The 115,343-nt window shown below is 71.3% G+C and carries 94 protein-coding genes, 6 pseudogenes and 2 riboswitches (1 of these 102 running past the window's edge); of the genes and pseudogenes, 62 read left to right on the plus strand and 38 right to left on the minus strand.

The genetic code is table 11. From position 1 onward, the window contains the following. Positions 1-277: 277 nt before the first annotated feature. Together AB0J10_RS07765 and AB0J10_RS07770 are read right to left on the minus strand one after the other, a co-directional pair. Positions 278-1,975, minus strand: coding sequence for a sensor histidine kinase (locus AB0J10_RS07765; protein WP_363058903.1), 1,698 nt, complete (start codon positions 1,973-1,975; stop codon positions 278-280). Between the two features lie 406 nt (positions 1,976-2,381). Further along, the gene (locus AB0J10_RS07770; protein ID WP_363058905.1) at positions 2,382-3,623 is read right to left on the minus strand and encodes a citrate synthase; all 1,242 of its coding nucleotides are present in this window, start codon (positions 3,621-3,623) and stop codon (positions 2,382-2,384) included. 97 nt (positions 3,624-3,720) lie between these two features. Between AB0J10_RS07770 and AB0J10_RS07775 the strand changes: the two genes are divergently transcribed. Both AB0J10_RS07775 and AB0J10_RS07780 read left to right on the plus strand, forming a co-directional pair. Beyond that, positions 3,721-4,887, plus strand: a complete 1,167-nt coding sequence (locus tag AB0J10_RS07775) for a citrate synthase/methylcitrate synthase (RefSeq protein WP_363058907.1) — start codon at positions 3,721-3,723, stop codon at positions 4,885-4,887. 61 nt (positions 4,888-4,948) lie between these two features. Continuing rightward, the gene (locus tag AB0J10_RS07780; RefSeq protein ID WP_363058909.1) at positions 4,949-6,022 is read left to right on the plus strand and encodes a GTP-binding protein; all 1,074 of its coding nucleotides are present in this window, start codon (positions 4,949-4,951) and stop codon (positions 6,020-6,022) included. A 111-nt stretch (positions 6,023-6,133) separates the two neighbouring features. Here the strand turns inward: AB0J10_RS07780 and AB0J10_RS07785 are convergent, their stop codons facing one another. After that, positions 6,134-8,581, minus strand: coding sequence for a DNA topoisomerase IV subunit A (locus AB0J10_RS07785; protein ID WP_363058911.1), 2,448 nt, complete (start codon positions 8,579-8,581; stop codon positions 6,134-6,136). 192 nt (positions 8,582-8,773) lie between these two features. On the opposite strand from AB0J10_RS07785, the gene AB0J10_RS07790 reads away from it, so the two are divergent. From AB0J10_RS07790 to AB0J10_RS07805, 4 genes are all read left to right on the plus strand, one after another. Next, positions 8,774-10,126 carry a pitrilysin family protein gene (locus tag AB0J10_RS07790; RefSeq protein ID WP_363058913.1) on the plus strand — a complete coding sequence of 451 codons (1,353 nt, stop codon included), beginning with the start codon at positions 8,774-8,776 and terminating at the stop codon, positions 10,124-10,126. Next, the gene (locus tag AB0J10_RS07795) at positions 10,123-11,526 is read left to right on the plus strand and encodes a pitrilysin family protein (RefSeq protein WP_363058915.1); all 1,404 of its coding nucleotides are present in this window, start codon (positions 10,123-10,125) and stop codon (positions 11,524-11,526) included. Before AB0J10_RS07790 ends, AB0J10_RS07795 begins: the two co-directional genes overlap by 4 nt. A gap of 229 nt (positions 11,527-11,755) precedes the next feature. Continuing rightward, positions 11,756-11,919: riboswitch (cyclic di-AMP (ydaO/yuaA leader) on the plus strand. A 13-nt stretch (positions 11,920-11,932) separates the two neighbouring features. Beyond that, complete coding sequence (locus tag AB0J10_RS07800; protein WP_363058917.1) at positions 11,933-12,706, plus strand: M23 family metallopeptidase; 774 nt, start codon at positions 11,933-11,935, stop codon at positions 12,704-12,706. A 174-nt stretch (positions 12,707-12,880) separates the two neighbouring features. Then, positions 12,881-13,558: a GntR family transcriptional regulator gene (locus AB0J10_RS07805; RefSeq protein WP_363058919.1), complete on the plus strand. Its 678-nt coding sequence runs from the start codon at positions 12,881-12,883 to the stop codon at positions 13,556-13,558. Between the two features lie 148 nt (positions 13,559-13,706). On the opposite strand, the gene AB0J10_RS07810 is transcribed toward AB0J10_RS07805, so the two are convergent. Continuing rightward, positions 13,707-13,988, minus strand: a complete 282-nt coding sequence (locus AB0J10_RS07810) for an HPr family phosphocarrier protein (RefSeq protein WP_027734018.1) — start codon at positions 13,986-13,988, stop codon at positions 13,707-13,709. Between the two features lie 175 nt (positions 13,989-14,163). Here AB0J10_RS07810 and AB0J10_RS07815 point away from each other — a divergent pair, with 175 nt between their 5' ends. The 4 genes from AB0J10_RS07815 to AB0J10_RS07830 all read left to right on the plus strand — a co-directional run bounded on the left by AB0J10_RS07815 (position 14,164) and on the right by AB0J10_RS07830 (position 19,818). Beyond that, a complete protein-coding gene (locus AB0J10_RS07815) occupies positions 14,164-17,250 on the plus strand; it encodes a GNAT family N-acetyltransferase (protein ID WP_363058921.1) in 3,087 nt (1,028 codons plus the stop codon). Between the two features lie 77 nt (positions 17,251-17,327). Next, the gene (locus AB0J10_RS07820; protein ID WP_363058923.1) at positions 17,328-17,921 is read left to right on the plus strand and encodes a DUF5998 family protein; all 594 of its coding nucleotides are present in this window, start codon (positions 17,328-17,330) and stop codon (positions 17,919-17,921) included. Continuing rightward, positions 17,921-19,111, plus strand: a complete 1,191-nt coding sequence (locus AB0J10_RS07825) for a nucleotide pyrophosphatase/phosphodiesterase family protein (RefSeq protein ID WP_363058925.1) — start codon at positions 17,921-17,923, stop codon at positions 19,109-19,111. Before AB0J10_RS07820 ends, AB0J10_RS07825 begins: the two co-directional genes overlap by 1 nt. A gap of 56 nt (positions 19,112-19,167) precedes the next feature. After that, positions 19,168-19,818 (plus strand): thymidine kinase, encoded by a 651-nt coding sequence (locus AB0J10_RS07830; RefSeq protein WP_363058927.1) that lies wholly within the window; start codon positions 19,168-19,170, stop codon positions 19,816-19,818. Positions 19,819-20,131: 313 nt separating this feature from the next. Here the strand turns inward: AB0J10_RS07830 and AB0J10_RS07835 are convergent, their stop codons facing one another. Next, positions 20,132-20,911: a VOC family protein gene (locus AB0J10_RS07835; RefSeq protein WP_363058929.1), complete on the minus strand. Its 780-nt coding sequence runs from the start codon at positions 20,909-20,911 to the stop codon at positions 20,132-20,134. 239 nt (positions 20,912-21,150) lie between these two features. On the opposite strand from AB0J10_RS07835, the gene AB0J10_RS07840 reads away from it, so the two are divergent. After that, on the plus strand, positions 21,151-22,005 hold the full coding sequence (locus tag AB0J10_RS07840; RefSeq protein ID WP_363058931.1) for a sulfurtransferase: 855 nt from the start codon (positions 21,151-21,153) through the stop codon (positions 22,003-22,005). Positions 22,006-22,295: 290 nt separating this feature from the next. Here the strand turns inward: AB0J10_RS07840 and sepH are convergent, their stop codons facing one another. Next, positions 22,296-23,366 (minus strand): septation protein SepH, encoded by a 1,071-nt coding sequence (gene sepH / locus AB0J10_RS07845; protein WP_363058933.1) that lies wholly within the window; start codon positions 23,364-23,366, stop codon positions 22,296-22,298. 435 nt (positions 23,367-23,801) lie between these two features. Here sepH and AB0J10_RS07850 point away from each other — a divergent pair, with 435 nt between their 5' ends. Then, positions 23,802-24,656 (plus strand): hypothetical protein, encoded by an 855-nt coding sequence (locus AB0J10_RS07850; protein WP_363058935.1) that lies wholly within the window; start codon positions 23,802-23,804, stop codon positions 24,654-24,656. 19 nt (positions 24,657-24,675) lie between these two features. Here AB0J10_RS07850 and AB0J10_RS07855 read toward each other — a convergent pair whose 3' ends face one another. Both AB0J10_RS07855 and AB0J10_RS07860 read right to left on the minus strand, forming a co-directional pair. After that, entirely contained in the window at positions 24,676-26,007 is a 1,332-nt protein-coding gene (locus AB0J10_RS07855; protein WP_363058937.1) for a D-arabinono-1,4-lactone oxidase, read from the minus strand. After that, a complete protein-coding gene (locus AB0J10_RS07860) occupies positions 25,964-27,208 on the minus strand; it encodes an MFS transporter (RefSeq protein ID WP_363058939.1) in 1,245 nt (414 codons plus the stop codon). The genes AB0J10_RS07855 and AB0J10_RS07860 overlap by 44 nt, the downstream gene beginning before the upstream one ends. 107 nt (positions 27,209-27,315) lie before the next feature. Here AB0J10_RS07860 and AB0J10_RS07865 point away from each other — a divergent pair, with 107 nt between their 5' ends. Both AB0J10_RS07865 and AB0J10_RS07870 read left to right on the plus strand, forming a co-directional pair. Beyond that, a complete protein-coding gene (locus AB0J10_RS07865; protein WP_363058941.1) occupies positions 27,316-28,458 on the plus strand; it encodes a ferrochelatase in 1,143 nt (380 codons plus the stop codon). A gap of 150 nt (positions 28,459-28,608) precedes the next feature. Then, positions 28,609-29,409, plus strand: a complete 801-nt coding sequence (locus tag AB0J10_RS07870; protein WP_363058943.1) for an inositol monophosphatase family protein — start codon at positions 28,609-28,611, stop codon at positions 29,407-29,409. Positions 29,410-29,502: 93 nt separating this feature from the next. Here the strand turns inward: AB0J10_RS07870 and AB0J10_RS07875 are convergent, their stop codons facing one another. Further along, a complete protein-coding gene (locus AB0J10_RS07875) occupies positions 29,503-29,676 on the minus strand; it encodes a hypothetical protein (protein ID WP_171052881.1) in 174 nt (57 codons plus the stop codon). 350 nt (positions 29,677-30,026) lie between these two features. Between AB0J10_RS07875 and AB0J10_RS07880 the strand changes: the two genes are divergently transcribed. The 4 genes from AB0J10_RS07880 to AB0J10_RS07895 all read left to right on the plus strand — a co-directional run bounded on the left by AB0J10_RS07880 (position 30,027) and on the right by AB0J10_RS07895 (position 33,629). Then, positions 30,027-30,680 (plus strand): response regulator transcription factor, encoded by a 654-nt coding sequence (locus AB0J10_RS07880; RefSeq protein WP_138052671.1) that lies wholly within the window; start codon positions 30,027-30,029, stop codon positions 30,678-30,680. Positions 30,681-30,682: 2 nt separating this feature from the next. Beyond that, positions 30,683-31,927 (plus strand): HAMP domain-containing sensor histidine kinase, encoded by a 1,245-nt coding sequence (locus tag AB0J10_RS07885; RefSeq protein WP_363058945.1) that lies wholly within the window; start codon positions 30,683-30,685, stop codon positions 31,925-31,927. A gap of 423 nt (positions 31,928-32,350) precedes the next feature. Then, positions 32,351-32,647: a DUF4193 domain-containing protein gene (locus AB0J10_RS07890; protein ID WP_017946571.1), complete on the plus strand. Its 297-nt coding sequence runs from the start codon at positions 32,351-32,353 to the stop codon at positions 32,645-32,647. 13 nt (positions 32,648-32,660) lie between these two features. Then, positions 32,661-33,629: a hypothetical protein gene (locus tag AB0J10_RS07895; protein ID WP_363058948.1), complete on the plus strand. Its 969-nt coding sequence runs from the start codon at positions 32,661-32,663 to the stop codon at positions 33,627-33,629. A 204-nt stretch (positions 33,630-33,833) separates the two neighbouring features. Here the strand turns inward: AB0J10_RS07895 and AB0J10_RS07900 are convergent, their stop codons facing one another. Further along, entirely contained in the window at positions 33,834-34,316 is a 483-nt protein-coding gene (locus AB0J10_RS07900) for a DUF3093 domain-containing protein (RefSeq protein ID WP_363058950.1), read from the minus strand. A 58-nt stretch (positions 34,317-34,374) separates the two neighbouring features. Between AB0J10_RS07900 and AB0J10_RS07905 the strand changes: the two genes are divergently transcribed. From AB0J10_RS07905 to AB0J10_RS07935, 7 genes are all read left to right on the plus strand, one after another. After that, positions 34,375-34,950, plus strand: coding sequence for a PaaI family thioesterase (locus AB0J10_RS07905; RefSeq protein ID WP_269727984.1), 576 nt, complete (start codon positions 34,375-34,377; stop codon positions 34,948-34,950). Next, a complete protein-coding gene (gene dut / locus AB0J10_RS07910; RefSeq protein WP_363058952.1) occupies positions 34,950-35,471 on the plus strand; it encodes a dUTP diphosphatase in 522 nt (173 codons plus the stop codon). The genes AB0J10_RS07905 and dut overlap by 1 nt, the downstream gene beginning before the upstream one ends. A 1-nt stretch (position 35,472) precedes the next feature. Then, entirely contained in the window at positions 35,473-36,249 is a 777-nt protein-coding gene (locus tag AB0J10_RS07915) for a DUF3710 domain-containing protein (protein ID WP_363058954.1), read from the plus strand. 597 nt (positions 36,250-36,846) lie between these two features. Beyond that, positions 36,847-39,393, plus strand: coding sequence for a sensor histidine kinase KdpD (locus AB0J10_RS07920; protein WP_363059403.1), 2,547 nt, complete (start codon positions 36,847-36,849; stop codon positions 39,391-39,393). A 51-nt stretch (positions 39,394-39,444) separates the two neighbouring features. Then, positions 39,445-40,131 carry a response regulator gene (locus AB0J10_RS07925; protein ID WP_363058956.1) on the plus strand — a complete coding sequence of 229 codons (687 nt, stop codon included), beginning with the start codon at positions 39,445-39,447 and terminating at the stop codon, positions 40,129-40,131. A 166-nt stretch (positions 40,132-40,297) separates the two neighbouring features. Then, on the plus strand, positions 40,298-40,705 hold the full coding sequence (locus tag AB0J10_RS07930; protein ID WP_138052662.1) for an OB-fold nucleic acid binding domain-containing protein: 408 nt from the start codon (positions 40,298-40,300) through the stop codon (positions 40,703-40,705). A gap of 3 nt (positions 40,706-40,708) precedes the next feature. Next, positions 40,709-41,452, plus strand: coding sequence for a DUF3159 domain-containing protein (locus tag AB0J10_RS07935; protein WP_363058958.1), 744 nt, complete (start codon positions 40,709-40,711; stop codon positions 41,450-41,452). Positions 41,453-41,579: 127 nt separating this feature from the next. Here the strand turns inward: AB0J10_RS07935 and AB0J10_RS07940 are convergent, their stop codons facing one another. Both AB0J10_RS07940 and AB0J10_RS07945 read right to left on the minus strand, forming a co-directional pair. Beyond that, positions 41,580-42,263, minus strand: coding sequence for a TrkA family potassium uptake protein (locus AB0J10_RS07940; RefSeq protein ID WP_363058960.1), 684 nt, complete (start codon positions 42,261-42,263; stop codon positions 41,580-41,582). After that, complete coding sequence (locus tag AB0J10_RS07945; RefSeq protein WP_269727976.1) at positions 42,263-42,931, minus strand: TrkA family potassium uptake protein; 669 nt, start codon at positions 42,929-42,931, stop codon at positions 42,263-42,265. The genes AB0J10_RS07940 and AB0J10_RS07945 overlap by 1 nt, the downstream gene beginning before the upstream one ends. 293 nt (positions 42,932-43,224) lie before the next feature. On the opposite strand from AB0J10_RS07945, the gene AB0J10_RS07950 reads away from it, so the two are divergent. Further along, positions 43,225-45,273, plus strand: a complete 2,049-nt coding sequence (locus AB0J10_RS07950) for an APC family permease (protein WP_363058962.1) — start codon at positions 43,225-43,227, stop codon at positions 45,271-45,273. 107 nt (positions 45,274-45,380) lie between these two features. Next, positions 45,381-46,709 (plus strand): class I SAM-dependent RNA methyltransferase, encoded by a 1,329-nt coding sequence (locus AB0J10_RS07955; RefSeq protein ID WP_363058964.1) that lies wholly within the window; start codon positions 45,381-45,383, stop codon positions 46,707-46,709. Here AB0J10_RS07955 and AB0J10_RS07960 read toward each other — a convergent pair. From AB0J10_RS07960 to AB0J10_RS07980, 5 genes and pseudogenes are all read right to left on the minus strand, one after another. Continuing rightward, positions 46,661-47,137 (minus strand): annotated as a pseudogene (locus tag AB0J10_RS07960) (hypothetical protein); the annotation flags it as partial. The gene AB0J10_RS07955 and the pseudogene AB0J10_RS07960 sit on opposite strands and share 49 nt — an antisense overlap. After that, on the minus strand, positions 47,056-47,724 hold the full coding sequence (locus AB0J10_RS07965) for a transposase (RefSeq protein WP_363058966.1): 669 nt from the start codon (positions 47,722-47,724) through the stop codon (positions 47,056-47,058). The pseudogene AB0J10_RS07960 and the gene AB0J10_RS07965, both read right to left, overlap by 82 nt. Before the next feature lie 297 nt (positions 47,725-48,021). Then, positions 48,022-48,294: pseudogene (locus AB0J10_RS07970) on the minus strand (DNA helicase); the annotation flags it as partial. 125 nt (positions 48,295-48,419) lie between these two features. Beyond that, complete coding sequence (locus AB0J10_RS07975; RefSeq protein ID WP_363058968.1) at positions 48,420-48,866, minus strand: nuclear transport factor 2 family protein; 447 nt, start codon at positions 48,864-48,866, stop codon at positions 48,420-48,422. Between the two features lie 50 nt (positions 48,867-48,916). Further along, a complete protein-coding gene (locus AB0J10_RS07980; RefSeq protein ID WP_363058970.1) occupies positions 48,917-49,801 on the minus strand; it encodes an SDR family oxidoreductase in 885 nt (294 codons plus the stop codon). 451 nt (positions 49,802-50,252) lie between these two features. Between AB0J10_RS07980 and AB0J10_RS07985 the strand changes: the two genes are divergently transcribed. From AB0J10_RS07985 to AB0J10_RS08005, 5 genes are all read left to right on the plus strand, one after another. Continuing rightward, positions 50,253-51,521 carry a cytochrome P450 gene (locus AB0J10_RS07985; protein WP_363058972.1) on the plus strand — a complete coding sequence of 423 codons (1,269 nt, stop codon included), beginning with the start codon at positions 50,253-50,255 and terminating at the stop codon, positions 51,519-51,521. A gap of 284 nt (positions 51,522-51,805) precedes the next feature. Beyond that, complete coding sequence (locus AB0J10_RS07990) at positions 51,806-51,973, plus strand: hypothetical protein (protein ID WP_363058974.1); 168 nt, start codon at positions 51,806-51,808, stop codon at positions 51,971-51,973. Next, positions 51,963-53,219, plus strand: coding sequence for an FAD-dependent monooxygenase (locus AB0J10_RS07995; protein ID WP_363058976.1), 1,257 nt, complete (start codon positions 51,963-51,965; stop codon positions 53,217-53,219). Before AB0J10_RS07990 ends, AB0J10_RS07995 begins: the two co-directional genes overlap by 11 nt. 612 nt (positions 53,220-53,831) lie before the next feature. Next, positions 53,832-54,776 carry a beta-ketoacyl-ACP synthase 3 gene (locus AB0J10_RS08000; RefSeq protein WP_363058978.1) on the plus strand — a complete coding sequence of 315 codons (945 nt, stop codon included), beginning with the start codon at positions 53,832-53,834 and terminating at the stop codon, positions 54,774-54,776. A gap of 18 nt (positions 54,777-54,794) precedes the next feature. After that, complete coding sequence (locus AB0J10_RS08005) at positions 54,795-55,028, plus strand: acyl carrier protein (RefSeq protein ID WP_363058980.1); 234 nt, start codon at positions 54,795-54,797, stop codon at positions 55,026-55,028. 202 nt (positions 55,029-55,230) lie between these two features. Here the strand turns inward: AB0J10_RS08005 and AB0J10_RS08010 are convergent, their stop codons facing one another. The 6 genes and pseudogenes from AB0J10_RS08010 to AB0J10_RS08035 all read right to left on the minus strand — a co-directional run. After that, complete coding sequence (locus tag AB0J10_RS08010; protein WP_363058982.1) at positions 55,231-56,064, minus strand: methyltransferase; 834 nt, start codon at positions 56,062-56,064, stop codon at positions 55,231-55,233. Between the two features lie 95 nt (positions 56,065-56,159). Next, the gene (locus AB0J10_RS08015) at positions 56,160-57,629 is read right to left on the minus strand and encodes a short-chain dehydrogenase (protein WP_363058984.1); all 1,470 of its coding nucleotides are present in this window, start codon (positions 57,627-57,629) and stop codon (positions 56,160-56,162) included. Between the two features lie 21 nt (positions 57,630-57,650). Beyond that, positions 57,651-64,838, minus strand: a complete 7,188-nt coding sequence (locus tag AB0J10_RS08020) for an amino acid adenylation domain-containing protein (protein ID WP_363059405.1) — start codon at positions 64,836-64,838, stop codon at positions 57,651-57,653. Between the two features lie 515 nt (positions 64,839-65,353). After that, a complete protein-coding gene (locus AB0J10_RS08025) occupies positions 65,354-66,175 on the minus strand; it encodes a methyltransferase domain-containing protein (RefSeq protein WP_363058986.1) in 822 nt (273 codons plus the stop codon). Between the two features lie 398 nt (positions 66,176-66,573). Further along, on the minus strand, positions 66,574-67,125 hold the full coding sequence (locus AB0J10_RS08030) for an EF-hand domain-containing protein (protein WP_363058988.1): 552 nt from the start codon (positions 67,123-67,125) through the stop codon (positions 66,574-66,576). 253 nt (positions 67,126-67,378) lie between these two features. Beyond that, positions 67,379-67,936 (minus strand): annotated as a pseudogene (locus AB0J10_RS08035) (glycoside hydrolase family 15 protein); the annotation flags it as partial. Here AB0J10_RS08035 and AB0J10_RS08040 point away from each other — a divergent pair. After that, positions 67,935-68,471 carry a hypothetical protein gene (locus AB0J10_RS08040; RefSeq protein ID WP_363058990.1) on the plus strand — a complete coding sequence of 179 codons (537 nt, stop codon included), beginning with the start codon at positions 67,935-67,937 and terminating at the stop codon, positions 68,469-68,471. The pseudogene AB0J10_RS08035 and the gene AB0J10_RS08040 sit on opposite strands and share 2 nt — an antisense overlap. A 68-nt stretch (positions 68,472-68,539) precedes the next feature. Here the strand turns inward: AB0J10_RS08040 and AB0J10_RS08045 are convergent, their stop codons facing one another. Beyond that, positions 68,540-69,082, minus strand: a complete 543-nt coding sequence (locus AB0J10_RS08045) for an SMI1/KNR4 family protein (protein WP_363058992.1) — start codon at positions 69,080-69,082, stop codon at positions 68,540-68,542. Between the two features lie 227 nt (positions 69,083-69,309). On the opposite strand from AB0J10_RS08045, the gene AB0J10_RS08050 reads away from it, so the two are divergent. From AB0J10_RS08050 to AB0J10_RS08060, 3 genes and pseudogenes are all read left to right on the plus strand, one after another. Beyond that, positions 69,310-69,531, plus strand: a complete 222-nt coding sequence (locus AB0J10_RS08050; RefSeq protein WP_363058994.1) for a hypothetical protein — start codon at positions 69,310-69,312, stop codon at positions 69,529-69,531. Continuing rightward, complete coding sequence (locus tag AB0J10_RS08055; protein ID WP_363058996.1) at positions 69,528-69,755, plus strand: hypothetical protein; 228 nt, start codon at positions 69,528-69,530, stop codon at positions 69,753-69,755. Before AB0J10_RS08050 ends, AB0J10_RS08055 begins: the two co-directional genes overlap by 4 nt. Then, positions 69,756-70,154 (plus strand): annotated as a pseudogene (locus AB0J10_RS08060) (transposase); the annotation flags it as partial. It lies immediately after the preceding gene. Between the two features lie 1,117 nt (positions 70,155-71,271). Here the strand turns inward: AB0J10_RS08060 and AB0J10_RS08065 are convergent. From AB0J10_RS08065 to AB0J10_RS08075, 3 genes are all read right to left on the minus strand, one after another. Further along, positions 71,272-75,171, minus strand: coding sequence for an AAA domain-containing protein (locus AB0J10_RS08065; protein ID WP_363058998.1), 3,900 nt, complete (start codon positions 75,169-75,171; stop codon positions 71,272-71,274). A gap of 6 nt (positions 75,172-75,177) precedes the next feature. Next, positions 75,178-75,561, minus strand: a complete 384-nt coding sequence (locus AB0J10_RS08070; RefSeq protein WP_363059000.1) for a hypothetical protein — start codon at positions 75,559-75,561, stop codon at positions 75,178-75,180. 145 nt (positions 75,562-75,706) lie between these two features. After that, the gene (locus AB0J10_RS08075) at positions 75,707-76,096 is read right to left on the minus strand and encodes an ATP-binding protein (protein WP_363059002.1); all 390 of its coding nucleotides are present in this window, start codon (positions 76,094-76,096) and stop codon (positions 75,707-75,709) included. Between the two features lie 103 nt (positions 76,097-76,199). On the opposite strand from AB0J10_RS08075, the pseudogene AB0J10_RS08080 reads away from it, so the two are divergent. Together AB0J10_RS08080 and AB0J10_RS08085 are read left to right on the plus strand one after the other, a co-directional pair. Beyond that, positions 76,200-76,853 (plus strand): annotated as a pseudogene (locus AB0J10_RS08080) (DUF5753 domain-containing protein); the annotation flags it as partial. Positions 76,854-76,875: 22 nt separating this feature from the next. Continuing rightward, complete coding sequence (locus AB0J10_RS08085) at positions 76,876-77,052, plus strand: DUF397 domain-containing protein (protein WP_363059407.1); 177 nt, start codon at positions 76,876-76,878, stop codon at positions 77,050-77,052. A 62-nt stretch (positions 77,053-77,114) separates the two neighbouring features. On the opposite strand, the gene AB0J10_RS08090 is transcribed toward AB0J10_RS08085, so the two are convergent. The 3 genes from AB0J10_RS08090 to AB0J10_RS08100 form a co-directional block, all read right to left on the minus strand. After that, positions 77,115-77,294 (minus strand): hypothetical protein, encoded by a 180-nt coding sequence (locus tag AB0J10_RS08090; protein WP_363059004.1) that lies wholly within the window; start codon positions 77,292-77,294, stop codon positions 77,115-77,117. Positions 77,295-77,355: 61 nt separating this feature from the next. Further along, entirely contained in the window at positions 77,356-78,108 is a 753-nt protein-coding gene (locus AB0J10_RS08095; protein WP_363059006.1) for a serine/threonine-protein kinase, read from the minus strand. Between the two features lie 414 nt (positions 78,109-78,522). Continuing rightward, complete coding sequence (locus AB0J10_RS08100; protein WP_363059008.1) at positions 78,523-79,836, minus strand: cyclopropane-fatty-acyl-phospholipid synthase family protein; 1,314 nt, start codon at positions 79,834-79,836, stop codon at positions 78,523-78,525. Between the two features lie 356 nt (positions 79,837-80,192). Between AB0J10_RS08100 and AB0J10_RS08105 the strand changes: the two are divergent. From AB0J10_RS08105 to AB0J10_RS08125, 5 genes and pseudogenes are all read left to right on the plus strand, one after another. Then, a pseudogene (locus AB0J10_RS08105) lies at positions 80,193-80,518 on the plus strand (Tn3 family transposase); the annotation flags it as partial. After that, a complete protein-coding gene (locus AB0J10_RS08110; RefSeq protein WP_363059438.1) occupies positions 80,517-80,657 on the plus strand; it encodes a hypothetical protein in 141 nt (46 codons plus the stop codon). The pseudogene AB0J10_RS08105 and the gene AB0J10_RS08110, both read left to right, overlap by 2 nt. Positions 80,658-81,052: 395 nt before the next feature. After that, positions 81,053-81,415, plus strand: a complete 363-nt coding sequence (locus AB0J10_RS08115; RefSeq protein WP_363059010.1) for a YciI family protein — start codon at positions 81,053-81,055, stop codon at positions 81,413-81,415. After that, positions 81,412-82,689 (plus strand): DUF6596 domain-containing protein, encoded by a 1,278-nt coding sequence (locus AB0J10_RS08120; protein WP_363059012.1) that lies wholly within the window; start codon positions 81,412-81,414, stop codon positions 82,687-82,689. Before AB0J10_RS08115 ends, AB0J10_RS08120 begins: the two co-directional genes overlap by 4 nt. 108 nt (positions 82,690-82,797) lie before the next feature. Beyond that, positions 82,798-82,974 carry a hypothetical protein gene (locus tag AB0J10_RS08125; protein ID WP_363059014.1) on the plus strand — a complete coding sequence of 59 codons (177 nt, stop codon included), beginning with the start codon at positions 82,798-82,800 and terminating at the stop codon, positions 82,972-82,974. Positions 82,975-83,050: 76 nt separating this feature from the next. Here AB0J10_RS08125 and AB0J10_RS08130 read toward each other — a convergent pair whose 3' ends face one another. Both AB0J10_RS08130 and AB0J10_RS08135 read right to left on the minus strand, forming a co-directional pair. Further along, on the minus strand, positions 83,051-90,472 hold the full coding sequence (locus AB0J10_RS08130; RefSeq protein WP_363059016.1) for an SDR family NAD(P)-dependent oxidoreductase: 7,422 nt from the start codon (positions 90,470-90,472) through the stop codon (positions 83,051-83,053). A gap of 93 nt (positions 90,473-90,565) precedes the next feature. Next, complete coding sequence (locus AB0J10_RS08135) at positions 90,566-91,693, minus strand: SDR family oxidoreductase (protein ID WP_363059018.1); 1,128 nt, start codon at positions 91,691-91,693, stop codon at positions 90,566-90,568. 209 nt (positions 91,694-91,902) lie between these two features. Beyond that, positions 91,903-92,097: riboswitch (cobalamin riboswitch) on the plus strand. Between the two features lie 39 nt (positions 92,098-92,136). Between AB0J10_RS08135 and AB0J10_RS08140 the strand changes: the two genes are divergently transcribed. From AB0J10_RS08140 to AB0J10_RS08200, 13 genes are all read left to right on the plus strand, one after another. Continuing rightward, positions 92,137-92,538: a (2Fe-2S) ferredoxin domain-containing protein gene (locus AB0J10_RS08140; RefSeq protein ID WP_363059020.1), complete on the plus strand. Its 402-nt coding sequence runs from the start codon at positions 92,137-92,139 to the stop codon at positions 92,536-92,538. Between the two features lie 138 nt (positions 92,539-92,676). Next, on the plus strand, positions 92,677-93,672 hold the full coding sequence (locus AB0J10_RS08145; RefSeq protein ID WP_363059022.1) for an ABC transporter substrate-binding protein: 996 nt from the start codon (positions 92,677-92,679) through the stop codon (positions 93,670-93,672). Between the two features lie 77 nt (positions 93,673-93,749). Then, entirely contained in the window at positions 93,750-94,799 is a 1,050-nt protein-coding gene (locus tag AB0J10_RS08150) for an iron ABC transporter permease (protein ID WP_363059409.1), read from the plus strand. Then, positions 94,796-95,629: an ABC transporter ATP-binding protein gene (locus AB0J10_RS08155; RefSeq protein WP_363059024.1), complete on the plus strand. Its 834-nt coding sequence runs from the start codon at positions 94,796-94,798 to the stop codon at positions 95,627-95,629. Before AB0J10_RS08150 ends, AB0J10_RS08155 begins: the two co-directional genes overlap by 4 nt. A 377-nt stretch (positions 95,630-96,006) precedes the next feature. After that, a complete protein-coding gene (locus AB0J10_RS08160) occupies positions 96,007-96,810 on the plus strand; it encodes an alpha/beta hydrolase (protein WP_363059026.1) in 804 nt (267 codons plus the stop codon). Further along, positions 96,810-98,081, plus strand: coding sequence for a SpoIIE family protein phosphatase (locus tag AB0J10_RS08165; RefSeq protein WP_363059028.1), 1,272 nt, complete (start codon positions 96,810-96,812; stop codon positions 98,079-98,081). Before AB0J10_RS08160 ends, AB0J10_RS08165 begins: the two co-directional genes overlap by 1 nt. After that, a complete protein-coding gene (locus AB0J10_RS08170) occupies positions 98,078-98,416 on the plus strand; it encodes an STAS domain-containing protein (RefSeq protein WP_363059030.1) in 339 nt (112 codons plus the stop codon). The genes AB0J10_RS08165 and AB0J10_RS08170 overlap by 4 nt, the downstream gene beginning before the upstream one ends. Positions 98,417-98,616: 200 nt before the next feature. Further along, on the plus strand, positions 98,617-99,459 hold the full coding sequence (locus AB0J10_RS08175) for an RNA polymerase sigma factor SigF (protein WP_363059032.1): 843 nt from the start codon (positions 98,617-98,619) through the stop codon (positions 99,457-99,459). A gap of 335 nt (positions 99,460-99,794) precedes the next feature. Then, a complete protein-coding gene (locus AB0J10_RS08180; protein ID WP_363059034.1) occupies positions 99,795-102,308 on the plus strand; it encodes a heavy metal translocating P-type ATPase in 2,514 nt (837 codons plus the stop codon). Between the two features lie 70 nt (positions 102,309-102,378). Continuing rightward, positions 102,379-102,966 carry a class I SAM-dependent methyltransferase gene (locus AB0J10_RS08185; RefSeq protein WP_363059036.1) on the plus strand — a complete coding sequence of 196 codons (588 nt, stop codon included), beginning with the start codon at positions 102,379-102,381 and terminating at the stop codon, positions 102,964-102,966. A 516-nt stretch (positions 102,967-103,482) separates the two neighbouring features. Beyond that, entirely contained in the window at positions 103,483-104,850 is a 1,368-nt protein-coding gene (locus AB0J10_RS08190) for an MBL fold metallo-hydrolase (RefSeq protein WP_363059038.1), read from the plus strand. Between the two features lie 152 nt (positions 104,851-105,002). Next, positions 105,003-105,368 (plus strand): rhodanese-like domain-containing protein, encoded by a 366-nt coding sequence (locus AB0J10_RS08195; RefSeq protein WP_363059410.1) that lies wholly within the window; start codon positions 105,003-105,005, stop codon positions 105,366-105,368. Beyond that, the gene (locus AB0J10_RS08200; protein WP_363059040.1) at positions 105,365-106,108 is read left to right on the plus strand and encodes a sulfite exporter TauE/SafE family protein; all 744 of its coding nucleotides are present in this window, start codon (positions 105,365-105,367) and stop codon (positions 106,106-106,108) included. Before AB0J10_RS08195 ends, AB0J10_RS08200 begins: the two co-directional genes overlap by 4 nt. Positions 106,109-106,148: 40 nt before the next feature. Here AB0J10_RS08200 and AB0J10_RS08205 read toward each other — a convergent pair whose 3' ends face one another. Beyond that, a complete protein-coding gene (locus AB0J10_RS08205) occupies positions 106,149-106,436 on the minus strand; it encodes a metal-sensitive transcriptional regulator (protein ID WP_363059412.1) in 288 nt (95 codons plus the stop codon). Positions 106,437-106,518: 82 nt separating this feature from the next. Here AB0J10_RS08205 and AB0J10_RS08210 point away from each other — a divergent pair, with 82 nt between their 5' ends. Beyond that, on the plus strand, positions 106,519-107,094 hold the full coding sequence (locus AB0J10_RS08210; RefSeq protein ID WP_363059042.1) for a rhodanese-like domain-containing protein: 576 nt from the start codon (positions 106,519-106,521) through the stop codon (positions 107,092-107,094). Between the two features lie 295 nt (positions 107,095-107,389). Continuing rightward, positions 107,390-108,265 carry a glucose-1-phosphate thymidylyltransferase RfbA gene (rfbA, locus tag AB0J10_RS08215; RefSeq protein WP_363059044.1) on the plus strand — a complete coding sequence of 292 codons (876 nt, stop codon included), beginning with the start codon at positions 107,390-107,392 and terminating at the stop codon, positions 108,263-108,265. An 84-nt stretch (positions 108,266-108,349) separates the two neighbouring features. Here the strand turns inward: rfbA and AB0J10_RS08220 are convergent, their stop codons facing one another. From AB0J10_RS08220 to AB0J10_RS08235, 4 genes are read right to left on the minus strand one after another with little or no spacing between them, the layout of a single operon-like run. Next, positions 108,350-109,354 (minus strand): Gfo/Idh/MocA family oxidoreductase, encoded by a 1,005-nt coding sequence (locus AB0J10_RS08220; RefSeq protein ID WP_363059046.1) that lies wholly within the window; start codon positions 109,352-109,354, stop codon positions 108,350-108,352. A 5-nt stretch (positions 109,355-109,359) separates the two neighbouring features. Next, positions 109,360-110,469, minus strand: a complete 1,110-nt coding sequence (locus tag AB0J10_RS08225; protein ID WP_363059048.1) for a DegT/DnrJ/EryC1/StrS family aminotransferase — start codon at positions 110,467-110,469, stop codon at positions 109,360-109,362. Between the two features lie 48 nt (positions 110,470-110,517). Beyond that, the gene (locus tag AB0J10_RS08230) at positions 110,518-111,228 is read right to left on the minus strand and encodes a class I SAM-dependent methyltransferase (RefSeq protein WP_363059050.1); all 711 of its coding nucleotides are present in this window, start codon (positions 111,226-111,228) and stop codon (positions 110,518-110,520) included. 35 nt (positions 111,229-111,263) lie between these two features. Then, positions 111,264-112,043 carry a cyclase family protein gene (locus AB0J10_RS08235; RefSeq protein ID WP_363059052.1) on the minus strand — a complete coding sequence of 260 codons (780 nt, stop codon included), beginning with the start codon at positions 112,041-112,043 and terminating at the stop codon, positions 111,264-111,266. 194 nt (positions 112,044-112,237) lie between these two features. Between AB0J10_RS08235 and AB0J10_RS08240 the strand changes: the two genes are divergently transcribed. The 3 genes from AB0J10_RS08240 (at position 112,238) to AB0J10_RS08250 (ending at position 113,987) form a co-directional block, all read left to right on the plus strand. Then, positions 112,238-112,675, plus strand: a complete 438-nt coding sequence (locus tag AB0J10_RS08240) for a nuclear transport factor 2 family protein (RefSeq protein WP_363059054.1) — start codon at positions 112,238-112,240, stop codon at positions 112,673-112,675. Between the two features lie 56 nt (positions 112,676-112,731). Continuing rightward, positions 112,732-113,664: an NAD(P)-dependent oxidoreductase gene (locus AB0J10_RS08245; RefSeq protein WP_363059056.1), complete on the plus strand. Its 933-nt coding sequence runs from the start codon at positions 112,732-112,734 to the stop codon at positions 113,662-113,664. Positions 113,665-113,729: 65 nt separating this feature from the next. Then, positions 113,730-113,987, plus strand: coding sequence for an acyl carrier protein (locus AB0J10_RS08250; RefSeq protein ID WP_363059058.1), 258 nt, complete (start codon positions 113,730-113,732; stop codon positions 113,985-113,987). A gap of 75 nt (positions 113,988-114,062) precedes the next feature. On the opposite strand, the gene AB0J10_RS08255 is transcribed toward AB0J10_RS08250, so the two are convergent. Continuing rightward, on the minus strand, positions 114,063-114,782 hold the full coding sequence (locus tag AB0J10_RS08255; protein WP_363059060.1) for a class I SAM-dependent methyltransferase: 720 nt from the start codon (positions 114,780-114,782) through the stop codon (positions 114,063-114,065). Between the two features lie 279 nt (positions 114,783-115,061). On the opposite strand from AB0J10_RS08255, the gene AB0J10_RS08260 reads away from it, so the two are divergent. Then, a protein-coding gene (locus AB0J10_RS08260) for an aromatic ring-hydroxylating dioxygenase subunit alpha (protein WP_363059062.1) crosses the window boundary here: on the plus strand, positions 115,062-115,343 show its 5' portion. Its footprint extends 975 nt past the window's final position; only the first 282 of its 1,257 coding nucleotides appear in the window; the start codon lies at positions 115,062-115,064; the stop codon falls past the right edge of the window.

The following is a 115,343-nucleotide window of genomic DNA, read 5'->3' on the forward strand; positions in this document are numbered from 1 at the left end:
ACCCCCCAGGTCATCCGTTCGACAGGGGGCAACAGTCATGCCGGGCCCGGAGGCCAGCGGCCCTCTTGCAGGACCGCGAAGAAGATAACGGGGCCCGGGGACGGGCCGGGACAGGCAGCGGTCCGGCAGGCTCAGACCGGCCGTCCCCGCGGCGACCAGGTCCATCGCCTCCGCCGCCGAGTGCACCGGGACGACCGCCCGGAAGCCGGGCACCTCGGCGGCACGGCCCCGCTGATCTCGGCGACCCGGACGGCGACGTCCTCGACCGGTACCTCGATCAGCCTCTCGGCCCCCGTCGTACCCGCGTTCCACCCTCCGTCGTGGGACCCGGTTCGACGTGCTGCTCGGCCAGTGCTTCGGGCAGGACGACCGTGAACTCCGCGCCGCCGCCAGTCGCCGGGCCGGCCTCGGCCACCCCGACGCTGCCGCCCTGCCGTTCCGCCAGGCGCCGGACCAGTGCCAGTCCGAGCCCGCGCCTGCCGTGCACCGGCGGCTCCTTCGTGGACCAGCCATCGGTGAAGATCAGTTCTCGCCTGCCGTCGGGTACGCCCGGTCCGCTGTCCGAGACCCTCAGGACGACCGTGCGGTCCTCGACGCGAATCCCGACCTCGATGCGCGGGTCCTCGGACCCGGCTGCCGCGTCCAGCGCGTTGTCGACGAGATTGCCGACGACGGTCACCAGACCGCGCGGGTCGACGAGCCGGTCCGGCAGCAGCGTTCCGGCCGCGAGCCGCAGCGAGACGCCCCGCTCGGCCGCCACCGTAGCCTTCCCGACCAGCAGGGACGCCAGGAGGGGATCGTGGATCTTCTCGGTGACCTGCTCGGCCGTGGCCCGGTGCACGCCCACGACCCCGGTCACGAACGCGACCGCCTCCTCGTGCATCCCCAGCTCCAGCAGCCCGAGCAGGGTGTGCATCCGGTTCGCGTGCTCGTGGTCCTGGGCACGCAGGGCGTCGATCAGCCCCCTGGTGGAGTCCAGTTCACGGCCCAGCTGCTCCAGTTCGGTTCGGTCGCGCAGCGTAGCGACGGCGCCGCCGTCGTCCGTCGGCATCCGGTTGGCGACCAGGACGCGATGGCCCCGTACCGTGACCAGGTCCTCGCCCGTGACCCGGCCGGCCAGCACGTCCGCGGTGCGGCCCGGGCCGAGCGCGTCCTCGAGCAGCCTGCCGCCGGCTTCCGGACCGAGCCCGAGCAGTCGCTGGGCCTCGTCGTTCACCAACCGGATCCGGCCGGCCCCGTCGAGGGCGACCACCCCCTCCCGGATGCCGTGGAGCATCGCCTCACGTTCGGCCAGCAGCGCCGAGATGTCGGAGAAGGCGAGGTCATGGGTCTTCCGCTGGAGCCGGCGGGAGATCATGTAGGCGACCAGGGCGCCGACGGCGAGGGCGCCGCCCGCGTAGGCGAGGAGCCCGGGGATCGCGTCGAGCAGCCGCTCGCGGACGCTGTCGTACTCGATGCCGACGGAGACCGCGCCGACGATCCGTCCGTCGTCGTCGCGCAAGGGCACCTTGCCCCGGGCCGAGCGGCCGAGCGTCCCGCTCTCGATACCCATCACATGCCTGCCGGCGAGCGCCTGACTGGGGTCGGTCGAGACGACCTCCCCGATCGCCGCCGGCTCGGTGTGGGACCAGCGCACCCCGCGCCGATCCATGATCACGACGTACTCGGCGCCGGTGCTGCGCCGGATCCGTTCCGCCTCGGCCTGGACGGGGCCGCCGGCGGACGGCTCCGAGGCGAGCAGGCTCGCGGCCACCCGCGGTGACGAGGTCGTCTCGGCGATGGCCAGCGCGCGGCGCATCGCCTGGTCGTCCAGCTGGGAGCTGAGCGGTGCCAGGAAGAGGCCGGTGGCCAGCACGGTGACACCGGTGGCGACGGCCAGCTGCATCAGCAGGACCTGTGCGAAGACCCGCCGCGGCCGGCCCAGCCGCCGCCATCTCGGGGACACGTCTGCGGGACCGGTCGATGCGGGGCTCATACGGATGCACGGTAGGCGTCCGGGACGGCCTCCGGGAATCCCCGACCCGGTGCCGCGCGCGGGGTGGGCCGCCGGACGCGGAGAGCTTCGCCCGCGGTCCCCGGCCCGGCCAGGCGTGTTGCGGAGCCCTCCTGGCTCGTGACGCCTGGCGCGCAGGCTCGCCGTGTTGTCGGAGTCGTCCGAGTGCGTCCGGTACGAGGACGATCCTCCGTCCTGCGATCGCACGCATCGCACGCATCGCACGCACCGGATGCCGCGGGCCCGAGCGGACCGGACCTGCGACGGCGGCCGGGTTCCGGCCACGCGTCCGGTGCCGCGGCAGGCCGCCGGCAAGGACGGGCCGGTTGCGCGGGACCGGCCGGGCATACCGCGATCCGGACCGGACGCCCCGCCGGACGCGCGGTGGTCAGGGCACCGGGCGCGGCGGACGGGGCCCGCTGTAGCGGCCGCTCGGCCGCATGCGCAGCGGCCGTTCCGCGTACTCCTCCAGAGCATGGGCGATCCAGCCCGCCGTGCGCGCGACCGCGAAGACCGTCTCCCCGGCCTCGGCCGCCATGCCCGCCGACACGGACAGCGTGGCCAGCGCCAGGTCGACATTGGCGTGCAGATCCGTCTGGCGTGCGGCGGTCGCCTCCACCTCGCGGGCGGCCGCCAGCGCGGGCCGGGCGTCCGGGATCTCCGACAGGGCGTCGAACAGGGCCTCGGCACGCGGATCCCGCGCCGGATAGAGGCGATGGCCGAGCCCCGGTACCCGCCGGCCCGCACGTAGATGGTCGGCGACGACCGGCGCCGCGCTGCCGCGCTCCAGTACCTCGGCGAGCATCCGGTGGGCGAGCCCGCTGGCCGCCCCGTGCAACGGACCGTCCAGCGCGCCGAGTCCGGCGGAGACCACGGCGTAGGGATGCGCCCGGGCGGAGGCGGCGACCCGCGCCGCGAGGGTGGAGGCCGCGAGATCGTGGTCGATCAGCAGCGACAGTGCCATGTCCAGGGCGCGCAGCGAGGTCTCGTCCGGCTGCCGCGCGGTCAGTCGTGACCAGAGGCGTCCGGCGAGCCGTTCCTCGCCGCGGAGGGCGGTGCCGACCACCGGCAGGGCGTCGACCAGTGTCGGGACGAGTGTGCGCCCGACGCCGGTCACGGCGGACGGACCGAGGTCGAAGCGGAGGGGGTCGGCTGCCGCCGCAGCGATGGCGGCCACCCGCAGCCGGTCCGTGGAACCGCTGTGCGCGGGCAGTGCCTCGACGGCCCGACGGGCCGCGGCGAAGGGTTCGGGCGGGGCGGTGAACCGGATGCCGCGCTCGAGGGTGCCCGTCCAGAGCCAGTCGGCGATCTCCTCGTAGTGGTACCGACGGGCGAGCTCGGTCGCGTCGACGCCGCGGAAGTAGTACCGGTCCGTGTCGATCAGCGTGATCCCGGTGCGGATCGCGGGCGTGCCGTCACCCCCGGCCGCGGTCTGCCGGCGGCCGCGGCGGACCAGCGCTTCGACCTCCTCCGCGTCGAAGGTGCTCCCGCGCCCGCCCGGGTCCCGCCGGCTGCCGAGTTGTCCGCGGCTGACGTACGCGTACACCGTCTCGGGCTTCACGCCGAGCCGTTCGGCCGCCTCGCGCGTGGTGAGCCGGTCGCCGTCCGGGCCCTGGTCCTGCTCAGTCATGAGGACACCGTACACAGCGCGCATCATATTGATTCAATCAATATTGACAGTGATCGAGTCAAGGATGGAGAGTCGAGTCAATCGAGGGAGGAACCATATGCTCAGCACCAATGGCGCGACCGTGCCTCTGGACGTACCGCGAGGCCTCGCGGGTGTCGTCGTCACCGACACCGAACTCGGCGACGTCCGGGGCCGGGAGGGCTTCTACCACTACCGCCAGTACTCGGCCGTGGAGCTCGCGGAGAGCCTCGGCTTCGAGGACGTATGGCATCTGATGTTCCACGGCCGGCTGCCGGACGCCGCCGAGCGCGAGGCGTTCCGCGCCGGGACGGCCGCCCTGCGCCCGCTGCCCGACGCGGTGCGCACCGCCCTGCCCGCCGTCGCCCGGACCTGCGCCCCCTCCGGACCGCTGGCCGGTCTGCGCACCGCGCTGTCCCTGCTGGGGGCCTCGGCCGGGTTCCGGCCGGTGTACGACCTCGGGCCCGAGGAGCGCCTGGCCGACGCCCTCGCGGCCAGCTCGGCCGTGCCCACCCTGCTCACGGCCCTGCACCGGCTGGGTCGGGGCCTGGAGCCGGTGGAACCGCGCGAGGACCTGCCGTACGCCGCCAACTACCTCTACATGCTGACCGGTTCGGAGCCCGACCCGGCCCGCGCGCGGGCCGTCGAACGCTATCTCGTCTCCACCGTCGACCACGGATTCAACGCCTCCACCTTCACCGCGCGGGTGATCACCTCGACCGGGGCCGACGTCGCGGCCTGTCTGGTCGGCGCGATCGGCGCCCTGTCGGGGCCGCTGCACGGCGGCGCGCCGAGCCGCGCCCTGGACACGCTGGACGCGATCGGCACCCCGGACCGCGCCGATGCCTGGATCAGGCAGCGCGTCCTCGCCGGGGAGCGGATCATGGGCTTCGGGCACCCCGTCTACCGCACCGAGGACCCCCGCTCCCGCATGCTGCGCTCCATCGCGGAGAGCTTCGGCGGCCCGCTGGTGGAGCTCGCCGTGGACGTCGAGGCGCGGGTCGAGGCGATCCTGGCGGAGCTGAAGCCGGGCCGGGAGCTGCACACCAACGTCGAGTTCTACGCGGGCGTCGTCATGGAGCTGTGCGGTCTGCCGCGGGAGATGTTCACCCCCACCTTCTGCGCGGCACGGGTCATCGGCTGGAGCGCCAACATCCTGGAGCAGGCCCGGGATTCCAAGATCATCCGACCCGCCGCGCGCTATGTGGGACCGAAGCCGCCGCAGCCCCTCCCGAAGGCATCCTGAACGGCCCGAGCCGTGCCCATATCCTGGGGACCGACGCACGAAAGCCGCAGGAGGTCCCGTCTTGAGCAGTCCGCAGATCCCCGTCGTCGTCCTCGCGGGCTTCCTGGGATCGGGCAAGACGACGCTGCTCAACCATCTGCTGCGAGCGAGCCGCGGCACCCGGATCGGCGCGATCGTCAACGACTTCGGGGCGATCGAGATCGATGCCATGACCGTGGCCGGCCAGCTGGGCGACTCCACGGTCTCCCTCGGCAACGGATGCCTGTGCTGCGCCGTCGACGCGAGCGAGCTGGACGACTTCCTGGACAGGCTCACCCGGCCCGCCGCCCGCCTCGATGTGATCGTCATCGAGGCGAGCGGGCTCGCCGAGCCCCAGGAACTGGTCCGGATGGTCCTCGCCAGTGAGAACGAGCGAGTCGTGTACGGCGGCCTCGTCGAGGTCGTGGACGCCGCCGAGTTCGACGCCACCCGGGAGCGGCACCCCGAGATCGAGCGGCATCTCGGGATCGCCGACCTGGTCGTGGTCAACAAGGCGGACCGGGTCGGCCCGGGAGTGCGGCAGCGCCTGAGGGAACGGATCACCTCACTGGCCCGCGGCGCCGCCGTGGTCGAGGCGACGTACGGACGCGTCGACCCCGAGCTGCTCTTCGAATGCCGTCCGCCCGGGGAGCGGGTGGGGCAGCTGTCCTTCGACGACCTCCACGAGGACGGCGAGAACGACGCCCGGGGCCACCACGAACATCTGCACGCGGCCTACGACACGGTGTCGTTCGAGACGTCCGAGCCTCTGCACCCGCGCAGACTGCTGGACTTCCTGGACTCACGGCCCGAAGGGCTGTACCGGATCAAAGGGTTCGTGGACTTCGGCGAGGCCGACCCCCGCAACCGCTACGCGGTCCACGCGGTGGGCCGCTTTCTGCGCTTCCACCCGGAGCCCTGGCCCGCCGACGGCACCGCGAAGGCCACCCGGCTCGTGCTCATCGGCTCGGGCACCGACGTGGGGGCGCTGCTCGGCCGGCTCGGCGCGGCCAGGACCACCGGCACCGACGACCGCCCGGAGGAGCACAGCATGTGGGGCGTGCTGCGTTACGTGCCCGAACAGCGGTGCGCCCCCGAGGAGCCGACCGGGGACTGACAGGCCCCGGTCGGCGCCACTTGCCGGTCCATCCCTTCCGCCCCGGGGCGGAAGGGATGCGGTCGCCCCAGTCGGGGACGGTCCGGAACACGGCCGCGGGCGGTTGTGCGCCTACGGCAGCGGGCCCGCCACCGCCGCGACCGGCTTGGCCAGCGGTGTGCCGGAGCCGTCCCGGCGCGGGTCGATCTCCGGAAGCTCGGCCGGCGATCCGTTCCTCTGCGCCGCCTGTGCCACGGTCGCACCCGCCCAGGCGAAGACCAGCTTGTCCTCACCCTTGAGGAAGCGCTGGCAGCGCACACCGCCGGTCGCCCGGCCCTTGCGCGGGTACTGGTCGAAAGGCGTCAGCTTCGCCGTCGTCACCGAGTCGTCCAGCGTCCCGGCGGCTCCCGCGGCCGTGAATACCACCGCCTCCGCGGCCGGGTCCACCGCGGTGAAGGAGATCACCTCGGCTCCCTCCGCGAGCTTGATTCCCGCCATGCCGCCCGCCGGCCTGCCCTGCGGCCGGACCTGCGACGCCTGGAAGCGCAGCAGCTGTGCGTCGGAGGTGATGAAGACCAGGTCCTCCTCGCCGGTGCGCAGTTCGGCGCCGCCGACGACCCTGTCGCCCTCCTTGAGCGCGATGACCTCGAGTTCGTCCTTGTTGGCCGGGTAGTCCGGCACCACCCGCTTGACCACGCCCTGCAGCGTGCCCAGCGCAAGACCCGGGGAGGACTCCTCCAGACCGGTCAGGCAGACGACCGTCTCGTCAGCCTCCAGCGACAGGAACTCCGAGACCTGGGCACCGCCCGAGAGGTTGGGAGCCTGGGCCGTCTCCGGGAGCTGCGGGAGGTCGACCACCGACAGCCGGAGCAGCCGCCCCGCCGAGGTGACGACGCCCACCTCGCCCCGTGCGGTCGCCCCGACCGAGGAGACGATCACGTCGTGCTTGGTACGCCTTCCCCCGTCCTCCGGCGGCTCGCCGGTGACCGTGCGCGCCAGCAGGCCCGTGGAGGACAGCAGCACCCGGCACGGGTCGTCCGCCACCTGCAGCGAGGCGGCCGGGGCCGGGGTGCCCGTGGACTCCAGCAGGACGGTACGCCGGGGGGTGCCGAACTTCTTGGCCACCGCGGCCAGTTCGGAGGAGACGAGCTTGCGCAGCTCCGCGTCCGACTCCAGGATCGTCGTCAGGTCGGCGATCTCGGCCTTGAGCTTGTCCCGCTCGGCCTCCAGCTCGATCCGGTCGAATCTGGTGAGCCGGCGAAGCGGCGTGTCCAGGATGTACTGGGTCTGGACGTCGCTGAGGGAGAAGCGCTCGATCAGCCGCTCCTTGGCCTGGGCGGCGTTCTCGCTGGAGCGGATGAGGCGGATGACCTCGTCGATGTCGAGCAGCGCGACGAGCAGTCCCTCGACCAGGTGCAGGCGGTCCCGCTTCTTCCCGCGGCGGAACTCGCTGCGTCGGCGAACCACGTCGAAGCGGTGGTCCAGATAGACCTCCAGCAGCTCCTTGAGGCCCAGCGTCAGCGGCTGGCCGTCGACGAGCGCCACGTTGTTGATGCCGAAGGACTCCTCCATCGGCGTCAGCTTGTACAACTGCTCGAGGACGGCCTCGGGGATGAAACCGTTCTTGACCTCGACCACCAGGCGCAGCCCGTGCTCGCGGTCCGTGAGGTCCTTGACGTCGGCGATGCCCTGCAGCTTCTTCTGGCCGACCAGGTCCTTGATCTTGGAGATCACCTTCTCCGGGCCGACGCTGAACGGCAGTTCGGTGACGACGAGTCCCTTCCGGCGCGCCGTCACGTCCTCCACCGTGACCGTGGCACGGATCCTGAACGTACCGCGGCCGGTCTCGTACGCGTCCCTGATCCCGGACAGGCCGACGATCCGGCCGCCGGTCGGCAGGTCGGGGCCCGGCACATGACGCATCAGCGTCTCCAGGTCCGCGCCCGGGTGCCTGATCAGATGACGGGCGGCCGCGATCACCTCGCCCAGGTTGTGGGGCGGCATGTTCGTCGCCATCCCGACCGCGATCCCGGACGCGCCGTTCACCAGCAGGTTCGGGTACGCGGCCGGCAGCGCCAGGGGTTCCTGCTCCTGGCCGTCGTAGTTCGGCGCGAAGTCGACCGTGTCCTCGTCGATGGACTCGGTCATCAGGCTCGTCGCGTCGGCCATCCGGCACTCGGTGTAACGCATCGCCGCCGGAGGGTCGTCATTGCCCAGGGAACCGAAGTTCCCGTGGCCGTCGACCAGCGGCAGCCGCATGGAGAAGGGCTGGGCCATGCGCACCAGGGCGTCGTAGATCGACGCGTCACCGTGCGGGTGGAGCTTTCCCATCACCTCGCCCACGACCCGGGCGCACTTCACGTAGCCCCGGTCGGGGCGCAGCCCCATCTCGTTCATCTGGTACACGATCCGGCGGTGCACCGGCTTCATGCCGTCGCGGGCGTCGGGCAGGGCGCGGGAGTAGATCACCGAGTACGCGTACTCGAGGAAGGAGCCCTGCATCTCGTCGACGACGTCGATGTCGAGGATCCTCTCCTCGAAGTCGTCGGGCGGCGGCGTCTTCGTGCTGCGGCGGGCCATCGCTGCTGCGGCTCCTTCACCAACATGAACCATGAACGGGATCTGACGCCGACCATTGTGGACCGTCGCGCCGACAACGCGGACCGCGACCCGGAACCGGGAGTGGAAGCCGCGGGAACTTCGCCGCTTACCTGCACGGTTTGCATACAGTGGCAGGACATCCTGCAACGCGATCGAAGGGACCACATGCCCATGGGTCACACGGCCACAGCCCGGGCCGGCTCCGGAGGCCTGACAGCGACCGAGCACCGCCTGGCCAACGGCCTGCGCGTGGTGCTCTCGGAGGACCGCCTGACCCCGGTCGCCGCGGTGTGCCTCTGGTACGACGTCGGCTCCCGTCACGAGGTCGAGGGCCGCACCGGCCTGGCCCACCTGTTCGAGCACCTGATGTTCCAGGGCTCCGCCCAGGTGCCGGGCAACGGCCACTTCGAGCTGGTGCAGGGCGCCGGTGGGTCGCTGAACGGCACCACGAGCTTCGAGCGCACCAACTACTTCGAGACCATGCCCGCCCACCAGCTCGAGCTCGCGCTGTGGCTGGAGGCCGACCGCATGGGCTCCCTGCTGGCCGCCCTCGACGACGAGTCCATGGAGAACCAGCGGGACGTCGTCAAGAACGAGCGCCGCCAGCGCTACGACAACGTTCCGTACGGCACCGCGTTCGAGAAGCTGACCGCGCTCGCCTACCCCGAGGGCCACCCCTACCACCACACCCCGATCGGCTCGATGGCCGACCTGGACGCGGCGACGCTGGAGGACGCGCGGAACTTCTTCCGCACCTACTACGCGCCGAACAACGCGGTGCTGTCCGTCGTCGGCGACATCGACCCGGAGCAGACGCTCTCCTGGATCGAGAAGTACTTCGGGTCCATCCCCATGCACGACGGCAAGCAGCCGCCGCGCGACGGTTCGCTCCCGGAGGTCATCGGTGAGCAGCTGCGGGAGGTCGTGGAGGAGGAGGTTCCGGCCCGGGCACTCATGGCCGCGTACCGTCTGCCGCACGACGGCACCCGTGAGGCCGACGCAGCCGACCTGGCTCTGACGGTCCTCGGCGGCGGCGAGTCGTCCCGGCTGCACAACCGGCTCGTCCGCCGCGACCGCACGGCCGTCGCCGCCGGCTTCGGCCTGCTCCGCCTGGCCGGCGCCCCCTCGCTGGGCTGGCTGGACGTGAAGACGTCCGCGGGCGTCGAGGTCCCCGACATCGAGGCGGCGGTCGACGACGAGCTGGCCCGCTTCGCCGCGGAGGGGCCCACGGCGGAGGAGATGGAGCGGGCCCAGGCCCAGCTCGAGCGCGAGTGGCTGGACCGCCTCGGTACCGTCGCCGGCCGCGCCGACGAGCTGTGCCGGTACGCCGTGCTGTTCGGCGACCCGCAGCTGGCGCTCACCGCCGTCCAGCGGGTGCTCGACGTCACCGCCGAGGAGGTGCAGGCCGTCGCCAAGGCCCGGCTGCGCCCGGACAACAGGGCCGTGCTCGTGTACGAGCCCGTCGCGCGAGCCGACGCCGGGAACGCCGAGGACAACGACGACGCAGAGGGGACGGACCAGTGACCGACGCTGCCGTGACCATGGACCTCCATCCGCAGCCGCAGCCCGGCGAGGCCAGGCCCTGGGCCTTTCCCGCCCCCGAGCGGGGCACGCTCGGCAACGGGCTGACCGTGCTGCGCTGCCACCGTCCCGGACAGCAGGTCGTGGCCGTGGAGATCTTCCTCGACGCTCCGCTGGACGCCGAGCCCGAGGGGCTGGACGGTGTCGCCACGATCATGGCCCGCGCACTGTCCGAGGGCACGGACAAGCACTCGGCCGAGGAGTTCGCCGCGGAGCTGGAGCGCTGCGGCGCCACGCTCGACTCGCACGCCGACCACCCGGGGGTGCGGATCTCCCTGGAGGTGCCGGTCTCGCGGCTGCCGAAGGCCCTCGGCCTGCTCGCCGAGGCGCTGCGCGCCCCGCTGTTCGCCGACAGCGAGGTCGAGCGGCTCGTGCGCAACCGGCTGGACGAGATCCCCCACGAGACGGCGAACCCGGCCCGCCGGGCGGCGAAGGAGCTCTCCCGGCAACTGTTCCCGCCGTCCTCACGGATGTCGCGGCCGCGGCAGGGCACGGAGGAGACCGTCGAGCGCATCGACTCCGCCGCGGTCCGGGCCTTCTACGAGGCGCACGTCCGCCCGGCCACGGCCACGGTCGTGGTCGTCGGTGACCTCGAAGGGGTGGACCTGGACGCCGTGCTGACCGACACGCTCGGCGCCTGGACGGGCGACTCGGCCGAGAGCCGCCCGATGCCGCCGATCACCGCCGACGACACGGGCCGCGTCGTCATCGTCGACCGACCCGGCGCCGTGCAGACCCAGTTGCTGATCGGCCGGATCGGCCCCGACCGTCACGACCGGGTCTGGCCCGCCCAGGTCCTGGGCACGTACTGCCTCGGCGGCACGCTCACCTCGCGCCTGGACCGCGTGCTGCGCGAGGAGAAGGGCTACACCTACGGCGTACGGGCCTTCGGCCAGGTGCTGCGTTCGGACACCCCGGCGTCGCCGGGCGGGGCCTCCGGCGCCTCGATGCTCGCCATCAGCGGCTCGGTCGACACCCCGCACACCGGTCCCGCTCTCGCCGACCTCTTCGAGGTGCTGCGCGTCCTCGCAGCGGAGGGCCTGACGGACACGGAGCGCGATGTCGCCGTGCAGAACCTGGTGGGCGTGGCGCCGCTGAAGTACGAGACGGCCGCCTCCGTGGCGGGCACGCTGGCCGACCAGGTCGAGCAGGGGCTCCCGGACGACTACCAGGCCCAGTTGTACGCGCGGCTGGCCGGGACCGGCACGGTGGAGGCGACCGCCGCGGTCGTCAACGCCTTCCCCGTGGACCGGCTCGTCACGGTCCTCGTCGGGGACGCCTCCGAGATCGAGGAGCCCGTCCGGGCGCTCGGAATCGGTGAAGTGACCGTTGTCACGGGCTGATTGACCGCCCGCGCTCCGGGGCACGTCTACGGGCCTCGTCGGTTTCACGCCGGCGGGGCCCGTTCACGTACCCGGAACGGCCTCCCCCTATGTCCGGTTTGATGGGGAGGAGTGGTGTCTGCCCTGTGGCGTGCACTACAAAGATCCGTGTCTGTTTGGTGATTGGGCGAAGATCGGCTTAGCGTCTTCTGCGCTGTCCGCCAATTGCACGCGCCGCACCCGCGGCATCGGGCAGCCATCGCCGAGTCCCCGTCCGGCGCGAGCCTGGGGAGCCGGGGACCCATATGTCCCCTGGGGTGAATCGGGTGCCTTCGCCGCCGCGCGGAGGGGCCCGTAGGAGACCTTCCTGCTCCGAACCCGTCAGCTAACCCGGTAGGCGAGAAGGAAGGAAAGGATCAGCCACTTCATGGCGTTCACCCGTGCCACCGGGAAGCACCGTGGTCCGAGCCGCCTGTCGCGCAAGAGCGCGGGCGTCGCCTCCGTCGCGGCCATCGCCACCACCGGCGTCATCGGCACTCTCGCCTCCCCGGCCTTCGCCGCCGAGGCCGACGTCTCCGCCCCCGTCGAGGACACCGGCCTGACCCAGGCCGTCGCAGCCGACTCGCTCGCCGAACAGATCGACGCCCAGGCGGAGGCCCAGCAGCAGGAGGCCGCCCTGGTCGCCGCCCAGGAGAAGGCCGAGGCCGAGGCCAAGCGCAAGGCCGAGATCCGGGTGAAGGCCGCCCGTGACGCCGCGGAGCGTGCCGCCCGTGAGGCCGAGCGCAAGCGGCTGATGACGTACACGCTCCCGGTCGCCGGCTCCTATGTGAGCACCGACTACCACGCCGGGGGCGCCCAGTGGTCGTCCGGCAGCCACACCGGCGTCGACTTCCACGCCGCCTCCGGCACCGAGGTCGTCGCCGTCGGCATGGGCACCGTCGTGGAGGCCGGCTGGGGCGGCGCCTACGGCAACAACGTCGTCCTGCGCATGCACGACGGCACCTACACGCAGTACGGACACCTGTCCTCGATCAGCGTCTCGGTCGGCCAGCAGGTCACTCCGGGTCAGCAGATCGGCCTCTCCGGATCGACCGGGAACTCCTCCGGTCCGCACCTCCACTTCGAGGCCCGCACCGGCGAGGACTACGGCTCGGACATCGACCCGGTCTCGTACCTCCGCTCGCACGGTGTCCGCGTCTGACGCGCACTCGCCTCCGGCCCCGGCTCCCCTCCGAGCCGGGGCTTTCGGCGTATTCAGGCCAAAAGATATCCATGAATTACCATGGGTCTTCGGAAATTCCGGCCACCTGCCATAGAGTCACCGAAACAGACGTCGCTCGACGGGGTTTCGCGGCGATTAAAGCGGAGGTTCGGTATGCGCATTCCCGCGCGCTCGGTGTGCACGGCGATCCGCGACGACATCGTCTCCGGTGTGTTCGAGCGCGGCAGCCGCCTCACCGAGGAGCAGCTGGCGCGACGCTACGGCGTCTCGCGCGTCCCGGTCCGGGAGGCGCTGCGCACCCTTGAGTCGGAGGGTTTCGTCGTCACCCGCAGGCACGCCGGAGCGTGCGTGGCCGAGCCCACCGAGCAGGAGGCCGCCGACCTGCTGGAGATCCGGCTGCTGCTGGAGCCCCTGGGTGCAGCCCGGGCCGCCCAGCGGCGCACCGAGGCGCACCTCAAGGTGTTGCGCGGGCTGGTCAGACTCGGTCAGGACCGGGCCAGGCGCGGTCAGGGCGAGGACCTGCGCTCGCTCGGCGCCTGGTTCCACGAGACCCTGGCCCAGGCGTGCGGGAGCCCGGGGCTCACCGCGTTGCTGACCCAGCTCCGGTACAAGATCGCGTGGATGTACGCGGTCGAGCGGCCCGTCCGTCCCGTCGAGGCGTGGGCGGAGCACGGGGCGATCGTGGACGCGGTGGCGCGCGGCGACGCCGAGCGTGCCCGCGCGCTCACCGCGCTGCACGCCGAGCGGACGACGAGTGCGCACCGGCTGCGGATCCCCGCAGGCGTGAGGGTTTCGCAACATTCCGTAAACACGGCGGGTGACCGCACTTAACATTCGCGCCGTATACAAAGAGGGACATTGCGTGCCGGGGGCTTTTCCTGCTGCCGAAGAAACAGCCAGGACTAATTCCGGGGGGAAATGTGCGGGCCTCGGTGCCGGAAATCTCCGGCACCGAGGCCCGCACATGAATTCATCGGTTTCAGACGGTCTCAGGAAGCTCCTCGAGGCCCTCGGCCACGAGCTTCGCCAGACGCTCCAGGGCGGCTTCCGCGCCCTCCGCGTCCGAGGCGAGCACGATCTCCTCGCCGCCCTGCGCGCCGAGGCCGAGCACCGCGAGCATCGAGGCGGCGTTGACCGGGGTGCCACCGGCCTTGGCGATCGTGACCGGAACGCCGGAAGCCGTGGCGGCACGAACGAAGATGGACGCGGGGCGGGCGTGCAGGCCCTCGGCCCAGCCGACATTGACGCGGCGCTCAGCCATGGTGGTGCCCTTCGAGTCTCAGCGGGAAGCGTTGGCGGGTTGTCTAGACCAGTCTCTCATGGGGTGCGGAGTACCCGGCCACCGGCCCCGGCCCGTGCGGGGCCGGGATCGGCCCTCCCAGCCTGCCCTCGCACTTCGGGGAACGCGACCCGTGCCGGAGCCTTACCCTTGCCCCATGCAGACCCCGTCGGATCACGCCTACCCCGACCACTGGGAAGCCGACGTGGTGCTGCGTGACGGTGGCACCGCGCACATCAGGCCCATCACCACCGAGGACGCCGAGCGGCTCGTCAGTTTCTACGAACAGGTCTCGGACGAGTCCAAGTACTACCGGTTCTTCGCACCCTACCCACGGCTGTCTGCCAAGGACGTGCACCGGTTCACGCACCACGACTACGTGGACCGGGTGGGTCTCGCGGTGACCGTCGGCGGCCAGTTCATCGCGACCGTCCGCTACGACCGCATCAACGCGCAGGGCCTGCCGGCGTCCGCCCCGGCGGACGAGGCCGAGGTCGCCTTCCTGGTGCAGGACGCCCACCAGGGTCGGGGTGTCGCCTCCACCCTGCTGGAACACATCGCGGCCGTCGCGCGGGAGCGCGGGATCAGACGGTTCGCGGCGGAGGTGCTGCCCGCCAACAACAAAATGATCAAGGTTTTCACCGACGCCGGATACACCCAGCGGCGCAGCTTCGAGGACGGCTCCGTCCACCTCACGCTCGACCTCGAACCGACGGCCCGGTCCCTCGCGGTCCAGCGCGCCCGAGAACAGCGGGCCGAGGCCCGCTCCGTCCAGCGCCTCCTGGCACCCCGCTCGGTCGCGGTGATCGGCGCCGGTCGTGCCCCCGGCGGGGTGGGCCGAGCCGTCCTGCGGAATCTGGTCGACGCCGGGTACACCGGGCGCACGTACGCGGTGAACCGTTCGCTGGTCCTCGACATGGACGAGATCGACGGGGTCGCCGCCCACCGCTCGGTGGGGGAGATCGTCGCGGCGACCGGCGAGCCCGTGGACCTGGCGGTCGTCGCCGTCCCCGCCGAACGCGTGCCCGAGGTCGTCGCCGACTGCGGCGAGCACGGCGTGCAGGGACTCGTCGTGCTCGCCGCGGGGTACGCGGAGAGCGGCCCGGAAGGGCTGGAACGGCAGCGTGAACTGGTACGCCAGGCGCGCTCGTACGGCATGCGGATCATCGGGCCGAACGCGTTCGGGATCATCAACACCGCGGACGGCGTGCGGCTCAACGCCTCACTCGCGCCGGAGTCGCCCGCGCGCGGCCGGACCGGGCTGTTCACCCAGTCCGGCGCCATCGGCATAGCACTCCTCAGCGGACTGCACCGGCGGGGCACCGGGCTGTCGTCGTTCGTCTCCGCGGGCAACCGGGCCGACGTGTCCGGCAACGACATCCTCCAGTACTGGTACGACGACCCGGACACCGACGTCGTCCTGCTCTACCTCGAATCGATCGGCAACCCGCGGAAGTTCACCCGGCTCGCGCGGCGCACGGCGGAGGTGAAACCCGTGGTCGTGGTGAAGGGCGCCCGGCACACCGGCAGCGCTCCGCCGGGACACGCGGTGCCGACGACCCGGGTGCCGCACGCGACGGTCTCGGAGCTGCTGAGGCAGGCCGGGGTGATCCGCGTCGACACCGTCACCGAGCTCGTCGACGCCGGGGCGCTGCTGGCGAGCCAGCCGCTGCCCGCGGGGCCCCGGGTGGCCATCCTGGGCAACTCCGAGTCGCTGGGCCTGCTGACGTACGACGCCTGCCTGACGGAAGGGCTGCGGCCGCTGCGGCCGCGCGACCTGACGACGGCCGCGACGCCGGACGACTTCTGCGAGGCGCTGGCCGGGGCGCTGCGGGACGAGGCGTGCGACGCGGTCGTCGTCAACGCGATCCCGTGGGTCGGGGAGAACGGCGTCACCGAGTCCGGCGACGGCGAGGTCCTCGCGGCGGCCCTCCGTGCGGCGACGGCCTCCGCACCGTCGAAGCCCGTGCTCGTCGTCCACGTCGAACTCGGCGGACTCGCCGACGCCCTCGCCGCGGCGAGCAGCTCGGCCCCGGCCTCCCCGCACCGCGGCCCCGACAACGCGGCCGACCCCGGGCCGGCTGCGGACCCGGGACCGGCGCCCGCGGGCGCGGCGCCGCACCCCGGCCCGCGCACCCCGTCCGAAGTGGGCACTACCGTGCCTGCGCCTGGCGCCCGGGTCCGTGCGAGTGGTTCCCCGACAGCCCGCGGTCCGTGGCCCGGTCAGGCCGGCCCGGACGGCGAGGGCCCGCCCAGGGGGGTTTCCGCCACAGCGGCGCCCGGGGTACCGGCGTCGGTGCCCGGAGCGGGTGCCCGCGCCGGAGCCGCGCGGACCGCAGGTGACGGCGACCCCGCGGCCGCCCGCGGGGAGGCCGCCCGCATCCCCGCCTATCCCGCCGCCGAACGGGCCGTGCGCGCCCTGGCCGAGGCCGTGCGGTACGCCCAGTGGCGCCGGGACGCGGCGGAGCCCGGGAAGGTGCCGGAGTACGACGACATCGACGAGGGCGGTGCGGCCGGGCTCATCCAGGGCCTGCTCGACGCCGCCCCCGGCGAGCGAGGGTTCACCCTGCCCGAGGACGACGCGCGGAGGCTGCTGGAGCGCTACGGCATCCCCGTCGTCCCCGTGCTCGCCGCCCCCGACGCGGAAGCCGCCGCCAGGGCCGCCGCCCGGCTCGGCTGCCCGGTCGCCCTCAAGACGACCGCGCCGCACCTGCGCCACCGCCCCGACCTCGGCGGCGTACGCCTCGACCTGGCCGACGAGCGCCAGGTCCGCCAGGCGTACGCGGAGTTGACGGAGAGCCTCGGCAAGCCGGAGGAGCTCCAGCCCGTGGTGCAGCCGATGGTGCCGCGAGGAGTGGACACCGTCGTGCGGGCCGCGATCGACCCGGCCGTGGGCGCCGTGCTGTCCTTCGGTCTCGCGGGCCCCGCCACGGACCTGCTCGGCGACACGGCCCACCGTCTCGTCCCCGTCACCGACCGCGACGCGGCGGGCATCATCCGGTCCGTCCGGACCGCCCCGCTCCTCTTCGGCTGGCGCGGCTCCGCGCCCGTCGACACCGCCGCGCTGGAGGATCTGCTGCTGCGCGTCTCGCGGCTCGTCGACGACCACCCGGAAGTCGTCGGCGTCGGCCTCGAACCAGTCGTGGTCGCCCAGCACGGCCTGTCCGTGCTCGGGGCCTCCGTACGGCTCGCCCCGCCGCCGCCCCGTACCGACCTGGGCCCGAGGACCCTCCCGAGCTACTGAACCGGCGGGTCCCCGGGTTGCGGGCCGGGCGGTCCGGAGCGCACTCCAGGGTCCCCGGGCCCCGTAGGATGGAGCCCATGGCGAAGACCGGTACGACGACCCAGGGGCTGCGCGCGGCGATCGAGCGCAGCGGCTACTACCCGGCTCTCGTGGCCGAAGCGGTGGAGGCCGCGGTGGGCGGCGAGCAGATCTCGTCGTACCTGGTGCACCAGGAGACCACCTTCGACTCCAACGAGGTGCGCCGCCATGTGACCGTCCTCGTGCTGACCGGCACCCGCTTCATCGTGAGCCACACGGACGAGCAGGCGGCCGACAGCAGCTCCCCGACCCCCTACGCGACGACCTCCACCGAGTCGGTGAAGCTCCCGAGGATCTCCTCCGTGGTGGTCAGCCGCGTCGTGGCCAACCCCGAGTCGTACACCCCGGGCACCCCGCCCCGTGAGGTCGTCCTCACCATCGGCTGGGGCGCGGTCTCCCGCATCGACCTGGAGCCCGCCGCCTGCGGCGACCCCAACTGCGATGCCGACCACGGCTACACCGGCAGCTCCACCGCGGACGACCTCAGCCTGCGGGTCAGCGAGGCCGGTGACGGGCCCGAGGCGGTCCGCCAGACGCTCGCCTTCGCCCAGGCGCTGTCCGAGGCGACGGCCGCCACGGCGGCTACCCGCTGATGGTCCGTCCCGACTGGCCCGAGGACGTCGTCCCGCTCGACCTGGACACGGCTCCCGTCCCCGCCTACGGCACGGCCTCACTGGCCGATCTGCTGCCGACGCTCGCCGCCGGGCAGGGGGTTCCGGGGCTTCGCCCCGCCATTGCGGAGCTCACGCCCGCGGACCGCAACTGCGTCTTCCTGATCGACGGACTCGGCTGGGAGCAACTGCAGGCCCACCCCGAGGACGCGCCATACCTCACCTCGCTCCTCGGCGGCTCCCTCGGCGGCACCGGCCGGCCGCTGACGGCCGGATTCCCGGCCACCACGGCCACCTCGCTGGCCTCCTTCGGCACCGGACTGCCGCCCGGTGCGCACGGCCTGCCCGGGTACACCGCCCGCAATCCGGAGACCGGCGAGCTGATGAACCAGCTGCGCTGGAAGCCGTGGACCTCGCCGCGCGTCTGGCAGCCGTACCCGACGGTCTTCCAGCTCGCCGACGAGGCCGGAGTGCACACCGCACAGGTGTCGTCCCCCACGTTCCGGGACACCCCGCTCACCAAGATCGCGCTGAGCGGCGGAACGTTCCACGGCAGGCTCACCGGCGAGGAGCGGATGGACTTCGCCGCGGAGCAACTCGCCGCGGGGGACAGGTCGCTCGTGTACACGTACTACAGCGAGCTGGACGGCAAGGGCCACCGCTTCGGCATCGACTCCGACGCCTGGCGCGGCCAGTTGATGTACGTGGACCGTCTCGTCCAGCGGCTCGCCGAGCAGTTGCCGCCCCGCGCCGCCCTGTACGTCACCGCCGACCACGGCATGATCGACATCCCGTTCGGCGAGGAGTCGCGGATCGACTTCGACGAGGACTGGGAGCTACGTGCCGGCGTCGCCCTGCTCGGCGGCGAGGGCCGGGCCCGCCACGTCTACGCCGTCCCCGGCGCCGAGGCCGATGTGCTCGCCGTCTGGCGCGAGGTCCTCGGCGACCGGTTCTGGATCGCGAGCCGGGACGAGGCCGTCGCGGCGGGCTGGTTCGGCCCGCGGACCGACGAGCGCGTCTACCGGCGCATCGGGGACGTGGTCGCCGCCGCCCACGACGACGTCGTGATCACCGCCTCGGTCAACGAGCCCCACGAGTCGGCCATGGTCGGCATGCACGGCTCGATGACCCCCGTCGAACAGCTCGTCCCCCTGCTCGAAGTACGCTCCTGACGTCCGGCCGCCCCGACCGCGTCCCCACGCAGCAACTGAAAGGCTGTCACGTCCTCATGCCCGAGCTGGTGTTCTTCTCCGGAACGATGGACTGCGGAAAGAGCACCCTCGCTCTTCAGATCGAGCACAACCGGTCCGCCCGGGGGCTGCAGGGCATGATCTTCACCCGTGACGACCGGGCGGGCGAGGGCAAGCTGTCGTCCCGGCTGGGACTGGTGACGGACGCCATCGAGGCCGCCGACGGCTTCGACTTCTACGCCTACCTCGTCGCCCATCTCTCCAGGGGCGGACGCTGCGACTACGTGATCGCGGACGAGGCGCAGTTCCTCGCACCGGAGCAGATCGACCAGCTGGCGCGGGTCGTGGACGACCTCCGGCTCGACGTGTTCGCGTTCGGCATCACGACGGACTTCCGGTCCAAGCTGTTCCCCGGGTCGCAGCGGCTGGTGGAGCTGGCCGACCGGGTCGAGGTGCTGCAGGTCGAGGCACTGTGCTGGTGCGGGGCCCGCGCCACCCACAACGCCCGCACGATCGGCGGGGAGATGGTCGTCGAAGGTGCCCAGGTCGTCGTCGGCGACGTGAACCAGTCGCTGGACGAGATCGGCTACGAGGTGCTGTGCCGGCTGCATCACCGGCGGCGCACGACCGCCGCCTCCGCGCGGGCCGCGGCGCTGTCGCCCGACGTGCTGCCCGTGGCCGCCGACTGAGAGCGGACGCCGTCGGCGCACCCCGCGGGGGCCGGCGGGAGGGGCGTAGCGCCGCCGGGGACGCACACCGTGTCATCGAGTGGAAGCGGGCTCCGGGAGGGGCGTACCCCACCCGGGATGCGCGCCACGGCGTCCGGCGGGGAGCGGGCTCCCGGCACGCTCGCGACGGTGGCGGGCTCCGCCACGGTCCCGGCTCAGGGGCCTCCCGCGGCAACCCATCCCACGGCACGTCGGACAAGCCCGGTCCAGGCGGGGCCGGCCGCGGGCGGCGCCCCCGGAGGAGGCGGGCTCGGCCCGCGACGGCCCGCCCGGGTCAGTCCCGCCGTGAGGTCCGCACGACGGTGAGGACCGCGCCCTCGGGGTCGGCCACCGTCGCCTGCCGTCCGCTCGTGCCCGCGTGCGGTTCACGCACGACGTGGCCGCCCAGATCCACCACCGTGGCCGCGATCGCGTCGGGGTCCTCGACCTCGAAGTAGGTCATCCAGTGCGAGCCCCTGTCCCGCGGCAGCGCGGGGCCCACCCCGTGGACCGAGGCCACCGGGCGGTCGTCCAGGCGCAGTGTCAACCGGTCGGAGCCGGCCGGGAGCGCGGGCGCGAGGTCGTAGCCGAAGACCGACTCGTAGAACTTGCCGACCGCCGACGTCTCCCGTGTCATCAGCTCGTTCCACACGGGTGTGCCGTGGGTGCCGAAGAGAGCGGTGCCCGTGTGCGCCGCGGCCTGCCAGGCGCCGAAGACCGCGCCCTCCGGGTCGGCGGCGATGACGAGTCGTCCCGCGTCCGCCGCGTCGAGCGGTCCGACCCCGATCGTGCCGCCGCACATCCTGATCTGCTCGGCGGTCTCGTCGACGTCGTCCGAGGCCATGTACGGCGTCCACGCGATCGGCAGATGGCGGTCCGCCGGGAGCCGGCCGATGCCGGCCACCTCCTTGCCGTCGAGCAGCGCCCGGACGTACGGGCCGAGTTGCTGCGGCCCGGGGAGGAAATCCCAGCCGAACAGCTCCCGGTAGAAGTCCTGCGTCGCATCGAGTCCGTGCACCATGAGGCTCACCCAGCAGGGCTCGCCGGGTCTGCGCCGAGTCGCCTCGGTCGTCATCGTCACTCTCTCCTCGGACCATCGTCGTCGTGGCCGTGCGGGGGACCGGCGGCCGTCGTGGGGGACGGCCCTCACCCCGTGCAGATGCTCGCACCACCGGGCGTGCCGCGCGGCACGGCCGCGCCGCTGCTCCCGGGGATCCCCCGGGGAAGGATGCCCGTTCCCGCATCTTCCATCCTCGGTGCGGCCATTGACGTCGCTGCCGGGGGCCCGGCGGGCCCTTGCGCGAAGATGGCGTCATGAAGCCCATCATCACCGCTACCGAACTCGCCGGCGAGTCAGCCGGTCAGCGGCCTCCGGTGCTGCTCGACGTCCGCTGGCAGCTCACCTCGGCCAAGGCCGCCGGTGCCGCACCCTTCGACGGCCGGGCCGCCTACGACGCCGGTCACATCCCCGGGGCCGTGTACGTCGACCTCGACTCCGAACTGGCGGGACCGCCCGGGCGGGGCGGGCGGCATCCGCTGCCGGACATGGAGACCTTCGGCGCGGCGATGCGCCGCGCGGGCGTGTCGGGTGGTGCCCCGGTCGTCGTCTACGACGGGGGACAGGGCTGGGGCGCGGCGCGGGCGTGGTGGCTGCTGCGTTGGGCGGGACACCCGGACGTCCGTGTCCTGGACGGGGGTCTCGCGGCATGGGACGGTCCGTTGAGCACGGACGATCCTCCCGCGGCACCGGGAGACTTCACGCCCGTGCCCGGCGGCCTGCCGCTGCTCGACGCGGACGGTGCGGCGGCCCTCGCCCGGTCCGGACTCCTGCTGGACGCCCGGGCCGCCGAGCGCTACCGGGGCGACGTCGAGCCGATCGACCCCGTCGGCGGGCACATCCCCGGCGCGGTCTCGGCTCCGACCACGGAGAACGTCTCGGAGGGCGCCACCACCTTCCTCTCCCGCGAGGAACTGGCCGCCCGCTTCAAGCGACTGGGCGCCGCGGACGCCCCCGAGGTGGGTGTCTACTGCGGCTCCGGGGTCTCCGGCGCCCACGAGGTCCTGGCTCTGGCGATCGCCGGGATCCCGGCGGCGCTCTATGCCGGTTCCTGGTCTCAGTGGTGCTCCGACCCCACCCGGCCGGTCGCGACGGGCCCCGACCCGCAGTAGCGGGCAGGGGGCGGGACCGGCACCGGTGGCCCGGGCGAGGAGCTGTGTCCGACGCGTGGGTCCTCCCCTCGGTTCGCCCGGCCGAGGGAGGACCCGGGGCGCCGGATCGACCTCGTGGTGGGTCTGCTCGCTCGATCCGGCAAGGCCGCGAGCCGCCGTGCCGGGCGTCGCGACGGGGCGAGCGTCGCCCGGTGCGGCACCGGGGAGCGGCGGAGGGCCCGTAAGGGCACGGGGAGCGGAGGGCTCATACGGAAACCCGTGAGCCCTCCGCCGGTGATGGCCCGAAGGGGCTACTCCTGCTTCTTCCGGCGGGTGCCGAACACGATCTCGTCCCAGCTCGGCACCGCCGCGCGGCGGCCGGGGCGGACACCGTCGGCCTCGGCCTGCCGGTCCGTGGTTCCGGTGAGGCGATCGCGGTGGCCGGCGACCGAACGCGGCATCAGGACGTCCGCGTACGCCGAGCCGGCGCCGGCGGACGCCGCGGGGGCGGGGGGCTCCTCGACCCCGGGTTCCGGGACGGGCTCGACGGCCGGCGTCTCCGTGGCCGGCCGCTCCGGGACGACGAGGTCGCCGCGGAAGCTCGGGACCGCCTCCAGCAGGCTGGTCAGCGAGTCCCGCTCGGTCTCCTCGGCCTCGGGCTCCGGCGCCGGTAGCTGCGCGGGGCGGTCCGGGGCGCGGTCGAGCGGCCGGTCCCGGGGAAGCCGGGCGATGCGCGGGACGAAGGGGAAGCTCGGTTCATGGGCGACGCCGATGGCGTCGTCCGTCTCCCCGATCAGCGCCCGGGCCTCGTCGTCGACGGCCTGGACCAGCCGGCGCGGCGGGTCGTACGTCCAGCTCGCCGAGTGCGGTTCTCCCGCCACCCGGTAGACCAGCAGCACTTCCCAGGTGCCGTCGTCGCGCCGCCAGGAGTCCCACTGGACGGTGTCCTTCTCGGCACCCCGCAGCAGCAGGCGCTCCTGCACGGCCTCGCCGAGCTGCGGGCCGGTGTTCTCCCCGGGACGGCGAACGGGCGTCTTGCGCGCACGCTCCGCCATGAACGCGCGTTCCGCGAGGACGGGCCCCTCGAACCGGCGCACCCGTTCCACGGGAATGCCGGCGAGCTGGGCGACCTCCTCCGCGGATGCGCCCGCTCGTATACGCGCCTGGATATCGCGCGGGCGGAGGTGGCTCTCGACCTCGATCTCGATCTGGCCGAGGCGCGCGCGGTCGTTGCGGACGGCGGCGCGCAGCCGTTCATCAATCGGAAGCGTGTACTCCGTGCTGTCCGCAGCCTTCAGCACCAGTCGTGTGCCGTCGTTTGAGACGGCCACGACACGCAGTTCGGGCATGGGGACCTCCCGGGTGGTGCCTGCCGACGTCACGTGCGTCGCTGCTTCCGCTAGTCGAGTGTGGCCTGCCCGGGTGCAGCCTGCCACAACCTTGCCGAGTTGCCCGGCGTGTCGGGCACGGGCCCTGGATCGCCGTTATGGCACGGTTACCTGTTTGCAACGCTGGGTGACGAGCATCGCCACCCCTTACAGCAGGCGACCGCGCGGTGCCACGGCGCCGCCGGTTCGAGTGCCGCTTTCGGCCCCCTGTTCCCGGGGCCGCGCACCCGTGAGAGAGACCGGACCCAGGGCTCGTCACAGTACTCCATTCGGGCCATCGGGGTGGACCGGCGCGCCGCCGAACTTGTCGCGGAGGCCACAAGTTCCGTTCCTGTACCCCGGATTCGGGGGTGGCAAGCTTCACGGAATCCGCAGAATCGGAACCATTCGATTCGCCCATATGTCCCTTCCTGGTGCACGGTGGGACAGATGGGGAAGCAGAGGCCGGAGATGCATCACACGAGGGACGACGGTGCGGCGGAGCGGAAGGATCGGCGACTGGACCTGAGCGTTGCGCAGGTCGCGGGCAGTGCCCTCGCGGCGGTCGCGGCGGCGGTGCTCGCCTCTCGACTCGGCGTCTACGGAACGATCCTGGGCGCCGGAGTGATGAGCGTGGTGGCCACCTGCGGCGGCTCGATCTTTCAGCACCTGTTCCGGCGAACCGGCGAACAGATCCGCGACGTCACGCAGCAGGCCGGCTCCAAGGGGCGCCGGCCGCCCGCCGGTTCCCCGGAACCGGGGCCCTCCGCGTACGGGGAGCCGCCCGGTCACGGGGAGTTCGGCACGGCGACCACCCACGGCGCCCGCGCCCGCGGCCGGAAGCGGTGCCTGCTCGCCGCCGCCGTCGTCTTCGCCGTCGCGATGCTCGGCGTCACCGGGTACGAACTCGCGTCCGGCCGGGACCTCGGCGGCGGGCGGGGCACCACGGTGGGCACGGCCGTCCGCGGCGGAGCCGGCGACCCGGCCGGCGACCGGTCGCCTTCGCCCGCGGACCCCGGGGGAGACCGGGACGACGGGCGCCACACGCAGCGGGGCGGCGAGCCGGGCGGCGGCTCCGCGGACGGTGGTCCTGGCGGCCGCGGCGACGACAGTGGCGCGGACGTCCACCGCCCCGGTGCCGGTTCGGGGTCCGACCCGGGATCGGACGGTGGTGAAGGGGGCCGGCCGTCCCCCGGTCCCTCCGCCTCCCCCGACGAGGAGAGCCCGGCGGCGCCGCAGGACCACGCGTCCTCGGCGCCCGCGCCGGACGGGCCCACGCGAGGGACCGCGCCGGACGCCCCTTAGGGCAGGCGCCTGAGCCCGTCTAGGCGCCCAGCACCCGCCGCAGATGGTCGTTGCCGAACACCCGGTCGGGATCCAGCCGGTCGCGCAGCGCCAGGAACTCGCCGAACCGGGGGTACACGCTCTCTAGGTACTCCGCGTCGCGCGTGTGGATCTTGCCCCAGTGCGGCCGGCCGCCGTGCGCGGTCATGATCCGCTCCACCGCGGTGAAGTACGAGCGGTACGGCGTGCCCTTGTACATGTGCACGGCGATGTACGCGGTCTCGCGCCCGGACGCGGTGGACAGCGTGATGTCGTCGGCGGGTGCCGTCCGCACCTCCACGGGGAAGCTGATCCGGAGCGGTGATCGGTCGACCATGGCCCTCAACTCACGCAGCGCGGTGACCGCGGCCTCTCTCGGGAGGGCGTACTCCATCTCGACGAAGCGCACCCGGCGGGGACTTGTGAAGACCTTGTAAGGAATGTCCGTGTAGGTGCGAGCGGACAGCGCGCGGCTGGAGACCTTCGCGATCGCCGGAATCGTGGCCGGTATCGCACGCCCGAGTGAATTGACCACCTGGAACAGCCCGTTGGAGAGGAGCTCGTCCTCGATCCATCCGCTGACCGCTCCGGGCGGGGCGACGGGGCCGGAGCTGCGGTTGTTGCGTTTGGTGTTGCAGTTGCCCGTGTGGGGGAACCAGTAGAACTCGAAGTGCTCGTTCTCCGCGTGCAACTCGTCGAACTCCGACGTCACCCGGTCGAAGGACATCGGTTCCTCGCGGGCCGTCAACAGGAACATCGGCTCGACGGCGAGGGTGACCGCGCTGATCACGCCCAGTGCGCCGAGTCCGATCCTGGCCGCGGCGAAGAGCTCGCGCTCCTCGTCGGTGCCCTTCTCGGAGCAGGTCATCACCGAACCGTCCGCCGTGATCAGCTCGATCGCCCGGATCTGCGCGGCGATCGAGGCGGAGTCACGGCCGGTGCCGTGCGTTCCGGTGCTCGTGGCGCCCGCGACCGTCTGCTCCATGATGTCGCCCATGTTCGTGAGCGACAGGTCCTCGCGGGCGAGCGCGGCGTTGAGCCGCTTCAGCGGGGTGCCGGCCTCGACGGTCACCGTCATCGCCGTGCGGTCGATCTCCCGGATGCCCGTGAGCAGATCGGGCCGTACCAGCACGCCGTCCGTCGCGGCGATCGCGGTGAACGAGTGGCCGGTGCCGACCGTCTTCACCCGCAGACCGTCCTCCGCGGCGCGGCGCACCGCCTCGGCCAGCTCCCCCGCCGAGGCCGGAGTGACCTCCCGCAGCGGACGGGCGGCCACCGTGCCCGCCCAGTTACGCCACGCGTTCCCCGTCGTGGTCCTGGATGTGCTCGTCATCCCGCCCCTCCCGCGTCGGCACCGGCCTGCTCAGCCGGCGGTACCCCGAGAACGCGACCACGACCGCGAGCACTCCCGCCACCGCGGGCACCGCGTACGCGGCACCGGCCCCGTACTCGTCCACCACCCATCCTGAGGCCGACAAGCCGAGCGAGACGCCGACCGCGAGCCCGGTACCGGTCCAGGTCATGCCCTCGGTCAGCTTGGTGCGCGGTACGTGCGCTTCGACGAGGGCCATGGTCGTCACCATGGTGGGCGCGATGGCCAGGCCCGCGACAAAGAGCGCCACGGCCAGGACCACCAAGTTCCCGGCCAGTTGGAGGGGGATCATACTCACGGCCATCGCGCACACGCCCAGTACCCATCTGCGGGCCGGCTCGCCCTTCAGGTGCAGCAGGCCGAAAACCGCTCCGGCCAGGCAGGAGCCCAGCGCGTACACCGCCAGGACCAGGCTGGCGGCGGCCTTGCTGCCCTGCTCCTCGGCGAAGGCCACCGTCACCACGTCGATCGAGCCGAAGATGGCGCCCGTCGCGACGAAGGTCACGACCAGCACCCGCAGGCCGGGGGAGCGCAGCGCGGAACCGCCGCTGTCGGACGTGCGCGGGTGCGGCACGGGCTCGGTCGCGCGCTGCGCCGTGAGCCAGAGCACGCCGACCACCAGGAAGGCGGCGGCCAGCAGCGGGCCCGCCTCCGGGAACCAGACCGTGGACAGCCCGATGGAGATGATCGGGCCGACGATGAAGCACACCTCGTCGGCGATCGACTCGAAGGCGTAAGCGGTGTGCAGCTCGCGGGGCGAACCGTGGTAGATCGCCGCCCAGCGCGACCGCGTCATCGCGCCGACGGCCGGGATGCAGCCGGCGCAGGCGGTGAACGCGAACAGCATCCAGTTCGGCGCCCCCTGCCGGGCGCAGACCAGCAGTCCCCCCACCGCGGCGACCGAGATCAGCAGGGCGGGGCGCAGCACCCTGCTCTGCCCGTGCCGGTCGACCAGCCGGGACACCTGGGGGCCGAGCACCGCCGCCGACAGCGCCAGGGCCGCGGAGAGCCAGCCTGCGAGGCTGTAGCGCCCCGTCAGCTGGGAGACCATGGCCACGATGCCGACGCCCATCATGGACAGCGGCATGCGCCCGAGGAAGCCCGCGGCGGAGAACGCCAGGGTGCCGGGAGCCGCGAATATGGCGCGATAGGGACTGGGCAAGACGGCGCTCCGTAAGGAATGTGAGTGGCCGGTACAGCTTACTGGTGAGGCAACCCTTACTCCAGTGCGACTTCTCCTCTGTCCGAGCCTGGTGGGAGGATCGCACCATGGCCGAACAGCACGATCCCGCCCCGCTCGACCCAGCCCCCTACGACGCCCTGCTGTTGCTCTCCTTCGGCGGTCCCGAAGGACCGGACGACGTCGTCCCGTTCCTGGAGAACGTGACGCGCGGCCGCGGCATCCCCAGGGAACGCCTCGAGGAAGTCGGTCAGCACTACTTCCTCTTCGGCGGGGTCAGCCCGATCAACGACCAGAACCGGGCCCTGCTGGACGCGCTCCGCAAGGACTTCGCCGCCGCCGGCCTCGATCTGCCGGTCCACTGGGGAAACCGGAACTGGGCGCCGTATCTGACGGACACCCTCCGCGAGATGGTCCTCGACGGGCGCCGCCGGGTGGCCGTGCTCGCCACCAGCGCGTACGCCTCGTACTCGGGCTGCCGGCAGTACCGGGAGAACCTCGCGGACGCGCTCGCCGCGCTGGAGGCGGAGGGGCTGCCGCTGCCACGCGTCGACAAGCTGAGGCACTACTTCAACCACCCCGGTTTCATCGCCCCGATGGTGGAGGGCGTACTCGCGTCGCTCGCCGACCTGCCCGAGGACGTGCGGGCGGGCGCGCACCTGGCGTTCACCACCCACTCGATCCCGGACGCTGCCGCGGACAGCTCGGGTCCGGTCGCCGAGCACGGCGACGGCGGGGCGTACGTGAGGCAGCACCTCGACGTGGCGCGGGTGATCGTCGACGCGATCAGGGAGGAGACCGGCACCGACCACCCCTGGCGTCTCGTGTACCAGTCGCGCAGCGGCGCCCCGCACATCCCCTGGCTGGAGCCGGACATCTGCGACCACCTGGAGGAGCTGCACGGCAACGGTGCCCCGGCGGCCGTGATGGTGCCGATCGGCTTCGTGTCGGACCACATGGAGGTCCTGTACGACCTGGACACGGAGGCCACCGCCAAGGCCGCGGAACTGGGTTTCCCGGTCCGTCGGTCGGCGACGGTCGGGGCGGACCCGCGTTTCGCGGCGGCGGTCCGCGACCTGCTCCTGGAGCGTGCGGCGACCGAGCGGGGGAAGGCGGTGGAGCGGTGCGCGCTCGGCGCTCTCGGTCCGTCCCACGACCTCTGCCCGATCGGTTGCTGCCCCGCGAGGTCGGAGCGCCCGGCGGCGGCCGGCGCGGACAGCCCGTACGCCTAGGTCGGCGGGGCGAACGTCGCCTGACGCGGCACCGGAGCGTGCCGAGCCCGGACGTACGGTCGAAGGAGCCGCCGTACGGACGGAAGGGGGCGCGGTCGTCGCCCGCACGTCCCGGCCCACGACACAGCCACGCACCCTGGGAGCAATTCCGTGACCGACCCCCTGCTCGACGAACTGCTGTCCCTCGCGCTGGAGGCCGCGCGCCGGGCGGGTGAGCTGCTGCGGGACGGCAGGCCCGACGACCTCGCCGTCGCCGCGACCAAGTCCAGCCCCATCGACGTCGTGACCGAGATGGACATCGCCGCCGAGAAGCTGATCACCGGCTTCCTCGCCGGTGCCCGGCCCGACGACGGCTTCCTCGGTGAGGAGGGGGCGTCCACGGAGGGGACGAGCGGTGTCCGCTGGGTCGTGGACCCGCTCGACGGCACCGTGAACTACCTCTACGGCCTGCCGACGTGGGCCGTCTCCATCGCGGCCGAGCGGGACGGAGAGACCGTCGTGGGCGTCGTGGAGGTGCCGATGCGCGGCGAGACGTACCGGGCCGTGCGCGGGGGCGGCGCCTTCTGCGGCGACCGCCCGCTCCGGTGCCGCCCCGCACCGCCGCTGGACCAGGCACTGGTCTCGACGGGGTTCAACTACGTCGAGTCCGTGCGCCGCCACCAGGCGGAAGTGGCACGGCAGCTGATCCCGCGGTTCCGCGACATCCGGCGTGGCGGCTCGGCCGCGGTGGACCTCTGCGACGTCGCCGCCGGCCGTCTGGACGGCTACTACGAGCGGGGCCTCCACCCCTGGGACCTCGCGGCGGGCGATCTCGTCGCCCGCGAGGCGGGGGCCCTCACCGGGTCCCGCCCGGGCGAACCCCCGAACCGCGATCTGGCCGTCGCGGCGTCGCCCGGTGTCTTCACCCCGCTCCAGCGCCTGCTCGACGAGCTGGGCGCCTGGCACGACTGAGCCGCTCCGGACGGCCGCCCGCGGCGCCGGCTCGGGTCCGCACATGCGTGGGGGCCCGATGCCGTCCCACGGCACCGGGCCCCCACGGGCCGGTCAGGCGCTGACGGCGCCGAACTTCACGCCGTGCTCCGCCGCGAGACGGTGCAGGTCCTCCAGCTCGGCCTGCTCGACCTCCGCCAGGAAGTCGTCGCCGTCCTCACGGGCCCGCGTGAGGTCGGTCTCCGTGGCCTTGATGCGCTGCAGAAGACCTGCGGTGAATGCGTCCATGGTCGCGCCCCCTCGTCGTGGGTCGGTGGCGGGTGGTGGATCACGCGCACCCTCTGGGGGACAGAGAGACGGGGTGTGGCATGCCACATACACGGCGTGATCGCGGGGTGTGCAGTCGTCCTCCCCACGGCCATTCCCGGGGAAACCTCAACTCCACCGGGAACCGCGTGAATTCCCGGTGCGCTGCCGGTGCCCACGGGATGCGCCTTCTCCGTCTTACGGCCGGTTTACGCGCGTAAGGGGCAGGATGGAGACACAACGAACCATCATTCGACCACCGACCTGCCCGAGGTCGCCGCCGACCTGTCCCGGTCACGGTACCGGGCGGTCACACAGGAAGGACCAGCCCCGTGCGCGTACTCGTCGTCGAGGACGAGCAGCTGCTCGCCGATGCGGTGGCCACCGGACTGCGCCGGGAGGCCATGGCGGTCGACGTCGTGTACGACGGCGCCGCCGCCCTCGAACGCATCGGCGTCAACGACTACGACGTGGTCGTCCTCGACCGCGACCTCCCCTTCGTCCACGGCGACGACGTCTGCCGCAAGATTGTCGAACTCGGCATGCCCACGCGCGTCCTGATGCTGACCGCCTCCGGCGACGTCAGCGACCGTGTGGAGGGGCTGGAGCTCGGGGCTGACGACTACCTGCCCAAGCCCTTCGCGTTCACCGAGCTCACCGCACGGGTGCGCGCGCTGGGCCGGCGCACGACCGTGCCGCTGCCGCCCGTCCTGGAGCGTGCCGGGATCAAGCTGGACCCCAACCGGCGCGAGGTGTTCCGCGAGGGCCGGGAGATCCAGCTCGCCCCCAAGGAGTTCGCCGTGCTGGAGGTCCTCATGCGCAGCGAGGGCGCGGTCGTCTCGGCCGAACAGCTGCTCGAGAAGGCGTGGGACGAGAACACGGACCCGTTCACCAACGTCGTCCGGGTCACCGTCATGACCCTGCGCCGCAAGCTCGGGGAGCCCCCGGTGATCGTCACCGTCCCGGGCTCCGGCTACCGGATCTGAGCGTGGCGACGGCACCCGCGCCCCCCACGGCGCCCCCCAAGCCCACCTGGGACCCGAGAGAGCCCGTCGGGCCGCTGCTGCGCCCCACCATCCGGATAAGGCTCACCCTGCTGTACGGCGGGATGTTCCTGATCGCGGGCATCCTGCTGCTGTCGATCATCTATCTGCTGACGGCGCAGGCGCTGCACGACGGCATCCGCCAGTCCGTCGAGGTCGGCGCGGCGCCGGGCGCGAACGTCACCATCACCAGCCCCACGTGCCCCCGCATCAACGACCTGGTCGACAACGGCCAGCGGAACGCGGCGCTGAAACTGTGCATCGCCGAGCAGCGGCAGCACGCCCTCGACGAGCTCCTGACCCGCTCGCTCTTCGCGCTCCTCGGCCTCAGCGTGATCGCGTTCGCCTTCGGCTACGCCATGGCCGGCCGCGTCCTGTCCCCGCTCGGCAAGATCACCCGCACCGCCCGCCGGGTCGTCGGCACGGACCTCTCCCGGCGGATCGAGCTGGAGGGCCCGGACGACGAGCTGAAGGAGCTCGCGGACACGTTCGACGAAATGCTGGAGCGGCTGGAGAGGGCCTTCTCCGCACAGCAGCGGTTCGTCGCCAACGCCTCGCACGAGCTGCGCACGCCCCTGGCGATCAACCGGACCCTGCTGGAGGTGCACCTCTCCGATCCCGGTGCCCCGCCCGAGCTGCAGCAGCTCGGGAAGACCCTGCTCGCCACCAACGAACGGAGCGAGCAGCTGGTGGAGGGGCTGCTGCTGCTCGCCCGCAGTGAGAACCAGATCGTGGAGCGAAAGCCCGTCGACCTGGCCGAGGTCGCCGGCCGTGCCGTGGACCAGACGAGGGCGGAGGCGGAGGCCAAGGGCGTCGAGATCCGAGGGGAGCGAGCCCCCGCGGTACTCCAGGGCAACGGCGTGCTGCTGGAGCGGATCGCCCTGAACCTCGTGCAGAACGCGGTGCGGTACAACATCGCGGACGGCGGCTGGGTCGAGGTCACCACCGAGGTCCGGCACGGCCAGGCGGTGCTGGTGGTGACGAACACCGGGCCGGTGGTGCCCGCGTACGAGATCGACAATCTCTTCGAGCCATTCCGGAGGCTCCGCCAGGAGCGCACCGGCAGTGACAGGGGGGTCGGACTTGGCCTGTCGATCGCGCGGTCCGTCGCGAGGGCCCACGGTGGCCGTATCATCGCGGAGCCGCGCGAGGGCGGCGGTCTCGTCATGCGCGTCACCCTGCCGCTCTGAGCGACATGCTCCAGGGCCGCGGATGACACCGAAGGGCCGCCGAGGGAAACGCCTCTGTTCGCTTTACGCGGAATTTTCGGGACCCGCACCCGGAGATTCGCTGTGTGATCGATCACAGAGACGAATTTCCCGCCATGTACTCTCCGTCGTCAAAGATCCTGTGGAACGCCGGGAACGTCCGGGTTTCCGGGGGTCGGAATGACGGGAAGTACACGGGGTGGCGCCCGTGAAGTGCGACATTAGGACCGTGTACGGTCCTGATCGCCATCCAAGCTGATCACTCATGAGGGGTCGGGTTGGGTGTCGATTGAGTAACAGACCTTGATGTGAGGCAAAATCTCCGCCTCAGGTCGGGCACAAGTCCGGCCTCTCACGCGTTACGTGCGCTGGAGACACCGCAAACACCCAGAGGGGGAGAGCGACATGGCTACGGATTACGACACCCCACGCAAGACCGACGACGACATCGATTCCGACAGCCTCGAAGAGCTGAAGGCGCGCCGGAACGACAAGACGACCTCCACGGTCGACGTCGACGAGTTCGAGGCCGCAGAAGGCCTGGAGCTGCCCGGAGCCGACCTCTCGAACGAGGAGCTGGCCGTCCGGGTGCTGCCCAAGCAGGCGGACGAGTTCACCTGCATGAGCTGCTTCCTGGTCCACCACCGCAGCCAGCTGGCCCGCGAGAAGAACGGCCAGCCGATCTGCCGCGACTGCGACTGAGGTCCGGTCGGCCGTGGCAGGCGACAAACCGGCGGACCGGCCGGCGAAGCGGCGCTTCCGCCGGAAGGGCCCCCCGGACGCACATCCGGGCGGTACCGGCCCGTGGGACGGCGAGAAGCCGTCGGACGGGCGGGACGAGGCTGCCCCACTGCCCTCTCCCGGTGCGCGAGACGACGAGCGAGGCCTGCCGGCCTCGCTCGAGGCCGCCACTCAGGCGGGGCCCCCGACCAGGGCCCGGCGCCTGGACGCCGTCAGGCAGGGAGTCCGCAGGAGCGGGGCGGCCGCCATGACCGGCGTGCGCAAGAGCGGCGACGCCGCGAAGGTCGCGCTGGGCTTCGTCGCCGACCGGCTCATCGAGTACGCGCCGCGGATTCCCGTCCGCGATCTCACCACCCTGCGGGCACAGTTCCCGGGCCTCGGCCCGGAGCAGATCGCGGACAAACTGATCGCCGGTGCGGCGAACGGCACGTCGACCGTGGGTGCCGGGATCGGCGCGGCGGCCATGATGCCGGTGCCGCCCGCACTGCCGGCCGAGCTGGCGACGGAGATCATCGGCGTCGCGGCGATCGAGCTGAAGCTGATCGCCGAACTGCACGAGGTCTACGGTCAGCGCCCGCCCGGCAACCTCAAGGAGCGCTCCACCGCCTACCTGGCCAGCTGGTCGGAGGAGCGCGGCATCGACGTGTCCCAACCGTCGACGATCAACGCCGCGCTGGGCGGCCAGATGAAGCGCGAGCTCCGTCAGCAGATCATGAAGCGCACGGTGCGCAATCTGCCGAACCTGATGCCCTTCATGATCGGTGCCGCCGTCGGCGCCGTGATGAACCGGCGGGACACCAGGAAGCTGGCCGAGCGCATCCGCAAGGACCTGCGCGCCAGGCAGGTGCCCTGGGACGCGCTGCCCCCGCAGCCCCGGCTGGAACAGCCCGACGAGCTGCCGCACACCATCCCCGTCGAACTCCGCCGCGAACTCGACCGCTGATCTCCGCGCACGCGGGTCACGCGTCCGCGCCCGCGGGCACGCGCGCGAGCCGCACGGGACACCCGTACGCGGGCGTGCGGGGCCCTCCGAGGCCCGCGGAAGCGCCTCTCGTCCATCCCGGCCCGGCCGGATCTGCCCGGGCCCTGGGCCCCCTGCCGGATGCCGGCCGAAGCGACTTCCGGCCGGCCCGGCCTCCGTCGCCCCTCAGTGCTCCCCGACGGCCTCGAGCGCGGCGATCAGGCCCTCGGGGTCGCGCGTGGACAGATACAGGTACGGTGTCGGGTCCTCCGGGTCCGTGACCGGCACCCGCACCGCAGTAGGCACATAGCTGCGGAGCAGCATGAAGGCACGCGGATCCGCCTTGTACGAACGCCAGGCCCGGGCTTCCTCGGCATCCAGCGCCTCGGGCTCGCCGAGCGCCGGGACGGGGATCCGGGCGTCGCCCGCCACCAGCGAGTCCGCCACCACCCTGATCCGGGCGGAGCCGTACGAACTCACGCCGACCGCCGCCAGCGCGCCCGCCGCGATCAGCCCGCCCAGCATCGGCACCGTGCCCAGCGGAAGCAGGACCAGACCGCCCGAGACCGCCACCAGAACGGTGATCAGCCACCAGGAGCGGGGGACGGTGAGGCGCTCGTCGTAACGGGGTGCCGCGGGGGAGCCGGACGGTGTGGCGGAGGGCTGCATGAACCCAAGCTTGGCACGGCGCGACCAGCAGGTTGCCCCGCGGGTAAGGTCTGCGGCTGTGAGTACTGCACTGACCCCTCCCGCCGACGCCGCGGCGCCGGTACGGCACCCCGACGCGCCGGCTCCCGGTGAGCTTTTGGGCGCGCACTACGAGTACTGCTTCGGCTGCGGTGGCGGGCAGCCCCACGGGCTGCACCTGGAGGCGCGGGCCGGCGAGGGCGTCAGTCTCACCGCCGAGTTCACCGTGACCGCCGCCCACCAGGGAGCGCCGGGCCTCGCCCACGGAGGCGTCCTGGCCACCGCGCTCGACGAGACGCTCGGCTCGCTCAACTGGCTGCTGCGGGTGATCGCGGTGACCGGACGCCTGGAGACCGACTTCGTGCGTCCCGTTCCCGTGGACACGGTGCTGTTCCTGGAGGCCGAGGTCACCGCGGTCGCCGGCCGCAAGATCTACTCCCGGGCCACCGGCCGGATCGGCGGCCCGGAGGGCCCCGTCGCCGTCCGCGCCGAGGCCCTCTTCATCGAAGTCAAGGTCGACCACTTCATCGACAACGGCCGTCCGGAGGAGATCCAGGCGGCCATGGCCGACCCCGACCAGGTCAGGCGCGCCCGCGCCTTCGAGGTGAACCCCTGATGCGCGAACCCGTCGACGTACTCATCCGGCGTGTGGACCCGGAGGTGCCGATTCCGCGATACGGACATCCGGGCGACGCGGGTGTCGATCTGGTGACCACCCGGGCCGCCGAGCTGGCGCCGGGGGAGCGTGCCGTGCTGCCGACCGGGGTGTCCATCGCACTCCCGGACGGGTACGCGGCCTTCGTGCACCCGCGGTCCGGCCTGGCGGCCCGCTGCGGACTGGCTCTCGTGAATGCCCCGGGGACGGTGGATGCCGGGTACCGTGGGGAGATCAAGGTGATCGTGGTCAATCTGGACCCGCGCGAGAACGTGCGGTTCGAGCGGTTCGACCGGATTGCTCAACTGGTCGTCCAGCAGGTCGAGAAGGTGCGCTTCCACGAGGTGGCGGAGCTTCCCGGCTCGGCGCGGGCCGAGGGGGGCTTCGGGTCCACCGGCGGTCATGCCGCCGTGGACGGACCGGGCGGCTCACAGGGTGGGAATCGATACGCTTCGGTCGTATCCGACCGGGAAGGACAGTGACGTGTTCGGACGTCGCAAGAAGAGCAGTCCCGCTGGAGAAGCAGCGGACGTGGCGGGCGAGGCCGAGCAGGTCGTCGACGAGCTCGACACGGACGACTCGGCGGAGCAGGACCAGCCCCGCCGGGTGAACCTTCCGCCGGCGCCGCGGCCCGACGGCCCCTGGGACGTCTCCGAGGTCTCCCGGCCCGAGGAGGGCCGCGTGGACCTGGGCGGTCTCCATGTGCCCGGGGTCGAGGGCATGGAGCTGCGCGTGGAGGTCGCGGGGGACGCGATCGTGGCGGCCACCATCGTGCTGCGCGACAGCGCGATCCAGCTGCAGGCGTTCGCGGCTCCCAAGAAGGAAGGCATCTGGGGCGAGGTCCGGGAGGAGATCGCCTCCGGCATCACCCAGCAGGGCGGCGTCATCGACGAGGTCGAGGGCCCCTTGGGCTGGGAGCTCCGGGCCCAGGTCCCGGTCCAGCTGCCCGACGGCACCGGCGGCGTGCAGCTGGTTCGCTTCGTCGGTGTGGACGGGCCGCGCTGGTTCCTGCGCGGAGTGATCTCCGGGCAGGGCGCCGTGCAGCCGCAGGCCGCGGGCCTGCTGGAGCAGATCTTCCGGGACACGGTCGTGGTCCGCGGCGAGGGGCCGATGGCGCCCCGCGACCCGATCGTCCTGAAGCTGCCGAACGACGCGCAGATGGTGCCCGAGGGCGTCCAGCAGGAGGAGCAGGAGACGTCCCGCTTCTCCGGAGGCATGGGGCAGCTCCAGCGCGGTCCGGAGATCACCGAGGTGCGCTGAGGCGGAGTCCTCCACGGCGGCGGGCCGTGGAGGCGTGCGGTGGGCCGCATCCCGGGGCGGGGTGCGGCCCACCGCCGTGCAAGCTCCTTGCTCCCCGGGGCTGTTCCCGCCGGCACCGGTCCGTCGTTCCGGGGCGGGGGAGCCGGGGACGACGGACCGGCACCGGTGGGACGACGGGGGAGGGAAACCGCATGGCGGCCGGCAGCGGCGGGTCGCGGTCACCGGGCCCTCGCCGCCCGGCCGGCGTCGCTGATCGCCGACGGGCCGACCGGTCGGCTCGACGCCGAGAGCGGCCTCGCCGTCATGGAACTGCTGCGGACGGTCGTGCGCAGCGAGGGCGCCACGGCGCTGGTCGCCACCCACGACGCCCGGCTGCTGGGCCTCGCCGACCGGGTACCGGCCCTGGCGACGGCGAGATCGCCGAGGTCACCGCCAGGGCCCTCCCTGTCTGGAGCCAGGCGCATCAGAATCGCGTCAATACGTCCCAGGGCAGAGCGAGCGGCCCGCTATGTCGGATTTCCTGGATGTAGTTTCGGCAGGGCGTCCACGGCGGACGCAGCAGTCGGTGCCCGGCTGCCGGTGAAGGACAATGAGGCCATGGCGCGCGGCAAGCTACGGATCTATCTCGGGGCCGCACCGGGGGTGGGCAAGACCTACGCGATGCTCTCCGAAGCGCACCGGCGCGTCGAGCGGGGCACGGACTGCGTCGTCGGCTTCGTGGAGCACCACGACCGGCCGCGGACCGAGGTCATGCTGCACGGACTGGAGCAGGTCCCACGCGCCGAGATCGACTACCGGGACGCCGTCTTCACCGAGATGGACGTGGACGCCGTCCTGGCCCGCCGGCCCGCCGTCGCCCTGGTGGACGAACTGGCCCACACCAATGTGCCCGGCTCGCGCAACGCCAAGCGCTGGCAGGACGTCGAGGAACTCCTCGCCGCCGGCATCGACGTGATCTCCACCGTCAACATCCAGCACCTGGAGTCACTCGGCGACGTGGTCGGGTCGATAACCGGCGTGCGCCAGCGGGAGACCGTCCCCGACGAGGTCGTCCGCCGCGCCGACCAGATCGAGCTGGTCGACATGTCGCCCCAGGCCCTGCGCCGCCGCATGGCGCACGGCAACGTCTACAAGCCCGACAAGGTCGACGCGGCACTGTCCAACTACTTCCGCCCCGGCAACCTCACGGCCCTGCGCGAGCTCGCCCTGCTGTGGGTCGCCGACCGCGTCGACGAGTACCTCCAGCAGTACCGAGGCGAGCACGACATCCGCTCCACCTGGCAGGCCCGCGAGCGCATCGTCGTCGGCCTCACCGGGGGCCCCGAGGGGCGCACCCTGATCCGGCGCGCCGCCCGCCTCGCGGAGAAGGGCGCGGGCGGGGTCGTGCTGGCCGTCTACATCGCCCGCAGCGACGGACTGACCTCCGCCTCGCCCAAGGAACTCGCCGTCCAGCGAACGCTCGTGGAGGACCTGGGCGGCACCTTCCACCACGTCGTCGGCGACGACGTCCCCTCCGCGCTGCTGGAGTTCGCCCGTGGGGTCAACGCCACCCAGATCGTGCTCGGCTCCTCACGGCGCAAGACCTGGCAGTACGTCCTCGGCCCCGGTGTGGGCGCCACCGTCGCCCGGGAGTCGGGCCCCGACCTGGACGTCCACATCGTCACCCACGAGGAGGCCGCCAAGGGTCGCGGACTGCCCGCGGCCCGGCGCGCCAGGCTCAGTCGCGCACGCATCGTCGCGGGCTGGCTCGTCGGCGTCGCAGGCCCGGCGTTGCTGGCGCTGCTGCTCACGCACACCGACGCTGACCTCGGGCTGGCCAACGACATGCTGCTGTTCCTGTCGCTGACCGTGACCGCGGCACTGCTCGGCGGCCTGCTGCCGGCCCTCGCCTCCGCCGCCTTCGGCTCGCTGCTGCTGAACTACTTCTTCGCGCCGCCGCTGCACCTGTTCACGATCGCGGACCCGAAGAACATCGTCGCCATCGTGGTCTTCCTCGGGGTAGCCGTCGCCGTCGCCTCGGTCGTCGACCTCGCCGCCCGGCGGACCCAGCAGGCTGCCCGGCTGCGCGCGGAGTCGGAGATCCTTTCGTTCCTCGCGGGCAGTGTGCTGCGCGGCGAGACGGCCCTCGACGCCCTGCTCGAGCGGGTCCGTGAGACCTTCGGCATGGAGTCCGTGGCCCTGCTGGAACGCCAGAGCGACGTGGACCCCTGGACCTGCGCGGGCAGCGTCGGACCACGGCCCGTCGGCCGCCCCGAGGACGCCGACGTGGACATGCCCGTCGGCGAGAACATGGCCCTGGCGCTTTCCGGCCGCGTCCTGCCCGCCGAGGACCGGCGCGTGCTCGGCGCCTTCGCCGCCCAGGCCGCCGTCGTCCTCGAGCGGCAGCGGCTCGTCCACCGGGCCGAGGAGGGCCGCAAGCTCGCCGAGGGCAACCGTATCCGCACCGCGCTGCTCGCCGCCGTCAGCCACGACCTGCGCACCCCGCTCGCAGGCATCAAGGCGGCCGTCTCCTCGCTGCGCTCCGACGACGTCGAGTGGTCCGAGAACGACCGGGCCGAACTCCTCGCAGGCATCGAGGCCGGTGCCGACCGCCTGGACCACCTGGTCGGCAACCTGCTCGACATGTCCCGGCTCCAGACCGGCACCGTCACCCCGCTCATCCGCGGCATCGACCTCGACGAGGTCGTGCCCATGGCCCTCGTCGGTGTTCCGGAGGGCAGCGTCGAGCTGGACATTCCCGAGACCCTGCCGATGGTGCACATGGACAAGGGCCTGCTGGAGCGGGCCGTCGCCAACATCGTGGAGAACGCCGTCAAGTACAGCCCCGACGGCACCCCCGTCCTCGTCTCCGCGAGCGCCCACGGCGGCCGGGTCGAGGTCCGGGTAGTGGACCGGGGCCGCGGCGTCCCGGACGACGCCAAGGACGGCATCTTCGAGCCCTTCCAGCGCTACGGCGACGCACCGCGCGGCGCCGGGGTCGGGCTCGGCCTCGCCGTGGCCAGGGGCTTCGTCGAGGCGATGGACGGCACACTGACCGCGGAGGACACCCCCGGCGGCGGCCTGACGATGGTCCTCACCCTCCGGTCGGCCCCCGGCACCGCCGCGGCGGGCACCGGGACCCCCGCCACGCGGGTCGCCGGCTGACCCCGCAAAGCCAACCCCGGCGAACGGACGAGAGACGGAAGGAAGGCACTCATGACCCGAGTGCTCGTGGTCGACGACGAGCCGCAGATCGTACGCGCCCTCGTGATCAACCTGAAGGCGCGCAAGTACGAGGTCGACGCCGCCCCCGACGGTGCGACGGCCCTGCGGGTCGCCGCGGCGCGCCACCCCGATGTCGTCGTCCTCGACCTCGGGCTGCCCGACATGGACGGCGTCGAGGTGATCAAGGGCCTGCGGGGCTGGACCCGCGTGCCGATCCTGGTCCTCTCGGCCCGGCACACCTCCGACGAGAAGGTCGAGGCCCTCGACGCCGGTGCCGACGACTACGTCACCAAGCCGTTCGGCATGGACGAACTGCTGGCCCGCCTGCGTGCCGCGGTGCGCCGTGCCGAGCCGGCCGGCGGGGACGAGGACGAGATCGTGATCGTCGAGACCGAGGGCTTCACCGTCGATCTCGCGGCGAAGAAGGTCAACCGGGACGGCAGGGACGTCCGGCTCACCCCGACCGAGTGGCACCTCCTGGAGGTCCTCGTCCGCAGCACCGGCCGTCTCGTCAGCCAGAAGCAGCTGCTCCAGGAGGTGTGGGGGCCCTCGTACGGCACCGAGACGAACTACCTGCGGGTCTACATGGCCCAGCTGCGCCGCAAGCTGGAGGCCGATCCGTCGCACCCGCGGCACTTCGTCACCGAGCCGGGCATGGGCTACCGCTTCGAGCGCTGAGGGCCTCGGCCGCCGTACTCCCCGGGGTGCCGCGGCCAGGACCACCGGTTTCGGCCGGAGGACGCCCCGGCGATGGCTGCCACGCCGACCGCGCGGCGCCCGCCCCTGACCGGCCGCACCACACGCTCTTGACGGTGCCCGTACATCGCCCCGGTACGCTTTCACCATGAGTGCTGTACCTCGATCCGGGAACGCCGAGAAGCCGGCAGGCCGCTTCCGGCGGATGCTCGACCGTCTGTCCAGCTCCCAGCAGGAACTCGAGTCCGCGGAGCTCAAGGAGGACGCGCAGGCATCGGGTTGCACACCGATCTGCGACTGCGGCGACCGGCAGATCGTGAAGGTGACTGGTACCTTGCGCACGGTCACCCTGCGTCCGCGGGCCGGGGTCCCGGCCCTGGAGGCGGAACTCTTCGACGGCTCCGCGGCCCTGGACGTGGTGTGGCTGGGCCGGCGCTCCATCGTGGGCATAGAGCCGGGCCGCAAGATGATCGCCTCCGGCCGGATCTCCATGAGCCAGGGCCGGCGGGTGCTGTTCAATCCCAAATACGAGCTCCGACCGCTCGGACAGGAGTAGCCGGTGACGTCCCTCGACAAGCCGACCACGCAGGAACAGGACGACGACGGTCACGCCCGGCACGCCAAGGCCGTGACCGAAGCGGCCCTGTTCGAGGCCTTCGGCGGTATCCGGGGCACGGTCGAGACGGTCCTGCCCGGACTGCTCTTCGTCACGATCTACACGATCAACAAGGACCTGCACCTCTCGGCCATCGCGGCCCTCGGGCTGTCCCTGGTCCTCGTCGCCGTCCGGCTCGTCCGCCGGGACACCGTGAAGCACGCCTTCAGCGGAGTCTTCGGCGTGGCCTTCGGCGTCGTGTTCGCGATGATGACCGGCAACGCGAAGGACTTCTACCTGCCGGGCATGCTGTACACCCTGGGCCTCGCCCTCGCGTACATCATCACGACCCTGGCGGGCGTCCCCCTGATCGGCCTCATCCTCGGGCCGGTCTTCAAGGAGAACCTCTCCTGGCGGACCCGCAACCCCGGCCGCAAGAAGGCCTATGCCAAGGCCAGCTGGGCCTGGGGACTGATCCTGCTCGCCAAGTGCGCGATCCTCTTCCCGCTCTACTGGTGGGCGGACACGACCCAGCTCGGCTGGGTGCTGGTCGCGCTCAAGATCCCGCCGTTCCTGCTGGCGGTCTATCTGACCTGGGTGTTCCTGGCGAAGGCCCCGCCGCCCATCGACGTCTTCGCCGAGATGGAGGAGCAGGAGCGCGCCGAGGAGGCCCGCAAGGCGGCCGCGGCCCGCGAGGGCGAGGCGTAAGCGGCCCGGACGCACCCGGACCTCGCCTGCCGGCGCTCCCCGGGCGCCGGCAGCCGGAAGGCCGAGCGCCGGACTGACCGGGGATCCGGTCCCGTACGGCGCTCGGCCTTCCGCGGTCCGTGCGGAGTCAGCCCGTCGCCGTCGGGTCCTCACGGCGGACCGACAGCAGGTCCTCCAGCTGCTCCTCACGCGCCTGCGCGGCCACGAACAGGAGCTCGTCGCCCGGCTCCAAGGTCTCCTCGTCGTGCGGGGTGAGCACCCGGGGCCCCCGGATGATCGTCACCAGCGAGGTGTCCTCGGGCCAGGCCACATCGCCCACCTGCGTGCCGGCCAGCGCCGACTCCGGCGGAAGGGTCAACTCGACGAGGTTGGCGTCGCCGTGGCTGAAGCGGAGGAGCCGCACCAGGTCGCCGACGCTCACGGCCTCCTCGACCAGCGCCGACATCAGACGCGGCGTGGACACCGCGACATCGACGCCCCACGACTCGTTGAACAGCCACTCGTTCTTGGGGTTGTTCACCCGGGCCACCACGCGCGGCACGCCGTACTCGGTCTTCGCGAGCAGGGAGACGACGAGGTTCACCTTGTCGTCACCCGTCGCCGCGATCACCACGTTGCAGCGCTGCAGCGCCGCCTCGTCCAGTGACGTGATCTCACAGGCGTCGGCCAGCAGCCACTCCGCCTGCGGCACCCGCTCCACCGAGATGGCGGTGGGCGCCTTGTCGATCAGGAGGATCTCGTGCCCGTTCTCCAGCAGCTCTCCCGCGATGGAACGGCCCACCGCGCCGGCCCCGGCAATCGCCACCCGCATCAGTGACCGCCCCCCTCGGGACCCTGGGCGAACGCCGCCTCTACCTTCTCGATCTCGTCCGTGCGCATCATCACGTGCACCAGATCGCCTTCCTGCAGCACGGTCTGGGAGGTCGGCAGGACCGCCTCGCCCAGCCGGGTGAGGAACGCGACCCGCACGCCCGTCTCCTCCTGCAGCCGGCTGACCTTGTGGCCGATCCAGGCCGGGGAGGTGTGGACCTCGGCGAGCTGCACCGCGCCGCTCGGGTCCCGCCACAGCTCCTCCGCCCCGGAGGGCAGCAGCCGGCGGAGCATCTGGTCCGCGGTCCAGCGGACCGTCGCCACGGTGGGAATGCCCAGCCGCTGGTAGACCTCGGCGCGCCGAGGGTCGTAGATACGGGCCGCGACGTTCTCGATCCCGAACATCTCTCGGGCCACCCGCGCGGCGATGATGTTGGAGTTGTCACCGCTGCTGACCGCCGCGAAGGCGCCGGCCTCCTCGATGCCCGCCTCGCGGAGCGTGTCCTGGTCGAAGCCGACACCGGTGACCCGGCGCCCGCCGAACCCGGAGCCCAGACGACGGAAGGCGGTGGGGTCCTGATCGACGACGGCGACGGTGTGCCCCTGTTGCTCCAGGGTCTGCGCGAGCGCGGCTCCCACGCGCCCACAGCCCATGATCACGATGTGCACCTATCTACCCCGCAGTCCTGGTCATCCCGATGACCTGCGCAAACACCCTGCTCACTCTTCTCTCTCGGCTCTGCCGGGCAACGACGGGGCTCAGTGTGCGGTTGCCGCCCCAGACGAGCTTATGACGCACCACCCGCGTTGCCCTCATCCGCGGTACCGATACCGCCGGTAGACCCGGCGGCGTAGCACTCCGTGGCCGGCGCATTGCCGCAGCGTGGCAGACCAGAGGCGATTTCGTGGCGCAGGGGCCCACGGCTGGGCGCCGTCAGCAGGAACCCCTTACGATCCTCTCCGTGTCCAAACTGACCGACCTGCCCAAACGCATCCTGATCGGCCGGGCGCTACGGAGCGACAGGCTGGGCGAGACGCTCCTGCCGAAGCGGATCGCGCTCCCCGTCTTCGCCTCCGACCCGCTGTCCTCGGTGGCCTACGCACCCGGGGAAGTGCTGCTCGTCCTCTCGATCGCGGGAGTGTCGGCCTACCAGTTCAGCCCCTGGATCGCGGCCGCCGTCGTGGTCCTGATGTTCACCGTCGTAGCCTCCTACCGGCAGAACGTCCACGCGTACCCGAGCGGCGGCGGCGACTACGAGGTGGCGAACACCAACCTCGGCCCGAGGGCCGGCCTCACCGTCGCCAGCGCCCTCCTCGTCGACTACGTCCTCACCGTGGCCGTGTCGATCTCCTCCGGAGTGGAGAACCTGGGCTCCGCGGTTCACTTCGTGATCGAGCACAAGGTGCTCAGCGCCGTCGTCATCATCCTGCTGCTGACCCTGATGAACCTGCGCGGGGTCAAGGAGTCCGGGAAGCTCTTCGCGATCCCCACGTACGTCTTCGTCTTCGGCGTCTTCACCATGATCGCCTGGGGAGCCTTCAAGGGCATCGTCCTCGACGACACCATGCGCGCCCCGACCGCGGACTTCGAGATCGAGCCCGAGCAGCAGGGCCTGGCCGGCTTCGCCATGGTCTTCCTGTTGCTGCGCGCCTTCTCCTCCGGCTGTGCCGCGCTCACCGGAGTCGAGGCCATCAGCAACGGCGTCCCCGCCTTCCGCAAGCCCAAGAGCCGGAACGCCGCCACGACACTGCTGCTCATGGGCGTGCTCGCCGTCACCATGTTCTGCGGCATCATCGGCCTGGCCATGGCCAGCGACGTACGGATGGCCGAGAACCCCGCCCACGACCTCATCCAGAACGGACAGCCGGTCGGCCCCGGCTACGTCCAGGACCCGGTGATCTCGCAGGTCGCGGCAGCCGTCTTCGGCGAGCAGACCTTCTTCTTCGTCCTGCTCGCCGCGGCCACCGCACTCGTCCTCTTCCTGGCCGCCAACACGGCGTACAACGGCTTCCCGCTGCTCGGCTCGATCCTCGCCCAGGACCGGTACCTGCCGCGCCAGCTGCACACCCGCGGCGACCGGCTCGCCTTCTCCAACGGCATCGTGCTGCTCGCCGGCGCGGCCATGCTGCTGGTCTGGGTCTACGACGCCGACTCCACGAAGCTCATCCAGCTCTACATCGTCGGTGTCTTCGTCTCCTTCACCCTCAGCCAGACCGGCATGGTCCGGCACTGGAACCGCCATCTGCGGACGGAGCGGGACCCGGCGGCACGGCGTCGCATGATCCGCTCGCGGGCGATCAACGCCTTCGGTGCCTTCTTCACCGGTCTCGTCCTGGTCGTCGTCCTCGTCACCAAGTTCACGCACGGCGCCTGGGTGGCGCTTCTGGGCATGGTGATCTTCTACGGGACCATGTCGGCGATCCGCCGCCACTACGACCGGGTGTCCGACGAGATCGCCGCGCCCGACGAGCCCTCCGACGACAGTGTCCGGCCCTCCCGGGTCCACTCCATCGTGCTGGTGTCCAAGGTCCACCGGCCGACCCTGCGGGCCCTCGCCTACGCCAAGCTCATGCGCTCCGACAAGCTCGAGGCCCTGAGCATCGACGTCGACCCGGCGGAGACGAAGGCGCTGAAGGAGGAGTGGGACCGGCGCGGCATCAACATCCCGCTGAAGATCCTCCACTCGCCGTACCGGGAGATCACCCGGCCGATCATCGAGTACGTGAGGAGCCTGCGGCGGGAGAGCCCGCGCGACGCCGTCAGCGTGATCATCCCCGAGTACGTGGTCGGCCACTGGTGGGAGCACCTGCTGCACAACCAGAGCGCCCTGCGCCTCAAGGGCAGGCTGCTGTTCACCCCGGGCGTCATGGTCACCTCCGTCCCCTACCAGCTCCAGTCCTCCGAGCTGGCCAAGAAGCGCGCCAGGAAGCGCCAGGAGTGGAACGCGCCCGGATCGGTGCGCCGCGGCCCGGTGAGCGATCAGGCCAAGGAGCCCAGCGGCCGGAGCTGACGCGGGTGCGGGCACGGGCCTGGGCACCCTCCGGCCCACGTAGACTGGGGGGCTGTCGTCCGCGGACGGGCGACGGCCCCCTCTCGTATCCCTGGAGTCATCCCGCCATGCCGAACGCTTCCGATGCCTCGCTCGTCGGGGAGGAGTACGAGGTCGAGGTCGGCCCCGTCGCGCACGGCGGGCACTGCATCGCCCGCACCGACGCCGGCCGGGTCCTCTTCGTCCGGCACGCGCTGCCCGGCGAGAAGGTCGTGGCCCGGATCACCGAGGGTGAGGAGGGCTCCCGCTATCTGCGCGCCGACGCGGTGCGCGTCCTTGAGGCGTCCAAGGACCGCGTCGAGGCGCCGTGCCCTTACGCCGGGCCCGGCCGGTGCGGCGGCTGCGACTGGCAGCACGCCAAGCCGGGCGCGCAGCGGCGCTTCAAGGGCGAGGTCGTGGCCGAGCAGCTGAAGCGGCTCGCGGGCCTCACCCCGGAGGAGGCCGGTTGGGACGGCACCGTCATTCCGGCGGAGGGCGACAAGCTGCCCGCGGGCCAGGTCCCGGCCTGGCGCACGAGGGTGCAGTACGCCGTCGGCGCGGAGGGGCGCGCGGGCCTGCGCAGGCACCGCTCCCACGAGGTGGAACCGGTCGAGCACTGCATGATCGCGGCGCCCGGGGTATCGGAACTCGGCATCGAGGGACGGACCTGGGAGGGCATGGCCTCGATCGAGGCCATCGCCGCGACGGGCTCCCAGGACCGCCAGGTGATCCTCACCCCGAGGCCCGGTGCCCGGCTACCGATCGTGGAACTCGACAGGCCGGTCTCCGTCCTGCGCGTCCACGAAGGCGACGGCAGTGTGCACCGCGTGCACGGCCGCCCCTTCGTCCGCGAGCGTGCGGACGACCGCACCTACCGGGTCGGCATGGGCGGCTTCTGGCAGGTCCACCCGAAGGCGGCCCAGACGCTCGTCGAGGCCGTGATGCAGGGTCTGCTGCCGCGCAAGGGCGACACCGCGCTCGATCTCTACTGCGGCGTCGGCCTGTTCGCGGGAGCGATCGCCCAACGCGTCGGCGAGAAGGGCGCGGTGCTCGGCATCGAGTCCGGCAAGCGCGCCGTGGAGGACGCCCGCCACAACCTCCAGGACCTGCCGCGGGTGCGCATCGAGCAGGGCAAGGTCGAGTCCGTCCTGCCCCGCACCGGTATCACCGACGCCGACCTCGTCGTCCTCGACCCGCCCCGCGCGGGCGCCGGCCGCTCCACCGTCGAGTACGTCTCCGGCCTCGGCGCCCGCCGCATTGCATACGTCGCCTGCGACCCGGCGGCCCTCGCACGGGACCTGGCGTACTTCCGCGAGCACGGCTACCGGCCGCGGACGCTGCGGGCGTTCGACCTGTTCCCGATGACGCATCACGTAGAGTGTGTCGCCATCCTCGAACCGGCCGCAAAGGGCTCCTGACGCGTAAATAGGTGCGGGTCAGGGGCTGTTTGGGCAGGGCTGGGTGACCGGTGGTCGTCGGGGCCGCCGGGCACTTGGTCTGTGAGCGGTAAGGCTGCGCCTTCGATCGGGTTGAGGGTGACGCTGTAGCCGAGCTGGTTGAGGGCGGTGATGGCGCGGCGGGTGGCGCGTTCGGGGTCGCTCTGGGTGAAGCAGGTGCCGCCGAGTTCGTGGTAGGGGACGTTGGCGGTGAGCATGTGCCAGATCGCGGTGATGATCGAGTGCTCGACGGCGACCAGGGCCTTCATCGGCCCGCGGCGGGCGGTCAGCCGCTTGTAGCGGGCCTGCAGGTAGGTGTCCTTGGTTCTCACCGCGCCGAAGGCAGCCAGGCCGAGGGCCCCTTTGAGATACGGGTTGCCGGGGCGGACCTTGGTGTTCTTGGTGCGGCCGGCGGACTCGTGGTGGCCGGGGCAGACCCCGGCCCAGGAGGCGAGGTGTGCCCGCGTTCGCGGGTCATCTGGGTGCGGGCCCGAGTCAGGTCCCGCAGTTCGCGCACCGGCTGCGGTGGCACGAACGAGGGACGGACCAGGCCGTGCGCGCCGAGCTGGGCCGGCCAGGCGGCGTCGGAGACGTCCGTCTTGCGGCCGGGCAGGTTCTTGACCTGCCGGGCGTTGACCAGGATCACGTTCAGGTCCTCGGCCGGCAGGTAGTAGAACGGCTTCCAGTAGTCCGAGGTCGCTTCGATCACGACGAGGGTGGCCCCGGCAGCGACCAGATGATCCCGCAGGGCGAGCACGGCGTTCGTGGTCGAACCCCAGGTCGTGGTCTGGGTGGTGAATGTTCCCCGCCGTTTCGTGCTCGGGGCGCGGACGCACGCTTTGGCGTCCTTCTTGCTGATGTCCAGGCCGGCGCAGCGTTCGTGCAGCACGTCCACGGCCCTGCTCCCTCCCTCACCGGACGAGCGGGCGACTCGCCGTTCCGGGAGGGCCAGGGTGGAACAGGAATTCTGACGCGCGTGCTCACAGCAACACTCCACGGTTCCCGTGGACGGCCCTCGGCACCATGCTGACCTGCGAGCTCACCGGCATCACAGAAGCCTCGGTTTCGGCCGGAACGAACACCTTCAGCTTCCCGGACCGGCCGCAGCCCACATCAGGGCAGACAGAAGCACCCCCGGCGCACGCCACGGCATTTACCACGCCCCGGCGCGCACCGAAGGTACGCTGAGTCGCTGACCTGCTGATTTTCTGATTCCCCAGGTTGCGGGCGGGGCGTGCCGACATGATTCCGGCGATGCAACAGGTGGATTGGTCGAGCAGACCTGCGTGGGAGAGTCCCAGGTCTGCCGCCCGAGCCGGTCCAGCCGCTGGGTGAAGCGCTCAGCGAGCTGCCAGATCTCGGCGTGCTCGGCGCGGCCGACGTTCCTGCCACGTCCGGCGCGCCGGGCCCGGAAGCGGTTGGTGCGGGTGCCGACGGCCTGGCCGAGGATGACCTGCGTCCACTCGTCGTGCTGGAACTCCGCGTCCCAGCCGTCCTCTCCCAACTCGTCCAGAAGCCCGCGCCATTCGCGTACCGCCTGGCTGTCGTCCGTGGCCTGCTGTCGGGACCTGATGAGGGATCACTTCCGGCTGCGGCGGCGCCCGCCGTGCAGACACCCGAATGCGCTGCGGTGCCCCGTGATCTGTCGGCACTCACGCGGCGGTCCGGCATCTGAATAACGGGCACGGGGAGTCAGGTCCGAGCCATCCTCGGCAGGAGCTCCTTCCAGGCGCGTTCGCCGCCGGCAGCCTCCATCACCAGCCAAGGATTCCAGAAGTCGCGGAAGAGCACGATCTTTCCCTGCTCGTAGCGCACCACCGACAGGTAGGTCTGGTGGTACTGGCCCCCGGTGGCGAGCAAGGTGCAGTCGGCGGTGAAGGCCGCGACGACCAGGCCGTCCTCGGTGGTGGCGTAGAACTCTGGCTCGGAAAACGCGACCTTGAGCTGCTCACGGAACATCGTCATCTGGGCGAGCAGCGCCTCCCGACCCTGCATCCGGGTGGGGAGGCCCCATGCGGGATAAGGGAATTCGAGCGCGCCGTCCTCGGCGAAGCCGTCGATCCACTCCTCGATCCTCCCCTCCTCCAACAGGTCCAGGCCGTGCTTGAACAGGTCCTTCAGCCCCTGCGTCGCGCTCATGACGGTGCTCCTCTCTGAATGTTTGTGGTACCGGGTGGTGAGGATGGCGGTCATCTGGCGGGTGTGACGATCCCGCCCAGAATGCGGTCGATCGCCCGGTCAGGCAGCAGCCTGGCCAGCACGCGGCTTCCCCTGGCGTCGCGGCCGACCCCGTAGCGGGTCCCGGGCCGCTTGGCGACCAGTGCTCGGAAGATCACTCGGGCCACGTCGTCGGGGGTCGTGCGGCTGGTCCGAGCTGAGGTCTCGTTGTTCACCATGAACCGCGGGAATGTGCCGCGGTAGAGATTGTGGACCGGCTCTGGGGCGCTCTCCAGCGCCCGACTGCCCGCGTCGGACATCTTCTCCCACAGCGGGGTGAGGACTGCGCCGGGCTGGACCACAGTGACGGGGATCCCCTGCGGAGCGAGTTCCCGGCGCAGCGCGTCGCTGAGTGCCTCCTTGGCGAACTGGGCGGCGGCGTAGGCGCCGAGGTAGGGGATGGCCACGTTCCCAAGGCCCGAGGTCACGTTGACGATCCGTCCGGAACCGGCCCGCAGCAGCGGCAAAAAGCCCTGGATCACCAACAGTTGACCCGTGACATTCGTGTCCAGTTGCCGACGCATGAGCTCGCTGGGCACGCATTCCAGCGGAGCTGTGACAGCGATGCCGGCGTTGTTGACGAGCCCCCACAGGCCGGCCTCACCGACCGCCCCCGTGACCTCGTGCACAGCGGCCGAGACCGTCTTCTCGTCCGTCACGTCGATGACGACGGGGGTCAGCCGTCCGGTGGCGGACAGGCGCAACTCATCCCCGTCCTCAGGGCGGCGCACTCCGGCGAAGACGTGAAAGCCGACCTTCGCCAGGTGGAGCGCGCATGCCTTCCCCAGGCCAGATGAGGCCCCGGTGATGACCACGGGTCGGCCCGCAGGCGGCGTCGCGCACGAAGCTCTCGACACGTCATTCCTCCAAAACCAGGACCTGGACGCGGAGCACGATCGCGCCCGGAGTTCCCTCGACGAACCGCTCCACCAGCTGTGCGGCGATCACCCCGCTGCACGAGAAGGATGCAGACTCTGACCCGTCAATGGCCGGTATCGGCTGCGACGCGCAGGCAAGGCCTGCCAGGGCCGGACGACCGTCGCATCACAGCCGACAAAGATGCGGGGAGGTGCGGCAGCCAACGGTCATGTGGTGACGAAGGCACCGCAAGCCCGCGGTGTGCCTGAGCAACGGGCCCACGCGCCCGCTCACTCTTCGAGGCAACTATCGGGGCGTCGCTTTGGTTATGGCGTGAGTGTCTGTTTTCAGCCCTATAGGTGAGAGATTGACCCATCTGCTTGCGGGATAGGGAGAGTGGTCTATATCGCCACTATTGTTCGCTTCATCCCCCTCACCCAGAGGATGAGCATGGCCACTGCGACGCAGGACACCCCCGGACGTTGCCCCTACCGGCTGGATGGCAGCGCCGCGGACATCCACGGTGAAGCCACAGCATTGCGTGCCGTGGGGCCAGCTGCCCGAGTCGAGCTGCCCGGCGGTGTACCGGCGTGGTCGGTGACCGACCCGGGCCTCGTCCGGCGGTTGTTGGTCCATCCCCGAATCTCCAAGGACGCCCACCGGCACTGGCCCGCATTCCTCGACGGTGACCTCCCCCCCGACTGGCCGCTGAGGATCTGGGTCGACATCCGCACCGTCCAGACCGCCTACGGGCCGGACCACAGCCGACTGCGTCATCCGCTGGTCCCCACGTTCGCCTCCCGCCGCGTACGCGCGCTCGCCCCGTGGCTCGAGGAGACGACGGGCGCGTTGCTCGACGACCTGGCGGTGGCAGCGGCTGCTGCGCCCGACGGGGTCGTCGATCTGCGGAGGCACTTCGCGGAGCAGCTGCCGTGGCGGACGGTCACCGCGCTCCTCGGTCTGCCGGAGAACATGCAGCACGGCTTCCAGGGCATCAACGACACGGTGTTCATGACGAATCTGACCGCGGAGCAGGTCGCCGCCAACACGGCTGAGGCCGAGCGGCTCCTCGGGGCTTTGATCGCGCTCAAGACCGAACGCCCTGGTGACGACGTCAGCTCCGCCCTGGTCCAGGCCCACCATGAGGGCCGGCTCACCGAACGGGAGCTGGCCGACAGCCTCTGGATGATGATGGGTGCCGGCTATGGGACCACAGCGAACCTGCTGGACCACGCCGTGGTCAACCTGCTCACGCACCCGGCCCAGCTGGACCTTGCCATGGCAGGCCGGGTCGGCTGGGACCAAGTGGTGGAGGAGACTCTGCGTCACCAGGCTCCGGTGGCAAACTTCATGATGCGCTTCCCCACGGAGGATCTGTACGACGAGGCGACCGGACTGACGTTCCTGCGAGGTGACGCCATCGTCATCAACTACGCCGCGGCCGGCCGCGATCTCGAAGTCCACGGCGCGGATGCCGATCTCTTTGACATCACCCGCGCCACCACTCGTGAGCACGTGGCCTTCAGCTACGGCCGCACCTACTGCCTGGGTGCCGAACTCGCGCGTCTGGAAGGGCGCATCGCGCTGAAGGCCCTCTTCTCCCGGTTCCCCACGCTCGAACTCGCCGTCGAAGCCGACTGTCTGGTTCCGTTGCCCTCCTTGATCTTCAACGGGCACCAGGAGGTCCCCGTACGGCTGGAAGGAACCCCCGATCAGTGAACATGAAGCACGAGAGGTCGTATCCCTTGACGGTGTGTCAGCGGCTTGTGTGGTCGGCTGGCTCGCAGGCTCCGGAATCGCCCCGGTTCGACTGCGTGGTTCACGAGCGCCGGCACGGCAGCGTCGACCTGGCCAGGCTCGCGCCCTCCGCAGAGCGGGTGTTGCACCGCCAGGAGACCTTCCGGCTGCGGTGCACCGACAGCAACGGCGTTCCCGCGAACCGCATACCGCCGTCTTGTCGGCCGTGTGCAGTGCCGCGGGAACCCGCCACAAGGACCCCTGCAATGGCTGGAGCAGCAACCAGCGGCCGGGTTCACGTCGTCCACGCCACCGGCGACCGCTCGACGATCACGGAGGAACCGTACATGGCAGATGTGGCCGGCACCGTCGCCGAGCCGAGCAGGGCAGCCTTCACCCACGCCGGTCAGAGGAGCCGACATCGTGGTGTGTGAACGGCCCGTGAGGGCCCTGGTCATCGGCGCCGGTATCGGCGGTCTGACCTGTGCGATCGCGCTGCGACGCGTCGGCGTCGACGTCAAGGTCTACGAACGCGCCACCGAGCTCCGCGCCGCCGGCTCCGGTCTGGCGGTCATGAGCAACGCCGTTACCGCCCTGTCCGGCTTGGGTATCGATCTCTGCCTGGACAAGCGCGGTCAGGCCGTGGAGTCGTTCAGAATCATGAACCGGCGTGGCCGAAGGATCAGAGACCTGCCGTTCAATGACGCCTGCGACCGCGCAGGCGCGCCCAGTTATTGCTTGAGCCGTACCGCCCTGCAGGAAGCCCTGCTGGTGGAAGCCGGGGACTGCCCGATCCACCTCGGCGCGACCGCTGCCGGCTTCGAGACAGCCGAGACGGGCGTCTCCGTCCGTTTCACCGACGGGCGTTCGGCGAGCGGAGACATCCTGATCGGCGCCGACGGCTTCAACTCGGCTGTCCGACGTCATCTCTTCGGGCCGGAGCCGGCTCGGGGCACCGACCACCACTTCCGGCTCGGCATCGCTGAGCTTCGGCATCCTCTCCTCACCACGGGCGCCGTGCGCCACTACTGGGGCAGCGGACAGCGTTTCGGTCTCATCGACATCGGCCACGGACGCTGCTACTGGTGGGCGGCCATGAGTACGTCCGCCGGGGCATCCCCCGCACACGGGGTCAAGGACAGTCTCGGCCAGGCGTACGAATGTTGGGCCGACGAGGTGCGGGCCGTGATCGAGGCCACTCCAGAGCAGGACATCCTCACCGTCCCCTCCCATGACCGAGCCTTCCTGGAGCGCTGGGGCGACGGCCCCGTCACTCTGATCGGCGATGCCGCCCACCCCATGCTGACCACGCTGGCCCAGGGCGCCGGCATGGCGATGGAGGACGCGATCGTATTGGCACGCACGCTCGCCGAGCCCGCGACAGGTCACGACCTGGTGGCAAGTTTGCGTGCGTACGAAAGGCGCCGCCGCGACCGCACCAGGTCGATGGTGGCCGAGTCCCGCAGGATGAGCGACCTCGAGCAGGCGGCCCGTCCTGTCCGGCGGCTGGTCCGGAATGGTTCCTTCCGGCTGACCCCGCGCCGCATCCTCACGCGGCGGATTGCTCAGGCACTCGTCTTCCAGGACGGCCCCGCGGCCGAGCCGAGCAATGTCCAGCGCGAGCCGAGTTCACGGACTCAGGTCACCGTTCCAGCACCGCCGCTCCCTGAACGTCCTTGAGGTTCGGCACCCTTGTTGCGCTTTGCGGTCGCCGACAAGATCGTGTTACGTGTTCTTTGCGGGAGGCGTGCCGAGCGGCCGAATTGCGAAGTCTCAGCCGGACGCTGGCTTGCGGGCGCGGAGAATGACGTCGAATCGCCCGGAAATCCGGCGATCCATCGGCTCGAAACCCGCTTCGGCGTACCACTGCTCGAATTCCCGTGGGGTGTAGGTGCGGCCCTCGGGTGACGCGACCGTGTGGAGGTACGCCGACAGGAACGCGGCGTGTACAGGACCGGTTGCTCGGACAGGCCGACCTCAGTGTCGGCGGGGGAACCGGCACAGGCTGTGGCCCCCCTGGCGCTGGTTCCGCGAAACCGTGGACGACCAGGACCTCCCTGCGGATGGATCGGGGCAGGTCCGAGGGTGACGACACGGGGCAATGTGGGACACTGTGTATGTGTACGGCTACTGAGAGTGTCGACTTTCTCTTGGGAGTGCGCAGGGCTGTCTGCTCCGGTTGCCCAAGCGGGCTCCCGGTCCGTGTCCGAAGTCAAGGGTGGGGAAGTGAGGGATCGAAGAGTCCCGGCGTCCGTCCTGGTGGGTGTCGGGTCGCACTTGCCACCACGCCGGGTGGCCAACGAAGAACTGGTCGAGCGCCTGGGTAGGTCGCCCGATTGGATGTTCCAGCGCTCCGGTATCAGGTTCCGGCACGTCGTCGAGCCGGGTACCACCAGTGGGGACCTGGCGGTCGCGGCGGGCCGCGAGGCTCTGGCCCGTTCCGCGGTCCGCGATGTCGCAGCCGTGGTCGTCGCCACCACATCGCCGGACAGGCCGTGCCCCGGTACCGCTCCGAGCGTCGCGTCACGGCTGGGCATGACTGGGGTGGCCGCGCTGGACGTCCAGGCCGTGTGCGCCGGTTTCGTCTATGGCTTGGGTGTCGCGCAGGGCCTGATTGCCGCGGGCACGGCTGACAGCGTTCTGGTGATCGGGACAGACACGCTGTCGCTGAGCGTCGCCCCGGATGACCCGACGAGCATGCTCTTCGGCGACGGAGCCGGCGCTGTCGTTCTGCGTTCGGGCCACCACGAGGAACCCGGTGCCCTGGGGCCTTGCGTGCTGGGCAGCGATGGCGGTGGCCGTGACCTGATCACTGTACGCGGCGGCGGATCCGAGGAACACTCGGCGATCGGCGCTACCCCGGCGGACTCGTATCTGCGTCTGGAGGGGCAAGAGGTGTTCTGGCGAGCAGTGGAGTGTATGACTTCCGCCTCCCGAGCGGCTCTGGACGTCGCGGAATGGAAGCCGCAGGACGTGGACCGGATCGTCCCCCACCAGGCGAACGCACGGATCATCTCCATGCTCGCAGGGCGGTTGGGCGTCACGGCGGAGAGCGCACTGTCCAATATCGAGCAGGTCGGCAACACCTCGGCCGCGTCGATCCCGATCCTCCTTGATCACGCCAACCGCGCAAGAAGCCTCAAGCCCGGACATCGGGTCCTGCTGACGGCCTTCGGCGGCGGCTTGGCCTGGGGCGCCACCACCGTCGTGTGGCCGCACCTCGCCCGCCCGCACTAACTCATTCGGAGAAGCGGTATGTACGACATCTTGGTCGGCATCCTGACTGACAAGTTCCAGGTACAGCCCGAGCTGGTCTCCCCCGAAGCCACGCCGACAGCCCTCGGCCTGGACTCACTGTTCGTGGTGGAACTGTCCCTCGTGCTGGAAAGCGACCCGGGATTGCGGATCAGCTTCGACGAACTCGCGGAAGCGAACACCCTGGGCGAGATCGCGCAATTGATGCAGGACAAGCAAGACGCGCCGGTCTGAAGAGCCACGTCCCTGGGGTTGTACACCCGACCACCAGCAGGATCGTTCGGCAGCCGCACCGCGTGGGCAAACCGGTGCGGCAGCGCGCCGCGGCTCGAGCATGTGTCGAGGGGTTGCCGGGGCGGTTGGGGTCCCGATGGGCCCGCCGAGAGATTCGACGGGCCCATCCGCTCCGATACCGCCAGGCAGCGCTGAAGCGACGTCAGCGGCCGGTGGCGTTCCGAGGGCGCCGGAACATCAGGGCGTGCACGGTGAAGCGCGACCCGTCGAATTCGGCCCGGCCCGTTGCCCGCCGTTCTTTCAGCAGGGTCAGCACGGTCTCCTTGTGCTCGGCGTACGCCAGGAGCGGGATGTCCATCTCGAAGACCTCGAGCGTCTTGACCTCATAGCCACGCGTGGTGAGTTCCTCGACGGTCCGGGGAATGTCGGCGAGTGAGGAGTGTGCCATGAGCAGCGTGCCGCCCGGCGCGAGGAGCATGTCCACGCGCTCGACGACGGAGTCGTACACCGCGCGGCCGCCCCTCCGGGCGACGAGAGCTGTTTCCAGCCCGTCCTTCCTCGCGTAACTCGGGTCGTAGGGCAGGTGGGGCGGATTGGTGATCACCAAGTCGAACCGCTCGTCCGGTGTGTACTCCTCCAGCGGCGACGTGACACAGGTCAGCCGGGTGGCGTCGAGACCGTTGGCCATCACGTTCACCGTCGTCTGGGCGGCTGAGGCGGGGTTGATGTCCAGTGCGGTCATCCGCTCGGCGCCGGCCGCGAGCAGGGCGACGCTGTAGAGACCGGAACCGGACCCGATGTCCAGTGCGTTGACGCCTTCCAGATCAGGGGCGCTGTCTCCGTTGAGAGCGGCGATCAGGCTCAGCCCGCAGTCGGTCGGGAACAGGACCTTCGCGGGGTTCTCCACGGTGAGCCGCAGACGCATGCCGCGGAATCCGAAGATCCCGCACGAGGGTTGAGCCTCCCACAGCGAGCCGTTCTCGCCGGCGGGCAGGACACGGCGCCGCGTCTGCGTCTGGATCGGAGTATCGGTCATCGAGGAACCTTTCCATGGGAAGGGGGCGGCCGACGGGGTTGGATGAGCACGGCCCCGGGGATCCGCGAGATCCGGCACGTATGCGGCTCGACCGGTCACTCGGCGAGAGCGGACAGCACGGTGCGGACGGAGTCGTCAGCGATGCGGCGTGCGCGCAGCGTCGGAATCAGGTCCTCGACGTAGCTGAAGTTCCAGGCGAGTTGGGCGTGACTCGTGGTCGCCGTCGCAACGATGGCGCCCATCACCGAGACGCCCGTGAGGAACTGGGCCTCACCGACTCGCCACGAGCCCGCCCGGTCGGGGAACTCGTAGCGGCCGACGTTGGACAGGCACAGGTTGATGGGCCCCTTCTCGTCCATGAACCGCATGAACGGCTCGCTGTCCGCCAGTGATGCCGGTCCTGTCCAGCGCGGCAGGCTGACCGTGGCCAGGTGCTCCTGGCGTCCCCGGCGCCGCACCAGGTCCTGGCTGATGGCCCGGGCCATCGACCACAGCGGTCGGCCGGGCTCGTAGCGGACGCGGGAAGGAACCGTGGCCACGTAGGTGCCGACCTCGTCGGGGGACACGGCCGGTTCGAGATCACCGCGGAAGTCGACCGGCGAGCCGATCGAGAAGAGTGCCGCCGCCGAGGTTCTCGCGTCCCGGGCGACCGCCGTCACCATCGCGGCGGCCAGAACTCCGTGGAGCGTAATGCCGTGCCGTTTGGCCGCAGTCACCAGCAGCTCCAACTGCTCGGTGGTGAGGCACCTGTGCACCATCCGGGTGCGCCGCTGCTCGAAAGTCACCCGGTGACTGGGGACGACCCGCTGTGCGGGACGCCGTCGGGCCGCCCGCTGTTCCCGGCGCATCATGGCCTCGAACCCGGCGATACCCGCGGCGCCACGGTGGCGAGGAGGGAGCAGGTCGTCCGTCGCGGGCAGTGCCCGTCGCGGGGTGGCCTGAGGCCGCGTGCCGCAGTCCAGTTGTGCGGCCGCTTCGATCCACTCCCGGACCAGGGACAGGCACGTCTTGCCGTCGGCGATGATGTGCGAGGCCGTCAACAGCAGGTCATGGGCGTGCTCTTCGTTCTCGCTGCCCGTCCCTCCCGAGGTGATCACCACCGCGCGCAGCAGTGGCCCGGCGCGCCAGTCCACACTTTCCACGAGCTCGCGGTCGTTCACCTCGCGCTCCCACCGCGTGTCGGCCGTGGGATCGTCCGGCGGTACATGTGCGAACCGAAGCGGGATCTGCCGCCCGTCCACCGGGATGAAGGCGGGGTGCGCTCCGGTGCCGTCATCGGCGATCGCGACGCGCAGCAAGGGGTGCCGGAGCTGGAGGGTGTCCAGTGCGTGGCGGTGCAGCGACGGGGGCAGATGTCCGTGCACGCGGGCGCGGGCGATGACGTTGAGCGGTGAGGTCCGGTCGGCGATCCAGTACAGGCGCTCCAAAGGGCTCAGCTCGCGGTGGACGCTGCTGGGTCCGGTGGCCGGACCGTCCGGAGGGTCTTGGGCGGTTCGCCGGGTGAGGGCATGCGCGACCACACAGGTCAGACCGTCGATGCCGGAACCGATGACAGGGGCTTTCACATGCCGCTCCGATCGCATGAGTCAGCTCTCCCGGCCGGTTCGGGTGAAGTCGGTGCTGATCAGCTCCGCGACGGTATGAGCCAGGTGCGCCACCTGCGGTTCTTCCATGATCGTCAGATGGTCGCCGGGGACACGGACCACCTGGATCCGCCCGCTGGTCATGGCACTCCAGCCGTTGCAGGGGTCCTGATGACGGGTTCGGGCGGCGCTGTGCATGGCGGACAGGACGGCGGGCAGGGGCTCGGCGGCGCGGATCAACATGAGGTCCTGCTCCTCGCGCGAGGGCCGGTAGTCCAGTGTCGCCTGCCAGTTCGCCCGGTACACATCGAACAGGCGGCGGATGACGGCCCCGGAGCTGCCGGCCGGAAGGACGCCCCGCTCGCTCGCGACGCGCGCGATGAACGCGAACTTCTCCTCCGTCGAACCGAGTCCGTCAGGGATGATCCGTGCCGGTGACGCCCCGCCGACTCGCGGCCAGAGCAGTTCGTGGAAGAACCACTCCAGCAGGCCGTCGTCGTCGTGCGCTGCGCGCGGCCCCTGCTCCAGGGCGGTGGTGTCCAGCACCAGCAGGGCGACCTGCTCGTTCGCAGCCCGCAGTCGACGGGCGATCTCGAACGCGACGAAGCCGCCGAAGGACCATCCGCCGATGGTGTAGGGACCGTGCGGCTGGACTTTCCGCAACGCGGTCAGGTAGCTGTCCGACAGGTCCTCCACGCTGCGCAGTGGTGTGGTGCCGGGGTCGGCTCCGGCGGCCTGAAGCGCGTACAGCGGCTGATCGTCCGGGAGATGCCGGGCGAAGGCGACATAGCACAGCACGTTGCCACCCATCGGGTGGACCATGAACAGCGGTGGGCGGGTGCCCTGCGGACGGATCGGCACCAACGGGTCGAACGCGGCGCTTGCTCCGCGGTCGCGCAGCCGTGCCGCGAGTCCGGCGGGGGTGGGCGTCGCGATGAACTCCGCGAGGGGGATGTACACCCGGTAGCGCTGTTCGATCCGGACCACCAGCCGCATCGCAGCCAGGGAGGTGCCTCCGAGGTCGAAGAGACTGTCGTGCACCCCCACCGTGTCCAGGCACAGCACGTCCGCCAGCATCTCGGTCAGAGCCCGCTCGTAGGCGTCGCGCGGCGCGGCGGCGGGGGCGCGACCGGGGACGGCCAGCGGGACGCGGCGCAGTGCAGCGTCGTCGCGCTTGCCGCTGGGCGTCAGCGGCCACTGGGAGACCCATTGCAGATGTGCGGGGACCATGTGATCGGGCAGGGTGCCGCGCAGCCGCTCACGAATGTCGGCCACGTCCTCGTCCGTGCCCTCGCCGAGGAGGAAGGCGGCGAGGAAGGTCTCGCCGTCCGTCCGCCGGCGGGCCACCACCGCGGCGTCGCGCAGTCCCGGATACCGCTGCGCCAGGCCGGTGACGGCCAGCTCCACCTCGGCCGGCTCCACGCGGAAGCCCCGCACCTTGACCTGTGCGTCGTCGCGTCCGAGGAAGACGACGTCTCCGCCGGGCAGCACCATGCCGATGTCGCCGGTGTAGTAGAGCCTGTGATCGCCGTCCGCGAAGGGATGCGGGAGGAAGCGCTCCTTGGTCAGGTCCGGGCGGCCCTCATAGCCCTCGGCCAGGCAGCCGCCGCCCAGGTAGACGTCTCCTCGCGCCCCGACCGGCACCGGACGCATCCGTTTGTCCAGGACGTGTACCTCGGCCCCGTCGACGGCGACGCCGATCGGCGGCAGCGCGGGGAAGGCCGTGGGGTCGCCGGTCATGGTGAACGCGGTGACCACATGGGTCTCGGTCGGACCATACTGGTTCTCCAGGACGGCGCCCGGGAGTGCGGCGCACAATGCGCGGATCTCCGGGGTGACGCGCAACTGCTCGCCACAGGTGATCATCAACCGCAGCGTCCGTGGGAAGATGCCCAGCGTGCCGGCGGCTTCGGCCAGTTGCTGCAGGGCCACCGGGGGGAGGAAGACCTGCTCGACGCGCTCGCGGTCGAGCAGGCGCAGCAGCGCGGGCATGTCCCGCCGCTCCGCGTCGCCGGCCAGGCACAGGGTGCCGCCGTAGCTCAGCGTGGAGAAGATCTCCTGGAAGGAGATGTCGAAGCTCAGCGGTGCGTACTGCAGAGTGACACCGCCCACGGCCGCGCTGGGCGCCCCGGCCTGCCAGGCCACCAGGGCCGCAAGGGTGCGGTGCGGCATGGCGACGCCCTTGGGGGTCCCGGTGGAGCCCGAGGTGAACAGGACGTACGCGGTGCTCTCCACGTTCGTCCCGCCCAGCCCCCGGCACGGTGGCGCGGGAGCGGCCACCGACTCGGCGGGCAGGAGCAGCGCCGGATCACCGGCGAGGTGGGCGTACGGGGCCTCGGCCACGACGCGGAAGGGCCGGGCCTGCTCCACCATCGTGGCCAGCCGGGCGGCGGGGTAGCCGACGTCCATCGGGACGACCGCGCAGCCGGCCCGCATGACGCCCAGGAGCACCGCCATGGTCAGCGGGGACCGGTTCATGGCAATCCCGATCCGGGCGCCCGCCGGGGCGCCGAGCGCGTGCAGCCGCCCGGCCACGTTCTCGGCGGCCTCGGCCAGCCGGGCGTAGCTCCACCGCTCCTCGCCCATCACCACGGCGGTCGCGTCCGGTGTGCGCGCGGCCTGGTCGGCGAAGCGGGCCACGACCGTGGGGTGCTCCGCAGAGGAGGAGAGGACGGGACGGGGAGCGAGGAAGGCGAGGTCCGGCCTGCTGTGCGGCTCTTCCAGCAGGCGGTCCAGGATGCGCACGTAGTCGGCCGCGTAGAGGTCGCCCTGAGCGGCCGGGAACGTCGCACCGTCGCAGTCGATCCGCAGCCACATGCCGGTACCGTCAGGTTCGGTGACCGCGTTCACCAGGAGACGGAAGTCGTTCTCCTCCCAGGTACGGAACGCCGTGAGGCGCAGGCCGGGCAGGCCGAGGACGGGGGCGAGCTGGTGGAAGTGCACATAGTTGAAAGCGGTGTCCAGGACGGGCCCGCCGTGGTCCTCTTGGACAGCGCTCAACGGGTAGCGGCGGTGGGGATGGCCGTCCCGCTCCTGGCGGAATCCTTCGCGCGCCACCTCCAGCCAGCTGTCCCGCGCGGTGTCCAGGCGCACGGGCACGGTGTTCAGGAAGAGCCCGGCAGTGCGCTCCGCCCCGGCCAGTTCGGGCCGACCGTGGGTGATCAGGCCGGTGGTGACGTCACGGGTGCCGGCGAGCGCGGCCAGGGTCAGAGCGTGCGCCGCGAAGAGCACGGACTTCACCGGCAAGGTGTGTTCGGCCGCGAAGTGCCGCACCCGATCGACCAGAGCGGCGGACAGCTCGACCCGCCGGGAGGCCGGCTGCCGGCCGGTGCCGGGCAGGTGGGGCGAGAAGGACTCGATCGGCGGGGGTTCGCAGCCGGCCAGCTTGCCGCGCCAATAGCGCCGGGCCTCCTCCGACCTCAGGGCGGTGCGCTCAAGCCGTGCGTGGGCCGCCGGTGAGGGCGGCGCCGTGCCCTCGACGGGGCCGATGTCCAGGCCGAGGCCGTGGACGTAGTCCTGGAGCAGATCCCGGAGCAGGGTGGCGACGCTGCCGCCGTCGAGCAGCGCGTGGTGGAAGCTGAGGACCAGGTCCACGGCAGCGGGCCGCACATGGACGCGGAACAGATACAACGGCGGCCGGTCGAACACATAGGGGTGGTGGCGGCGTGCCTCGATGTGTGCGCGCACCTGGGCCTCGGCTGCCACGCTGTCGAGCGGACGCAGGTCGGCGATCTCCAGGCCGCCGTGCACCCGGGGCCGGACGACCTGCAGCGGTTCGGCGCCGGTCAGGTCGAAGGCCGACCGCAGCACTGGGTGCCGTGCTGTCAGCCGGTCGAAGGCGTGACGGAACTGCGCCTCGTTCCACGGCATCTCCAGGGTGTACCGGAAGACGTCCCGGTACCTGGCCGAGGCTTCGTGCCTGCGGCTGTGGTAGAGCAGGCCGAGTTGGAGCCGGGTCAGCGGGTAGGCGTCCTCGGCGTCCCGCAGCCGGGCCCGGTCCACGTCGGCCACGAGGGCGAACGCGGCCGGGACGGTCTCGGCCTCGGACGCGTCGCACTCCTCGGCGCACGGGGCGAGGCCGGCCACCGTCGGGTTCCGCAGAAGATCGGTGAGCGAGAAGCGCAGGCCCCGGGCCTCCGCCTCGGCGCGCACCGTGAGCATGGTGATCGAGTCGCCGCCGAGGGCGAAGTAATCGTCGTGGACCCCCACGGTGTCATGCCCCAGGACGCGGGCCCAGACCTCGGCGAGGACCGCCTCGGTACGGTTACGCGGCTGCCCGCCCTCAGTGGCTCTCAGGGTGTCGTGCGGTGGGGGAAGCGCGGCGCGGTCGGCTTTGCCGTTGGGGGACAGCGGAATGCCGTCGATCCGTGTGAAGGACGCCGGGACCATGAACGGCGGCAGTGTCCGCCCGAGCCTCTCGCGCAGCAGCGCCGTGTCGATCGGGGCGTCGGCGACGTAGTAGCCGGCCAGGACGGCCCCCCGGTCGGCGGTGGTACGGCCCACCACGATGGCGTCCCGTACCCCGGGGACCGCGCGCAGGGCGGCTGCCACCTCGCCGGGCTCGACGCGGTTGCCCCGGACCTTGACCTGGTCGTCGATTCGTCCGAGGTACTCCAGGGTGCCGTCCGCGAGCCACCGGGCGAGGTCCCCGCTGCGGTAGATGCGGCCGCCCGGCACGAACGGGTCGCTGCCGAACTTCTCGGCGGTCAGCTCCGGACGGTCGAGATAGCCTCGAGCGACGCCGGCTCCGCCGATGCACAGCTCGCCGGCAACACCGACGGGTTGCGGCAGGTCGTCGGCGCCCAGCACGTACAGACTGGTGTTGTCGATCGGGCGGCCGATGGGCACCCGTGCGATGCCGTGGGCGGGGTCGGCCGGGCAGTCGTAAAAGGAGACGTCGACCGTCGCCTCGGTCGGGCCGTACAGGTTCACGAGCCGTGCCGACTCCTCCGCGCCGCTCTCACGACGACACCGGTCGGCCAGGCGATTGAACTGCTCGACCCGCGGGCCCGGCAGAGCCTCACCGCTGCAGAACACGTACCGCAGGGTCCCGAGGACCTTGCGTGCAGCCGCCGAGTCCTCCAGCAGGTCGAGGAACGGACCGAGCATCGAGGGAACGAAGTGCACGGCGATGACCCGGTGCTCGCGGATCGCTCGGCAGACCTCGCGCGGGTCCCGCTGGCCGCCCGGCGGGAGCAGGGCCACGGCCGCACCCTCGACGGCCCACCAGAAAAGCTCCCACACCGAGACGTCGAAGGAGACCGGCGTCTTCTGCAGGAGGACGTCCCCTCCTTCGAGCGGGTAGCGGCGCTGCATCCACGCGAGGCGGTTGACCACGCTGCGGTGCTCGACCATGACGCCCTTGGGCCGCCCGGTCGAACCGGAGGTATAGATGACGTAAGCGAGGTCTTCGGAGGTGGCGAGCGGCTCGACCGGGGCGCCACTGCCGGTCAGCAGGTCACCGACGCGCCGCACCGTCGCATCCGTGGGAAGACCGGCGGGAGCGTCGTCGTCGACGATGACCACCTTGGCGCGGCTGTCCCGCAGCAGGAAGCCCACCCGATCGGCCGGGTGGCCGGGGTCCACCGGTACGTAGGCGCCGCCGGACTTGAGGATGCCGAGCAGCGCCACCGGCAACCGCGGGCCCCGCTCCATCATCACCGCGACACGGTCGTCCGGGCCGATGCCCTCCGCGCGCAGGGCCCGCGCGACACGGTTGGCGCGCTCGTCGAGTTCGGCATAGGTCAGCGCCTCCCCGGACGCCGCGACGACGGCGGTTCCGTCCGGCCGGCGGGCGGCCTGCGCCTCGAACAGTCCGTGCAGGGTGGCTCGGTCCGCGTAGGGCACGTACCCGCCGTGGGCGCGCCCGGCGGTGACGTCCCGGTGCTCGGCTGGCGACAGCATGGGGATGTCGGACAGCGGCCGGTCCAACAGGTCGAGACCGTGCTCCATGAGCATGGTGAGGTGCCCCGCCACGGAGGTGATGGGAAGGTCCTCGTCGAAGACGTCCCGGGCGTAGTCCAGGTCGACACGGACGTCGGTCGTGCCGTCGAAGGCGGACACCAGGACGCCCAGTGCGTCCCGGTCGTGCGAGGGAGCCCTCAGGGTGCCCCGCCGCACGATCCCCGGAGTCTTCGGCCGGGACCAGTTCATGTAGGAGAGCGTCACGTCGAACAGCTGCCGTGGGCCCCGGGCCGCCGCGGGCGCTTCCCGCAGGATGTCGCCGAGCGAGAGCCGCTCGTGGCGCCGCAGCGCGCGGGTCGTGTTCTGGATGTCGGCGAGCAGTTCCCGGACGGTCAGCCCGCCGGGCGCCTCGACCCGTAGCGGCAGGGTGTTGGCGAACTGACCGAGAACGCCCCTGTGCCGCTCTGTCGGACGGTTGAGGAAGGGGACGCCGAGGACCACCTCCTCGCTCCCGTGCAGGCGCGTCAGATAGGTGCCGAGCATGGCCGCGACGTAGGTGAAGGGCCAGTGGCCCGCTGCGCGGACCCGGTCGATGAGGGCACCGTCGATCACGAACGAGTGACGGCCGCGGTCGCGCGGACCGCTGTCCTTCGTACGGGCGAAGAGCGCGGGCGCCACGCCACCGAGGTATTCGCGGTAGAAGGCACGGTCGCGGTCACCCTCCGTCCCGCTGCGGTAGGCGGAGTCCTCCTCGACGAACGCCACATAGGAAGGCGTTTCCCGGGCGCTCCCATGCGGATCGCCGTCCGGCACCCGGGCGTACTCATGGAGGATCTCGTGGCTCAGCCGATCGAGCGTCCAGCCATCGGCGACGATGTGGTGCGCCTTGATGTGCAGATGCGTGACATCCGGGCTCTCCAGCAGGACGACGGCTTCGACCAGGGGGCCGCTGCTGAGCGGCAGGGCGTCGGCCATACACCTGCGCATCCACTCGGCGCAGGCGGCGTCCGGCTCGGGCCGGTGCGAGAGGTCGATCACAACGACCGGCACCCTCGCCGCTGCCACTCGTTGGAAGGGAACGCCGGCGCGTTCGGCGAACTGCAACCGGAACGTCTCATGACGCCGCAACACGCGCTCCGCGCACACGGCAAGCCGCTCGTGGTCGACGCCGCCGTCCAGACGCTCGTGGAGAACGCAGTTGAACTGTGGTGACTCCGGAGCCTGGGAGCCGACGGACCATACGTCGCGCTGATACGCCGTCAAGGGGTACAGCGTGTGGTGGTTCATGTTCAACTGTTGGGGTTTCCTTCGAGCCGTACAGGGATCTCTTGGTGCCCGTCGAAGATGAGGGAAGGCAGCGGAGACAGACAGTCGGCTTCGACGGCGAGTTCGAGGGCGGGGAACCGGGAGAAGAGGGCTTTCAGCGCGATGCGCCCTTCCAGAAGCGCGAGTTGGGCGCCCAGACAGTTGGTGCGACCGTGCGTCATGAAGTCGGCCCACCGGAGCCTGCCGGCGCAGGGCTTCCTCCACGACCTGGTCCCAGCCGGCCCGGCCTGCCATGGCAAGGTCCGGCCGGGCCGGGTGCGTGAGCAGGTTGACCACGGCGTGGTCCAGCAGGTTCGCCGTGGTCCCATAGCCGGCGCCGAGCACCATCCAGATCTGGTCGGCCGGCTCCCGTTCGGTGAGCCGGCCCCCGCGGTGGGCGTCGAGCAAAGCGCCGGCGATGTCGTCGCCGGGACGCTCGGTCTTGATCACGAGGTCCGCGAGGAGTTGCGCGGCCTCGGCTGGGGTGTCGGTCGGACTCAGGTGCGCATGGCTGTGAGGAGTCCGTACCGTAGCTGTGGGAATGCGAAGAACCAGGCGCCCAGTTCGGCTGCTGTTTCCATTTCGCGCGCCTCTTGGCCGTCGAGATCGTGTGCGGCCTTCCGCCAGCCGTCGGTCATGCTGTCGTAGGAGCGGCGTACGTTCTCGGTGGTGTCGGTGTAGTCCACCACTTCCAGGCCGGCCTCCCGCAGCAGCGTCCCGTACCGGTCGGGGCTGAGGGAAACCATGAAGAACCTGCACGCCTCGGCCATGCGGTCTGCGTCCGGGGGAGCGAGCTCGCCTTCGAGGCTGTGCTCGGCGATGACCAGCCGCCCACCAGGACGCAGGACCCGGGCGATATGGCCCAGGGCCGCCGCCTTGTCCTTCATGTGCATCAGGGACTCGATGGCGTACGCGCCGTCGAAGGACTGGTCCGGCAGGGGGAGTTGCGTGGCGTCGGCCCACTGGAAGGTGGCCCGTCCGGGAAGCTCCGCCGGTTGCGGCCGGCTGTTGGCCAGTTCGACCTGGTAGTCGCTGACGCTGACTCCGGTGATCCGTACGGCGTGGTGCGCGATGATGCGTGCCGCGGTGCTCCCGTGTCCACAGCCAACGTCGAGCAGGTGCTGGCCCTCGGCCGGGGCGAGGCGTTCGGTGACGAGGTCGGTCAACCGGTCGGTCGCCACCTGCATGGAACTGCCGTCCGCTTCGTCGTCCCAGTAGCCGACGTGGATGTTCCCACCGAGCGCATCGTCGTACACATCCGTGTGGCGGTTGTAGAAAGCCCCCACGTCGCCGGACGTGTGGGAATGCTGCGTCAGCATGAAATGACCTTTCACGGTTCGTCGAGTCGTTCGCCGGGGTCGCGGATGAGACCGGCCGGCCCGCGTGAAAGCTCCTGCGACGAAGAGGGAGCGAACGTACTCGACAAGGGGAGGCAGGGCAGCTGAAACGGGGCGGTGAGCGGCGGGTTTGACCGATCCACCGGACATACCTCCGCCCACCCTGAATCCCGCTGAGGAAGCCCTTCGGGGATGTCCTGCTGAATACCGAAGGGCAGTACTGCAACCGCACCCGGAGCGCTACCGCCGGTCGGGGGTGTCACACGGTGTCCTGTTCCCCCGGAGGTGATCGCCCCGTCCCCGGAGTGCTGCTACGGCGTATCGTTCAGCCGGGGCGCATTCCGGGGACGCGATTGCAGTACCAGCTCACGCAAATCCGCTCAGACGCGCCCGAAGAACAGGCTGCCCGGCGCATTCGGGTCGTTCGACAGGAAGTGTTCGCGCACCGCACGGATGAACTCGTGGCGCGAGATCGCGCCGTCTCCGTCGGTGTCCAGCTTGGTGAACATGTCCATCGCATCGGGCGCGTCGCTCTTCCACACGTCCCTCAGGAAGCGGGCGAACTCGTCCTTGCTGATCTGGTTGTCGCCGTCGACGTCGATGACGTCGAAGATCGCATGGCCGCCGCCCTCGGTCACGTTGAGCCGACTGGTGTCGATCACCGCGAGGCGGTTGGCCGTGACGAACTGTTCCTTCGTGAGTCGGTCGCCGTCGACGCCGGCGTGACGGAGGAGCTCCAGCCAGTAGATCTGGCAGAAGGTCTGGAGCGCCCTGGCCCGGCGGTCGTCCTTGGCGAGCTTGTACGCCGTGATGTAGCGGTCGGCGAGCTTCTGGTAGTCCGTCCAATCCAGATAGCCGTCCTGGTTGGCATCCATGGTCTCGAACGTGCGCTCGAGCTTGACGGTGATGACGTCCTGTGCCGCAGCGGTCACGTGTCCTCCTTGAGAACGAAGGGGGAATGTCGTGATCACCATGCCTTGATCCGTGAATTGGGATAAATTGACGAAAGGTTCCTCTTCTGCCTTTTCAGTCATTCGGACGTACTCCCCGGTGGAACGCATCCACGGGCGGCGGGCCACCGTTCCTGACGCGCTCGATCAACCGGGTGTGCACCAACGGTCGGCAGGATGTGCGCGGCGCGATGGGTCTCCGGCCGGCCTCCCGTGCGCGTCAGAGGCGGCGTGTACCGGTCAGGCCGTCGATCCCGGTGAGCTTCCCGGCGGTCCGGTACCGGTGCACGAACCCCTCGGGAGTGGACAGTTCGCGGCGTACGGCTTCCACCGTTCCGATCACGCGCGGGTCGTCCGGTGGCAGGAAGCCCACTCGGGAGATCAGCAGCAGGGCGGCATCGACCTCCTGCGATCCGTAGGACTGGGTGAAGGTGTTGCGGACCGGGTCGAAGCCGCGCGTGCACACGTCGTGGTGGATGGCCTCGCGCAGCTCGATCAGCGCGAACAGGTCGGCTTCCATGGCGCTGGCCTCGACCAGGCGGATGGTGCGGTCGACGGCCACCCAGGTCATGATCTTGGAGTGGGCGAAGTGCCGCTGCTCTCCGCGGACTTCCCAGAACCCCTCGTCGGGCATCTGTCATCGCTCGGCCAGGTGTTCAACGAGCCGCTGGTGCAGGACCGCGGTGTCCCCGCACGGGGCGACGCCGCTCTCGTGCGCGAGATAGAGGGTCTCGATCACGTAGCCATAGACGTCGAGCTGCACTTGGTCGGCCGCGCCGTTCCCGATCCGGATGTGGCGCAAGACCAACGTCAAGTGGGGCAACCGCAACGGTGGAAAGCCGCTCACCTACCTGGCCAACAAGCTGTCCGCCGACGGCACCGGCAAGACGCAGCAGTACCGCAACCGTCAGGTCATCTGCGAAAGAAAGTGGACGAAGTACCCGGACACCGGCCTGTTCACCGACATGTGGACCCTGGACGCGGGCGCGCCGCGTCCTGACCTGATCAGCTGCGACGAGTTTGCCTTCGCCAACGCCTACCAGAGCGCCGGAAACCTCTACAGCACCACCACCAGCCACGTCACCGAAACCGGCGCGGAATGCGTGCAGACCTATCTCCGGCGCAACGCCGACGACACCATGACGCTCCACCTGCGCCCGGATGCCCCGGCACCGACGTGGAAGGAGCCGTGCGGCCGGTCTTCGATGTCGAACTGGCAGAACACCCAGTCGATGCGGCCGTTCGGCGAGTTCATCAAGCAACAGCGCCTGATGGAGGACGACGACTACTGGTTCGACCTCGCCGGATTCACCGCACCCACTCCGTAACCGGACCATGAGAAGTGCCCCGGCCGTTCTTCGGTTCCGGGGCACTTCCGTTTCGCGACCTCACAACCTCACGACCAGACAAGTCGCCCTTCGACAACGGAACAGATCGGATAGTCCCCCGCGCCGATCCTCGTCAGCATCTCCGCCACGGAATCGAAGTAGTCAGCCAGTGACGCGTACTCGCCGGTGATCGTGGGCTCACCCACGAACCATCTGCCGATACGTCCGTCCCTCGCGTCGATGAACTGTCCCATCCAACCGTCCCGGTCCGACTGGAACGGGATCCACTCTTCGCGCCATTCGTCCCCACCGGACAAGGGGTGATTCGCGTAGAGCTTCTCCATCGCCCGGATGCCCAGAAAGAAGATCCCCTCGTCCGGGAACCCGGCGTAACCGCAGCAGGCGACGTCGTCGTCCACGTCTTCCTCGGGAAGATCCAGATTGTTCAGAAGCAGCCACGCCTGCAGGTCTTGGGGAAAGGAGATCCCCATCCGCTCCTCGGCGGCCGCGATCATCTGTTCCGTGGCCGGACCGGGCAGATCCGCGTGATCGGCCGGGGCATACTCCCGAAGAAGACTCATCACGCGGGACCAGGTCTCCACCACACTCATTCCCCGCTGCCCCTCTCTGCACGGATTCGCTATGCCACCCAACGGGCTCACCTACTGTAGCCGGATAGCGGGTCTTCGAATTTTAGTGGGGGTGTGGCGGTGACGGCCTGATGTTCGGTCACCGAACGTGACGGGCCTGGGGTGTGGGTGGCTTGGACGCAAGGAGCCCGCGGGTCTTCGTGATCACGGTTGTTGTCTAGGCAACCGATCATGAAGAACCCACGGGCTTGAGCATCGACGCTACCGGGACCAACGAGGCTGCGACGCGACTGCTTGGGCTGGAGGGGGTGAGTGTGACGCAGGTCAAGGACGACAAGGCGGGCGGATCGACGGTGTACGTCGTGACGAATGAGGAGTCCGCGAGGGCCCGTCCCTCGTGCGGGGTTTTCTCCACCAGGCTCAAGGACTACCGCACCACCGCCCCCAGACACCTGTCTTGCGCCCGGTGAGTATCCGCTGGCGCAAGGCACGCTGGCACTGCACCGAACTCGACTGCGACCGCCGCTCGTTCACCGAGTCCACAGGCCAGGTACCCGCGCGGATGCGTACGACCGGGGCGCTTCGGCGGGCGGCCGGGGCCGCAGTGTGTGGCGGCGGACGATCGGTGGTGCAGGCCGGCCGGGATCTGGGCCTGTCCTGGCCTATCGTGCAGCACTACTTCGAGGACTACTGAGTGGACGATTTGGGGCTGATCATCGGTGTTGTCGTGCTGGCCGCCTCCGCCCACGACAACGCCGCCGGCACCGCCCTGCTCGACCAGGCCGCCGAGCGGTGCGGGATGCGTCTGGAGAAGGCCCTGGTGGACCAGGGCTTCAAGGGCGAGGTCATCATGCACGGCGCCCTACTGGACATCGACGTCGAGGTCGTCTGCCGCAACCCTGCTGACCAGGGCAAAGGCTTCGTCCCTCAGCCCAAGCGGTGGGTGGTCGAGCAGACGAACGGCACGCTGATGCTGCACCGGCGTCTGACCCGTGAGTACGGCCACCGGCCCGACACCTCTGCCTCACGCGTCTACTGGGCCTCCATGGCAAACATGACCTGCCGTCTCACCACACCGAGTCCCGCCTGGCGCGACCCCTCGGGCTGGCCGCGTGAACGTCGCCGAACTCCTCGCCGGCCTCCATCCCACCACGACGAGGCCACCGCCCGAGCCGGGGAACTACGCGGCCAGATCGAGCACCTCACCGCCGCCCTGGCCGAGACCGAAGCGCGACTTACGGATCTGACCACCACCCGGAAGGTCATCGCGGAACTCGCGCCGACCCGAGACGAGCCGGATCCGACCGAGACGAACACCGCCTACCAGGCCATTGTGAACGCCTTCAACCAGCACCCCTACCAGGCATTCAGGGCTCGCGAGCTGCACGAGCTCCTCGGCATGCCCACCCATGAGGCGTCCGTCAACATCACCCGCAGCCTCGGACGCCTCACCCGCCAAGGCTTCCTCACCCAACCCGAACGCGGCCGCTACCAGAAACGGACTTAACGTCCACTGAGTGGGGCGGACGCTCGTTTGACGCTCTGGGCGCCTGCAGGAAGGGTTATGGGACAGGCGCGGTCCTGGCGGCATGAGCTCCCCCTTGCGATGCGGGTGTGCTGGTGATCGGATACCACCGTATGGGGGCCGGCGGACAGTCCCCGTCGGCGGTGGACCGGGGCACCGGGCTCCCCGGGCGGGCGGTGGCGCCTATCTGTTCCGCCAGGCGGCCAGCTGGTCCGCGAACTCTCACTTCGTGCTTTCCGGCGTGAGACACCTCATCCCCGGCGGCAGGTACGGATCCTGTGCAGCTTCTTGAAGAGCAGCGCTGCCCCGAATCCGATGATGTTCGCGATGACAAGCGCGGCGGCGATGGTCCATACCTGCTGCTGCATAGGTGCCTTTCGTAGGATTCACCGGTCACCGGGCTCTTTCCTCGCGCGGCCCTGTGGGTTCACTGGGCTTGGGTGTCGCAGTGTGCGGGGCGGCGAGTTCGATTGAAGCGCCCGACGTGCCCCAGCACGACGGGAGTGAATGTGTAATGCGCGGCGGCCAGGGTGAAGGCAGCTGCGGTCACTGCCCAGTGGGTTGCCGTGACAGTCTCTTCCAGGATCATGGCCCACCAGTAGTAACCAGGCGCGGAGGGCGGATATCCGAACAGCACGGCGACCAGCCGTACTGCTTGCCGTACGGAAGATCACGTACCGCATTCTCAGTCGAACAGCGGTGCAAGCGCGGTCTCGCCCGCCATGATCCGCCAGGCGGGCACCCGCACCGTCCGGCTCACCGGGCCGGGCTTGGCGCCGTGGCCCCCGGAGGGCAGTCCGGCGAGCAGGTCGCCTCGCGCGTGGGTGAGCCGGAGGTGCCGTGCGGGATCTTCGCCGGCCCTCGGTCCGGGGTCGATCAGCACCGCCGTGTTCCGGCCGGCGTCGGTGAACAGCAGGTCCACGGGGTGCCCGCCCACCGGCACGGCCCGCTCCAGATCGGTGACGCCCCGTCCCGTCAGGTACCGCTGCAGGCGGTCGGCGAGGTCCTCGCGCGCCTCGCTCACCGGACCGGGCGGGCCGGCCTCGGCCGCGGTGCCGCCGTCGCCCGCTCCCAGCGGTGCCGAGCGCGCGGCGAGGAGGGCCGGCAGCCCGCTCTGCTCCTGCCAGAAGGCGTGGCAGCCCACGGTGACCAGCTGCGACTTGGCCCGGGTGACCGCCACGTTCCACAGGTTGACCTGGCTCGCGACCCAGTGTGTGGTCCGGGGCGGTGTGTTGTGCGCGGCCACCGGGCTGAGCACCATCACGTCACGCTGTCCGCCCTGGAAGGTGTGGACGGTGCCGACCCGGACCCGGTCGTCGTCCCGCCAGATCCGGGCCAGTGTCTCCTTCTGCGCCCGGAACGGCGTGACCACCCCCACCGTCGCGTCCGCCGGAAGTCCCGCCAGCAGTCCGTCGACCACGCGCCGCACGGCCTCCGCCTCCGCCGCGTTCCGCCAGGACCGCCCGTCGCCGCCACGCGCCGACGCCCCGGACGGTACGTCGACCCAGCCGAGCACCGGTGCCGGGTCGGCCGCTCCCACCGGGTCGTGTCCCGGCACCTGCCGCCGCACGTCGGTCAGCACCCGCAACCGGCCGCCGTAGCAGTGGCTGTTGACGACGTCCGCGATCCGCGGATGGCAGCGGTAGTGCTCGTCGAGGAGCAGCGCGCCCTCGCCGTGCTGTTCGGCCGCGTGGTACGAGGAGTACACGTGGTAGGTGAGGCGGTGGTGTTCCAGTTGCGCGGCGCTCAGCCCTGCCCGCGTCCGTGCCTGCCCTTCCTGCTGCGGTGACACTCCGGGGATGTGCCCGAGCTGCATGGGGTCACCGATGATCAGTGCCCGCCGGGCCCGGAACAGCAGCGGCAGCACCGAGGGGATGGAGCACTGGCTGGCCTCGTCGATGACGACGAGGTCGAACAGCTTCGGGGTGAGTTCCAGCTGCCGCACCGAGTGGGTGCTGACGGCCCATCCCTTGATCTGCGTCATCAGGTTCTTCTGGCTGCGCTGGTAGCCGGAGCGGCGGCGGAGCGCCTGGAGCCGCTGGTTCATGAGCCCGGCGGCCCGGTCGAGGGTCTCGGCGGACAGCGCGCGGGACAGTTCCGCCGCCAGGCCGGACAGCGCCTCCGCCGTCGCCGACCGGGACGCCTTGAGTCCGTCCTCGTCCCAGTCCCTCTGCCCGCGGACGAGTTGGCGCACCTCCCGCTCCACGGTCACGGCGTCGGCCAGGGACTCCAGCAACCCGGGCGGCACCGGTCGTGCCGCCGCCCACTCCGGCCACGCGGGTCCGGCCCCCTCGGGCTGCTCCGGGTCCCCCGAGACCAGTGCGGCGAGCGCACGGTCACGCCGCCATGTGCCCAGCTGCCACCAGCGGGCCCCGGCCGTCTTCCGGGCCCGGTCCGCCCACCGGCCCAAGGCTGCCAGGCCGTCCGTGTCCGCCGCCCAAACCCCTTCGAGGAGGGGCAGGGGCAGCTCCAGTTCGGCCGCCCGCTCCTCCCGGTCGCCGAGCAGTTCCAGCAGCCGCGTCTCCTCACCGACGCGGTGTGCCGCTTCCGTCCGCAGCCGGTCGGCCGTATCCCGGGTGTTGCGCAGTTCGCCGCCGACGGTGGCCGATCCGCGTCGCGGCGCCCGAACCGCTTCGGCGAGCAGCCGTTCCAGCTTGGACGCCTCCCGCTCCAGCGCTTCCGCGTTGCCCGTCCGCATCAGCAGGCCGGGCGCGATGTCGTCGCAGCGCTCGGCGACGACGTTCACGGCCTCGTTGTTGGTGGAGGCGACCAGCACCGACTGTCCCGCGGCGACACAGGTGGTGACGACCGCCGTGACGACCTCGCTCTTGCCGGTGCCGGGCGGCCCCGTCGCCACCGTCAGCGGCCGGCTCATCGCCGAGGTGATCACCTGTTCCTGGCTCTCGTTGCACGGCCCCGGGGCGACGGGGGTCACCGGGTTCGCCGAGGCCCCCGTCGTGGCGGGTGCCTGCCGGGCCCCGCCGTCCAGCAGCGCGTTCAGGGCGGTGCCGGGGATCTGCGCGGTCCGCGTGGAGATCTCCAGCAGGTTGTCCACGAGTGCCTGGGTGGCCATGGCCTCAGCACCGGACGGCACCAGCAGCACGGCCGCGTTGTGCGCGCCGGGCCGCAGCGCCTGCATGACCGTGCGGTCGCTGAGCGCGGACGGGTCCAGCGGTTCGAGTTCCGGCAGCCCCAGCTCCTCCAGCAACTCCCGGACGGCGCGCAGCATCTGGGCGTCGTTGCCCTCCTGCCAGGCCGGCTGCCAGCGGGTGACCAGGTCGGCGGCGTCGCCCGCGTCCAGGAGTTCCGAGACGACCCCGGTGTGCAGGGACGGCACGCCGCTGGGCCTGAGCAGGTCCCGGCCGTTCTCGTCCGGCGCCAGCTCCATCTGCTGGATGAGCAGCGGCGCCAGCTCGACCGTCGCGCGCCGCCCCCGGCCGCCGTCCCGCGAGGGGAGCGTGATCGCCGGATACCCGTACCAGTACTCCTGCCGCGTCCCTGCCCCGCCGTCCGACCCGGCCCGCCCGTCCTGGGGCCGGGGCAGGGACCCGGGCGCGACGATGTGCGGTCCGCGGCCCGACTGGATGGTCTCCTCGCCCTGGGCCAGCAGGAAGTACTTCTTGTCGCGGCCGGCGTCCCGGTCGGGCCGCATTCCGGCCGCCGCCTGCGCGGTGAGGCAGTCCGCGTAGTACCGCAGCAGCCGCTGCGGGTCGACGCCGTCGCGTTCGTCCGCCTCGGCCAGTTCCCGGGCCTTCAGCAGCGCGGGGGAGCGCCGGGCGGCGTCGGTGGCGTCGTGGGGGAGCGCGGGCAGGCGTACGGGCCGGGCCACCGACCGGGCGAAGGGGAGGCTCCGGGTGGCCCTGATGGTCGACTTGGTGGGCCGCTGCTCCTCCGGGACGCCGTCGCGGGCCATCTGGGCGGTCAGGTAGTCGAAGAGGTCGTCCGGGGTGATCCAGCCGCCGTCCTTGATCCGGCCGTTGCGCAGCCCTTCGACGATCTCCCCGGTGAACCGGGAGGTGCCGAGGCCCGACCCGGGCGGCGCCATCGCGGAGGCCGCCTGGAGGGCGTCGGACGCGGTGATGAAGTACACGCCGGTCGGCTTCAGCAGGGTGCTCGGCGCGGGCCGGTCCGGCTCCCCCGGGCCCTTGGCGGTCCAGCCCTGGACGACGGAACCGCTGGAGCAGCAGTCCAGCAGGACGAGCTTGGAGGCGGCCCGGCAGGACTGGAGCATCCGCTCCAGGAACTCCGCCGGTACCGCCGTGCCCGGCAGGTCGGCGGGGTCGGTGTCGCGGGTCAGGAAGTACAGCTGGCCGTCCTGCTCGCAGTACTCGCCGTGCCCGCTGAAGTAGAGCAGCGCGGTCTCGCTGGGCTGCCGGGCCTCCAGGAACGCCTCGACGGCGTGCAGCATCTCCGCGCGCGTCGGCTCGGCGGCCGCCGCGCACTCGTTGTACATGCCGATCTCGGTGTTCTCCAGCACGGCCCGCATGTAGTGCAGGTCGGCCCGCACGGCCGAGAGGTTCTGGTACGCCTCGCTGTCGTACGTGGAGACGCCGACGAGTAACGCGTGGCGGTCGTTGTCGGTCATCGCCGCTCAGCCCGCCGCCGTGCCGTCGTCGCCGTCGTCCGCGAGGAACCGCTCGACCAGCGTGTCGTCCTCGCGGGCCTCCTTGCCGGTGATGCGCAGGACCGCCCCGTCGGGCCGCTGGACCACGACGGTGCGCTGAGGGATCCGCGCCAGCCACACCTGCACCAGCGCGGCGACGAACGACCCGGCGCTCAGCAGCAGCCCGACGGTCTCGGCGGACGGCCCGCCCTTGTCGCCGACCCCCGCCAGGCTGCCCGGTTCGGGCAGGTCCATCCTGGCCGTGGAGTCCGCCTCGGCGAGCGCGGCGAGCAGTTCGCGTGCGTCCTTGCGGGCGCGCAGCGGGTCCTCGTCGACGACGGAGATCCGGTATCCGCTGTGGTTGTCGTGCATGGTGTTCTCGTGCTCCCCGTGAGTTCACCGGCTCCTTGCCGGGCGCACGACACTAGCGTCCGCCACTGACACCGACCGCCCAATGCGCTGTGCCCGCCTCGGCGTTGGCGTGAACACGGTTACCGATGGCCGGGACGTGTGCGTCTCATGCCAGGCACAGTTCGGCCCACACCGTCTTGCCCGGCGCGCCGTCGCGCGGCGCCACGGCCCAGCGGGTCGCCAGTCCCGCGACGATCAGCAGACCCCGCCCGGACTCCGCGTCGCCCGGCGGTTCCGCGTCGGAGAGCACGGGCACGCGTTCGGTCCGGGTGTCGGTGACTTCGACGCGCACGGTGCCGGTGGTGCGGGTGAGCCGGACGTGGAAGTCCCGTCCGGCGACGTGCCCGTGCCGGACGGCGTTGGCGGCCAGCTCGGCGGTGATCAGCGTGAGCGTGTCGTTGACCTGGCCGCCGTACGGGTGCCCCCACGCCTCGAGCCGGTGCGAGACCAGTCTGCGGGCCAGGCGGGCGCCGCGCGGGGAGGAGGTGAACGCCATCGCGAACTCGTGCAGGGGTGGGCGGTTTCGGCCTCGGCGCCCGGGGTGTGCACCCGGGCGGTGGAGATTCGGCTGTTCATATGGCCCACGCTGCCGGTGCGGTCCGCCGAGGTTCATCGACCGGGCGGACGAGGTGCTGGACGCGGGCGGGGTCCTCCAGGAGATGAAGGAGGAGGTGGCTCGGGCGCAGTATCCGGCGTTCTTCCGGGATGCGGCGAGGTTGGAGGGGGAGGCGGTTGAGCTGCATGTGTACGCGAACCAGGCGGTGCCCGGACTGATTCAGACGGAGGAGTACATGCGGGCGGTGTTCGGCATGTGGCGTCCGTTGCTGGACGAGGAGACCTTGGAGCAGCGGGTCGTGGCCCGTCTCGCGCGCCGGAGTGTCTTCGAGCGCAGGCCGGCCCCTCTGCTGAGCTTCGTCATCGACGAGGCGGTTGTGCGTCGGCCGTTGGGGGGCTGGCCGGTCATGCGTGGTCAGTTGGAGCAGTTGATGTTGGTCGGCGCGTACCGGAACGTCGAGGTTCAGATCATGCCGCTCGACCGTGAGGACAACGCAGGCGTGGACGGGCCGTTCACCTTGTTGTACCGCGCTGGTGGCGATCAAGTGGCTTACCTGGAAGCGCAGGGACGCAGCACAATGGTCAGCGACGGGCGGGAGGTCCAGGGAATCGCGTCGCGGTACGGCATCATCCGTGCGCAGGCTCTCACTCCGCGCGAGTCAATGGCCTTCGTTGAGAAGCTGCTTGGAGAGGTGTGAAGTGAACGAGACCCTGAGTGCGGTGGGCGAACTGCGCTGGCGTAAGAGCAGCTACAGTGGTGGGGCTGGGGGAGAGTGCGTCGAGGTCGCCGACTGCGCCCACGTCGTTCGTGTCCGTGACTCCAAGGACACAAGCCGACCTGCTCTCTCGGTCGCTGCTTCCGCCTGGGCGGCGTTCGTCGGCTTCGCTGCGCAGTAGGCGACAGGTCTGCCCCCGGGTAGTGCACCGGGGACAGACCTGTGTCAGGCCGCGTTGGCCGACTACGCCTTCGCCTTCTCGCGGGCGGGCGGGGTCCAGTGGCCCGCGGCGATCTCGGCGTCCAGCCGCGCTTGGAAGTGGGCGTGCGCCGCTCGCATCTCTGCTTCGCGGTCGGCTTTGTAGAAGGGACCCTCGTAGCCCTCGGGGGGCGGGGTGCGCTCCGGGTCTGCCAGGTGGGCCATGAGGTCGAGGTAGTCCTGCTTGGTCTGACAGTAGCCGTAGGTGTTGAAATCGGCGGCGATCTTACGTCCGTTGGCATCGAACCAGGTTGCGGCCTCGTAGTCGTACAACTGGGGGTAGCGCGACTTGAAGATGGCGGCGAGCTGGTCTGCGGTGATCCCGAGCCACACGGTAGGGGGCGTGGCCCGAGGCGGCGAACAGCAGGACGGCGACCAGCGCGTACACGTCGACCGCCGGTGTCAGGGGCTTCTCACCGTTCGCCTGCTCGGGCGGCATGCAGGAAGGGGTGCCGACGACCGTGTGCGGCGCGGTCAGCGACACGCTCGACTCGGCGAACACCGCGAGCCCGAAGTCGATCACCTTCGGTCCGTTCGGGCCGAGCAGCACGTTGGCCGGCTTCAGGTCACGGTGCAGCAGACCCTGCCGGTGCACGGTGGCCAGGGCCTCGGCCAGCGTCGCGCCCAGCGCCGCCGTCAGCAGCGCGGGGAGCGGGCCGTGGGCGGCCACGTGCCGGCTCAGGTCGAGCCCCTCGACGTACTCGGTCGCCAGCCACGGGCGCTCGGCGTCCGGGTCGGCGTCCAGGAGAGCGGCGATCCGGGCACCCCAGATCGTCTTGAGGATCTCCACCTCCTGAGCGAACCGCGTCCGCGTCTCGGAGTCGACCACGGACGGCTTGATCACCTTCACGGCGGCCGGTTCCCCGCCGGGCGACTCGCCCAGGTACACCTGGCCCATCCCGCCCTGCCCGATCCGGCCGAGCAGCTCGTATCCGTCCAGCTCGGAAGGGTCGTCGGGGCTGAGGGGCGCGATGTGCACGAAGGTCCTCACAATCGGGCGGAACCGGTGTCCCCCGGTCACGCTAGACCACCGCCCGTGCCCGCGGGAGGCCGGTCACCGCCCATTCCCCGGCAGACCGGGGCGCACACCCCTCTTCCGTGACAGGGCCCGTGATGTCGGTGCCGCCCTCTACGGTGGAGATCGCGCTGCCCTCCCGCAGTGGCCGGGCCCGGGCCGGTGGCCGGACCTCGGAAGAGCGTCTCCGACGGCACAAGCCGAGCCCGGCGACACCTCCTCATGACGTTGTCAGGCTCCAGGGGGACGGGGAGTCGGGGTACTGGTTCCGGACCGTACGACAGCCCGTCCCACCCATCGACAGCGGAGGGTCACCAACCATTCGTGGTGATGGGCGCACTGGGGCGGCGACCTCGTCCCTCCCGCGTGGGGCCCGCCTCAATCGACCGGTACTCTCTCCGACACTCCCGTCGTGGACGGGACGGGACGTCGATAGGAGCCCGGCTGGGGCGTGAAGATCCGCCTCTTGACCGGGTGCGGGCGGACGCAGACCATGTGCTGCAGGTTCAGAAGACCCGCCTCATAGGACAGCAGGCCGACGGCGAAGAGCAACCGCCAGACGGCCACCGTCTCGCGGCCGGCTAGTTCGACGGCCCGCTCGTGCCGCATCTCCAGCCGGTCCAGCCACGCCCGGAGCGTCAGAGCGAAGTCCGTCCGGAGGTTTTCCACGTCCAGAACTTCCAGGCCGGACCGCTCAGCCTGCAGCACGCTGCTGCCGATCTCACCCGGATTGAAGTCCGGGAACGCGTAACGGAGCATGAACGGACTGCGCACCAGACGTCGTCCGGGTTGCAGGATGCACAACTCGTGACTGAGGACCCGTCCGCCCGGTACGACCAGACGCGCCAGGGCATCGACATGTTCGCTCTGACCGCGGCGTGACAGGTGCTGAGTCATCTCGACGCTGGCCACGGCGTCGAAGGGCCCGTCCGGGAGCGCGCGGTAGTCCTGCAGCCGTACTTGCAGGCGATCCGACAGGCCGGCTTCCTGAATCCTCCGGGTGGCGAGTCGCGCCTGGTTCGGCGAGAGAGTCACACCCACACCATCGACGCCGTAGTGCCGGGCGGCGTGCAGAAGCAGGCTGCCCCATCCACAGCCGAGGTCCAGCAGCCGCATGCCCGGTTGGAGGTCGAGCTTGCGGCAGATCAGCTCCAGTTTGGAGCTCTGTGCGTCGTCCAGTTCGAAGCCGGCCAGACCCGCCCCCTGGCCCCAGTAGCCGCTGGAGTAGACCATCGAGGACCCGAGAACGAGCCTGTAGAAGTCGTCACCGACATCGTAGTGGTGGCGCACGGCCCGGGCGCCACGGGAGGGTCGAACCTCCCCGGACGGCGGGCGGAGCGGTGGTCCCAGGACCTGCCGGTTCACGGCGAGACGCCATGATGACAGCGCCGCGCGCGCGAGGTCCGACCGGGACGATCCCAGGACGGACCCCAACTGCCGCATGACAGTGACAAGGTCACCCTCGATGTCGATGTCCCCGGCCACGAACGCCCGGGCGGCACCGAGTTGTCCGGGACACCACAGCATTCGCCGCACTGCGTGGGGGCCCTTCAGTACCAGGGCAGACCCCAACTCGGCGCCCACGACGCTCCCGTCCCACGCCCGGATCCCGAACTCTACGGCGTCCCCGGTCATCCTCTTCAGAAAGGCAGCGACCTGATGGGCAATCCCTGTGGTGCGTGCTCTGGTCATCGTTTCTCCGTACTCGACAGGCCATGGCGCGCGGCAGCACCCATGCCGCCGCGCTGCCGTACATGCAATCGACTGTTTCCGGTGGCGGACGGCCGTCCACAGGAAGCACGCGTGGACGCGGCCCCGAAGACCGGCTCCGCGAACGTCGGGTCGTGCTGTGCGCCCCAGCGCCCACGGGCGCACAGCGTCGATTCCACCGCTCGGCTAACGACCGTTTCACGCCATAGGCACGATCACGGCTCAGCGTGAACCAGCGGGAAGGACGTAGGACTTGGAGAAGTCGGGCGGGACCTCCCCGGGTTTTCCGGAGACCTGGGTCCGTCCAGTGCATGAGGATCTGGAACAGGTCCAGGGCCTCGTCCCGGATGACCGCGGCGGCCACGGCGGTCTCGCTGGTGCCCGAGGACGAGAACTCGGCCGAAGCCGCCGTGCGGCCGCGCTCGCGAACCGGTACGCCACAGTGCGCCCGTTCCTGTCGCTGCTGGGCGACTCGAAGGCGTTGGACGCGGCGAGTGCCGGCAAGCGGGTGCCGGCCGGGGTGCGTGGCCTTCCGGCGCCGGCGCGACGGAAGGTGGGGGTCAATCCGCTGCTGCCGCGCGAGGTGGACGACAAGCCGGCGCAGCCCGCGTGGCGCAATGCGGTGTACGCCAACCCGGACTTGCCGCAGGGCGTGGTGGACCGTGCCCTTCACCGACCACCTGGCGGAGCTGGTGCGGGGCCTGGACGCCGGATGGAGGCAGCTCGGCGCGCTCGGCCTGCTCCTCAACGCCATCGTGCCGTGGACCACGAAGTACATCGACACGTCCCCGTCGCCCAGCTGAAGGCCGAGGGCCACGAGATCCGCGACGAGGATGTGGGCCGGCTCTCCCCGCAAGCACCGCAACCCGAACCTGCTCGGCCGCTACACCTTCACCGCCGGCGTCCCCGCCGCCGGAGCCCTGCGCCCGCTGCGCGACCCGGACGCGTCCGAGCTGGACGAGGACGACGACGGCACCGCGACTGAGCCCGACTCTTCACCAGGGCGCCGGGGCAACTCCGGTATGCAGCCGGGTTGTAGGTTGATCGCTTGCGTCGCTTCGGTGTTTGGGCTGTTCGATGGACGTGCGAAAAAGGATTTTGAAGAAAGTCGTCGTCGGATGTCGAGGAGCCGCCTCCCGCTCCGACTGAAGGGTGACAGCGCGCCGACGGGGCGCGCGGAACAGGGAGGACACCCGAGATGAAGTACGTCGCGATGATCTACGGCAACCAGGCCAAGTGGGACTCCTTCCCGGCCGAGGAGTGGCCGGAGGCGATCGCCAGGCAGGAGGCGTTCAACGAGAAGTACCGCGAGAGCGGTGAACTCATCGGCGCCTACGGCCTCGCGGACGCGGCCAACGCCCAGCTCGTGCGTCGCGAGGACGGCGTCCCGGCGGTCACTGACGGGCCGTACCTGGAGACCAAGGAGTACATCGCCAGCTTCTACATGCTCGACTGCGACAGCCTGGAGCGGGCGCAGGCGATCGCGGCGGACATGCCGTTCGCCGACGTGGAGCCGGTCGAGCTGTGGCCCGTCCTGCACGAGTCCGCGGCGGACGTGTGAGCGCCCCGCACCACGCCGCCCCGCACCACGCCGCCGAGGACCTGCTGCGCGAGCTGGCGCCGCAGGTCCTCGGCGCGCTGGTGCGCCGCTACGGCGTCTTCGACGCGTGCGAGGACGCGGTCCAGGAAGCACTGCTGGCCGCCGCCCTGCAGTGGCCCGGTACCGGCGTACCGGACAACCCCCGGAGTTGGCTGGTCACCGTCGCCTCCCGCAAGCTGGTCGACCAGATCCGCAGCGACTGCGCCCGCCGGCGCCGTGAGGACACCCTCGCCCTGGCCACCCCGCAGGCCGAACTGCTCAGCCACGCCGCCGACACCGTGCCCGACACGGACCGGGACGACTCGCTGGCCCTGCTGTTCCTGTGCTGCCACCCCGCGCTGTCACCGGCCGGCCGGATCGCCCTGACCCTGCGCGCGGTCGGCGGTCTGACCACCGCCCAGATCGCCGCCGCCTTCCTGGTGCCCGAAGCGACCATGGCGCAGCGCGTCAGCCGGGCCAAGCGAACCGTCAGGGACTCCGGTACTCCCCTGGCCGCGCTGGAGGGAACCGAGCTGACCCAGCGGCTGGCCGAGGTCCGGCATGTGCTCTACCTGATCTTCAACGAGGGGTACACCACCACCGGCGGTACCGAAGACACCGGCCTGACCGCACCGGAACTGTCCACCGAGGCGATCAGGCTCACCCGGATGCTGCACCGCCTGGTGCCCGACGACACCGAGACCGCGGGCCTCCTCGCTCTGATGCTGCTCACCGACGCGCGCCGCCCCGCCCGCACCGGCCCCTCCGGGGAACTGGTGCCGCTGGCGGAACAGGACCGCGGCCGGTGGGACCGCCGCGCCGTCGCCGAAGGAGTCGACCTGATCAGCCGGACCCTGCCGCGCGGCCGGGTCGGCCCGTACCAGTTGCAGGCGGCCATCGCGGCCGTGCACGACGAGGCCGAGGACACCGACGCCACCGACTGGCCCCAGATTCTCGCCCTGTACGAGATCCTGGAACGGTTCGGACCGAACCCGATGGTCTCCCTTAACCGCGCGGTCGCCGTCGCCATGGTCCACGGCCCCGCCGCGGGGATCGACCTGATCACGGCACTGGAGACAGAGACCCGCATGGCCCGCCACCACCGGCTGCTCGCCACCCGCGCTCACCTCCTCGAACTCCTCGGCGAACACCAGGCCGCCGCGGCCTCCTACCGCGAAGCCGCCCGCCGCACCACCAGTACCCCCGAACGCCGCCACCTGAGCGCTCGCGCCCACCGCCTGGAGGCCCGCGCATGACGCGCCGTGGCGGCGGAGGGGTAGGCGTGCAGGCGCGCTGCACCCGATCGAGGTGGCCCGCCGCCTGTCGTCAAAGGATCGCTTGACGACAGGCAGGCGGCGCATCCAATGAACCCCCAGCTCCTCGCCCGCTGCCAGCCGCTCGACGGCGCCCAGGGCGTCCCTGCGGTCCCGGCTCAGCGCAAGGCCCGCCGCGAGTACGAGAACCGGCCGCGTGCCACTGGTGGCTTCCCGCTCGAGGCCGCCCGCGTGGGCGTTTGTCCGTCCCGTCCGGAGCCCGCCTGACCGGCCCGGGTGAGAAGGTGAAGGTGAGGGGGCCTCTCCCGCCGTGCGAAAGGCCCCACCGGTCTTCGTCGTCGCGCTAGTGGTGCAGGGTGCGGTGGATGCGGTGAGCGATCCCGTCGAGGGTCGCGGCGGCCATCAACTCCATCATGGACAGTTCGCAGTGGAAGGTCTGTTGGAGGGAGACGGAGAGTTCCGCGCCCATGAGCGAGTCCAGGCCGAGGTCAGCGAGGTTCGCGGTGGGGTCGACGCGGTCCGTGGTGGTCTGCAGGATGTGGGCGGTCGCGTCGACCAGGGTCTCGGTGATCAGGTCGAGGCGCGCTTGGTCGCTCTCGGCGGCCTTCAGGCGCTTGCGCAGGTCGTCGGCCTGGGCGCGGGAGGCACGATGGTCCGCGTGGGCCAGCTGGGCGGTGAAGCGGGCCACGGACAGCGCGGGAAGCAGGCCGGTGAGCCGGTCCCAGTCCATGACACCGATGGCTGCCTGGCCGTGCGCGCGGTGCAGATGCCGGTCGAAGGCGGCCAGAGCGGTGGCCGGCGTGATCAGTCCGATGCCGGAGCGGGCGATGGTGTCGGCCATCCGCGTCCGCGCGACGTAGCCGGTCTCGGAGATGCCGCCCCAGGCCAGGGCCAGACCCGGCCGGCCGTGGTCCCGGCGCTTTCGCATGAGTGCTTCCAGGTAGAGGTTGGCGGCCGCATAGGGGGCTTGGTGCTGGTTGCCGATCAGGGCGGCGACGGAGGAGTGGACGACGAAGAAGTCGAGAGTGCGGTCGCGTGTGAGGTCGTGGAGTACCGAGGCGCCGCGCACCTTGGGGGCCATGACCTTCGCGAACCGCTCGGCGGTGAGGTCGCTCAGGGGCGCGTCGTCGAGGTGCATGGCGGCGTGCACGATTCCGCGTACCGGACGACGGAGCTGATCCGCCTCTGTGATGACCGCCTCGACGGCCTCGGGGTCGGTGACGTCGGCGGCGTACACCCGTACGGTCGTGCCCGCCTTCTCCAAACCGGCGACCAGGTCGGCGGCTTCGGGCGCCTGACAACCGCGCCGGGAGACGAGAGCCAGATGACGGGCGCCCCGGTCGGCGAGGTGGCGGGCCGTGGCCGCACCCAGGCCGCTCAATCCGCCGGTGATCAGATAGGTGGCGTCGGGATCGAGCCGCACTGCCGGATCGGGCTGGTCGACGGCGACCGGCGAGCTGTCGGTGAAGGAGATGACGACCTTGCCCAGGTGACGCGAGTGGCGCAGCGCGCTGAACGCGTCCCTGATGCGGGGAGCCGGGTAACTCTGGTGGGGCAGGGCCCGGTAGACGCCGGCGGCCACGCGCTCACTGACGGTACGGAAGGCGGCCGCGGCCGAATCGGGTGCGTCGGCGATGAGGCGGGTGATGTCGACGCCGTAGTAGGCCAGGTTGTCCCGGAACGGACGCAGGAGCAACGGGGTGTTGGCGTAGATGTCGCGCTTGCCCAGTTCGACGAACCGGCCCCCTGGCGTCAGGCACTCCAGGCTGCGGGCGATGGCCTCGCCGGCCAGCGAGTTCAGCACGACGTCCACCCCCCGGCCGGCGGTCGCGTCCCGAACCTGGTGGGCGAAGGAGAGGTCCCGGGAGTTGAAGACCGCACAGGCACCGAGCGTGCGAAGGAGGTCCCGCTTGGCCGGTGTGCCGGCGGTGGCGATCACCCGGGCGCCGATGCGGCGCGCGTAGGCGAGGGCGGCCAGGCCGATGCCGCCGGCGCCGCCGTGGACCAGCACGGTCTCACCGGCACGCAGGTGGGCGAGGGTCTCCAGGGAGTGCTGGACGGTGAGGAAGACAGCGGGCAGGGTCGCCGCCTGTTCGAAGGTCATGTGATCGGGCATGCGGCCGGCCTGCTCGGTCCGTACCCGTACGTGCGAGGAGAGCGCACCGTGGGCGAAGGCGAACAGGCGGTCGCCCACCGACCACTCGGTCACGTCCGGTCCGGTGGCGGTCACGATGCCGGCGCACTCCAGGCCCAGCAGCGGACCTGTGGGGGTGGCCGGTTCGGCGTCGGGCGGGAGCAGGCCTTCGGCGAGCATCACATCGCGGTAGTTGAGCGCGGCGGCCTTGACACGGACGAGCACCTCGCCGGGGCCCGGCTGTTCCGCCTCGGCAGGGGCCCAGGTCAGCCGGTGACCGCGCCCGGGGCGGCGCAGCCGCAGCCGGTAGGCGTCGTGGCGTCCGGCCTGTCGGGTCGCGGGCGGGAGCGGCCGCAGTCGGGGAACGAAGCGGCCGTGCGTGTCCAGCACCGTCTCGTCCTCCTCGCCCGGCGGGCCGGACCGGGCCGGTGCGAGGAGTTCCGCGACGAGTCGGGCGGCGTCCTGTGCCGACTCCCCGGAGGAGGAGAGGCTGATACGGCGTACGGTCAGGGTCGGGTGCTCGTTGGCCGCGACCCGGCCGACCCCCCACAGCGCGGCGGCCCAGGGCAGGCCCCCGGTGTCCGCCGGCGCGGGGTGCAGGCCGGTCGGGGGGGTGACCAACCACAGCTGAGGGTCGGCGTGGCCGGCGGCGGCCAGGGCGGCTGCCGCGGCCTTCACGACGCCTGCGGCCTCCGTGACGAGATCGGCGTCGGGTCGCTCCTGCTCGGTGCCGAAGAGCAGCACCACGCGTGATGGCACCCGGCCGGTGAGGTCGCCGAGCCCTCGGTCCCAGGCGTCCGGCACACGCCTGCCGGTGACCTGGGCCCCGGCCGCACGGAGGCCGTCGGCCAATGCGTCGGCCAGGGACTGTCCGGCGGTGTCGGTGACGACCAGCCACGGGCCGTCGGCCAGGGGTGACGCTCCCAGGGCAGGCGGGCCGGGAGGGCAAGCCTGGGGAGCCGTGCTCCGCCGGGCGACCAGCAGGCAGTAGTCCTGCGCGGCTTCCGGTTGTTCGCTGCCGACATCGGCGACGGCGTCGAAGCCGCAGTCGGACAGCAGCGTCGGCCATGCCGCGCGTGGGAGCAGAGGGCTGGTGCGCAGCTGGTCGTCGGTGAACGACCAGTACTCGGGCAGCAGCCCGAAGCAGGGGCCGAGGATCTCCTCGTCGTGACTCTCCACCGCCAGCAGCTGCCCACCGGTGTCGAGCAGCCGCGCCAGCCGCGTACATGTGGCCCGGAGGTCGGCGGTGGCGTGCAGCACGTTCGCGGCCACGATCAGGTCGTACGACCCGGGCGCGAAACCCTGCTCCGCCGGGTCGCGGTTCAGGTCGAGGGTGAGGTAGTCGAGGTAGTCGTGGTCGGCGAACCGGGCCTGCGCGCGGGGAAAGAAGGCCGGCGTGACGTCGGTGAAGGCGTAGCGCGTGAGGTGGGGCGGGAGCACGGGAAGCAGCGCCGTGGTGAGACCACCGGTGCCGGCGCCGACTTCGAGCACGCGCAGGGGGCGGTCGGCCGGCCAGGTGCGCAACGCCTCCTCGATGACGAGACGGGCGTAGTGGTTGTGCGCGCGCATCTGCGGGGTGTCGGTGTAGAAGGCTTCCACGAGGTGGCGGTCGGCCTCGTTGAACAGCACCTCGTGGGCGTCGGTGCGGCCGGTGAGAATCTCGGCCAGATGGGTTCCGCAGCGGGTAAACAGGGCGATGGCGGTGATCCACTGGGGGAAGCGCTCCGCGCACTGCCGCATCTGGGCTTCCGGCATGGCGGGCACACCGGTGAATTCCCAGCGCTCCTCACCCGAGATGGGCCGGAGCAGTCCGGCCTTGGCCGCGAGTCCCGCGAGCAGTCGCGCGTAGGGGACGTAGTGCGGTCGCAGGCCCGCGTCCAGGAGATCGCCCGGAGAGACGGGGCCGGTGCCCGGGAGCAGAGCGGCGAAGGCGGCGGCGGCATAGTGCCCCGCCGTGGTCTTCACCATGGCGGCGAAGCGCGGGTAGTCGTCCGCCTGGTCTGCCTCGAAGGCCGCCCGGGCCGCGGCCGTGGCCGCCGTCGAGCTCTCCGGTCCCGGCAGCGGAACGGTGGAGTGGGCCGGCGACCGGCCGGGCAGCGGCGCGTGACGCAGCACGGTCGCCAGCTCCTGCAACCGGTCCCGGGCCGCGACGGCGCGCAGGCGGCAGCCCGACAGCTCGGCGGCGACGGTGCCGTCCTCCCGGCTCACGGTGACGTCGACGACGGCGTCCGAGCCGGTGAGGTGGCGCAGCCTGACGTGGATCAGTCCGCGGGCCGGCGGCTGGTGCCATACGCGCGCGGTCTCGACGGCCGTGGGCAGGAACACCCGGCCGTCCGCGACCGGGGCGAGGAGCGGTGCGGTCGTCTGCAGGGCGCCGTCGCTGATCACCGGGTGCGCCTCGAAAGCATGGCCGTCCTCCGCGGCAGCGGCGGGGAGTTCGTAGGCGGCCGTGACCCAGGTGTCGGACACCCGCAGAGTGGTCAGGACCTGGAAGGCGGGTCCGTAGTGCAGGCCGGCGCGCGCGGTGTGCTCGTAGTGCACGGCGGCGTCGACCGTCGTTCCCCCCTCGGGGGCGGTCATCGGTGCGGGAGCGGGCGCGGTGAGCCGGCGTACCCGGCCGCGCGCGTGCGGTGTCCAGGTCGCGGAGGCGTCCCGGCGGGAGGCGATGAGGACGATGCCGTCCTCGACGGACAGGGACGTCTGCACGGACACGGGCGTCGGGTCCTCGGCGCGCGGCAGGGTCAGCGGCCTGAGCACGGTGAGGTCGGTGACCTCGCACAGGGCGCCCAGACCCGCACGGCCCGCCGCGAGGGCGGCCTCCAGGTACGCGGTGGCCGGCATGACGACGTCCGTGTCGACCTGGTGGTCGGCCAGCCACGGCAGCCTGCTGCCGGTGAGCTGCTGATGCCAGGTCGGCTCGGCGACAGCCGCCCGCCGGCCAAGCAGGGGATGCACGACCGTCCTGTCCTGAGGCACCGCGGCCCACCAGTCGGGTGTTCCGTTCCAGTGCCGCTCGCGCTGCCAGGGGTATCCGGGCAGGGACACCACCCTGCCGGGCCGGGGGAAGCACCGCGCGCCGGGGCGGGCGCCGGCCGCGATGACCGCGGCGGCGGCACGCCGCACGGCGGTGGGGCCGTGGGTGTCGCGGCGCAGTGTGGCGTGCGCGCCGGTCCGCGCGGGCAGCAACCGCTTCAGGTAGGTGGCCAGGACGGGGTGGGGGCCGACCTCGACGAAGTGGGTGCAGCCCTCATCCGCCAGGGACCGGACGGCGTCGGCGAACAGGACCGGTTCGCGTACGTTCCGCCACCAGTAACCGGCGTCGAGCCGCTGTCCCGCCAGTAGGGCCCCCGTGACGGTGGAGGCGAACGCGAGTCGGCCCTGTCGTGGCCGGAGCGTGCTCAGCGGCCCGGTGACATCGCCCTGCACGGGGTCCATGTGCCGGGAGTGGAAGGCGTAGTCCAGGTCCAGGAGCCGGAAGAACACGCCGCGCGCCGCCAGTTGCCGGCCCAGTTCCGCCAGCGCGACGGGGTCGCCGGCGAGGGTGACGTCGGTGGTGCTGTTGACACCGGCCAGTTCCAGTCGTCCGTCGAAGGCTGCCAGTTCCTTGGTGGCCTCGTCGGCGCCCAGGCCGACCGCCGCCATGCGCCCGCTGCCTGCGGTGGCGGACTGGGCCCGGCTGCGTACCGCCACGACGCGGCATGCCTGCTCCAGATCGAGGCAGCCGGCGGCGTACGCGGCGGCGATCTCACCCACGCTGTGCCCGACGACGGCGTCCGGCTCGATACCGGCGGCTTCCAGCAGCCGGACGACGCCGACCTGCACGGCGAACAGCAGGGGCTGGGCGACCTCCGTGCGCTCCAGGTCGGGTGAACCTCCCGCGAGCCCCTCCGCCACGGACCAGCTCAGGTGCGGGCGCAGGCAGGCGTCGACCTCGTCGACGGCGGCGGCGAAGACCGGCTCCGTCATCAGGTCGGCGCCCATGCCCGCCCATTGCGAACCGTTGCCGTCGAACACGAACGCGACACGCCCCGGTGCCGCGCGTACGGCGGTCGCCGCCGCCTCGGACGTCTCGCCTCCCGCGAGCCGGAGCAGGGCGTCGGCCGCCTGTGACGGGTCCTCGGCCCACACGCAGGCGGTGTGCTCGTGGCGCGTGCGCCGCCGGGTGGCGGTGTAGGCGATGTCGTACAGACCGTCCTCGGTGAACTGCAGGTGCTCCGCCATCTGCTCGCAGGCCCGTTTCAGGGCCGCCGGGGTCCGGGCGGACACCACCACCGGCAGAGCAGCCGACCGTGATGTCCCGGGCAGCAGCCGGTCGCCGGGGGCCGCCGGGGCGGCGGCCAGGACGACGTGGGCATTGGCACCGCCGAAGCCGAACGAGTTGACACCCGCGACCGCCATTCCGGGTGAGTCGAGCGACTCAGGTCGAGTGACGGGGTGCACGTTGAGATCGTCGAAGGCGATGGCCGGGTTGAGTCGTTCGGCATGCAGCGTGGCCGGGATCTGCCGGTGCCTGAGGACCAGCATCGCCTTGAACAGGCCCGCCATGCCGGCGGCGGCCTCCATGTGCCCGAGGTTGCTCTTGACCGAACCGATGGGCAGGGGCCCCCGGTGGCGGCCGACCCCGAGCGCACGGCCGATGGCCTCCACCTCCAGCGGGTCCCCGGCCTGGGTGCCCGTGCCGTGGGCTTCCAGATACGCGACGTCGTCGGCTACCAGCCCGGCCTGCGCGTACACCTGACGCAGCAGCGCTTGCTGAGCGACGCTGCTGGGCAGTGCCAGGCCGGGAGTGCGTCCGTCGTTGTTGGCGCCGCTGGACAGGATCACCGCGTGGACACGATCTCCGTCGGCCCGGGCGTCGGCCAGCCGCTTCAGCAGTACGAGGCCGCCGCCCTCCGCTCGGGCGAACCCGTCCGCCTCGGCGGAGAACGGCCGGCACCGGCCTGTCGGCGACAGCATGGAGGCGCTGCAGAAACCGGCGTACAGATGGGGGTTGAGGAGAACGTTGATGCCCCCGGCCACCGCGAGGCGGGCATGTCCGCTGCGCAGGTGCTCGCACGCCTGGTGCAAGGCGGTCAGTGCGGACGAGCAGGCGGTGTCCACGGTGACACTCTGTCCGTGCCAGTCGAAGTAGTGCGACAGGCGGTTGGCGACGACCGCGCCCGCCATCCCCGACATCGTGTACGCGTTGACCGACTCCGGTGACATCGACTGCAACTCACCGTAGTCCCGGCTCGAGCAGCCGACGAACACCGCTGTGTCCGACCCCTCCAGCCGGGCGGCATCGGTGCCCGCGTCGTCCAGCACCTCCACCGCCATCTCCAGCAGCAGCCGCTGCTGGGGGTCCATCTGGGCTGCCTCCCTGGGGGAGATCCCGGTGAAGTAGGTGGTGTCGAAGCCGGAGACGTCCTTCAGGAAGCCGCCCGCCGCGGTGTACGACTGCCCGGGACGCCAGTTGGTGTCCACGAAGTCCGCGGTCGAGAAGCGGTCCGGCGGCACCTCTCCGACCAGGTCGGCACCGGCCGCCAGCACGGCCCACAGGTCGTCCAGGTGGTGGATCCCGCCCGGCAGACGACAGGCCGTGCCCACCACGGCAATGGCGTCATCGGACAGCGAGGGCATATGCGAGGGCAACTGTGCTCCCAACAGACTGGTTTGGATGTTCAGGCAAGCACGGCGGAACGCTCGCGCTGCCGTGGCGATGAGGGGGGCAGCCGCCGGGGACCGCTACCCCGGAGAAGAGGCCGGCAGGGCGTCGAATCCGAGTGCCCGCTGAAGGAACCGTGCATCGACCGCCGCGGGCTCCGGCAGCCCGGGGGTGTCCGCCAGTGCGTGGGTGCGGTCGAATCGGTGTCGAAGCCGGCAGTAACTGAGAAAGCCCGTCAAGTGCCTGGCGACGAAGAGTTCAGCCACGCTCGCCCGGTCGAGTTCCTCCACGCACTCCAGTCGCAGACCGGCGTGATGCCCCTCGAAGGCACGGAGCACGTCTGCCAGTCGGGTGGGCGTGGGGTGGACGATGTGGTACGTGCGCACCCCGGTGTCCCCGCCGGGCGTGTCGTACCCGATGCGGACCATCGCCTCGGTCGCGTAGTCGCTCGGCACGATGTTGAAGGTGGCGGAGGCTGACGCCTTGATCCGCAAGCGCACCTCGCTCCCCGGCGGGCGTTCGGCCACCGGAGGGATACCGGGCGCGCCACCCTCGGCGAGGACCTCGACCATCTTCCCCAGCTGAGCCAGGGGGTGTTCGGCCGCACTGGCCGGCAGGGGCCGGTCACTGGCCACCACGCCGGGTCGCAGCACCACCGCCGGACGCGCACGTCGGGCCGCCCACTGGCGGACCAGTTGCTCCGCCGCGTACTTCGACGCGTCGTAGTGCGTCACGAAGCCGTGGACGTCGGTCAGATCGTCTTCGAGCACCAGTCCTGCGGGCCGGCTGCCTGCGACCGCCATGGTGCTCACATGCACCAGTCGGCATGCGGGCCCCGTCTGGTCCATGAAGGCGAGCACGTGGGCGGTACCCTGCGTGTTCACCCGGAAGAGACGCTCCCGCTCCCCGGCCAGAGCGATGTCTCCCGCACAGTGCCAGACGGCATCGGCCTGCCCCGCCAACCGGGCGTGCAGTGCGGGCGGCAGGCCCAGTCGCGGCAGTGTCACATCGCCCGTGACGCAACGCAGCCGCAGGAGAGCGTCACTGGGCACGGCACCGTGCAGGCCGATCGCGGCGACGACGCGATCGCGCAGCTCCGAAAGCTCACCGCGTCCCAGTGCGACGAGTCGCTGATCGCGCGTCGTCAGCAACGCGTGCGCGATGCGTGAACCCACGAAGCCGGTAGCACCGGTAATCAGAACGGTCACCGCTCCACAATGGGTTATGTAGATCAAAAGAGCAAAATCGCATTAAATCGTATTGAAGGACCATCAGGCCGGGCGTCCCGCGAGGACGTGATTCGCGGGAGCTCTTCGGCCGCCCCGGTTCGTGGTCGAGCGCGGCGGCGCACAACGCTCTCGTGCGCGGGGTGTGTGCTGCGGTTCACCACGGCTCATTGCTTCGCGGGCGTACGGGATGACGTTTCCTTCTGCCATGATGGCCCGCGACAAAGGCGACGGCGGAACGAGGAAGCCGGTGTGAATCCGGCGCGGTCCCGCCACTGTGATCGGCGAGCGAATCCCGAACAGACCACTGCCCGGAAGCGGGTGGGAAGGTCGGGACGAGCACTGACCCGAGAGCCAGGAGACTCACGCGGTCGCCTCCTCGATGTGACTGGGGCGGATTTCCCCGGGGAGGAGAGCTTGTCGTGATGCCCATGAAGGTGTCGCGGGGCGGATCGGTGCCGTGCCGGGTCGTGGTGTGCCGGGACTGCGGCAGTCCGAAGATGACCGGTGCGGACCACGGTGAGCGGACCGCCCGTCCGGCCGGGGACACCCCGGTCCGGGGCACCGAGTGTCCCGACGTGTGCGAGCAGGCGAACGCGGTCGTCGTGCAGCCCTCGTCGGAGTGGCGCGCCGCCGGCCGCCGGCCGGTCTGGGTCGGCCTCGTCGACAACTCCGCTGCGACCGGGGACATCGCCGCCTGGGTACGGGCGGGCGCACCGGGCCTCGTGGAGCTGCCGGACCTCCTGGACCTCCACCTCCTCACCCCGCCTCGGCACGCCCGGGCCGGGACTCCGCGCCATCGGCCGCCGCGGCGGCTCCACAGCTGACGCGAGGCGACTGACCCGACCCGCCCCGATCGACCCGACCGACAGAACTCAGCCACCGGCCGGCCGGCGTACCCGGCCGTCCTCCGGACCACCATCCGGATCGTTCCGGTTCCACCCAGCGGTGAGAGGACCCACCACATGATGGGCAAGCGCCCGATGTCCCTGCTGTCGACGATGGCCGCCGCGGCCCTGCTGATATCCGGCTGTGGCGGGAGCGCCACCCGGGACGACGCCGCCCGGGCAGCCGGCCCCGCCGTCGACGGCTTCCCCGTCACCATCTCCAACTGCGGTGTGAAGACGACCTATCAGCGTCCTCCGCAGCGCGCGGTGTCGCTGAACCAGCACGCGACCGAGGTCATGCTGGCGCTGGACCTGGAGAAGACGATGGTGGGCACGGCCTACCTCGACGACAGGATCCTCCCCGAGTACCAGGACGCGTATGACGGCATCAAGGTCATCGCGGAGGAGTACCCGTCCTTCGAGACGCTGCTGGCCGCCGAACCCGACTTCGCCTACGGCGGTTTCGCCAGCACCTTCGACGAGAAGGAGGGCCGCGGCCGCGACGCCCTGTCCAAGGCCGGGATCAACTCCTACCTCAACATCGAGGAGTGCCCGACCGGGCCTGTGACGATGGCCACGATGGACCAGGAGATCCGGAATGTGGCCAAGGTCTTCGGTGTGCCGGAACGAGCCGATCAGGAGCTGAAGAAGCTCCACGCCACCCTGGACACGGTCGAGAGCAAGCTCGCCGGAGTCACGCCGGCCAAGCTCTTCGTCTACGACAGCGGCGACAAGACCGCCTTCACCGCGGGTGGGGCGGGCATCGGCAACGAGATGATCAAGCAGGCGGGCGCGGTGAACCTCTTCGCCGACCTGGACAAGGCGTTCGGTGACGTGTCGTTCGAGCAGGTGGCCGAGCGCGCGCCCGAGGTCATCGTCATCTACGACTACGGCGACCAGCCCGTCGAGGACAAGAAGAGGTTCCTGCTGGCGAATCCGGCGCTGAAGGACGTACCCGCCATCAGGAACAAGCGGTTCGCAGTGCTGCCCCTCTCGTCCACGGTGCTGGGTGTCCGGGTGCCGGCAGCAGTGGAGTCCCTGGCCCGCCAGATCCACCCGGATCGCTTCAAGTGAGCGGCACGACCGACGCAGTGGGCGTGACCGAGGAGAAGGACGCGGGCGCCGGATCGGAGGCGAGCCTCCGGAGAGCGGTGGGCGGGGAGGACACGGTCCCGGGCCGCAAGCGGCTTCCCTACCCGCTCGTGCTCCTGCTGCTCGGCGCGCTCGTCGTGGTCACGGTCACGTCCGGGGTCGCGGCCGGATCCATCAGCGTGCCGGCCGACCAGGTCTGGGGCATCCTGCTGCACCGGGTGCATCCGGCACTGGCCGACCCGTCCTGGACACCGGTGCGCGAGACGATCGTCATCGACGTCCGGCTGCCTCGTGTGCTGCTGGCCGGCGTCGTCGGCGCGGGACTCGCCGTGTGCGGGATGGCCCTGCAGGCGCTGGTGCGCAATCCCCTCGCGGACCCGATGCTGCTCGGGGTCTCGTCGGGCGCCTCGGTCGGCGCGGTGCTGGTCGTCGTCTTCAACCTCACCCTGTTCGGGGTGTTCTCACTGCCGGTGGCGGCGTTCCTCGGCGCTCTCGCCGCCCTGGTCGCCGTCTACTTCCTGGCCCGGTCCGGCGGCCGGATGACCACCGTACGGCTGGTGCTGGCGGGCGTGGCGATGGCCGAGGTGCTGTCGGCGCTCGCCGGCTTTCTGATCGTCACCTCCGACGACCCGCACAAGACGCAGTCGGCGCTGCGCTGGATGCTCGGCGGGCTGGGCGGCACCACCTGGACGGTGGTGTGGATCCCTGTCGGTGCCGTCCTGCTCGGCACGGCGGTCCTGCTCGGCGCCTGCCGTCCGCTCAACCTGCTGCTGGCGGGGGAGGAGGCGGCCGTGGCGCTCGGTCTGGACGTGCACCGGTTCCGTGCCGCGATGTTCACGCTGGTCGCCGTCATGATCGGTACCATCGTCGCGGTCAGCGGGCAGATCGGCTTCGTCGGCCTGATCATGCCGCACGTGGTACGGCTGCTCGTCGGCGCCGACCACCGCCGTGCGCTGCCCGCCGCCGCGCTGCTCGGCGCGGCCTTCCTGATCGCCGTCGATCTGGCGGCACGCACCGTCATGAGCCCGGAGGAGATCCCGGTGGGGATCCTCACCGCCCTGGTCGGCGGTCCCTTCTTCCTGTGGCTGATGCGACGGAGGACGGCATGAGGAGGACGACAGCAGTCACAGCGGACGCCGCGACGACGGCGACGGCGACGGCGGCACCCGGCACCCTGGCCTTGGAGGACGTCTCGGTCGTCGTCGAAGGACGGGCCCTGGTGGACCGGGCCTCCCTGCACATGGCTCGCGGCGAGGTGGTGGGGCTCGTCGGTCCCAACGGCGCCGGCAAGTCCACCCTGTTGCGCACGGTCTACCGAGCTCTGCGCCCCACCTCGGGACGGGTGCTGCTCGACGGCAAGGACGTCCAGCGGATGTCCGGCAAGAGTCTGGCACGCCAACTCGCCGCCGTTCTGCAGGAGTCGGCAGCCGACTTCGAGCTCTCGGTCCAGGACGTCGTGGCCATGGGCCGCACCCCGCACAAGCGGCCCTTCGACGGGGACGACGCCGACGACCGCGCCATCATCATGGCCGCGTTGGACGAACTCGACGCGGCCTGCCTCGCACAGGCCCCCTTCACCCGGCTGTCGGGGGGTGAGAAACAGCGTGTGCTCATCGCCCGGGCCCTCGCCCAGCGGGCGGGCACGATGGTGCTGGACGAGCCGACCAACCACCTCGACCTACGCCACCAGCTCGACACCCTGCGCCTCGTCCGCCGGCTCGGAGTGACGGCCCTCGTCGCCCTCCACGACCTCAACCTGGCCGCCGCGTTCTGCGACCGGATCTGCGTGATGGACGGCGGCCGCGTCGTGACCACCGGGTCCCCGTCGGAAGTCCTCACCACCGAACTGCTGGCGGACGTCTATCGCGTCGACGCCGAGGTGACCGAGCACCCTCGGACCGGCGTACCGCACATCACGCTACCCCGCCCGGCCGGGTGACGTCGTCGCCGGCATGGTCTCCGATGACGGTGCCCACTCACCGGTGCCCGACGGCCGGCCTCGATGACTCGTTCGACGACTCAGCAGAGGCCGGCGGTGGTCACTGCGGCGGTGTCGTCGGAGGGGGCTGGACGGTGGCCGGCCCGCGCCGAACAGGATGAGAGCCAGGAGCAGAACGAGAAGCAGGGGAATCATGATTATCGACCTCCGCCGCTCCTGGTGCCCTTCGCGAGGCGGAGTACACCGCCGATTCTTCTGCTCTCCCGTGCCTGTGAAGAGCGTGTGAGCGCCTGTGGGCGCGGTAAGAGGCGTCGGGCGGGGTCCACGGGGGTCCCGGCCGTGCCGGTGGAGTGGGCGCATCTGGGAGAGTGGCGGGCATGGATATCGAACGCAGGAACAACGTCACCGTCACGGGCAACCCTCAGGGGCGGACGGTGGTGCTGGCACATGGGTTCGGCTGTGATCAGAACATGTGGCGACTGACCGTACCTGCCCTGGCTGATGACTACCGAGTGGTGCTGTTCGATTACGTCGGGTCGGGTCGGTCGGATCCGTCCGCGTTCTCCGAGGACCGTTATGCCTCGCTGGACGGTTACGCCCAAGACGTGGTCGACGTCTGTGAGGCGCTCGATCTGCGTGATGCGGTGTTCGTGGGGCACTCGGTCAGCGCGATGATCGGCGTGCTCGCCGCCGGGGTGTCCCCGGGGCGCATCGGCGCGCTCGTGATGGTCGCCCCGTCACCGCGGTACATCGATGACGACGGCTACCGGGGCGGGTTCAGTGCCGACGACATCGACGAGCTGCTGGAATCGCTTGAGTCGAACTATCTGGGCTGGTCGGCGGCGATGGCGCCGGTGATCATGGGGAACGCGCACCGACCCGAACTCGGGGAGGAGCTGAAGAACAGCTTCTGCGCAACGGATCCGGACATGGCGCGTGTTTTCGCCCGGACCACGTTCCTGTCGGACTCGCGGGACGATCTGAAGGCCGTGACGGTGCCGACGCTCATCCTGGAGTGCACCCAGGACGCCATCGCTCCGCGCGAGGTCGGAGCCTACGTCCACCAGGCGATCCCCGACTCGCATCTGGTCACTCTGGACGCCACCGGGCACTGCCCGCACCTTTCCGCGGCGGAGGCCACGAACGCAGCGATCACCGATTTCCTTGCGAGCCTGCGGTGATGTGCCGCACGGTGCAGGAACCGGACGAAAGGGATGATTCGGCATCGGCGTTCGCCGCCGTGCTGGAGGACAGCGCCGAGGAACTCTACGAGAACGCACCCTGCGGATATGTGTCCACGCTGATGGACGGCACCATCGCCAAGATCAACACTACGCTGTTGGGCTGGCTGGGCCTGGAGCGGAGTGCGGTGGTGGGCCGGATGCGGTTCACCGACCTGCTGACCGTGGGTGGCAGGCTCTACCACGAGACGCACTTTGCCCCACTGCTGCGCATGCAGGGCGAGATCAGCGGCATAGCCCTGGAGATCAAGCAGGCCGGCGGCGAGCGCATGCCGGTCCTCGTGTCCTCCGCCGTCAAGCACGGCGGCACCGGCGAGCCCCTGCTGATCCGCACCACCCTCTTCGACGCCCGCGACCGCCGTGCCTACGAACAGGAACTTCTGCGAGCCCGTAGAGCTGCGGAAGAGGCACGCAAGCAGGCGGAGGTCGACCGCGCCCGGTTGCAGGACGCCCTGGCTGCACTCCAGCAGTCGCTGTTGCCCGACACCCTGCCACCGGTGCCGGGGGTGGAAACAGCCGTCCATTACCGTGCCGCGTCCCCGGACCGGCTCGGCGGTGACTTCTACGATCTCTTCGCCATCGGCGGCGAGCGGTTCGCCTTCTTCCTCGGCGACGTGTGCGGCAAGGGGCCCAAAGCGGCCGCCGTCACCTCACTGACGCGCTACACCCTGCGCGCCGCGGCTCTGCACGACCCTGACCCCGTCTCCGTAATGACCACGCTCAACCAGGTACTTCACGAGCGTTATACCGGGGGCGACCCGCGCTACTGCACTGCGATCTTCGGGACCCTCGAACCCGGTCCCGCCACCGGGCAGGTCACCGTCCGTATCGCCTCGGGCGGGCACCCCTCGGCCATCGTCCTGCGCGCCGACGGCACGGCCGACTTCCTGCCCACCCCCGGCGGCCTCCTGGTCGGTGTCCTGTCCGATGCGACCTTCGCCACCGCCACGACCGTCCTGGGGCGCGGTGACACCTTCCTCCTGTACACCGACGGCCTGACCGAGGCCCGTACCGGCGCCGGCCGCACCACCCTCTACGGGGACGAGGCCCTGCTCGAATTCGCCGCCGGCCACGCCGGGAGGTCCCCACACGATGTGATCGAGGCACTGACCGACCTGCTGGACGAACTGGGTGACGGCCTCGAGGACGACACCGCCCTCCTCGCCCTCGGCGTCCCCACGCTCGACCCTGGAACCAGAACCACGGCATGAACCCGTTGAAGATCACCACCCGAGGCGACCGCACCGGCCCCATCCTGGAGATCGTCGGCGATGTCGACTACTCCACCGCCGAACAGCTGCGCCACCGATTCACCGCACTCACCCTCTCACCGGGCCAGCGCCTCGTCCTGGACCTGGCGGGCATGACCTTCTGCGACTCCAGCGGCATCACCGCCCTGATCGCTGCTCGCAACCACGCCCTTGCCGCCCACGCCGACATTGCGCTCGCTTCCGTCCCGGCTCAGACTTCGCGCGTGTTGCGCATCGTCGGTCTTGACCAGATCTTCACCCTGCTCCCCGACAGTGTCGCCGTCACTCAGCCCTGAGCCGGTACCGACGGGCCACGAGCCACCGGCGGTCGAGGCCACGTCAGGTACGGGCGTCGTCTTCGAGGCGAGTCCTCACCGGTAGGCAGCACTGGGAGCCGCACGAAGTCCGATGCTTGTCGGCCGTTGACAGGGGTATGCGCGCGACTGCCGGGCGGTCTCCGGCGCAGAACAGGCTGATCGACTGGGAGGGGTGCGTGATGGTGGCGACGACCGTGCAGACTGGTGGGCGTGTGGTGGACGTTCCGGAGATATCGGAACCCGCCAAGGTGGCTCCCAAGGACGCACGCGAGCTCTCGCGGCACTTCTTCGACCGGCTGGCGGTGCTGGAGGAAGGGACTCCCGAGTACCAGTACGTGCGGAACACGCTGATCGAGATGAACATGACCCTGGTCCGCTTCGCGGCCGGCCGGTTCCGCAGCCGGGGGGCGGAGGAGATGGAGGACATCGTCCAGGTCGGCATGATCGGTCTGATCAAGGCCATCGACCGGTTCGAGCTGTCCCGCGAGGTCGAGTTCACCTCCTTCGCCGTTCCCTACATCGTGGGCGAGATCAAGCGGTTCTTCCGCGACACATCCTGGGCCGTGCACGTGCCGCGTCGACTGCAGGAAGCCCGGGTCGCACTGGCCCGGGCCACCGAGGAACTGCGCAGCCGACTGGGTCGGACGCCGACGACCAAGGAACTGTCGGATCTGATGAACCTGCCTGAGAGCGAGGTCGTCGAGGCCCGGTTGGCATCCAACGGCTACAGGTCGGCGTCTCTCGAGGCGGCGATCAGCGGCGGCGAGGACGGCGAGGCAGCGCTGGCGGATTTCATCGGAGACGAGGACGCCGCGCTCGGCCTGGTAGAGGACTTCCACGCCCTCGCACCGATGATCGCCGCACTTGACGAGCGTGACCGCAAGATCATTCACTGGCGCTTCGTCGACGAGCTCACCCAGGCGCAGATCGGTGAGCGTCTCGGCGTCTCCCAGATGCACGTGTCCCGGTTGATCTCCCGTCTCCTGACCCGCCTGCGCGAAGGCATGCTGAGCACGGCCTGACCCCTGGAGCCCCGCTGGACGGAAGGTCTTCGTCCGCTCCGGCGAGGTGAGGACGTGCCCTTTCGGAGGGTCGGTGAGTGTCGCTCCGCTGCTGCTCGGCCGTGACGCTCCACCGCCACGTCCTGGTGCCGGCTCCGGCCGGCGAGCCCCGAAAGGCCGTGCCCGAAGCGCGCACCCGTGTTCCGCGCGGGGTGCGGCCACTGCCCGGCGAGCAGTCCTCCGTCCCCGCATCGCCGCCTTGCCGCCCCTGGGGGGAGGCGTAGTTTCGGATTCAGGAGCCCAGATGATGTCGCGGTCGGCACCGCTGAACGACCGGCCCACGGAGGGAGGGCGTCATGAGCGCCGCGGATATCGGGGTCGTGGCCGGGGCGGCCGCGCTGATCGCGTTCCTGGCCTGGTACTTCTTCGGTTCGAAGAAGTCGAGCCGGGCCGAGCTCAGGGGCGGTTTCCAGGAGATCGGTATCACGGTCAAGGGCAGCTATGCGCCGGACCTGATCCGGGTCCGCCAAGGGGTACCGGTTCGGATGGTCTTCGACCGGCAGGAGGCGGGGGACTGCACCTCTCGCGTGCTCTTCCCGGACTTCCGGCTCGCGGCCTCGCTCCCGGCGTTCGCCACGACGGTGGTGGAGTTCACCCCGGACCGGCCGGGCCGGTTCGGCTTCGTCTGCGGGATGAGCATGGTGCACGGAACGTTGCTCGTCGAGCCGGGCGACGGTGAGATCCCCGCGCCCGCCGCCGGCCCCGCCGAGCAGGAGCCGGTTCCGCTCGCGCGGCCCGAGGCGGGTGCCGCGGAGCGGGAGGATGCCGAGGCGGCCGCGCGGCGTGCGGAGATCGCCGATCTGACGCGGCGCGTCGCTGTCGGGGCTGTGCTGTCGCTGCCGGTCGTGGCGGCTGTCATGCTGCACGAGGTGTTCGGCGTGGACGTGCCCGGACTGCTGCTCGACCGATGGTGGCAGTTCGCGCTGATCACGCCGGTGATGTTCTACACCGGGTGGCCGATCCACCGCACCGGCTGGCTCGCCCTCCGCAACCGCGCCGCCGAGATGAACGCGCTGATCACGCTGGGCACGTCGGCGGCGTACGGCTACAGCCTGCTGGTCACCGTGGCGCCGGGACTGCTGCCCGCGGGCGTGCGCGAGGTGTACTACGAGGCGGTCGGCGTCATCCTCACCCTGATCCTGCTCGGCCGCCTCTTCGAGGCCAAGGCCAAGGCGGGTACCGGGCAGGCGATCCGCGAACTGCTGAACCTGCAGGCGAGGACAGCCCGGGTGGTGCGGGACGGTACGGAGGTGGAGGTGCCCGTCGAACAGGTCGCCGCCGGGGATGTCGTCGCCGTCCGTCCCGGGGAGAAGGTGCCGGTGGACGGGGTGGTCGTGGACGGTCGTTCCACGCTGGACGAGTCCATGGTGACGGGTGAGTCGATCCCGGTGACCAAGAGTGCGGGCGACGAGGTCGTGGGCGCGACCATCAACCAGACCGGGGCCTTCCGCTTCCGGGTGACCAAGGTCGGCGCGGACACGGTGCTCGCCCAGATCATCCGGCTGGTGCAGCAGGCGCAGGCGTCCCGGGCCCCCATCCAGCGGATCGCCGACCTGGTAGCGAGCTATTTCGTACCGGTGGTGGTGTTCATCGCCATCGCCTCGTTCACGGTGTGGGTCCTCGTCGGGCCTGCCCCGGCTCTGACCCTCGGGCTGGTGGCCGCCGTCGCGGTGCTGATCATCGCCTGCCCGTGCGCGCTGGGTCTGGCGACCCCGCTGTCGATCATGGTGGGCACCGGGAAGGGAGCCCGGGCGGGGATCCTCATCCGCTCCGCCGAGGCGCTGGAGACCGCGCAGCGGCTGGACGTGGTCGTGCTGGACAAGACCGGCACCGTCACGCAGGGGCGGCCCGAGCTGACCGACGTCCTCGCCGTCGAGGGCACCGCCGAGGACGAGCTGCTGCGACTGGTCGCCTCGGCCGAGCACTCCTCCGAGCATCCTCTGGGGCAGGCGATCGTCTCCGGCGCCACCGGCCGTGGCATCGCGCCGGCTCAGGTCGGCGAGTTCGACTCGGTCACCGGACACGGCATCACCGCCGTCGTCGACGGGCGCCGGGTGCTGGTGGGCAAGCAAGCGCTCCTCTCCGACCAGGGCATCGACACGGCTGCCCTGTCGGCGGAGGCGGACCGGCTGGCCGCGGAGGGCAAGACGGCCATGTACGCCGCCGCCGACGGCCGGGCGCTGGGCCTGGTCGCCGTCGCGGACACGGTCAAGCAGGACTCGGCCGCCGCCATCACCGCGCTGAGGCGGCTCGGCCTCGAGATCGTAATGATCACCGGGGACAACGCGCGGACCGCCGAGGCCATCGCGGCCGAGGTCGGCATCGACCGGGTGCTGGCCGAGGTGCTGCCCGAGCACAAGGCGGACGAGATCCGCCGCCTCCAGGAGGAGGGAAAGCGCGTCGGCATGGTGGGCGACGGCATCAACGACGCCCCCGCGCTCGCCCGGGCGGACGTCGGCTTCGCCATCGGCACCGGCACCGACGTGGCCATCGAGGCGGCGGACATCACCCTGATCTCCGGGTCCTTGGGCGGCGTGGTCACCGCGGTGACGCTCAGCCGTGCCACGATGCGCAACATCCGCCAGAACCTGTTCCTCGCGTTCGTCTACAACACCGCGGGCATCCCCGTCGCGGCCGGTGTGCTCTACCCGTTCACCGGCTGGTTGCTCAGCCCTGTCGTCGCGGCCGCGGCGATGGCGCTGTCCTCGCTCTCGGTGGTGGGCAACGCCAACCGGCTGCGCCGCTTCACCCCCGGCCCGCTGCCCGGCGCCCCGCCCGCACGGGCCGAGGCCCCGGCCCACATGACCTGAGCGGATCCACTCAAGAGGAAGGCGGCCGCATCCGGCTCGCGCGCCGGATGCCGACCCGAGGAGGAGGCACATGGACGCGAACGCCTGGGACGAGCGGTACCGGGCGTCGGAACGCGTGTGGTCGGCCGAGCCCAACATGTGGGTGGTCAGGGAGGCGTCCGGGCTGGCCCCCGGCCGGGCCCTGGACCTGGCCGCGGGGGAGGGCCGCAACGCCCTGTGGCTGGCCGGTCGCGGCTGGCGCGTCGACGCCGTCGACTTCTCACCGGTCGCCGTCCGGCGGATCGCCGACACGGCGGAAGGCCGGCAGGCGGAGGTACGGGCCGAGGTCGCCGACGTCACCCGGTACGCCGCCGAAGAGTCCGCCTACGACCTGGTCCTCGTGTCCTACCTCCAACTTCCCCGGCAGGACATGGCGGGGGTCCTGGAAACCGCGTGCCGGGCAGCACGGCCCGGGGGAACGCTGCTCCTGGTCGGCCACGACATCGCCAACCTCACCCAGGGGACGGGCGGGCCGCAGGATCCGCGGGTGCTCTGCAGCGTGGAGCAGGTCAGGGCGGCGTGGGAACCGTGCGCCGATGTGGTCGTGGCCGAGGTCGCACGCCGCCCGGTGGGGCAGGAGGAGGCACTGGACACGGTGGTCCGCGCCGTCCGCCGGTGAGGCCGCTCCGCCGCCTCGGCGAGCCCGGTCGCGGACCCTCGGCGTGGCCCCCCGCGTGACGGTGCTCGTCGGGTTCGTGCCGCTCGACGGCGTCGACGGCGTCGAGAGTGCCGGCGTCGGGCGCACCCGTCCCCGCCCGAGGGGAAGCGGCCGGAGGTGACGTCTCCAGGGCCCTGCGCCAGGTGCCGGCTGCGGGCGCCGAGGATCAGGTGCCGCTCCGTGTCGTGGTGGGGCCAGGTCCTGAGGGGCGCCGGTACGTCCATCTCGGTCGGGGGCCCGAAGCCCTGCTCGGCAGGCCCTGGTGGACGGCCTGCTGCACCTGCCCGAACGGTGCCTGCAGCGTCGGGTCCGGTCGTGGGACACGGCCTCCACCTCGTCTCCGGCAGGGCCGGGGTACCCGGCGGGTGCGCCGCACATATGACGGCCGCCACTCGGTGAAATATACCCCCGGGGGTAAGAGTGTTAGAGTGAGTGCAATACCCCTGGGGGTAATTTACGCGCGAAAGGAGCATCCCGGTGTTCTTCGTTGACACGATCGAGCTCGAGGGCCTGGGCAACCGCAGCTACCTCGCCGGCGGCGAGCGGGCGGCGGTGGCGGTGGACCCGCCCCGTGATGTCGACCAGGTGCTTGCCGCGGCCGCTCGGCGGGGGGTGCGCATATCCCATGTGGTGGAGACACACATCCACAACGACTACCTCACCGGCGGTCCGGAGCTCGCACGTCTCACCGGAGCCGTCTACCTCGTGCCGGCCGGTGCGCGGGTCTCGTTCACCCGGACCCCGGTCGTCGACGGCGACACCGTCGACGTCGACACGGAGCTGACTCTGACGGCCGTGGCGACGCCCGGACACACGCCCCACCACACCGCGTACGTCCTCGGGGTGGAGGGCCGCCCGGTCGCCGCGTTCACCGGCGGCTCCCTGCTCATCGGCACGGTGGGGCGTCCGGATCTCGTCGAGCCCCGCCTGACCGAACAGCTGGCCCGCGCCCAGCACGCCTCCGCGCACCGCCTCGCCGACGCACTGCCGGACGACACGGCGGTGCTGCCCACGCACGGGTTCGGCAGCTTCTGCTCGTCCGCGCAGGCCGACGGCGACGCCACGACCATCGGCAAGGAGAAGGCCGCCAACACCGCTCTCACCGCCGATGTGGAGACCTTCGTCGCCGACCTGCTCGCGGGACTCGAGGACGTGCCCGCCTACTACGCCCACATGGGACCGGCCAACGCCGCCGGCCCCGCCCCCGTCGACCTGACCCCGCCCGCGGTCGCCGACCCGGACGAGATCGCCGCACGGCTCGCGGCCGGGGAGTGGGTGGTGGACCTGCGCCACCGGATCGCGTTCGCCGAGGGGCACGTCGCCGGTTCGTTCAACTTCGAGGCGGACGGCAAGCTCGCCACCTACCTGGCGTGGATGATCCCGTGGGGCAAGCCGGTCACCCTGCTCGCCGACTCGGCCGGGCAACTGGCCGCCGCTCAGCGGGAACTCGTGCGCGTCGGCATCGACCGCCCGGCCGCCGCCGCGACCGGAGGTCCCGGCGACTGGCTCCGCGACGGCGAGAGCCCCGCGTCCTTCCCCCGTGCCACGTTCGCGGAACTCGCCGAGCAGGACTGGCGCGACGGGAACGGGATCGTCGTGCTCGATGTGCGCCGTGACTCCGAGCGCGCCGAAGGCGGGATAGCGGGATCGGTCCACATCCCGATCCACCAGCTGCACCGCCGCCTCGGTGAGGTGCCCGACGGCACGGTCTGGGTGCACTGCGCCGGCGGCATGCGCGCCGGTATCGCCGCCTCCCTGCTGGACGCCGCCGGACGGCGGGTGGTTGCTGTGGACGACGGCTTCGACGCCGCCGCCGAGGCCGGACTGACCGTCGTCACCGGCTGAACCGGGCAGGGCCCCGCGGCCCGGCGCACCCGAACAGGGCACGCGGACAAGGCGCCTGAACAAGAAGACCAGCAAGAACAAGAAGACCAGCAAGAACAAGAAGACCGACAGCAGACCGAACAAGAACTCCGAGGAGAAAGGTGAAGTGGACGATGTTCCTCTTCCGTAGGGGCGCACCACGCCTGTCCGTGGACGAGGCCCGTGCCCGCACCAGCGGGGACCGGCCGGAAGCCGTGCTGCTCGATGTGCGGGAGGAGTCCGAGTGGCAGGCCGGGCACGCCCCGGGTGCCGTGCACGCCCCGCTGACCCGGCTGGCCGCGGGCGCCGCGCTGCCCGCCTCCGCGCGGAGTCGTCCGCTCGTGGTGATCTGCCGCAGCGGGCACCGCTCGCAGCAGGCCGCGAAGCTCCTCACGGAACGGGGAGCGGACGCGACGGATGTGGAAGGCGGCATGAACGCATGGGTCGCCGCCGGATTTCCGGTCGTCGACCATCGCGGGAACAGTGGCTCGACAGCGTGAGCACCCTGATCCTCGCCCTGATCGCCGGGGCCGTCATCGGCCTGGCCCTCGGCGCCCTCGGCGGCGGTGGCAGCGTGCTCGCGGTCCCCGCACTGCTCTACCTGCTGGGGTTCACGCCCGCGTCGGCGACCACCGCGAGCCTGATCATCGTCACCGCGACCTCGGCCGCCGCCCTCCACGTCCATGCGCGAGACGGCAACGTCGCCTGGAGAACCGGGACGCTGTTCGCGGCCGCGGGCATCCTGCCGGCGTTCCTCGCCGGAGCGGTCGCGGGTCACCTCCCGGCGGGGGTGCTCACCGCCGCCTTCGCGTTCATCGCCGCGCTGGCCGCCCTGCGCATGCTGCGACCCGCGAACTCCGCGCCGCCGGAGCGGATACGTCCCGCCAGGGCGGCGGGAGCGGGGGCCGGTCTGGGAGCCGTGACGGGCTTCCTCGGCGTCGGCGGTGGGTTCCTCGCCGTCCCGGCCCTGGTGGGGGTCCTCGGTCTGCGGATGAAGCAGGCCGTGGGCACCAGCCTGCTGGTCATCACCGTCAACTCGGTGGCGGCGCTCACCGCGCGGACGGGATCCGGCGGGGACCTGCGCTGGGAGGTGATCGCCCCGTTCACCGGCGCCGCGGTCCTCGGTGCCTGGGACGGGAAGCGCCTCGCCACGAAGATCACCGGCCAGGCCCTGCAGCGGGCCTTCGCCTTCGTCCTGCTGGGCGTGGCGGCCTTGATGCTCGTCGACGTGGTCGTCTGAGCACGCGGGCCGCCGCGGCCTCTGGGCGGCCGAGGACGGCTCAGGCCAGCGAGAGGAAGAGCTTCTCCAGGCGGCCGCGCATCTCGTCGCGGTCCTCACCGGAGCGGCTGCCGTCCTCCATCTCGGTCAGGCACTGCTGCAGCCCCGTGGCGATGATCGCGAACCCGGCGCGGTCCAGCGCGCGGGACGCGGCCGCCAGCTGGGTCACGACCTCCTCGCAGTCCCTGCCCTCCTCGATCATCCGGATCACTCCGGAGATCTGGCCCTGTGCCCGGCGCAGTCGGTTCAGGACCGCCTTCAGCTCCGCTCCCGCCAGATCAAGCTCCATCATCACTCCTCATGGAATACCCCCAGGGGTAAGATACCCCCTTTCGCTGGGGGCCCGCCGACAGAAAAGGATGACATCCGCCATGGTCACGCCCACCACGCTCGCCACCGGCGAAGCCCGCACCCGGCTGCACGAGATGACCGTCATCGACGTACGCACCCCGGGTGAGTACGCCGGCGGCCACCTGCCCGGTGCCCTCAACATCCCCCTCGACCGGATCCAGCGGGCCCTGCCCGACATCCGCCACGCGGCCGATCACGGCGACGTCCTGGTGGTCTGCGCGTCCGGCGCCCGGTCCGAGAACGCCTGCCGGATCCTCGCCGAGAACGGCATCGCCACCGCCACGCTCGCGGGCGGCACCGCTGCCTGGGCTGCCGACGGCCACGACCTGCACCGCTCCCAGGGCGCCGGCCGCGCCACCTGGGGCATGGAACGACAGGTCCGCCTCACCGCCGGCGCCGTCGTCCTTCTCGGGCTCCTCCTCGGCCTCCTCGTCCACCCCGCCTTCCAGATCCTGTCGGCGGGCATCGCCGCCGGACTGGTCTTCTCGGCCCTCACCAACACCTGCGGCATGGCCGCCGTGCTCGCCAGGCTCCCCCACAACCGCCCCCGCGCCGCCGATCTCGACCGCACCCTGGCCCGACTCCGCGACCGCTGAGCCGGGGAGGGGGCGGTGGCCCGGCGTGCCGGGTCCGCGCCCGTTTCCCCCGGAGGGCCCGATGTCCTGACCGCGCCCCCGTGCGTCGACGGCTCCCAGGACCGGGGGCGTGCGGCCCGGCGCCGCGACCTCGGTCCGGGGCGGACCACCGCGACGAGCACGGCTGCCGAAGTGATCACCGGAGGGTCGGCGTCCCCCGGCGGTCAGGCGTACGAGTGGTGCTTGAGGTGCATGCGAGGGCATCCGGCGAGACTTCCTCCCCGGTAGCGCAGTCGCGTCGTGGGGGTGAGTCTTCGTGAAAGGCATCGTTCTGGCCGGCGGCACCGGGGCCAGGCTGTATCCGATCACGCGGGTGGTGTCCAAGCAGCTGCTGCCCGTGGGCGGAAAGCCGATGATCTACTATCCGCTGTCGATTCTCATGCTCGCGGACATCAGGGACGTCCTCGTCATCACGACGCCCCACGACCTGCCGCGCTTTCGCACCCTGCTCGGCGACGGCTCCCAGCTCGGGATGGAGATCACCTACGCCGAGCAGTTCCAACCGGGCGGTATCGCCGAGGCCCTGCTCATCGGAGCGGACCACATCGGCACGGAACCGGTCGCGCTGGTCCTGGGCGACAACATCTTCCACGGCCCCCGTTTCTCCGACGTGCTGGCCCGGGAGTCCCGGGAGGTGCGGGGATGTGTGCTGTTCGGCTACCCCGTGCACGACCCGCAGCGCTACGGGGTCGGCGAGGCCGACGCCGAGGGCCGGCTCGTCTCCATCGAGGAGAAGCCCGCGCGGCCGCGGTCGAACCGGGCCATCACCGGCCTCTACTTCTACGACAACCGAGCGGTCAACATCGCCAAGAACATCACGCCTTCGGCCCGGGGGGAGCTGGAGATCACCGATGTGAACCGGTTCTACGTCGCCCGGGGCGAGGCCAGGCTCGTCGATCTCGGCCGCGGCTTCGCCTGGCTCGACACGGGGACACCGGAGTCGCTGCTCCAGGCGAGCCAGTACGTCGGGATGCTGGAGGAACGCCAGGGATGCCGCATCGCGTGCATCGAGGAGGTCGCGCTGCGGATGGGGTTCATCGACGCGGACGCGTGCCACCGGCTGGGGGAGGAGATCGGCGGGTCGAGCTACGGGCAGTACGTCATGTCCATCGCCGCGGAGTTGAGGGCCTGAGAGCCCCCCGGACCGGAGACCCGGCCCCGGGAGATCCGGCCCCCCGGGGGCCCGGAGCCTCCGGGTACGGCACCGAGGGGCCGGTCAGACGGTGACGACCCTTGCGACCTTGCGCACGCCCTCGACCAGCTGGGCCTGGAGCAGCGACTCGGCCTCGCCCACCGGACCGTTCCCGCCCGCCAGGACGGCGGCGGTGAACGCGGCCAGCGCGTTGCGCACCTGATGGTCCGCGGGCATCGCCAGCTCCGTCAGCCGGTCCTGCTGCTGGACCCGGACGACCGGCTTCAGCTGCTCCGGAGGGGTGTACGCGCGCTCCACCGAGATCCGTCCCCGGCGACCCCACAGGGCATAGCGCGAGCGGTAGGCGTGCCGGAAGCCGAACTCGAGCTGCGCGGCGACGCCGTCGGGGGCGCACAGCAGCGCCGTACCCGCGACGTCCACCCCCGTCGTGTCGTCCACCCGGAGGGTGGCCGCCAGCACCTCCGGTTCGCCGGACAGGTACATCTGTGCCGTCCGCAGCGGGTAGACGCCGACGTCCAGCAGGGCGCCGCCGCCGAGCGAGGGGGCGTACCGGAACCCCGTGGGATCCAGCGGCGGTACGCCGAACGAGCCGGACAGCACTTCCAACTCGCCGACGGTTCCGGTGTCGAGGAGCGAGCGGACCCCGGCGTGCTGCGAGTGGTGCAGGAACATGAAGTTCTCGGCGAGGATGCGGCGGTGCCGCCGCGAAAGCTCCATCAGCTCGGCGGCCTCCGCGTGCGTCGTGCACAGTGGCTTCTCGCACAGCACGTGCTTGCCGGCGCACAGCGCCTCGGCCACCTGGTCGAAGTGGAGCGCGGGCGGCAGGGGGACGTACACCGCGTCGATGTCGTCCCGCTCCAGCAACGTCCGGTAGCCCTGGACACCGGCGCACCCGAAACGGTCCGCCACCCGTTGCGCCTTCGTGGCGTCCCGGCTGGCCACCGCGACGAGTTCGGCCGAGTCGGCCGCCGCGATGGCCGGGAGCATCCGGCGCAGCGCGATGTCCGCGCAGCCGAGCACGCCCATGCGTACCCGGCCGCGGGCGGGGCCCTCGTGCCCGGTGCGCACTGGACTCACAGCGTCGCCAGGACGTCGTGGAGTGCGCCGATCACCTTGTCCTGCAGGGCGGGGTCCAGCGAGGGGTACATCGGCAGCGAGAAGATCTCGTCGGCCAGCCTCTCGGTGACCGGCAGGGAGCCCTTGGCGTACCCCAGGTGGGAGAAGCCCGTCATGGTGTGGACCGGCCACGGGTAGCTGATGTTGAGTGCGATGTCGTAGGCCTTCAGTGCCTCGATGACGGCGTCGCGCCGCGGATGCCGCACCACGTAGACGTAGTGGACGTGTTCGTTGCCGGGCGCGAGGGCCGGCAGCACCAGATCGGTGCCGGCGAGCCCCTCGGCGTAGCGCCTGGCGACGGCCCGTCGGCCCTCGATGTAGGCGTCGAGCCTGCGCAGCTTGCGTCGCAAAATCTCCGCGTGCAGCTCGTCCAGCCGGCTGTTGTGCCCCGGTGTGCGGACGACGTAGTAGCGGTCCTCCATGCCGTAGTACCGCAGTCGCCGAAGACCCGCGTCGACGTCCGGGTCCGCGGTGATGACGGCGCCGCCGTCGCCGTAGGCCCCGAGCACTTTCGTGGGGTAGAAGGAGAACCCGGCCGCGGCCCCCCACGTACCGGCGAGACGTCCTCCCCGGCGGGCGCCGTGGGCCTGCGCGCAGTCCTCGAAGACCAGCAGACCGTGTGTGTCCGCCACGGCCTGCAACGCCGTCATGTCGACGCACTGACCGTACAGATGCACCGGGAGCAGGCACCTGGTGCGCGGGGTGACGGCGGCGGCCACCTGGTCGACGTCCATCAGGTACGTGTCGGGGTGGACGTCGACGAAGACGGGCGTCGCCCCCACGGAGTCGATGGCGACCACGGTCGGCGCCGCGGTGTTCGACACGGTGACGACCTCGTCGCCGGGGCCGACGCCGATCGCCTGAAGCCCCAGTTTGATGGCGTTGGTGCCGTTGTCGACGCCCACCGCGTGTCCGATCCCGTGGTAGGCGGCGAACTCCTCCTCGAAGCCGCGACCGCTGGCGCCGAGGACGAGTTGCCCGGAACGCAGCACGGTCTCGATCGCGTCGTGGATGTCGTCCCGCTCGTTCTCGTACTCGCGCAGGTAGTCCCATACGTAGGTGGTCATGGGTGAGTCACTGTCTCCGCTCGTCTCGGGCATGCGCCTGGCCGGGTCTCACTGCCGTACCCCGACGAACAGACCGCGGCCGGTCGGGTCGCCGGGGAGGTACTCGACGGTGCAGCCGGCGTCGGTGAACGCCGCGGTGTACTCGTCCTCGGTGAAGAGGGTGAGCACGTCGATCTCGGTGAACTCCCGGATGCCGGCACGGTCGCCGACCAGGAAGCGCACCTCCATCCGGGTCGCGCGGCCCTGGAGGGTCGAGTGCGATATCCGGGCCACGGTGCGGCCGTTCTCGCGGCCGAGGTCACCGGCGACATAGCCCTCGACGTGGTTCTCGGGGAACCACCACGGCTCGATCACGAGCACCCCGCCGGGGCGCAGGTGCCGGGCCATCGACCGCACCGCGTCCCGCATGTCCCCGACCGTGCCCAGATAGCCGATGGCGCAGAACATGCACACCACCGCGTCGAAGGTGCGGCCGAGGCCGAAGTCGCGCATGTCGCCGGGGTGCACGGTCACCTCCGGCAGCCGCTGGTGGGCCAGCTCCCGCATGGGTTCCGCGATCTCCAGGCCCTCGGTGTGCTCGAACAGCGTCCGGAAGGTCTCCAGATGCGCCCCGGTGCCGCACGCCACGTCGAGCAGGGACTCCGCCTCCGGACATCGCGACCGCACCAGCTCCGTGACGTGGGCGGCCTCCCGTGGCCAGTCCTTGCCCCGGCTGCGGTAGAAGATCTCGTAGACCTCCGCCAGCTCCCGTCCGTACATCTGCTCTCCCGTCGGTGTCGGTCAAGGGCGCCCGGTCACTCGTCGACCATGGCGACCGCCCTGGTCCAGCCCGCGCCCGCGCCCGCGATCTTCACGGGGAAGCACACGACGGTGAACCCGTACGGCGCGGGCAGGGCCTCGAGGTTCGCCAGGCGCTCGATCTGGCAGTACTCCCGGTCACGGCCGGCGAAGTGGGCCGGCCACAGCACCGAACGGTCACCCGTGCCCCGGTACCGCTCGATGATGTCGGTGAACGGGGCGTCCAGGCTGAACGCGTCCGTCCCGATCACCCGCACCCCCAGGTCCAGCAGCAGGTGCACGGCCGGCCCGTCCAGCCCGGCGAACTCGGTGAAGTACTCCGGGGTACCCGCCCGCGCGGAGGCGCCGGTGTGCAGCAGGACGATGTCCAGCGGGGCCGGGGCCCGGCCGATCCGCTGGAACTCCTTCTCCAGGCGGTCCGCGCCGACGGCACCGGTCGGGGCGTCGGTGAGGTCGAGCACGATCCCCGGGTTGCAGAACCACTCCAGCGGCATCCGGTCGATGTGCTTCGGTACGCCGTCGCCGTACCCGGCCCGGGAGCCGTAGTGCGACGGCGCGTCGACGTGCGTGCCGGTGTGCGAGGTCAGGGTGATCCGGTCGAGCGACAGGAACTCCCCGTCGGGCAGCTCGTCCGGGTCGAACTCGAGCCCGAAGTGGGTCCGCATCTCCGCGCTCATGTGCTCCGCCCCCTGACGGGCGGTCAGCACCTCGTGCACCACGGGATCCGGCTCATGGGCCCCGGCGTCCACCGCCGATGACAGGTCGATCAACCGCACACGGACCTCCCACGTATGTCGCTGCCGCTCGCGCCGACGAGGCAGATGGTGCTCCGCGTGAACGGAGAAGCGCTCAAACCTCGCTCGGTTCGAGCGCGTCGCGTTCGAGCCGATGTCGAAGCGCGTCGGGAATCGTTCGCGGATGCCGCCCGTTCGGACCCGGACGGGACTAGCGTGAGGAGGACGCGGTGGCAATGCCGATGGGAACCTCGTCGTCTGTCGAGTCCCTCTATGCCGAGGTGCAGCAGTTCTACGCCCACCACATGCATCTGCTGGACGCCGGGGACGGCGAGGGCTGGGCGCGGACCTTCACCGAGGACGGCTCGTTCGCGCCGCCCTCGCTCCCTGAGCCCGTCGTCGGCCGGGACGCCCTGGCCGCGGGGGTGCACAAGGCCGCCGCGGCGCTGAGCGAAACCGGCGAGGTGCACCGGCACCTGCTCGGCATGGTGTCGATCCGGCCGTGCGAGGACGGCGAGCTGAAGGTCCGTTCGTACGCGCAGATCATCGCCACGCCCCGGGGCGGCAGCCCCCGGCTCCATCTGATGTGCGTGTGCGACGACGTGCTCGTGCGGGTGGACGGCGAACTGAAGGTGCGGGCACGCCGGGTCACGCGTGACGACCGGCACGCGTGACCCGGCGCCGGGACGGGCCGGGACCGACGAGGGCAGCGAGGAAGGGGGTCGGTGGGGTGACCTCGCGTGACGCGATCCGGCCGGGCACGGTCGCCGTCCTGGGCGCGACCGGCGGCCTCGGACGACAGGTGAGCGCGGTGTTCTCGCGCGCGGGACACCAGGTGCTCGGCGTGGCCCGGCGCCCCGCTCCGCACACCGCCGGACGCCCCTTCGTCCCGCTCGACGTGGCGTCGGCGGACCCGGCGGAGATCACCGGCCTCCTCGCCTCGCGGCACGTGGACGTGGTGGTCAATGTGGCGGGCGGCTGGGTGGTGACCGAGGAGGCGATGCACCACGCCCATGTGCGGCTGGTGGACCGCCTCCTCGCCGGAGTCGCCGCGCTGCCGACGCGCCCGCGCGTCGTCCACGTCGGCAGCATCCACGAGTACGGCTTCGTGCCGCACGGATCCGGCATCGACGAGTCGGTGACGCCGGATCCGAGCACCCCGTACGCCCGGACGAAACTGGCGGGCTCGCAGGCCGTGCTGGATGCGGCCCGGGCCGGGGACGTCGACGGGGTCGTGCTGCGCGCCGTCAACGTGTGCGGACCCCACCCGTCGGAGGCGAGCTTCCTGGGCGCGGTGCTGCAACGGCTGCGCGGGGCGGTGCCGGGGGAGGCGCTGGAACTGGTGATCGCCGACGCCGCCCGCGACTACATCGACGTACGCGACGTCGCCTCGGCGGTCCTGCGGGCCGCGGACGCGGCGTCCACCGGTGCGGTGTTCAACATCGGGCGCGGCGAGGCGACGACGATGCGCGAACTGGTGACGACCCTGGTCGCGGTGTCCGGATTCCCGCCCGAGACGCTCAAGGAGACCGGCGGGCCGGTGGAGAGCAAGGGCGGCGGTTGGACCAAGGCGGACATCCGCCACGCGCAACGGGTGCTGGGCTGGCACCCCGTCATCGGGCTGCGCGACTCCCTGCGCGACATGTGGGAGGCGGCGGACTGAGCCCCACCCCTCCGCACGCCGCCCGGCGGCGCGCCTTCTTCCCTACAAGCAGAGAGGTACGTGCGATGAGTGAACTCACCCTGCCGGTCCTGGTCGAGATCTTCCGGGAGTGCGCCGGCGAGGCGGAGGGAGTCGATCTGGACGGCGAGGACGTCGGTGACGTCGAGCTGAGTGCCCTCGGGTACGACTCGCTCGCCCTGCTGGAGGCGATCAGCCAGGTCGAGCGGCGGTACGCGATCGGCATGCCGGACGCGGAGACCCGGATCCGCACGCTGAGGCAGTTCCTCGACCAGGCCAACGAGCAAATGGCCCGGCGGCCCTGACCCCGGCCCCCGGCCCCCGCGGAACACGGTCCCGTACCCGGCCACCGGCCCCCTCCCGCCAGGGCGGGCGCCGGGTCAGCCTGCCGACCTGACGCCCACGAACAGGCCCCGGCCGGCGGGCTCGACGGGGACGTAGTCCACGCCGAAACCGGCGGCCGTGAACGCGGCCTCGTACTGCTCCGGCGAGAACAGGCCGATCAGGTGCGTCTCGTGGAAGTGCCGCACCCCAAAGGCGCCGTCCGCCACGAGGTAGTGCACATTCATCCGGGACGCCGCCCCCTCCCGTACGGAGTGGGAGACCCGGGACACGGTCCGCTCCCCGACGGTCACCGTGCTGCAGGCGACGTGGCCGTGCCGGTAGGTCTCGGGGAACCACCACGGGTCGACGGCGAGCACCCCGCCGGGCGTCAGATGCCGGGCGAACCGGCGCAGCGCGTCGCCCAGCGCGGACTCCGTCAGCAGATAGCCGATCGAGCCGAACATGCAGGTGATGACGTCGTACGTGCGGCCGAGGTCGAAGTCCCGCATGTCACCGACGTGTACGGGTACGTGCGGCAGCGCCGCGCGTGCGTACCGGGCCATCGGCTCGGACAGCTCCAGCCCGGCCACCTCGTCGAACAGCTCGTGGAAGCACCGCAGATGCGCGCCGGTGCCGCACGCCACGTCGAGCAGAGTGCGGGCGTCCGGCCTGCGCTTGCGCACCTGCCCCTCCACCGCGGCCGCCTCCTGGAGGTAGTCCTTGCCGCGGCCGCGGTGGACCAGTTCGTAGATCTCGGCGAGTTCGGCTCCGTACACGGCGACCCCATTCGTTGCGCACCCGACAGGGACGGGGGTCCGGAAGCACCGATCGTCGGTCGGGCTGCCGGGGCGTGCTGCCCAAGCCCCGCCTGCCCCGCCCCGCGGGCGGACGCAGCCACGTTCGCAACACGCCCTAGAGGAACGCCGGAGACCCGCTGGACGCGAGGGCCACCGGAGCCCCTCGCGGTGACCGACAGCGCCGTCGAGCGGGGTTCGAACCCGCCCTGCCAGGGTCGGCGGGAACCACGACCCGCGGCACAGGTTTGGAGTCCCACCGTGAGCACAGGCGTGAGCACAGGCCGGACCGCCGGCGAGGAGGCACCGGGCACGGCGCGCGAAGGGTACGACGGCGCGGTCGACGGCAGCGGCGGGGAGGGCGCCGGATCGCCGCCCGGTGAGGTGCCCGCACTGCTGGAGGAACTGCGCCGCTACCTGGACCTTGCGCCGCAACTCAGCCTGCCGCCACGTGCGTTCAGCTCTCCCGGGCTGTACGAGCTGGAACGCAGTCGGGTCTTCGGCCGCTCCTGGGTGCTCGTCGCCCACCGCGACGAACTCGCG

Origin of the sequence: Streptomyces sp. NPDC049887 (assembly GCF_040656535.1) — a bacterium.
Classification (GTDB): Bacteria; Actinomycetota; Actinomycetes; order Streptomycetales; family Streptomycetaceae; genus Streptomyces.

Coding starts and splice junctions, on each gene's coding strand:
- AB0J10_RS07765 (WP_363058903.1), bottom strand. CDS start 1,975: ATGAGCCCCGCATCGACCGGTCCCGCAGACGTGTCCCCGAGATGGCGG.
- AB0J10_RS07770 (WP_363058905.1), bottom strand. CDS start 3,623: ATGACTGAGCAGGACCAGGGCCCGGACGGCGACCGGCTCACCACGCGC.
- AB0J10_RS07775 (WP_363058907.1), top strand. CDS start 3,721: ATGCTCAGCACCAATGGCGCGACCGTGCCTCTGGACGTACCGCGAGGC.
- AB0J10_RS07785 (WP_363058911.1), bottom strand. CDS start 8,581: ATGGCCCGCCGCAGCACGAAGACGCCGCCGCCCGACGACTTCGAGGAG.
- AB0J10_RS07790 (WP_363058913.1), top strand. CDS start 8,774: ATGGGTCACACGGCCACAGCCCGGGCCGGCTCCGGAGGCCTGACAGCG.
- AB0J10_RS07800 (WP_363058917.1), top strand. CDS start 11,933: ATGGCGTTCACCCGTGCCACCGGGAAGCACCGTGGTCCGAGCCGCCTG.
- AB0J10_RS07805 (WP_363058919.1), top strand. CDS start 12,881: ATGCGCATTCCCGCGCGCTCGGTGTGCACGGCGATCCGCGACGACATC.
- AB0J10_RS07810 (WP_027734018.1), bottom strand. CDS start 13,988: ATGGCTGAGCGCCGCGTCAATGTCGGCTGGGCCGAGGGCCTGCACGCC.
- AB0J10_RS07815 (WP_363058921.1), top strand. CDS start 14,164: ATGCAGACCCCGTCGGATCACGCCTACCCCGACCACTGGGAAGCCGAC.
- AB0J10_RS07820 (WP_363058923.1), top strand. CDS start 17,328: ATGGCGAAGACCGGTACGACGACCCAGGGGCTGCGCGCGGCGATCGAG.
- AB0J10_RS07825 (WP_363058925.1), top strand. CDS start 17,921: ATGGTCCGTCCCGACTGGCCCGAGGACGTCGTCCCGCTCGACCTGGAC.
- AB0J10_RS07830 (WP_363058927.1), top strand. CDS start 19,168: ATGCCCGAGCTGGTGTTCTTCTCCGGAACGATGGACTGCGGAAAGAGC.
- AB0J10_RS07835 (WP_363058929.1), bottom strand. CDS start 20,911: ATGACGACCGAGGCGACTCGGCGCAGACCCGGCGAGCCCTGCTGGGTG.
- AB0J10_RS07840 (WP_363058931.1), top strand. CDS start 21,151: ATGAAGCCCATCATCACCGCTACCGAACTCGCCGGCGAGTCAGCCGGT.
- AB0J10_RS07850 (WP_363058935.1), top strand. CDS start 23,802: ATGGGGAAGCAGAGGCCGGAGATGCATCACACGAGGGACGACGGTGCG.
- AB0J10_RS07855 (WP_363058937.1), bottom strand. CDS start 26,007: ATGACGAGCACATCCAGGACCACGACGGGGAACGCGTGGCGTAACTGG.
- AB0J10_RS07865 (WP_363058941.1), top strand. CDS start 27,316: ATGGCCGAACAGCACGATCCCGCCCCGCTCGACCCAGCCCCCTACGAC.
- AB0J10_RS07875 (WP_171052881.1), bottom strand. CDS start 29,676: ATGGACGCATTCACCGCAGGTCTTCTGCAGCGCATCAAGGCCACGGAG.
- AB0J10_RS07890 (WP_017946571.1), top strand. CDS start 32,351: ATGGCTACGGATTACGACACCCCACGCAAGACCGACGACGACATCGAT.
- AB0J10_RS07900 (WP_363058950.1), bottom strand. CDS start 34,316: ATGCAGCCCTCCGCCACACCGTCCGGCTCCCCCGCGGCACCCCGTTAC.
- dut (WP_363058952.1), top strand. CDS start 34,950: ATGCGCGAACCCGTCGACGTACTCATCCGGCGTGTGGACCCGGAGGTG.
- AB0J10_RS07920 (WP_363059403.1), top strand. CDS start 36,847: ATGGCGCGCGGCAAGCTACGGATCTATCTCGGGGCCGCACCGGGGGTG.
- AB0J10_RS07925 (WP_363058956.1), top strand. CDS start 39,445: ATGACCCGAGTGCTCGTGGTCGACGACGAGCCGCAGATCGTACGCGCC.
- AB0J10_RS07930 (WP_138052662.1), top strand. CDS start 40,298: ATGAGTGCTGTACCTCGATCCGGGAACGCCGAGAAGCCGGCAGGCCGC.
- AB0J10_RS07940 (WP_363058960.1), bottom strand. CDS start 42,263: ATGCGGGTGGCGATTGCCGGGGCCGGCGCGGTGGGCCGTTCCATCGCG.
- AB0J10_RS07955 (WP_363058964.1), top strand. CDS start 45,381: ATGCCGAACGCTTCCGATGCCTCGCTCGTCGGGGAGGAGTACGAGGTC.
- AB0J10_RS07975 (WP_363058968.1), bottom strand. CDS start 48,866: ATGAGCGCGACGCAGGGGCTGAAGGACCTGTTCAAGCACGGCCTGGAC.
- AB0J10_RS07985 (WP_363058972.1), top strand. CDS start 50,253: ATGGCCACTGCGACGCAGGACACCCCCGGACGTTGCCCCTACCGGCTG.
- AB0J10_RS07990 (WP_363058974.1), top strand. CDS start 51,806: ATGGCTGGAGCAGCAACCAGCGGCCGGGTTCACGTCGTCCACGCCACC.
- AB0J10_RS08005 (WP_363058980.1), top strand. CDS start 54,795: ATGTACGACATCTTGGTCGGCATCCTGACTGACAAGTTCCAGGTACAG.
- AB0J10_RS08010 (WP_363058982.1), bottom strand. CDS start 56,064: ATGACCGATACTCCGATCCAGACGCAGACGCGGCGCCGTGTCCTGCCC.
- AB0J10_RS08020 (WP_363059405.1), bottom strand. CDS start 64,838: ATGAACCACCACACGCTGTACCCCTTGACGGCGTATCAGCGCGACGTA.
- AB0J10_RS08025 (WP_363058986.1), bottom strand. CDS start 66,175: ATGCTGACGCAGCATTCCCACACGTCCGGCGACGTGGGGGCTTTCTAC.
- AB0J10_RS08040 (WP_363058990.1), top strand. CDS start 67,935: ATGTGGCGCAAGACCAACGTCAAGTGGGGCAACCGCAACGGTGGAAAG.
- AB0J10_RS08045 (WP_363058992.1), bottom strand. CDS start 69,082: ATGAGTGTGGTGGAGACCTGGTCCCGCGTGATGAGTCTTCTTCGGGAG.
- AB0J10_RS08065 (WP_363058998.1), bottom strand. CDS start 75,171: ATGACCGACAACGACCGCCACGCGTTACTCGTCGGCGTCTCCACGTAC.
- AB0J10_RS08070 (WP_363059000.1), bottom strand. CDS start 75,561: ATGCACGACAACCACAGCGGATACCGGATCTCCGTCGTCGACGAGGAC.
- AB0J10_RS08075 (WP_363059002.1), bottom strand. CDS start 76,096: ATGGCGTTCACCTCCTCCCCGCGCGGCGCCCGCCTGGCCCGCAGACTG.
- AB0J10_RS08090 (WP_363059004.1), bottom strand. CDS start 77,294: ATGGCCCACCTGGCAGACCCGGAGCGCACCCCGCCCCCCGAGGGCTAC.
- AB0J10_RS08100 (WP_363059008.1), bottom strand. CDS start 79,836: ATGACCAGAGCACGCACCACAGGGATTGCCCATCAGGTCGCTGCCTTT.
- AB0J10_RS08115 (WP_363059010.1), top strand. CDS start 81,053: ATGAAGTACGTCGCGATGATCTACGGCAACCAGGCCAAGTGGGACTCC.
- AB0J10_RS08125 (WP_363059014.1), top strand. CDS start 82,798: ATGAACCCCCAGCTCCTCGCCCGCTGCCAGCCGCTCGACGGCGCCCAG.
- AB0J10_RS08140 (WP_363059020.1), top strand. CDS start 92,137: ATGCCCATGAAGGTGTCGCGGGGCGGATCGGTGCCGTGCCGGGTCGTG.
- AB0J10_RS08145 (WP_363059022.1), top strand. CDS start 92,677: ATGATGGGCAAGCGCCCGATGTCCCTGCTGTCGACGATGGCCGCCGCG.
- AB0J10_RS08155 (WP_363059024.1), top strand. CDS start 94,796: ATGAGGAGGACGACAGCAGTCACAGCGGACGCCGCGACGACGGCGACG.
- AB0J10_RS08160 (WP_363059026.1), top strand. CDS start 96,007: ATGGATATCGAACGCAGGAACAACGTCACCGTCACGGGCAACCCTCAG.
- AB0J10_RS08165 (WP_363059028.1), top strand. CDS start 96,810: ATGTGCCGCACGGTGCAGGAACCGGACGAAAGGGATGATTCGGCATCG.
- AB0J10_RS08170 (WP_363059030.1), top strand. CDS start 98,078: ATGAACCCGTTGAAGATCACCACCCGAGGCGACCGCACCGGCCCCATC.
- AB0J10_RS08175 (WP_363059032.1), top strand. CDS start 98,617: ATGGTGGCGACGACCGTGCAGACTGGTGGGCGTGTGGTGGACGTTCCG.
- AB0J10_RS08180 (WP_363059034.1), top strand. CDS start 99,795: ATGAGCGCCGCGGATATCGGGGTCGTGGCCGGGGCGGCCGCGCTGATC.
- AB0J10_RS08185 (WP_363059036.1), top strand. CDS start 102,379: ATGGACGCGAACGCCTGGGACGAGCGGTACCGGGCGTCGGAACGCGTG.
- AB0J10_RS08195 (WP_363059410.1), top strand. CDS start 105,003: ATGTTCCTCTTCCGTAGGGGCGCACCACGCCTGTCCGTGGACGAGGCC.
- AB0J10_RS08205 (WP_363059412.1), bottom strand. CDS start 106,436: ATGGAGCTTGATCTGGCGGGAGCGGAGCTGAAGGCGGTCCTGAACCGA.
- AB0J10_RS08210 (WP_363059042.1), top strand. CDS start 106,519: ATGGTCACGCCCACCACGCTCGCCACCGGCGAAGCCCGCACCCGGCTG.
- AB0J10_RS08225 (WP_363059048.1), bottom strand. CDS start 110,469: ATGACCACCTACGTATGGGACTACCTGCGCGAGTACGAGAACGAGCGG.
- AB0J10_RS08230 (WP_363059050.1), bottom strand. CDS start 111,228: ATGTACGGACGGGAGCTGGCGGAGGTCTACGAGATCTTCTACCGCAGC.
- AB0J10_RS08240 (WP_363059054.1), top strand. CDS start 112,238: ATGCCGATGGGAACCTCGTCGTCTGTCGAGTCCCTCTATGCCGAGGTG.
- AB0J10_RS08250 (WP_363059058.1), top strand. CDS start 113,730: ATGAGTGAACTCACCCTGCCGGTCCTGGTCGAGATCTTCCGGGAGTGC.